The sequence below is a fragment of the Citrobacter sp. Cu096 genome (genome assembly GCF_030332285.1).
Taxonomy (GTDB): domain Bacteria; phylum Pseudomonadota; class Gammaproteobacteria; order Enterobacterales; family Enterobacteriaceae; genus Citrobacter; species Citrobacter meridianamericanus.
Genome location: NZ_JAOWID010000018.1, coordinates 170629 through 285971 on the forward strand (window position 1 = coordinate 170629; position 115343 = coordinate 285971).

Here is a 115343-nt window from a genome sequence, read left to right on the forward strand (position 1 = left end):
CAGCAGGAAGTTGTTAATGTCACCAAGCTTGGGATCGTCTGCTATATCCGGCAGCGGTTGAGTGGGTGTGCTAAGTTCAGGGACGAGTTCCGCTCCGTTTACCGGCGCCACATCACCGCCAAAACAGGCGGGGCGTTGTTCTCCCTGTTCCCAGATTGCAGATGGTGTCAGGCGCAGCAGCGTCAGCGGCTCAACGGGCGACCATCCCTTATCTGAACGGATGATGCAGCGCCAGATCGCTTTATCCTCGTTAGCGACAATAAGCTGATGCGTCAGCAGTTCGTCAAACAGGCGGTTATTGTTTTCCGGCACACTGGATACGCCATGCTGGAGTAGCCAGGCGCGGACCCGGTCGGCGGTGGTTTTGCTGACCAGCCACAGCGCATCCTCCGTCAGCCAGCCATCGGATCCGCATTCGGGATTATTGAGCCGGTACTCGTTCTGTACCAGTGAGCGTAAGGCGGTGAGAAGCTGCTGGGGGAAGGAAGAGGGCTTTTGCGCCAGCGCGCCAGCCCGTTCGTAGTGTCCGGTAAGCTGATAAATCAGGGACGCAAAAGCCGTGGGGTATCCGGCCAGCCAGTCCAGTAATGGCGAGGGTATCAACTGATTAATCAGCATTGCGGTAGCCGCCGGATGCAGATGATAGTCGCGACCGTGGCTCTGGTACTGCCAGCGATAAGGCTGTGCCAGATTACCCTGCCACGAATGCCAGCGGGTGCCATCACGTTGATGAATCTCCATATCCACGGCGATTTTTCCCGTATCGTGCAGCAATGCTGCGCAGACTACCGTGACCGTCCATGCGCTGGCCTGCCGGGCCTGTTCTTCCGCACCCACTTCCGGTGGCAGCAGATAACCCTGGCGCAGCCGAATGGCGTTGCAGGCAACTTCCAGCGAATGATCCAGTAGCCCGCCGGGAATGGAATGGTGATGACTTTGTGAGGCGGGTAGCAGCTGTACCAGTGCTGCGAAGCGATTAATCGCCGTGAGGATCCAGCTATCAAACAGGGTATCCGGCAGCGGGGTTAGTTGCCGTAACTGGTGCAAACAGGACTGGCGTAACGGCGTCGCCAGCAACTGTTCTGCGGATAGTGGCGCAAACCAACCCGTCGGCAGCGTAGCGTCTGGTGCAGGTGGCTGGCTCTGGGATGATCTTTGTAGCCACTTCAGCATATTTCTCCTTTTCGGGCAGGCCCCTTTGCCCTTGTCGCCCTTCCTTTGCAGTGTCTCCCTTTGGGCCTTTTGCGGGCAGCAGGTTTTTTTGTCAGCGAGGAAGAGTTGAAGGTTGATGGTCATTTAACGAATATAAGGATGGTGTCTCTACGGGCTGGACTATGCGCAGATGGCAGCGCAATTTGGCTGACAAATAATGAATTTATACAAGGACGAGGTCATGGCACGATTAGTCAGAAAAAATTATCCGCAACTGGGCGAAGTTAACGCTCCTTATGTTCATGCAGTTGCACACCAGGGGGCGCTATATATATCGGGTCTGACAGCTTTTGGTTCTGAGGCGCAGAGTGGTGATGTTGTTGCGCAGGCAAGTGAAATATTCAGGCAACTTAAGGTGATAGCAACAGCGGAGGGGATTACGCTTGATAATCTGATTAAAGTGACGATTTTTGTTACTTCAATTGATTCGCTGAAAGCATTGCGTCAGGTATTGTATGCAAACTATGGCGAGAGCCTGCCCGCCAGTTCTCTTGTCGAAGTTAGTGCACTGTTCTCCCCGGATCTTCATATTGAAATTGAGGCCGTGCTTGCACTGCAATGATGGAAAAGTGGCCGATCGAAACCGGCCACTCCGTTCCACTTACCACCAGGCATAAAACATCAGCCTGTCTCGCTCAAAATCAAACGTCTCCAGCGTCTCTTTCACCCAGTGGGTGACGGCGCGAACGTCTTTCCAGTAGTGTTCTCCATAATCGGTATATCCATAGAAAAAGCCGTCAATCGTGGGATAAACCGCGCCGCAGTTATCCGGCGTCAGGCTCTGCAGGTCACTCAGAAGCGCCTGCAAATGTGCTTTGGTGACTTCTAACAGTACCTGGTTGCGCACCAGCCCAACGTGTTCATCCACCCATTTGAGTAACGGGTTCACCTTGCGGAAATAACCCACTCTGGCGTACTGGCTTTCATCGGGCGCGTTTTTTGCCCGTTCGAAAAAGAAGAGATCGAGTCCCATATATCACTCCAGAAAAAAGGGGAGCAACTCCCCGACGGGGAAGGCTCCCCGTGCGGGTGGGCTGTCAGGCGCTAAGCTGACAGGGTTGTGGTACTGCGTTGAGCAGCCATTCACTGGCGCGCCATACCGCTGGCGCGGATCACTGCCCGCTTGTCCTGGCGCAGAATATCCAACCAGTAGCCGATATAGCTGGCGTGCTGGAGCCTGCCCTGAATGCCGCAATGGGCGCACAGGAAGGCGCTCCCCATCTCTGCCACTAACTCTTCAGCGGCGTAGAGTGCTTCGGTGCGTTCTGCTCCGGCAATACCGGGGCGGTTGATGCGTGAAGCGTGACCAGTAGCGTGCGTCAGTTCATGCAGTAGCGTGGCATAGTACGCCTCGCTGCTTTCAAACTGCTGCGGGTGCGGCATCATCACCAGGTCGGTCGCGGGTTTGTAATACGCTTTAGACTGGCGGCGATGGCGCAGCGTCACGCCGCTATTCATCGTAATGGCTTCGGCCATCTCCACAGGCTTTGCGGGCCGGGTAAACGGCTCGGACAGCGACTGCGGCAAGCCGTCGCACTGCGACAGGTTAAACAGCCGAAATTCACGAATAATCCCGAAATGCCGCACCTTCGGCTCGCCGTCTTTATCCAGCAACGGCTGGCCGAGTGCATCGGTCTCTTCCTGTGTGCGCGGCAGATACAACACCGCCAGAGAGGATTTCTCCCCCCGGCGTACCTGCCCGCCGAGCGCGCTGACCTGGTGGAACGTCAGCCAGCGGTCGCTGGCAAAACTCTGCTTGTCGGCGCTGTTCCACAGCAGTGGCACGTTAATGCCGTGATACGGACGACCGGATAACGCATTGATCGGGAACGGCGGCTCGCCATCGCGCCACGGGCGGATCCACGGCACATTGCCGTTTTCCAGCTCAGCAATAATCTGGTCGGTGACTTTCTGGTAGATATCGTTGCTTCTGTCCATTGTGCGATCCTCATGGAAGAAGCCGGAACCACCTCCGTCCGGAAGCGACTCCGGCGGGGAGAGGTTATGCCTGTTCAGCCATCGAGACCTGCACATAGTGGCCGTGATAGTTGAGTGACAGCGGTAATGCGACAGGGACTTTCATATCGCCCTGCGGCGGCTGGCAGTAGATCGTAAAGGTGACTTTCTTGCGGGACGTCCCGGCGGTGCGCAGGGTCAGCAGTACGGCGAGCAACAGATTGCCCAGCCGTTCTTCCACCTGCTGCGGGTCGGCGGGAAATTCCACAGCGGATTGCCAGACATCAGGGGCGATAACCACCGGCATTAACGACGGTTTTTTATCGAAAAGCGACATGGTGTTTCTCCTGTAAATGAGCAGGGAACACCCTTCGCAGGGCATTTCCCTGCGGGATGGAATGGCACGGGTATCCTGCGCATCTGCGCCGTTCGCGCCTTCCGGATACATGGCGAACTTACTGCATGGCTGGCGGTAGTGTTTTCTGCGCGGGTGATAAAAGGGAGGGGAAAATCATTACCGAGGCTGAAGAGTTTTGTCGTTCCTGAAATGTGAACACAGGCAGATTGATGCGCACGCATCGCTCAAAAAACGATCTTTTTCAGGCGGATACTGAAATCAGAAAAGCATATGACCTTGAACAGTAAACACAATGACTGGAGGGATATGCTAATGAACCAACAAGATATAAACGCATTAAAGAATTTTGATTTTCTGGCACGCAGTTTTGCCCGTATGCACGCCCTGGGCCAGCCAGTTGATATCGATGCCGTGACCGGCAATATGAGTGATGAACAGCAAGCATGGTTCCGGGAGCGATACGACCACTACCGAAAGCAGGCTGAGCGGGCGAGAGTGATAGAACTGCGGTGATGTAACGAACAACGGGCTTAACGGCCCGTTGCGTATTTTCAGGCTTTGAAAATCTGCTTCCGGTGCCAGCCGACATACTGTTCAGCAGGCCACTGCGTTTTGTCATAAGGGAGGAATAACTGCTGGCCGTCCCGGTGCCAGAACAGATGGTCTACCACCGGACTACGACTGACGCCGCCGGAGATGCGGATGGTCATACTCTCATCCAGCCCGAATGCCCCCATATCAAACGCATCGTGGTGCAACGTACAGAGCGCCAGGCCATTGTTTACCACGCACGGGCCACCGTACGCTTTCCAGTGAATATGCGCTGCTTCAATACCAACCAGCGCGCCATCGAGCCTGAGATCATAACCACAGAACGCGCACCGTGAGTGGTAAGCGTGAAGAACGATATCCCTGAAACGCGGATCGCGGTTCCTGGAGCGATCGATAATTTGAATCCCAGTTGGTTGGCCTTGATCCGCTGGATACTTTCCGGGAAGTGACCTATCAGGACCTGCTGGGCAAGTTGATCAATTACTTCGGGGGCAAGTAACGGTTGGTAAGTTGCTTTAACACTTACAACAGTAGCCACGGCATATGATCCTGACGCCAAAAAGAAATGTTAGAGATGGGCGATTACAGAGCTTCGAGAGTTATCATAGAAATGAACCGGGTAACAGGCTAAGAGCAGCTCCGGATTTAAGTCAGGAATCTGTCAACGCTATTCAGGATGGGTCAGGGAGTACAAAAAAGCCGGATTACTCCGGCTTTTCTCTGCGCCAGCTCTTAGAAGAACCAACGAACCAGCTCTAAAAGCGTTGCTAGCGCTTTTAGAGCTAGGATAACTTTAGACAATAAAGTATCCATGATGCCCCCTGTATTGGGGAGCGGAACACCGTCGCTTGCCTTGCACTCTGTCGCAACGGCTATCTCAAATGTCAGTTAAAGATAGTCCCACTCCGTTAAAGCAGACCCTGATTCAGCACCACCTGGTAATCAGTCAGAGTTACCACCGTCCGTTTTTTTGCACACAACTTGATCCAGTTGAGTTGATTCAGGCAGGTTTAGGGGGTTATGATTCTAACGTCAGTTAAAGATAGTCCCCTTCCAGTTCTGAGCACCAACTCAGCACCGGATGTAATCAAGCCCGATCACCAGTCGGGCTTTTTTACATCTAAAACCCGCTGTAACCCGCACTACACGGCACTTGCTGAATATTATGGTTACTACATACTGCTGTTGCATCAATTAAATTTTCAAAAAAATTGATTTAGAACAAGGTAAAAAGTTGACAGTACGGATGGTACTGTGTTCAGCGGTTTTGATTTTTAAAAGGAAATTATTGGATGTTGAAAAACTCCAACAAAACAGAGCTTTGTTACCAACAAACCGCAGATTTTGTGTGCTGACAACTTCACTGAAAATGTAAATTTCTCTTATCAGCGGCAAAATCACTGCTGAAGTGCAGGGTCTAATGTCGCAACATGTGTCGTTCGTAAGCCCCTCCCATACTCACCATCGCCGCGTACTTTTTACTGATCTGATGAAGTATGAAGAGTTACGTGATAAGAAAGCCAGAAAGCCATGCATGTAGTGGTCAACTAAAACTGGCCACCGTTTTAGAGTTTTTCCAGTATCGGTTTTCCGATTCGTTTGGTGGTAACCCACCGTTATACTCGTGTGGCCCGAGCGCGCTGTAATACCTAACGATATAGTCCGTTATTGCGTGAGCTGCATTGCCGAAGCTTATGTAACCAGGCACTGGTACCCACTCATTCTTCAGGCTCCGGAAGAAGCGTTCCATTGGGCTATTATCCCAGCAGTTCCCACGCCGGCTAATGTACAGGATTTATCCGCTATAGGGGGGAGAGGATATTTATACTTTAAAGGGGATAAATTATATAATCGATTATACCTGTGAAGCTCGCGGTCTCAGGCTTTGAATATCTGTTTACGGTGCCAGCCGACATACTGTTCAGCAGGCCACTGCGTTTTGTCATAAGGGAGGAATAACTGCTGGCCGTCCCGCTGCCAAAACAGATGGTCAACCACCGGACTACGACTGACGCCGCCGGAGATGCGGATGGTCATACTCTCATCCAGCCCGAATGCCCCCATATCAAACGCGTCATGGTGTAATGTACAGAGCGCCAGGCCATTATTTACCACGCACGGACCACCATATGCTTTCCAGTGAATATGTGCCGCTTCAATACCAACCAGCGCACCATCCAGTCTGAGATCGTAACCGCAGAACGCGCACCGTGAGTGGTAAGCGCGAAGAACGATATCCCTGAAACGCGGATCGCGGTTCCTGGAGCGATCGATAAAATCGAATCCCAGCTGGTTGGCAAGGATCCGCTGAATACTTTCCGGGAAGCGATCGGTGAGGATCTTCTGGGCCAACTGGTCAATCATCTCTGGATGTGCCAGCAATTGTTGGTAAGCCGCCTCATCGAAGCCGCCCGCCACCTGGTTATCAATCAGTTCTTTCTTTGTCGGCTGAGTATTGCCCTTGCGCGGTTTGCAACCTTCTGCGTGAGTGATCTCCCAGAAGCCGTCGGTTCGCAGTCGCCAGAAAGGCATATTGGGATAGTCGGTGCGTCGCTTGGGACCAAACTCTTTCAGCAGGCGAGTAAGCGGTTCGTGGATTTCCAGACCGTAGTTAAACAGGCGTGGATGGCCTGCTTTGTACTGCGACAGTACATACAACAGCAGTAGCGGTTTATGCGGCGCGCATACGTCACCCTGACGCCAGACAGAGACGTTAGAGATGGCGGATTGCAGCGTTTCTGGAGAGATCATAAGAATGAACCGGGTAACAGGCTGATGTTATTGCGATCATGCTCGCAAAGTTTCAATTTTTCAAGTAGTTACATTGTATGATGATTAACAAACAAACTCTTTAACTTATTGTAAATAAAGAATAATATACTGTCTATCAATAGAATTAAGTTCTAATTTTGAGGTTTATTAATGGATATTGATTTAGATGATGTAAAAAAGGCATATCTTTATCTTAAAAGCTATGCTTACCACGAAAATTTAAATTTATTTTTAAAGCAAAGAATCGCTGAATTTGAATCGGAAGGACAAGCGAATCATTTCACTGATATTGTTAATGTTATTAAAGATGCCAGCTTTAAAAGTAATGATATCTTTATAAAATGGCTTAAAAAAGTAAATTACCATGTTTTACCAAAAAATATAGATATAAAAGGTGAGTTAGAACAAAACGAGCATAATAAGAAAAATGGTCTCTTTATAAGTAATGTTCGCGATGCAGATACGTACCAAATATCTAAAGTAAATTATTTTATAAATGCTCCCGTACAGTTGCATATAATTGATATGTTATGGTGCGTATTCGCAGCTCCTGCAATCGAAATATTATTGGAAGATAATAGCTATGGTAATCGTATGCATCCATCTGCCGTTCGTTATGCGGTAGCAAAAAAAACTAGTGGAGGTCATGAGATATTTAAAAGATACATCGATCAATACAATTTATGGCGTGATCAGGCTGTTAATATTGCTACAGGCTTATCTAAAGAAGAGCATGATGTGGCGCTATTGTCTCTTGACCTGAAATCATATTTTTATTATGTTGATGTAGATTTTGATAAAATAAAAGATGCTATAAATAAATATTACTCACAGAGCGATACACTGCGAGATTTATCTTTTCGACTTACTGAAATAATTGAAGATTTGTATCGCTTATATAACAAACTTACAAAAATTCTTCAGAAAAAAACACATCCAGACTGCATAAATAAAAAGAAATTACCGATAGGGTTAGCATCATCTTCAATTATTGCTAACTGGTATTTAAGTGATTTTGATAAATCTATCGCGGATGAGGTTAGGCCTGCATATTATGGGCGTTATGTCGATGATATCTTAATGGTATTCAAAAGACCTAAATTAGATATTGATAGGCCTATTGAATCTTTTGTTGATAATTATTTATCAGGAGTATTGTTGCGTGATCCTTCTGATGGTAATTATGCTATATCTGTAAATGATAATTTATTGCCAGTACAAAAAGACAAACTCATATTACAATTTTTTGATAAATCTCATAGTCGAGCTGGACTTGAAGTTTTTAAACAAGAGCTTGACGAACGTAGCAGTGCATTCAAATTTTTACCGAGTGAGCATATAGAAAAAGAATTGGATAAATTCGCCTACGATGTTCTTTATGATGGTTCTGCAAATAAATTACGTAGTATTGTTGGCCTTGCTGAAAACGAAACAGAGCTTGCAAAATATCTTACAAGCCATATTACTGCTCACAGACTTTGTAAGTTAGATAAGAATAGTTCTGTTTTACCGCAGTTAAAACAATTCTTTAAAGGTCAGAATGCATTAAGGTTTCATAGATTATGGGAGAAAATTTATCAATATTCTTTAGTTACAAAGAATTATTCATTTGCCACATCTTTTCACCACTATGTAATTCGTGAGGTAAGTAAAGTAGAAGGCGCTCATAGTGATAAAAATATAAAATTCCGAGCATTGTCAAGGAAGATTATAATAGATCTTAAATTTTATAATGAATTATCTTTAGCGATTACAGTCGGGTTGCTCGACTTAAAAAATCCAATCAGTGAAGATGAATGTTTCTTAATCGATAATGCCTTTTTAACTAATAGGGCTAAGTTATCAGATTTGATTTACTTTGGCTCTGATTTACATGAATATTCATGGCAGTTCCGTTACTCCAATTTGATTCGCCATCACTTAGTTGCTTGGCCATTGTTAAATTATTCAAATTTCAATGGTGATCTTAGCAGCGAAAATGGATTTATGAATGGCGCAGGTTTTTCTCTTGAAGAAGAAAAAATAAAATTTTCCCCACGATTTATTCATTATGATGAATGGGCTTTGTTCAAACTTAATGGCTATTTATCAGATGGTAAAAATCTAAATGATTGGTTTTGTGATTCAATAGAGGAATATAGTAATCATTTCTTTGATCAGGATTTTTCAGTTGAAATTAAAAAGAATAAATGTACTACCAACGGGATTTTAAAATCTGAAATACATATTGGTAACAAACAACCATGTAAGAATATTAAATTGGCAGTTGCAAATATAGTTGTTAATGAAGAAGATATATATTCCGCAATTCGTAAAGATACGAAGCCAAATCTTAGTTTTCCTCGCCAGGAAAAGCTCTTCAATATTTTGAATTCTGCTCTTATTGAAAAAGCAGATATGTTAGTTATGCCGGAAGTAGCTATTCCTGTGAGCTGGCTGCCATTTATGGTTTCATTCTCAAGAAGACACCAGATTGGGTTGGTGTTTGGGCTAGAACATTGGGTTGTTGGAAATAGGGCATATAATGTTATTATAGAAGCATTGCCATTCAAAATATCTGATAAATACAAATCCTGTGCAGTTACAGCAAGGTTAAAAAATCACTATGCGCCAGCAGAAAAGGATATGTTGGGAGATCTTCGGTTAACACCCGGTATTAGCTCCGATAATTTATATTACTATCATAGCGTTTCATGGCGTGGTGTTACTTTTGCAACGTATAATTGCTTTGAGTTATCAGATATAACTCATCGTGTTTTATTTAAATCAGAGATAGATCTGTTATTTGCATGTGTTTGGAATAAAGACACGAATTACTATCAGCATATTTTAGAGTCGGCCGTAAGGGACCTTCACTGCTATACTGTGCAAGCTAATACATCCCAATATGGAGGTTCATGTATCCTTCGGCCGACAAAAACAGAAAATAAAACAATGCTATACGTAAAAGGTGGAGAGAATTCTTGTGTATTGACAGCAAGTATTGATATATCAGCCCTAAGAAGTTTCCAGTTTAAATCTAAACCAAATGTTAAAGATACCTTTAAACATTTACCCCCAGGATATGACAGTGAGGCTGTATTAAAAAGGTAGATTTAAGCAAAAATAGCTAAGATGAGTCTTGCACTAAGTATACATTAGCGATGGAGTGACATTAGTCACTCCATGATTTTACCCGCGACAATTCCGCCGCCATGTTTTATATCCTTTATTGTATTTCCAATAACTCCAGCGATAGCCCCACCAACCTTTACACCCGCCCAAGGCAATGCACCAAGCCAGAATACCGGTAGCACCACAAACATCGTCCCCATCACCATATTGACGATCAAATCATCTGAAGTGTTCTGTAAGCCGTACAGGTTGAAATGCGAAGCTCCGTTCTCACTATAAATTATCTCCATCAGCCAGCTATCCAGCCAGCGAGCCAGCTCCCACCAGAAGGTAAGAAAGAACAGGGCGAACTGCACAAAGCTCAGCGTGATGACAGTTTTAATCTCCCATGCCGAAAATAACAGGACTACTGGTATCAAAATGACCAGCGCCATTTCGAGGAAGGCCTGTACCATTGGCAGCGCTTGGCGCACGCTGTCGAAAGCAGGGAACAAAGCGAGGCTGGAAATCGACATTCCGGCGATACTCCCCAACCGGCTTAACGCTTGCGATGCATTCAAGTTATCCCCCGCATTCCCACCAAACCCGTTGTACACCAGCCCGCCCTGTGACACCTGCATATTGCGCGGGCTCACCAGCGAGCGCAGTACCGCTTCTTCGTACTCCTCTTTCGACTGCCCCAGTTTTTGCAGTTGCTGCCAGAGCGTGGTATCGACCTGCTTCAGCAGCCGATTTTTCAGCCCAGTATCGCCATCGGACCACCACTCTTTACACGCGGGATAGCCTCCGCCACCTGTATTGCTCAGGCCATCATCGCGGCTGGCGTCATAAGGCCAGGCGGCGAGTGGCGAACGGGAGTGTTCGTGATCGTAATAACCCGGTGTAGTGAGGTAAAAAGACGAACCCACCCAGTCCACCTCCCGGCTCTGTTCCTCGCTGATATCACTGCCCAGCCGCTTGAGACGTGCGCGCGATGGGCCATAGCAGTCATTAACGAAATCCTGTAGCTCCTGCGCCAGCGCTGGATCAGCGATCCGGGTGTGCTGCACCTCAAAGCGCAACTGGCGCAGGTCCGGCTTGCAGGGGAGCACCGCGACGGCGGCGCTGGTGATGCCCTTGCCCAGCGCGTGGGTGAAGTACCACCACACTGGCACCGAGGCGCTCTGGCCGCTGAGTTCATTGATCAGTGGCGCATATCCGGAATCACCGGGCTGTACCACCGACCAGCCGCACTGCTTGGTGCGCTGGCTGTCGTAGGTGAGGGTATTGATATCAACATTGAGGAACGGCACACCCGCAAAGAGGATCACCAGCAGGGCGCTGTAGAGCGAGTGCTCCACCCAGACGACCAGCAGGCGGGCGACGTTGCCTTCATCCGCCCCCTGGCCGCGCGCCTTCAGCCACAGGGCGACCAGTTTTGCCAGAAGGGGCAGGGCGAACAGCCCGGTGGCGGTCAGCGTCTGCCACACGCCGTTGTTCACCAGCCAGCCGAGCAGGGTGAGCACATACTCGAAATAGCTGTTGGCGGTCATCGCGGGCTGTCCGGCCGCGGGTTATTCAATTGATGTATGCGGCGGTCATTGTCGTCCGGCACTTCCACCGCCTGGCCCTGAAGCTGGTCGCGCTGCTGTTTGCGTTGCAGGATAAGGCTTGCGGTATTGCGCGTCAGCGCCTGGCGGAAATCGAGTTCCAGTTTAAGCTGGTTCAGTTCTTCATCCAGTTGGGCGGTGGTTTTGCCTAAGCTCTCCTGCGCTTCTTTGACGTTGGCGATATTGGGTTCGCGCATGCCCGCGAGCAGCGTGCGCCGGGCCAGCAGCGCCTGTTCGGTAACGCGGGCCAGCGCCAGCTCTCCCGTCAGCCGTTCGGTGAGGACGGCAACATCCGGATCGTCGCGTAGCGCCTCGACCACGCCGCGGGTCAGTTGCATGGATCCGCCGGAGGCTTTCGCCAGGTTATCGAAGCCGGGTTTCTGACTGCCATTAACCAGATCTGTCAGGAGGGGCAGGATCTTCGCCTTTTCTTCGTCGATCAGCGGATGCAGGCCGATCCCCGCCTGTGCGCCGGAGCGTGCATCCGGATCGTCGGTGACCTGCGCTACGCTGATAGTCTGCTCGCCGACCACGCGGGTCATCCATCCGGCGGCCTCTTCAGGGGATGTCCAGGTGCGACAAAGTTCCCCGTCACATTCGGAGGCGGTAAGAGACGTGGTGCTGGTGGCGGGCTGCTGGTTGAGAATATTCCAGCCTGCGACGGTGGCGTCATGGACTACCTTGATTGGCGGCTGGCCTTTGCCGCCGCGCTTTTCGCCGCCCACCCAGCGCTTACCCTTTTCGGCGGCCTCTTTTGCCGCTTTCTGGTCGGTGCGGATGGCGTCATTATCGCTGGCGGCGAGGGACTGGTAATTCTCCGCTTTGGCTCCGGAAAACCAGGCGGAGTCTGTCGCTAAATCGGTCATCTTCTCCGCCATTTTCTGGCAGTTCAGCAGCGACTTATCAAAATCCAGCCGTCCCTGCAGCACGCCGTTGGTCAGCAGATCATAAAGCTGCGGATTGGCGCGCTGGATAATCATCGCGGGCAGGCTGGCAACCGCGCCGGTGGCACTCTGGATAACGTTACCCATCAGTTGCTGGAAGCCGTCGGTGATGCCGTTTAGCTGGTTGCGCACCGTGGTGTCGATATCGAAATTGCCGCACATCATATCGGCGTTCCAGCCAAGACCTAAGCTAAGCGGCGAGGGGCTGCGGCGTACGGGCGGCGGCATGACGGCTTCACCGCCGCCAATCTGGTAGTAAAGCAGGTCGTCAACCGCGCCTCGCGTGCGGAAGCTGTAGTTGTCTGCCGCCACGCAAACCCAGGCGAAAAACAGTAAGACCAGGCAAAGGACTCTCATCACCGCCTCCGTTAACCCGTACTGCCGAGAAAGGTTTGCCCCCGGCGCGGACAGCATTTATAGGGCCGCCACAGTGTCCAGGCGTACGCGCCATCCTCCGCGAGTTTGTCGGCGTAGGTGTCGGTGGTGCTGCCATCCGGAAACACCGAACAGGCGGCGGATTTTTTCGGCGTGAGCATCTGCCAGCGATGGTTATCGCTGTCGCCTTCGATAACCGGGGAGGGCGGCCAGTACCCGGCGCGCGATGAGGCGGTCAGCGGCGTGTAGATATGCGGTTGCCCGGTACGCGTCACCAGATCGGCCACGCGCTGGGCGATAACGGCGGCGGCTTTATAGTCGTGCGTCTGGCTGATGGCTCCGGCGCGCGGGTAGATATTGCCCCACATATCGCCGTTCTGACCGACTTCCCGCATGCCCGGCGTCAGCGCCTCCGGCCAGGTCATTTCCGGCACACCGCTGCGCCATGCCAGCGTATCGAGTTGACTCAGAAAGTACGGTTGAAAAGGCTGCGATGAAGGTGAGCAGATATAGCCAAACTGGGTGAAAAATTTTGCCAGTTCATCGCCTGCCGGGAAGCCGATGGCATCGGCATTCTTAAAGCGGATCTTGCTGTGCTGGCTGGCAGAACGAGGATTCGTATCGCCGCCGCCTTCGGCAACACCGGGCAACGGTGGGCTGAGTAACGACATCTCCGTCCACGGACTTTGCCCGGTGTTGCTGTAAGCCGACACCACCAGATCCGGACGGAAATGACTGACCTTCACCGACGTACGCACCGTACAGCCGAACGGCGTGCAGTACAGCCAGTAGCACAGGCCGACCACCCGGTAGTTCACGCAGTCCGGTGACAGGGCGGAAGCGGCAATTTCCGGCGTGGTAATGGCTCTGAGCGGGAAAGCGGCGCACAGCATCAGGAGCAACAGAAGAGAAGAGCGGTCTGGCATAACGCCTCCGGCAACAGAGTTTTCTTCTGCCGGGTGTAGCGCAATGCTCATTCGATCACTGCTGAAAACTGGAACCAGCCTGTGAAAATTGTTGAGTCTGTCATCAACCTTTGCCGGGCTTTCTGGTGTTATTCTGTGGTTCAGGCCGGGCTACGAAAGTGGTTCCGGCCTGTTTTTTTCTTCATTTTTTATTGTGTTTAAGGAGCAAAGCTTATGCCAGTAAAACGAAAACATCTGACCCGCCATGAAGTGGGGTAGATACTGCTTGCAGCGGACAGAGGGATCCATTTTGAGCGTGATTACTGCCTGATTCAGATGTGTTTTTTACACGGTCTGCGGGTCAGTGAACTGTGTGGAATGCGCCTGTCGGATATCGATTTGGTCGGTGGTTCGGTGTATGTCAGGCGGCTCAAAAATAGCCTGTCAACACAGCATCCGCTGTTCGATGCCGAATTGCCCGCATTGATGCGTTGGTTAACCGTGCGCCGTCGCTGGCGGGATGCTGACTCTGACTGGCTTTTCCTGTCGCAGAAAGGGGGGCCGCTGTCGCGCCATCAGGTCCGGTTATTGCTCAGACGTTACGGCGAACTGGGCGGCGTCAGTATTTCAGCGCACCCCCATATGCTGAGACACGGATGCGGTTACGCGCTGGCGGATTTAGGGCGTGATACACGTCTGATACAGGATTACCTGGGGCACCGGAACATCCGGCATACGGTGATTTATACGGCGACAAATACGCAGAGATTTATGAATGTCTGGGGGAATATGAGAGAAAACCACACAATTAGTGCCAATCCGGTTAATGTCCCGCTGGGCGACCATGACAAAAGTGAGTTCAGCGGTCCGGGTACTGCAACAGCCTGGCAGACATTCAATATCAATCTGAGTTGTGTTCAGGGCGCGCGAATTAATGTGCGTATTGACGCCACAGCAGATAGCGACGCAGGCGTACCCGGCGTCATTAAACTCGACAGCGATCCCGTTAATGCCAGCGGTGTCGGCGTTCAGGTCTGGTATCGCTATGAAGACAGCCCGGTACAGTTCGGCCAGGAGCGGTATTACTACACCTCGCCATCAGGTGGTAACGAATATGTTCAGCTTCAGGCGCTCTATTATCAGACTACGCAGAGCATCACGGCCGGGAAGGCGAACGCCACAGCGACATTCACGCTGAGCTACAAGTAAATCACCGGAGCAATGACATGAGAAAAGTTATATGTTTCTTGCTGTTGATGCTGGTGGTTTCTCCGATCGCCCGAGCCAGTTGTTCATTTTACAGCGGCGTGTCCGGAGAAGTGCCGGGTTATCTGAATTTCGGCAATGTGGTTGTCCAGCGTGATGCACCGATAGGCAGTGTACTCGCCACCGCAATAACAGGCGCTTATAACAACGGTAATGCCATTGCGGGATGCAAGCGGGAAGCATGGACCGCTCGCTGGGAGCTGACGCAATGGGGGACGCTCAGTGGCTATGGCAATGGCGTCTACAATACCAACCTCGGTGGTGTCGGTTTACGTCTGAGTGCAGCACAAACGGGCAAAGTACTGCCCTATGAAGGCAGTTACCCCTACAACGCCGGAGGCTCATGGGCATCTATTCCTGGCGATGGCATCAAAGGGGAGCTTATCAAAACGGGAGATATTACCAGCGGCACGTTAACCGACGGTATGCTGGCGCGCGCCTCGGTAGTGAACCAGTTTTATTTTGCTAACGTCACGCTTAACGGCACCAACATTGTCACTGCAGCCTCCTGCTCGGTGACCTCGGTGGATGAGCCGGTCCAGCTTGGCGATCACAACAGGCAGGAGTTCAGCGGTGTGGGCTACACCACGGAGTGGAAGGCGTTTAATATCGTGCTGGACTGCAATAAAAGCGCGCATATTTATGTGCAAATTGATGCCACAAAAGATGCGTCGAACGCGCCAGGCGTGATGGCCATTGATTCCGAAAGCGGCAGTACCGCGGCGACGGGCGTTGGGGTTCAGCTTTACTTCGCACCGGACAACAGCGCGGCGCAGTTCGGGCAGGTAAAGGATTATTATACTTCGCCCAATGGCGGGATGGAGACCGTTCAGCTCAAGGCGCGTTATTACCAGACGGCTTCAGTTGTGACGGCAGGGCCCGCCAATGCGACGGCGACGTTTACGCTGACGTATAAATAGTTACCTGAACAATTTTAAAGGTTTTAGACTAACCCTCTGTTTATCAGGGAAGATGATGATGACCCAATATTGGTGGAAAGATCTTTTTGATCGCAATAATAACTGGCAGGGTCTGGAGCTGACACTCAAGAGCAGCCAGAGGACCGACGTGGCAATGGAAATGCTAAGTGGTCGTTATGGGCGGATGGCGCTACAGGTCTCCGGGAAGACATTATTCTGGGCATCAATGTTGAAAGACCATTCCGGAGTCTGGTTGGTGTTTAATGCCGATCATTCCGCTTGCCAGACATTATTACCGGCTGTCACATCTGAAGATATTGAGGGGATTAAAAGCAAAGGCGAACGGGCCTGGACAGGTGAATGGTGTCGCTATTTTTCCCGGCAATTAATGAATGCGCCAGTGCCTCTTCTGTCTCCTCGCCGATGGTTGATAAGGCCGATGGAGGCCAAATATTCATTACCAAAATTATCTGGACAGCGTGTTCCTGTAAATAGCTGGCGTTTTGATGCCCCAGAAAGCAGCGGGAATATCGGCTGTAGCTGGACGCTCTACGGCGAAGATTTTCCTGATTTGGTCAATCCTGACAAAGTCAGATTAGTGGATTGGTGGTGGGGAGGTAGCCTGCTACTCGGACGTTATCCGATACAACCTGATGCCGGAAGGTTGAAATGGTGGCGTAAAAAAAGCCGTGAGGGTGCGCTGCCTCCGGTACTCGTCTGGTATATAGCAGGGCTGGGATCATTTGTTATTCTTGATGGTCATTATCGTTTACAGGCAGCGATTGCAGAAGAAATTCCACCTTCATTTCTGGTGCTCAGCGAATTGCAGGAACGGGATTTTGCTACCGATCAAGACCATCGGGCCCGTATTGTCCGGGCTTTAGAACAGCAGCTCAAAAATCCTCAGTGCAAAATCGATGGTGTAAATCAGACGCTGATTAATCTTTATGATACACGCTATCTTTATGCCTCAACCCATAGCCGCGCGACGCTTGGCGAAGGAACGCGTTGGGCGCAGGAGTTAGAAAGTTATCTGCAACGGCATCAGTTGGAAGGCTATCGGGACAGGATACTGAATGGTGTTAACGATGAATGTTGAATTAAGGATAACAAATGGCGGCATTCTTTAGGGAATACAGAGTAAACGGGCTTGCGGATACCAGCATCCCTGCTGGCGACTATTTTAATGACACTGGTTTTTGACTCTCGAGACTCTTGTGTACCGCCTCGCAAATCCGGCTGACCGCCAGCCCGTCCTCTGCGGTGACCGGGTACGGCGCTTTATGCCTGACCGCCCGCACAAAGTCATTGATGGGGTCGATCCCGAAACCGCTGGCGACACCGTTGCGGTAGTTGATGAAATAGCTGTTGGGTGTGAGTGTCTTATCCGGGGTGGTGATTTCCAGCCCCCGATGCTGTGAAGAGCTTCGGATCCAGGTCGTCCCGCAGAGGATCTCAATGCGTCCGTCATTATCCTTTGGGAACCCCTCCGGCAATACCCACGAATTCTCGACCACCCATGAACTGCCGTCGGCCATTGTCAGCAGGCTCTGTACACTGTCATAAGTGTCTATCCCCCATATGTCCAGCAGTTGTTTTTGTCCTACCGCGTACACCGATGCAACCTCCTGACCGGATAGGTAGCGCACCAGGTCAAAGCCGTGGGAACCGAGAAACCACACCGGGGAGCTTGCGCCCGCCCAGTTCAGCCACTGCGTCGGGACCGTTATCACGTCGTCCATGCTGATATGGCCGCGCAAAATGCATCCGGTCTCCGGATTTTCCAGTTCGGCTTTAATGCGCATTACTGCCGGGTCCCAGCGTTTGTGGAAATCGACGCCGACCAGCAGGTCCCGCTGCTGCGCCATCTCCACGATAAGCTCGCACTCGCGTACTGAGGTGGCGAGCGGTTTCTCCGCCAGCACATGTTTGCCGTGGCGCAGGGCGGTGAGGATGGATTCGGTGTGGTACGGATCAGGTGTCGCCACCGAGACGATATCAATAGCCTCCTGCTGTAGTAACCGATCCAGTCGTGTGTAGCCCTGGATCCCGTACGCCATGGCAAGATCATCACAGCGTTCCTCATTTGTTTCGCAGATGGCGACCAGTACAGTGTCCGGGTTATGGCGGTACGCGTTCATATGGTGTTTGCCGTAGATACCTGCGCCGACCACGGCGGCTCTGATTTTGTTCATTAGTGAGTCCTCAGAATAAGCCCAGGGAAAACAGCCAGCCGATGATGACGGCCAGCGGTCCGGTCAGTTGTCTCGACAGCAGAAAGGCGGGGACACCTTTTGCGATGGTCTCCGGCTTTGCCTCCTGCATGGAAAGTCCTACCGGGACAAAGTCGCAGCCGACCTGCACGTTGATGGCAAACAACGCGGGCAGGGCGAAGGCGGGGGAGATTGCACCTGCGCCAATCTGCGTACCAATCATCACGCCGATGACCTGCGAGATGGCCGCACCCGGCCCGAGTACCGGGGAGAGGAACGGAATGCCGCAGATGAGCGACAGCAGCACCAGGCCCCACAGCGAGTTCGCCAGCGGCGTCAGGGCGTGGGCAATCAGGCTGCCGAGCGCCGTCTCCTGCACCAGCGCTATCAACAGTGAGACAAAGGCCATAAACTGGATGACGTTACGCAGCGACACCTCCACCGCTTCCCGGCTGGCAGCGAACAGCAGGGCGATAACGTGACCGACGGCGGTGCCGGTCTGCTCGACCATGCGCACCAGCTTCTCCGCTCCACGCGCAGGTGGAGGAGCGGTGGTAATGACTGGCTCTGGAACTGGAACTGGCTCAGGCTCGCCGTCCGGCGCTTCGGCGGTATCCACCAGAACCAGTTGCTCCATCGTGACGCCGGAGACGTAGTTATCCTCGGTAATAAACTGCGCCAGCGGTCCGGCGCGCCAAGTGGGGAGCACGTTGATGGTCGGGATGCCTTTCTGCGGATACAGGCCGCAGCGCAGGGACCCGGCACAGTTAATCACCACGCACAGGATGTCGTTATCCGGCGGGATATCGGCGAAGCCGTTGACGATTTCCGATTCGGTGAGCGCGCCGATTTCTATCTCCACCGGATGAATCTCGCGTCCGGTCAGCGACAGCACCTTTTTGCCGCTGCCAACGGGCAGCCACAGCCCCTTACCGTAACCGCCGGGACCGGGAGGAATGTACCGTATTCATGGCCGCCCCTCCTCAATCACCAGATTGCCGTGGAGGTCGCGCAGGTTCGGCACCGGGCCGGAGAGATGAACCGCCCCGACATGGCAGGGATTCAGGTCACCATTGAACACCAGCGTCAGGTGGCCGAGTTCAAACAGTGCCTGCTGTGCACCCTTGCCGACGGCAGTCACCAGATAATCATGCCCTGCCAGCATCAGGCGGTCGCCGGGGAGTATCATCAGGCTCTCTTCCCGGAACGACGGCTCCAGCGACAGGGAGTAATCGAGGCAGTCTTTCGGCCCGTTGCTGTCGAAGGTGATGAGCATTTTGTCGGTGAGGCCGTCGGCGACAAACAGCCCGATAGCGACGATACGTGCGCAGTAAATCATCATGGCGCATTCCCCCGTTTGCTGAGCCGCAGGAACAGGTACTCGGTGATAATCCCGCGAATCAGGCCAATTAGCATGGCAGCGGCGATATAGCGCAGCGCCAGTGAGGTAACGGGCAGGCCGAGTGCCTTAACCCCGCAGCCACGCCGAGCCAGACAAACAGCTCTGATGGCACTACGTGGGGAAACAGGCTGGTGAGGGGATGGGCGGTGGTGCCGAGCGCATCTTCATAGCCGGGCTTGCTCTTCTCAGGTAAGAGTTTGCCGAGGGTCAGTGCGCCGGGGCTGCTCATAAAGAACCAGCCGAGCACCGGCAGCACGCCGTAGGTGAGGATACGCGAGCGGCCGAGCAGGGCGGCGACTTTCTCTATTCTGACGGTGCCGGCCAGCTTCATCAGGAAGTTGATGGCCAGCAACAGGCAGATGAGCATCGGGATAAGCCCCGTCATCATGTCGAGGAAGATTTTGCCTGCGGCCTGGAACAGGTGGATAAAGCCTTCAGCCAGGGAGACCAGAAACATGGCGGCCTCCTGCGATGGGTATGATGGAACATGGTTGTGGTTCGGTATGCATAAACAACTCTCCTGTCAGGTGTCGTTGGTTAATGCGTCCTGCCACTCACAGCGCGGGTCGTTATGTCCCGGAGTTGTCGGTTGTTGTCATCGGGTGAAGCGGTTTTCGGGGTTCACGTTTGTTATTGGCATTGAGGTAACGGCCGGGCCAGATCTCTGACGGATGCACGTCGAGCGCGATGGCAATCAGCCACTCGCCTTTTGGCCACGGGCGCGTCAGGGTATTCGACAGCGTTGACGAGGCCAGTCCCGCTTCCCGCGACAGTTTCGCCAGACTGGTACCGCGCTTGTGTAAGGCGGCAACGATGTCAGCGGGGTGCCAGTCTTTTTTAGCCATTTCGTTTACCTCCGTTGTTGACTATGAGTCACAAATGTATGCTAGCACGCTTTTTATGTGACTCATAGTCCGTGGACCAATAATCAACGAAGATTGATGCTGGCTAGATGGAAAAGACGGGATCAATTAAAAAGGTACTGGGCAACAGAATCAGGGCGCTACGCAATGAGATGGGCCTGTCCCAGGAAGCTTTTGCTGATAAATGCGGCATCGATCGCACCTACATGAGTGGCATTGAGCGAGGAGTAAGGAACCCCACGCTTGTTGTCATTTGTGCAATTTCAGACGGTCTGGGGATGGATCTCAGCCATTTATTTATGTTCGACGATACTGCAGAAAAAGACGGCGAATCAATGGATTGTGACTCATAGTCCGTGGTCTGATAAGCAACGTAAGTTCATTTTATCTGGATGAAAAATACATCCAGTATTCAGGCGCAGTTTGGCGCACATCTCAAAAAACTCAGACTCCAGTCAGGCCTGTCTCAGGAAGCATTTGCGGATAAATGTGGGCTTGATCGTACTTATGTGAGCGGTATTGAGCGTGGGGTAAGGAATCCAACCCTTGAAGTACTAAATGTTTTAGCTCAAGGGTTAGAAATTGAAATTAAGAATTTATTTGAATTTAAATAAACTATTAATTGGTAATGTTAGGGATTACGTTTTTATTTGAAATGTTTCTCATTTCTTTAATATATCCATCGATACGATAAACCCATCTGGGATCAACATATTCTCGCATATCATTGTCGAAATCGTCCAAATTAATGAGTTCAAGTCGCTTTGATTCTTGTGAAATCTTTAGTGCATCTTTCGTGAAATAGTTACTGGTTATAATTACTGACTTTGTAGCGTTTTTTATATTTAGCAAGCCCAAAGCATTTCGAGCTATTTCTACTCCAACTTTAGTTTCTTTTTGTTTACATTCAATATATAGCACCTCGTGTTCCCTTCCGCTGCCTTTTTCTGCAATAATATCATAACCACCATCTCTAGTTTTTTTAGTGATGTTAACATCATATCCTTTTTTATAATATAAATAACCACAAAGAAGTTCAAAATCACGTGAGGATATTTTCCTTATCAGATCTTTAGTTGGCAGTGGATGATTGATAAATTTTGCATTTATTAATGAAATAATATCCTCACATCGATAAAATCCATTGTCAGACAGAAACATAATGTGCGCTGTCACATAAGCATTAACGACACTGACTGCTTGATAAGGGTTTTCGGGTAGTAAATCGAGAATCCAAGAGATAGATTGCCATGGTGGATTCTTTTCATTTACTGAAATTAATCTTTTAAGAAATGATTCATGGTTGAATATTTCTCTGATGTTAAACTTTCCACTATCAAAAACCCAGTTTCTGATGATATCATCACCGCCTAAAAATGCAGTGGGAATTATAAATTTGTAAATTAGATCTTTTACATCGTTTTCTGAATATTTATCAATGTTGATAATGTATTCTTCTAAATGTTTGGTGGTTGGGAATTGAAAATCCATTATATCATAATCTCGCTCCCTTCGATCAACCGAAATCATATCAAGCCATTCTTCAAGCGTCAGTTCGGTTGCATCTATAAATCTTGTGTTCTTTTTTAATTTTCTTTTCATAGACTTTATTACTTTATTACTTTATTACTTTATTTGATGTGAAGTGTATTATCTACAAAAAAGCTCATAGATAAAGTTATTAAGGTCACATAGTTGTCATTTTAAAGATAGGTGAAATATATTGTACACATGATGAAAATATTAAATGATATTCAGAAACAATCGAGCGTTATCTATTGAGTGACATTATATGCCTAGCCGCCTCCACCTCACTACATCCCATCTCCCGCATAATCCGCATCCGCTCGGCCTTTTCATGCTTCTCGGTCATTGCCAGCGCCAGATACAGTGCGGGCGGCACCACCCGAAACAGCGCTTCAACTCGCGGGGATAGCACCACACCCTCGGTATATTGCCCCGGTGATTTCACCGCAGAGCGCAGCAGTTGCCGCTGTTCCTCGGTCAGCGCCTTAAACCGGCACACCTGATCGATCTCTTCTGGCGGCATCACTAGCAGTTCCCACCACTCGATCATATTGAGCAGTTTCTTCGCTTCATCGGGAAAATCCGCCAGGTTCTGGGTGGCGAGCCACAGCCAGATGCCGAGCTTGCGCCACATCTTTGAGCCCTTCGTGAGGAAGCGCGCCAGCAGCGGATTGACGGTGATGATATGCGCTTCATCGGTGATGTTAACGATGGGCCGCGCCAGATGCTGGTCGCGCTCGCCGAGGTTATTAATATGATTAATCAGTGAGATATAGCTGATGGCAAGCTGCGCTTCATAGCCTTCGCGGGCAAAGGTGGCGAGATCCACCAGGGTGATGTCCGCCTCCGGCCACATCGTGCCTTCGCGGTTAAACAGCTCGCCTTCAAACCCGGCACAGAACAGGTTGATGGATTCCGCCATCTCATACGCCCGCTGGCGGCGAGTCTCCGGCAGGCTGGCATTGCGGGAAAGGGCGAACAGTGCGTCACGGATATCCTGGGTCAGCGTCTGGCGTTTTTCCTCGTAGCAGGTGTGCGCGGCGGCGATAATCGCCTGGCGGATCATCGCCCGGTCAGGTCGGGTAAGGCGAGCATCCTCTTTTGCTTCGCCACCGGTGATCATCAGCCGGGCGGTGATCTCCATTTCACCGAGCACATCGCGCTGGTCATCGCCGTCGCTCTCTTCGTCCTCTGGCGGTTCGGCGTCGGTAACCGCTTGCTCCACCAGTCGCCAGGCATCGGCGAACAGGGGCAGGGTGACACCGGAACCGGGACGCAGGTTGATTTTGTTCACCGTCAGACCGTGGGCGGCAGCGTAGTCCGCCATCAGGCCGAACGAGTTCCCGGCTTCGATGATAAACAGGCGAGGGCGGTGCAGTGCCATCAATTGGGCTATTTTCGCGTTCAGCGTGGCGGATTTGCCCGCTCCGGTCGGGCCGAGCAACAGCAGATGGCCGTTCTGGGCGCGGTCTAGCTTATTCAGCGGATCGAAGCACAGCGGCGCGCCGCCGCGATTGAAGTAACAAATCCCCGGATGCCCGGTGCCGGTTTCCCGCCCGTACACCGGCATCAGCCCGGCGATATGCTGAACGAAGTTGAGCCGGGTATACAGCCCGCACAGATCGCGCAGGGGATCGAAACACATCGGCAGCCAGCGTAACCAGTGGCTTAAGGGGGCCACTTCATGCTGCTCCTGTACGGGTACCAGACCGGCGTTAAGCAACAGGCTGTGCAACTGGCGCTGCTGGCGAAACAGGGTATCGGTGTCGGGTGCATGCAGGTAAAACGCCAGCGTGCTGCGGTAGAGCTTATGGCCGTCCTTGAGATAGCTGCGTACCTCGTGGCAGTCGCGGCGGGTGTATTCCGAATCGGTGTTGTCGCCAATCGCCCGGTCGGCGAGGTGGCTGATATGCTGCTCCAGCTTGTCCTGCGGATACACCACTACGGTCAGGTTTATGATGGTTCCCGCAGGCAGCAGGTCGAACAGGGCATTGATGCCGTCGCCGCGCGAGGTTTCTCCGGTCAGCAGGCCGGGCGGCGGCGCTTTGCGCAGGCGGTCGACCACCATCACTTTATGCGGTCGGTTATCCAACCACCAAACGCCGTTCTTTGCGTCCGAGCGCGGTTCGCTCGTCAGCAGTCGTTCAGCGAAATCGGTGATAACGGGCAGAGATTCAGCTTCCGGTAAATCCAGTTGTCGCCAGAAGGCTTTTTTATCTTCCACTGGAGGCGAAGGATTAAACCAGCGCACCATCCAGCGGTGAATGGCCTGTTCATTCTGGCGGATGGCGTTAATTCCCGCCGCTTTCAGCCCGGCGGTGAGACGCTCGCAGATATTGTTCAGCGTCTCTTCCGGGGACGGTTCGTCCGGCGAGAAACCTGGAAGCCAGCGGTACACCACCATCCGCGTGCGCCGCCACGTCGCCCGCCAGCGGGTACGGGTGACGGTGTTATCGAGAAACAGCCCCTCATCGCGGGTGAGATTCGCCATATGGTTTGCCATCTGCGTGAGCCATTCGCGGGTAAAGGCGGAGTTGCGAATTTCCGGTGCGGCGTAAGCTGAAAGTGATGCCAGCCACGCCTCGCTGTCGTCCTCGTCCTGGCAGAAAAACTGCACCACCCACGGCGCACGTTCATGCTCATCAAAGGCATCCTGTAATGCGTCGGTGACGGTATCGCGCATCTGTTCGAGAAAGGCCGTCGAGCGGCCTTCGGTGCCAACAGGTATTAGCTCAAACACCGCGCCCACCGAGCGGCCATCTTCCAGCAGCAGCGTCTGCGACTCCGGCAAAAACTCCACCCACGGCAGCCAGTCGACAAAGGACGGGCCCTTGCGGTAGCTGGTATTCAGCGCCTGTTGCGGGAGACCGCACCGTTCATTCATGGCGGAGTCAGGCGTTCGCCCGGTAATGCATACTGCGGGCGGGTATAGAAGGGGAAGACGGTGCTGTAACCAGGCACCGGGGTGTTGCCGTTAAGGTGCGGGAAAACGTACAACACAAGATCCGGATTGGGCAGGCGCGGAAACTGGCTACGGATGGTATCCGCTTCGGGTTGCGACACCGGACCATCCGGCGGGCGGCGCAACCGGGCGCGAGCATCAAGCAGGGCGGCACTGCCGCCGCTTTGCTGCTGCCACAGCGAGAGCATGCTGGCATCAGGATCGACCGGCATCAGTTCTTCCTGTGAGGTGCTGCATCCGGCCAGTAACAACAGAAGTATAAGGATGGTAAATTTCATTCCAGCCCTCCCGGTGTGCTGGCCTGCTGGTATTTCACTTTGCGACCTTCCGGCTCGTAGTCGATAGCCAGCGGTTCGGTGAGATGCACCGCCACCTTGTGGTCCGGCGGCACATACACCGCGTCGAACATCTGGCCGTAGTGCTGTTTCATCCAGTCGGCGGTCTCTTTTAATCCGCCGCCGATGGCCTGGCCGAGCACGTACTGACCGTTGTTGCCCGTCACTGCGCTGGTGATGCTGCCGTCCTCGACCACGGTGGTGCTTTCGCCGTTGGCGAAGGCCTGCGCCGCCGCACCGGAACCCGCCAGCAGGAACTGCGAGGTCAGGTACTCCTTCGCATTGCTTTTGCGCTCGCCGGGAATACACGGCAGCCCCTGGTTATCCGAAAGCCAGCCGATCTCCTGCTGTTTGTTGCCAGATTTGCCGCCCTGTGGGACGGTGCGGATGGTGCCGTCGTGAAACACAAAGGTCATGGAAGTGATTTGCCCGCGCACGCAGGAGAGCGTCCAGTCGCCGGAGGCGATACCGGAGACCACAGCGCCCGCCACATCCGGCAGTTCGATGCCGTTGGCGGTGAGATTGTCCTCGCCAATCAGCAGCTTGAACGGGTAGGAATCGCTGACGGTGCCGTTAAGCGGTACGCGGCCAATCAGCGCCGTCATCGCCACCGATCCGGTCAGCGTGGCGTTCTGCGGCAGGGTGTAGACCTTCACATCAGGTTTCGGTGGCGGCTTGTCCGCCGCTTTCAGGGGGACGCTCAGCAGCTTTTCATCCACGGTCGGAGGTGCATCCAGCGGTTCCAGCCAGCGGATATCTGGCTGTACGTCGGCAGGCAGTTCACCGGGCGTCAGCCCCAGACCGGGCGGGATATCGTCCGGGCGCTTGGTCATCAGATGGTTGAGCTTATCCAGCAGTCCCCGCTGGCTTTTTAGTAGCTCGTCGCGCATCTGCTCCTGCTGCCTGCGCATATCGCCGCGCAACTCCGATACCAGCGTCGCCTGCTGGGCTTTCAGCCGCTTCTCGCGGGCCTGCTGGCTTTCGTTATCGCTCTGGATTACCTGAAGCTCCCGGCGGTACTGCTTCATCTGGCCGACCAGCGTGGCGACGGTATCGGCAGGCGTGTCGCCGTCGATACCCAGATCGCGTAGTTCCTGTGGCGTTAACGCTGCCACGGTGCGGGGCGGGGTGGTCTCCTTCGTACTTTTTCCTGCCGGGCGCAGCAGCAACCAGGCAGTGAGAAAGACAATAACAGGCAGCAGGATTTTCAGCAGAAGACTCTGGCGCGGCATCATGGTTTCGGCTCCGGCAGCAGGGCGCGGGAAACCGGGCCTTCCGTTACCAGGTACACCACGGTGGTGTCTTCTGCCAGACCACGCGGGCCGAGCCAGTCATGCTGGAACGCGGCAGCGGTGAACTGCCCCTGAAGCTCGCGCGGTTCGAGCGTGATGCGCCGCCCGCTGCGGTTTTGCAGGCGGATGGCGGTGACGGTGGTGGCATTGACCTGCCATGAAGCCAGCGGGATGGAGGTAACAGGTTGCTGAGGCAGTAAGGTGGTGATGCGTTTCGCCAGCCGGACGGGGGCGGGCGTCACGCCTGGCAGGGCTTCGACGGTACGCAGCGGCGCATACAGGTTCTGCGCGGCATAGCGTACCAGCAGAACGGGCAGGGGCTCGGTTGATGCTGTTACCGGGACGGGCGTTTTGGCTGTGGCAGGCGTCTGCGGCGTATAGCTAATTTGCACGGGTTCAAGTGGCGAAGTGCCCTGGATGGCCTCAATATCCAGCAGGATCAGTTCACTGCTGTCAGTATCTCGTAGCTGAATGCGGGTGGCCGGGAACATCGTATTCGCCAGCAGGAAGACCTTTCCACCCGCGCTTTGCAGACGCACTTTGCCTTCCAGCGTGGCGGGATAGCCGATGCGCACCGGTTTACCCACGTCGACAATTTGCTCCTGCCCGACATGCAGCGTGACGGGCAGCGGGATGTTTTCCCACTGCACCACCTCAGTGGCGAAGGCGGGGAAACTGAACAATAAAGCAAAGAGGACTGGCTTCATGGTTTCTCCTCCGCCACCAGACGCTGCGGCGCGGCATCGGTACAGTCGATCGCCAGCCCCCACGGATTTTTCTCCGCATCAATGGCATAACGCATCACCTGCAACGGGTAGCGCACCAGCGCCTTTTTCACCGGCTCGTTCTGGTAATACTCTTCAACTGCCACGTCGAGCGTTACCCGCCAGGCATCCCGGCTTAAGGTCTCGACGCGCGGGACAGGGGGGTTATCTCCGTCATGCACCAGGCTGCTGTAGCTGTGGCCGGGAAGTTCATACACGCCGCGCGTGCGCTCGCGCAGCTCACCGCCGTTGCGCCGTACCTGGAAATCGTGCTCCAGACGGGTGTAACAGGCGGGCGTCAGGTAGGCGCGCAGCGAACGAAGGTTGCGGGAATAGTCCTCCTCACTGTTATCCGGCCAGCGGTTAAGCTGCTGGAAGATATAAAAGGTGAAGGCGTAAACGCTGGCAGGCGGTACTTCCCACCACGGGCGGGTGCTACCGCTGCGCAGGTCCGGCGGGAAGCAGAGGGTGAGCTTTTGCGGCGCGCTATACCAGCCGTAGCCGACGCCCGCCAGACACAGGCACAGCAGAACAATCACCGCCCGCAGCGTCAGGATATGGTTATCGCGCTCAGCCAGCGCGTGGCGAAACCGGCTCATCGCGGACTCCTGCGCACTACCCATACGGCGCTGTGCTGGATCAGTTGCGTACCCCGGAGATGATGGCGCTCCAGCCCGGCGAGGATCGCCTGCGGCAGCCAGCTGTCGGGCTTGCCCCGTTTGGCGCGCGCCAGAATCCGCCCACCGCCCTGAATCAACAACGCTGCGCCTGCCAGCGCTGAACCGGGGATCAACGGCCAGTAGTGGGTTATCAGGGCCAGCAGAATGCCGAACGCACAGCCACCGCCAAGACCGCTCGCCAGCGCCAGAAACAGTTCGCTGGTGGTGAGGCCGCGCCAGACCACGGGCTCGCGGTTGAGGCGGTCGGGGAGAAAGAGGATGGTCGCCATATCACAGTACGTCCGAGGCCTGGTTGAGCAGCCAGATGATGACCACCAGAAGAATGCTGCCGACGCCCGCCATCGAGCCCAGATCTTTCCACTGCTTGCGCCCGCTCTGGATCTCCGAATAGGTGGCAATGCAGTTATTCGCCATCACCAGAAAACCGACGGCGCAGATGGCCAGCGCCAGCAGCACCACAATGTCAAAACCGTAGTTTTGCAGCGTCTCCATAATGCCCTGGCCCTGACCGCGCGACGGATCTTCCATCGTCGGCAGATCGGCGAAAGCGTTGAATGCAGTGAGTAACAGTACCAACAGCCAGCGCATGATTCCTCCTCAGCTCAGTACCAGCCAGAAGCTGACCAGCACCAGTAACAGTGAACGGGACGCCACCGCGCCAAAACTCTGCCAGCTCAGGCGCTGGCGGCAGACGCCCTGCCAGGCGACCAGCAGCGTCCAGGCGCACCATAGCAGCAGGACGCTGGTAAACAGGCCGAGCACCAGCAGGCTGACGGTCTCCGGTTTGCTCTGGCTGGCGGCCTGGAAAGCGGCGAGCTGTGAGTCAGTCATCGGGATGCTCCCGCTGGTAGCTGGCGCTCAGGGGCTGGACGGCGCGCGGCTGCGCTCTTGCCGGGCTAAGGTAGCGGTGGATGCCTTGTTCAACGGCAGAGATGTCCTGCTGCGCCTGTAAGTAGTCGAAGAAGTAGCGCGACTGTGGATCGGTACTGGCACTGGTTTGGGCGCGTTCCAGCGAGGTTTTCACGCCGTCGAGTTGCTTTAGCGCGAGGGCTAGCTGGGTGGATTCCGGGGAGGCGATTGCAACTCCTTGGAGAAGAAGAATAGATACATTTAGTAGTGTAATTCTGTTCATTTATATCACTCCGTGAATACCGGAGTGATAATAAGAAAAATTCAATCAGATGGGATCTGTAAATTATTATTCAATAATAAAAGATGCTTGATTGGTATATTGAAGTTCAATTAAAACAATGGGTTGCATTTCATTCTGGCTCGCGTCAACACGTTTGCGAGCCATGGATCATAAGTTAATCAGATGACGAAAAACTTTTCGTGAAATCTTCATGAATTTTCAATTCATAATCATCTGGAGCATCAAGAAATTGGATGTCTATATGATTTCCATATTTAGATGTTAATTGTCTAGCTTTTCCATTTTCGTCTTTTCTATCTCCAGTGGCCAAGAAGAATTTTTGATATCGTCTTGGTGATACACCTTCAAATAACAAAAAATTTACTTTATCTGCTTCATTTAATTCACTAATAGCATCGTTATGTAATCTTAATGCTAAGCTTTTTTCATAAGGTTCTATAAAAACAACCTTTTTAATTCCTGATGCCACAATATGCCGTGCACAATTATGGCAGGGATATGTTGTAGAATATAAAATTTTGCCTTTTGTACTTTCACTAGGGTTTCTTGCTAGAGAAGTAATTGCATCCATTTCTGCATGGATCGCTCGTGAGTATTCTATTATAGAAGACACCGGCGTTTCATTAAATAATAGGTCAGCAATTTCGCTAGATGAGACCGCTTTGGGCATACGAGGTAGTTCATCTTCAGAAGATCTCGGATCTTCGTTAGTAAAAATGTTATAATTTTTTAAAATTGATTCAAACTTCTCTCTGATTTTATTTTTATGTTCATCGTTGAAACAATGGCCTCCCTTATGAATGCAGCGATGATCGTCAGCAATGTTTCCCGTTTCATAATATAGCCCACCAAAAGATTTAGGGACATCATTACGTCCTGTGGCTATAATATCGCCATCATCGTTTAAAATAGCTGCTCCGACTTGTCTTGAAAGACAGGCAGATGTTAGAGAAGCAGAAAAAGCAGTATACATGCCTTTCTCATCACGTGTAGGAGTTATGCCATTCTTACCATGAATCAATGCAATGCATCGCGAAATTGCTTGTTTTTGTAATGACTTATTACCTGAATTATTGTTGATAAAAAAATCGGAATCTAATATCGTTTTTTCAGTTTGCTGGCCGGTTTTTTTCTCGGACTTCTTATCCTCAGTAATTATCTTGTAAATATCATTTGTTGATATACCCTCATCTCTTAAGTTTATAATTCGTTCGCTTTCACTTCTAAGCATACCAAACAGATAAAAATTATGTGGATATATTAATCGAAGTAGCTCAACTTCATGAGGATGTTTTAATTGGTCAATAATAAATGCAACTTTACCAATATCTTTTTTTTCAGGAAGAATACTTTTTTTTACCTTTATTTCAGCTTTTATTCTGGTTATTTCGCTAATTACCGCTTGAGATAAATAAGTGGTTTCTATTGTTTCCCTGATTAAGTTACCTTGCTTTTGTAATTTTAGATAACGCTCTGCAGCATTGCTAATAATTAGTTCATCAAGTTTCGAGTGTTTCTTAGAAAGATCTGTGATTATATCACTAACTCTAATGGTATGAGTATCATAATCATAAATATCTAATTCTTCCTTTACAGTCTCGACGAGTGACCTAAAACCGGAACCAACAGTGCCACATATGCCAATTATAAGGGTTTTTGACTGTCTGGATTTTATGAAATCAATGGATTTTTTCTTTGTCGAATCATCATCCATCGACTGGTTTTTTGATTCTTTTTCCGCTATTGCTGTGTTCGTCATTTGCGATTACACCAAATTATTTACCAAATTATACTTTCAGCCCGCTCTACTAATTCATCTATAATTTTTTTTCTTTCATATTCTTCGATAGTTACTATCGTTGAATGGGTAGTGGTCTCATATCCTTCAAAAATCGTTTTCTCACGATCAGAACTTTGCGAGACCGATTTAAAATTGACATACACAACACCTTCATTTTCAACTGACATACTTCCTCCTGTAAGCGCAGTGCATAGTACAAATCCCCAAGTTTATGTCAAGGATTACACTGTAATCTATTACACCTATAATCCTATAATCATCCTTTGTCCATTCCATTAGTTCATCGTTGTGCATTTGGTTCCAACTAAGTACAACAGTTGATGCATATATTAATGTGTTTTTATATAACAATATGAATTTTTTAGTGTTTTATTGTGTTTATAACCACCGTTTAAAACTCCCTGCTGCCATCCATACCGTTATCCCGGACCATAAAGCGGTGGGCAGTAAAATCAGCATTGCAGGCAGGAACAGCGGCTGCGCCAGATAACACACCCAAAGCGTTGTGGCGACCGAACTGCCGGACCTGATGACATAACGGTGAAGGAATGTAGATTCGAGCCCGGAGCCAAACCGCCTCAAATCCCGTTGTACCAGACCTTCGGTCAGCCCGATTACAACACACAGGCAAATCAGTGGGAGCATGGCGGCAAGCCATGTCAGGCGCAACATAAAACTCAGCAGCGTGTAAGCCAGGGCGGTGAGCGGTTTTTGCAGGAGCCTGTTGACCATAAGTACGCGAGTTGCCCCTTTTTCCAGCAGTATCACAATGTCATTCCCCGATGGATGCGATTGCAAAGCACTAACCAGTTCCACCTGCTCCCGCCTCATCACCTGGAAAACATGCTCGCTTCCCTCATGCGGCCACCAGAAATACAGCCCCGCCAGTTCCAGCACTACCCGTAGCACCAGCGCGCCAATAACCAGCCCGATGAGCCGCCTGATCAGCGACAGCAGCCAGCCAATCGGTCCCTGTGGTGGGCGTGACGGAGGCGTTCGCTGCTCACTCATTCCACCTGCCCCTGCTGGCGCGCCTGCATCCATGCCGCCAGTTGCGCGACGGACTCCGGTAGTGGGTAGTGTTTATCCGCTACGGGCAGCGGCAGACGGATTTTCCATAGCTGACCGCCTTCAAGCAGGGCAAAGGCCTGGCCTTTGGGAAGCTGGATCAGCGCGGCGGTATCGAGTAGCGGCACATTACTGGTGGTTACCTGCTCGCGGGTATTGCTGGTAAAGCTGTTGATGCCGCCCGGCGTGTCGGTGACGCCGGAACTCACCTGGCGGCTGCGCACTTCGATCTGTGGCAGTTGCTTTGTCAGCAGTTCGGCGGTGGCGGTTTCGCGCACCCGCAGCATAATCAGATTGTTGAAGTTACCTACCACCTGGCCTGCCTTCGGCGCGCTGCCGATGCGGGCCTGAATATCACTCAGCGTCTGCGTGTAGGCAGTGACCTGAATACCTGCGCCGCCGCCCTTGTTGACCAGCGGAATAAACTCCTCGCCCATCAGTTCATTAAACTCATCGCAATGCAGGTTGATAGGCGGCGGTTTTTCACTGTTGCCGGGCAGTCCATCATTCAGACCAAACTTGTAGAGATGTCCGGCGACGCTCACCAGGTCGGCAAACATCGAATTGCCGACAGCGGCAGCAACCACCGCATCGGAGAGTGCATCCAGCCCTATATAGACCACCGCCTTCTGGCGAATCGCCTGTTGCCAGTCGAGGATCGGTCGCTCGTCGTCCAGATCGTGGTAGTCCGGGGAGAGTAAAGCGGCGAGCGTGCCGGTGGTCAGCTTTTCCAGCAGCGGCAGCAGCGAGGCGACAATCTTGTCGAAGTAGGTTTTGTCATAGCGCACCGCCGAGAGCAGGCCGTCGAGGATCGGATCGTAAAATTTCTCTGCATTGAGGTACTGCTCCAGCGCCACCACGTGAGGATCGCGGCCCAGCATATGGCGTGGCGTGTTTTTGTCGTTAACGCGCTCCGCCAGTTGCGCCACCACTTCCCACGCCCGTGCGTTGTGGCGCGGCAGCACGATGCGGGCATAGTCGATAAACAGGGCATCGATATTGACCACGTGACGGGAAATTAGCTGGTAGTCCGGGCGCTGTCCGAGCGCCACCAGGGCGCGGGCGATAATGTTGACAAAGCGCCAGGCGAACTCGCGAAAGGCCGCCGAGTTGCCTTCGCCGGAAAGTTGTCCGGTGAGGCGCGACGCCACTTCCGAAATACGGCCAAAGCGTCCAATGGCGTTGTAGCGGGCGGAGATCTCCGGATACGCCAGATGGAACAGGATAAAGCGGTCGCCGCGTCCGGCGTGCTGCGCCTCTGTCCACAGACGCTTCAGCAGATCCGCGTCGCCTTTTGGATCAAAGACGATCACCACCTCACCACGGCGGATGTCCTGGGTGGCAAGCAGTTCCGCCAGCCGGGTTTTGCCGACGCGGGTGGTGCCGAGCACCAGCGTATGGCCAGGACGTTCATTGAGCGGCAGGGTGACGTCGCACTCTTTCAGTTCCACCCCATGTAACCACGGATTGCCGCCAACGGGCGGCAGCGGGCGCACCGGGTTCAACCAGCGATCGGCACTGAGCAGGCGGGCAAGGCCGGGCAGAGTATGTTCGCCGCGTTTTTCGATATGCCTTGCCAGACGATGGCACCATCCGGGGCGCAGCCAGCGTGCGGCTTCCGGTTGCAGGCAGTCGTACAGACGCTGGGTGTGGATAGGCAGCCAGCGAAAGCCTTTACCGAGAAACAGCCGCTGGCGGCTGACCGGGATTTTCCTGCTGGTGAGCGCATAGCGCGGCAGGTGCAGGAGGTTACGCTGGTAGTGTACGATTTGCCATCCCTGCCAGCCGCGTCGTAGGGCCAGCAGCATCAGGGCGCAGGCCATCAGGAGGGCCTGCCACGGCGTCAGCATCAGCAGCGGGGCCTGCGTCAGGCAGATTAATGCGCCACAGCCAGCGGTGACGGTGCTGTAAAACTCTACAGGCGGGCGCAGCAGCGCCTCCAGCGCATAGCGGCTCATGGCGGTGCGGCCTGTTGCAGATGGCGGCTGACCAGCTTGCGGTAGCGAGCAGCGGGCGCGCCGCCTGCGGGGCGGTGATAGCGGGCGGCGGCATTGAGCCAGCTTCCGGGACGTTCATCGTAGCGCTGACGCAGCAGTTGCGCGGTGAGCGACAGGTTCTGCAGGGGATGCAGGGCGTCGCAGGGAGAGTCAAAATATGCCCGATGCCAGCCGATATTGATTTGCCCGAGCCCCACGTCAATGCGCTTCGGGCTGGTGCTGCGGATGGCGGCCAGCAGCGCCTGACAGGCCTGCTCCCGGCTGGCGTAGCGGTAGCCGGTGCCTTTGATATTGAGCGTCCACGGCCATGGGCGATGTTTGCCGCTCAGGTTCGCTCCGCTTTCGGTCTGTGTGACGGCCCACAGCAGTTCCGGCGGCACGCGGAAATGCTCCGCGGCGCGCAGGTACGCTTCCGGCAGGGGTTGTGCCAGCGTCAGGCAGGGCAGCAGCAGGATCAGGGCAGGACCTCGTGCCATTGTTCCCCCTTACGTTCCAGCGCCACCGGAATTTTGCTCTGCCCCAAAAGAAGCCAGCTGCCCGCGTCGTGGTTAAGCGTGATGCTGTGTTCACTCACCAGTTTTGCGTCAATGCCATGCGCCATCGCCCAGCGGCGCACCCGGTTATCATCACCTTCGCTGTTGACCAGCCAGATATCCAGCGGACGCTGTTGCGCCAGCAGGGTACGCAGCAGACTGTCGCAGGGCGGGCAGTCATCTTTGACGAACAGCGAAACGCGGGAAGTGCTGGCAGAGGTGGTTTTCAGCGGCGTCAGGCCCGGATACAGGCGTTGCCAGGCCGCGTCATAGGCGCGCTGAAAGGCGAGTTCTTTCTCCAGCCGCTGGTATTCCTGCCTGACCAGCAGTTCGGCGAAGCGCTGACGTTCGTGGTCTGTGTCGGCTTCGACGCCCAGCGTGGTCAGCGGATCGAGCCCCGGCGACCAGACGCCGCGCGCCTGCTGTTTCTGCGTGAGATAGCGCTGCCACTCCTCTGGCGTGACGCCCCAGACGGTGGCCTGCTGTTGCGTGCTCAGCGGTCTTAGAGCTGAGTCCGCGTTCTGGCTGGTCTGCACCTGAAGCGGTTGCGCCCACACGCTGGCGGTGAACAGTAACAGGAGAATCAGGCGTTTCATCGCTTACTCCGGCATCTTCAGCGTCAACTGGCGTTTGCCGTGACGGAATACCGCCCGGTGCTCATCAAACCGCTCCAGCCGCCAGCCGCGCCACTGCTCTCCCCTGCGCAGCCACACCACCTGATGGAGGTAAACGGCTTCCGGCGGCACAATTACGGCCAGGTGGATATCACCACGCTGTAGGATCCCGGCGAGAAAAAACGGGGCCGTTAGCGGCCCCAATGGGCGGAGAGACACGGGATGACGGTAAGCCACCGTCGGGGGGAGGGAACTGTCACTGGCAAAACAAATCTCGCGACGATTTTCGTCGGTGGTCATCCGCCACGCCGGGCCAGCCAGCAGTTGCAGGGCGGTATTCCGGCGCAGGGGGCCGGTGTTGTACTGGCTCAGCGGTAACGGGAGCCCATAAAGCTGCGCCCGGCGCGCATCGGCAAGACACAGAGCCCAGCCGCTGTCGCGCAGCAGGTACTGTAACGCTTCCCCTAACGTTGGGTGAAAACCGGGCGGAACGGACAGGGCTATAAGCTGTTCGAGTGGCGGCTGTTGCGGTGATGTGCTGACCAGGAGATAGCGGTCGTAGCGGACGACTTCTGGCGTGGCAGGGGAGGCGGTGGCCACGCCGTTGAAAATAAACAGGAGCAGGGCTGGCAGCAGTCGTTTCATCGCATCCTCCACAGAGCTTTTACAGGAGCGTGCTGGATGAGAGGACTGGGGACTACCGACAACTGTTTGCAGCGTCAAAAAATAGCGCCCGTTATTCCGGGCGCAAAATCAGATCAGTAAGGGAATCTTTCCCCCATCAGCCCCAGCGTAGCGGCAATGGGGATGCCTTGCTCAGAAAAATGAACGCGTAACGTCAATCTGACGGTTTGCTGCTGCGTGCTGCCGTTAGTTTTTTGCGACAGCACCCAGCGGTAGTCGATACGAATGGTGCGCTGCGGCGGTTGGTGAGAGATAAAGGCCACTACCGCTGCCATTTCAACACCTTTCAGCAAGTCCCTGATGTCGTTGTCATTCCGGTCTTCAAGACAGTGCTTGTGGGCCGGAAGAGTAATGGCCAGATCCAGCGGCAAGCCTGCGTCCAGCGCCTCGTCATCAAGGTTAATCAGTTTGTCCCGGTCAGGGGCTTCTTCACGTGAGTTCAATACGGTATTCATCATGCGTTTCTCCGGTAAAAGACCAGGGAAACGCCCCGACGGGGAATTTCCCCGGCAGGGTGAATGCTGTGCGTTAGAACTGCGCTACAGGCTCTGCTGGCGGTGTGGCTGGCGCTGGCTGTGAATCAGCTTCGCGCTCTGCCCGGTAAACTTCTTCACCGTCAATTTTGATGAGCCCGATGTGCAGCAGATGGGCCTTCAGGCTGACGCCGGTTTCGCCTTTACGGTCGCCTTTGCTGTAGACAAAGGTGTCGGCATACAGATCGCCGAGGCGGAACTGGATCAGCACCTTGCGTTTCTGCTCGCAGGCGTCGATACAGCGGTGTACCAGTTTCAGCGCTTCCTTGCCGCTGACGCGGCAGTCGAACCAGGTGTGCTCCGCGTTGCTGGCTTCGCCCCGTAGTGCGGCAATGTCGCAGCACAGGAACGATTCGCCTTTTTTCGGGGTCACTTCCCGGATCCGGTTGAGGTAGCCCAGACCGCTGGTGTACAGGTTGAAGTAATGGGTATCGTTCATGGTGGTGTCTCCGTGTTGAAGGTGCGGAGCGCCCCATGCGCGGGAACGTCCCGCTTCGGGTTTGGCTCATTGGCTGCAAGGCCTCTAAGTTACTGGCATTACGGGCATTCCGCGCTGTGCGCCTCCGCGTTTCAGGAATGCATGGCGGGTTTTGCTGATAACGGCATTACAGCAACAGTTTTCGGGATGAGAGGACAGCGAGATTTGTTACCGGTGGCTGAATAATTTCCGTGACAGGCCGGGAGTATAATGCGTGATTCATATCACAAAATTGCGCTTCGGTGAGTTGAAATATTGTGCAGTAACCTCATATAGGAAGCGGGTAAGGAACACCTGCCCACAAGACATGAACTTTTTGAATATTCTTTTTACTGTTCAGGAGGTACATGATGACTCTCAGAACTTTTCCTGTATTACACGATCTCTCTGACTCTCTGTTTGCGGACCGTTTTAACCGTATCGATCGCCTTTTTAGCCAGCTAACCGGCAGTACGCCGTTGCCCTCCACGCCTTCTTACAATATCCGGCGGCTGGGGGATAATCGCTATGAACTGACGCTCAGCGTGCCGGGCTGGAAAGAGAGCGAACTGGAAATTGAAACCGTCGGCGGTCAGCTGAACATCAGCGGTAAACGTGAAGAGGAGAAACCGAAAACGGCGAAGAAGGATGGATCCATCGGGGTATCAGCCGTAGCGACTTCCGGGCCAGCTATAGTCTGCCGGAGCATGTGAAAGTGACCGGCGCTTCGCTGGAAAACGGCTTGCTGGCGATTGAATTACACCAGGATATTCCGGAAGAAGAGAAACCGCAGCGCATCGCCATCAACAACAACCCGGCGATTGAACACAAGCCGTAATCGTTGACTGTCGTTGTTTTCACGCCCGGCAAATGCCGGGCGTTTTGCTAACCTGATGAGGCGCTTTTCTGGCCTCTGACTATTTGAGCCGTGAGCGCTGTAACGGCTTCTTGCTGCTGCACCAGGAACGCCTCCAGCCCCATTTTCCCCGTCGCGATGTCATCCAGCATCTGCTCCCACAGTGCAGTGGTGCCCGGATCTTTCAGCGTTTCTGGCAGGGCGTCAATCAGTGTGCTGGCGGTATCCGTTGCCAGCAGAAAGCGGCGTTGCTTAATCAGATAACCGCGCTTAAGAAGCGTCTGGATAATCCCAGCGCGCGTGGCTTCGGTGCCAATACCGGCGTTCTCTTTCAGCCGCTGCTTCAGGCGTTCATCGCTGACAAAACGGGCGGCATTTTTCATCGCGGCAATCAGCGTCCCTTCCGTGTAGTGCTCCGGCGGTTGGGTCTGGCGGGCGCGAACGTCCACCTGTTCCACCTGGCAGGTTTGTCCCTGTTGCAGGGCGGGAAGCGCCTGCGTTTCTTCCGGCGATTGGGTCGCCATCTCGCGCAAAAATAGCTGCCGCCAGCCGCTGACAATCACTACTGATCCACGGGCAGTCAGCGTTTCCCCGGCGCAGTTCAGGCGCAGCTCGGTTTTATCCGCCTCGTGGTCCGGCAGAAACTGCGCCAGAAAATGACTGCGCACCAGGCCGTAGACCTTGCGTTCGCTGTCGTTCAGCTGCGCCAGATCCACCGTTTTACGGGTCGGGATGATGCCGTGGTGGGCGGTGATTTTGCTGTCGTCCCACAGCCGGGAGCGCTGCTGCAAATTTAGCTGCGTGGCGAGGGGCTGGAGTGAGGCGTCGCTGGCGACCAGCGCAGCCAGCACCTGCGGCGCTTCAGCGTGCATGGAGAGCGGCAGATAGCCGCAGTCGGTGCGCGGATAGGTGGTGGCCTTATGGGTTTCATACAGGCGCTGAGCGATATCCAGCACCTCCTGCGCGCCCATGCCCCACTGTTTCGAGCAGGTCTGTTGCAGGGCGCTGAGGGTGAAAGCCAGCGGTGGCGGCGTTTTCTCCCGGCGGGTGGTCACGTCCATTACCAGCGCGGTGCCGGCCTGTTGCAGATGCCCGGCGGCCTCGCGGGCGGCGGACTCTCGGATACCGCGGCCTTCGTCGTCACAGTACGCACTATCAGGCTGCCACTGCGCCAGAAAGGAAGTTCCCTCAGTGTGCAGCCGGGCATCCACGCGCCAGTAAGGGCGGGGCGTGAAGCGCGCGATCTCCCGGTCGCGCTCCACCACCAGACGCAGGGTCGGCGTCTGCACCCGGCCCACGGAGAGCACGCCTTTGTGCCGTCGGTTCATCAGCGTGCAGGCGCGGGTCATGTTGATACCGACCAGCCAGTCAGCGCGGGCGCGCGCCAGTCCAGCCTGATACAGCGTAAACGTGCTGTCGCCGGATCGCAGCGCGGCGAGTGCCTTGTGAATACTGGCCTCATCCAGCGCCGACAGCCACAGTCGCTGGACCGGGCCGCGCCAGCGGCATTGTTCCAGAATTTCACGGGCGATGGTTTCGCCTTCGCGATCGGCGTCGGTGGCAATCACCACTGCATCTGCCTGTTTCAGCAGCTTTTCGATGATACGGAACTGCTTGCGTACCTCCGGGCGGATCACCAACCGCCATGCCGGGGGAATAAACGGCAGATGCTCTGCCCGCCAGTGTTTCAGCGCCGGATCGTAATCCTCCGGCGCGGCCATGCTCAGCAGATGGCCAAAGCACCAGGTGATGGTCACGGTGGCGTTATGCAGGTAGCCGTCGCTGCGGTTACGGGCGTCAAGTACGCGGGCGATATCGCGCGCCTGAGAGGGTTTTTCGCACAGGTAAAGTTGCATGGGCTGTCTCCGGTGAAAGGGAGTTCAGCATGGTGTGCCGGAGGGATCAGGCGACAGGGGAAATTGGAGGGAGAAGGTAAAAATTGCACCTTAAAACGCGCATTAAACGGATAGTGCCTGTTTTAAGGTGCATGAGGTGAATTTAAAATTTTCGCTAAAGTGACACTCAGGGTTTAACTTTGCACAAAATTTTAAACCAGCGTGGTTAAGGGCTGTATCCGGCGCAGCATAAACATCACCACCGAAAGCTGCGTATTCAGCACCTGCCGCCGCCATTCGAGCGCCATCAGCCCATCGCGCAGTTCATCGCTCGCGTCCGGCTGTTGAATGGCCTCCTGCAACGCCACGCCTCCCGAACGGTTGTTGTCCAGATTACGCCAGCGCAGATAGCTGACGCCGGAGCGCGCCGGGTTGCTGCACAGGATCAGTGGTACGTTGCGTCCCGGCAGTTCATACACCGCCTGTTTCAGCATCGGCTGGCGTTGTTGCAGTTGCGCGCGCAGCGCCTGTAATTCCCGCACCAGCGCTCGCAGCTCTCCCTTACCCTTAAAGGCCTTTAAAAGGCCCTTTAGCGAGCTTTTGCGGGCGGCGCTTTCTTCGTCGTCTTCACCGAGCATCACGCAGGATCTCCGCAAGCATCTTTTTGGGCAAATTCCCGAGCTTATGCGCCATCGTCTGCGCCAGCGGACTGTTCGCGCGCACGTCAGCGCGAGTCACGCCGGTGGTGCGAAAGCGGTTCACGAAGCTGAACACCTGGAGCATCAGGCGTGGGATGGTGGCAATGAAATCGCGCTTCTCCGCCTGGGTGATAAGGCCGAGGTGCCAGGCAAGCAGAGTTCGGCGGACCAGCAGATCGTAATCAATCAACTGCTGCAGCAGGCGTGAACCGGGCGGTGAGAACAGCGCCAGCGGCAGGATGAATTCGGTCGGGGACGGGTTACTGACCTGCGTGGTGTGGATAGCGCCCGGCAGGCTGGCGAAGGCTTGGTCCAGCCGACGGTTTTTTTGCTTCAGCAGGTGCGCGATCAGGTTCAGGCGGATGCGCAGTTGCTTCAGCCAGTGGGCGGCCCACGGATCGTCGGCCTCTTCGGCGCGCAGCAGACGCCTGAGTAACGCCAGACAGAGCAGCATGCCAGTGGGATGCGCCTGCCACAGCCGGGCGGCGACGCGGGTGTGCAGGGTGATGCGGATATCGCTGAACAGGGTTGTGTCAGGCATCGGAAATTCTCCATGGATTCAGATGCCCGCAGTGTCGGTCCGCGCAATGAGCCAGGCGACAGGAACCCCATCTGGTTCACAGAAAGTTAATTTCGTCGATGAATGATGTTTGATTGATAGCTGGTATACCGGCTTTATGCGGCGCGCATAAAATAGGGACTATCTCCGCCTGCGCCGTAACTGATTGAACTCGCCCCGTCTGGCCTTCTCCAGCGTTGCCAGAAGATAGGCGAGGGGGCGATGGATATCGTGGGCGGCGATCCGCCACAGACAGTTGTCCAGCACCTGCTGGCAGAGAGCGGGATCCAGATTGCGCATCGCGTGTTCGGCGGCGCGGCGCTCGCTGGCGCTGAAGGGATTATCCACAGGCCAGTGCAGCAGTTGCGTACGCTTTTGATGTTTATTGTTTAAATCTGTACCAGTATGTACGCAATGCGGCTCAGGTTGCCCGCCAGCCCCCGCCACATCACTGAGTCTTAATTGAAGACCCGGGCATTTTTTACTGAGTCCTCGATTAAGACCAGGGGCGGTCTTCAATGGAGACTCAGTGCAGGTTCGTCCACTATCCACAGGTTGTTGCAGGGTGAGCAGCAGCCCGATGGCAGTGGTGCGGATACGCCGGTTGCGGTGGTGCGAGCAGGCGGTGAGCAGCGCCAGATATTCGCTGTCCATCCGGCAGGCATCGGCATGAGTCAGTGGTGCATCGTGCAGGGCGTAGAGATTGCCGGTGATCCTGCCGCTTTGCTCGTCGCGCAGTCGCTGGCACAGGCTCAGCCAGCGGGTGATCCGCAACATCATCAGCGTGTTGCTGACGGTACTGCGCGAGGCCTTCTCGCCCTCAGGCTGGTCAGAGAGCCAGCCCTGCAGGTCGTTGTAGGAGGGGAAGACGCCGCTGCCATCGTCGCGGGCATGCAGGCGCAGCAGTTGCCACGCGAACTTGTCGCGCGGGGAGAGGTTGCGCGCCAGCAGCAGGCGCTTCGGCACGCTCTGCTGCGGGTTGCCGAGAAACAGCAGCCGATCGTCACTCTTCATGCAGCAGCTTCTCCTGACTCCACTGGCGCAGCAGGTTCCAGATGACCGTCAGCGACAGGTCGTGTTCGCGGGCCATTGTCATCATGGCGGTCAGCGCTTCGGGTGAGTCGAGCTTATTCACGCCCGTTTTCTGCCACTCGTTCCATACCAGTGTCTCCACCTGCTCATCCGGAGCATTGTTTCGCCCTTGCCGGACAAACAGGCCAATCAGCCGCCGCCGGGCGCAGACTTCCGGTGTAGAAAGGCCAAAGTAGTGGTTGATGAATTCGATGGACGCACCGAGCGACAGGGCTTGCTCCAGACGCTGCTGGAACAGCCGCTCCTGCTCCATCCTCGCCAGCATCCGGCCCAGCATCTCGTGGTCAATGTGGGTGGTGATGAACTGTACCGCGCTGTTGCTGAGAAACAGGATGTCGTCGGCGGTGAGACGCGTCAGCTCGCACAGTTCCTGCGGGCTGAAGCCGAGCGATTCACAGTAGCGGATTTGCCCCTCTTTCAGCGCCTGGACGATGTGGGTGAGCACCGCCTGGTTAACTGAAGGCGTCATGGTGAACCTCCCGCAGCCGCCGCTGGCGGCACAGGCTGATAAGCTGCATCAGTTGCTGGATCTGAACGTTGTCGTAGTCCGGCGACAGCAACAATTCGAGGGCGGGCATCGGCGTTCTGGTGTCGCCATTCAGGGCTGCCAGCACCTGATAGCAGCGCTGCGCCGCCGGATGGGGAAATTCGTCGCAGGGTGCGAGGGTGAAACCCGCCGGAGCGCTGTCGTCCGGCTGGATACAGGCGTCCAGTCCCCAGCAGGCACACAGCGACCGTGCCGTATGCACCAGCGGTGAGGGCCTTGGCTTGGCGGGTTCAGTCGGTAGCTCAGGCTCTGGTAGTGGTGCTTTTTCCACTTCCGATGGTGGCGGCCAGAGGACCTTTTCGACCGGGGGCCCCAGCAGAGCCTGCCGCTTGCTCTGTCCATCGGTCAGTTCCGCCAGCAACGTATTCCAGCTCATGCCGCTGCGACAGCTCATCTCGCCGAGCAGTTCGTCCTGCACCAGTTGCGGTACCACGCCTTCCGGCTCGCCATTGAAGGTGGCAAGGGCGGTGCTGAACAGGTCGGCAAATTCCGGCTGGCGTTCCAGCGGCATCAGCTTTGCCCAGACCTGTTCCGCTGCGCTGCGTAGCGCCAGCAGGCGATCGATAACCTTTCGGGTCAGACCGCCATATAGCGCGTTAGGGATGCAGGGCAGCAGCCAGTCGACGGTCTGTAACATCCGGCTGATTTGCGACTGGCTGACGGGATAGCCGTCGCGGGTGAGTTGCTCCGCCAGCGCCAGCTGCGTCGGGCATTCAATACCTGCCTCGAGGTAAAGATCGCGCAGGTGCAGGACCCCTTCCGCCCGTTCGATAAACATCAACCCATTATGCAGGTCGCTTTCGGCCAGATGGCCGATCAGGCACTGGACTTCGCCCTGCTGCGGTGACAGCGTTTCAGGCCATGGTCTGAACGGCCAGCAGACGCGGTGGTAACGCTCATCCTGTGTCTCCTGCCACAGTTCATTGAGGATGGCGAGGCGCGTATTCCCGCCGCTGGCGAGCATGTATTTTTCATCACCGGGGCGACGGGTCAACACCGGCGGGTTATCCAGCCCGCGGGCGAGAATTGACGCTTTCAGCGCATCATAGCCGGGGTTGCGGGTGACGCGGGGATTGAGAGAGAACGGCTGGATTTGCTCCAGACTGACCTGTACCATCTCCTGTTCTCAGGTAGTGCTGGCACCGTGAAGCCAGCGGTTGAGCAGGTGTGAAGCGCGCATAATCTTCCTCCGGCATTCAGACATCGCGTGTGAGGCGGATGCCCTGGTGGATCCACGCGTCCACCTCGCTTTCCAGCCAGGCGACGTGGCGGCTGTTGAGTCGAATGGATGGCGGAAACTGTTGCAGCTGGATTTGCCGGTAAATCCACGATTTACCGAAGCCGATTTTGTCTTCCACCTGGCGTAAGCGTAAAAATCTGTCGCTATTCATAACCATTCCTCCTGTGTCCAGATTCGTTCACATCAGCACGATGGACGTGGTTATGAAAGCAGCAGCGTCCCTGCCAGGAAGTAAAAATCCTTATCTGGGTTAGTGAGAGTTGTTGGTTGAAAGGGTTAGTTGATCGCGTTACGGCGGTGTGCCGCGCTGGAGTGCGGTTTTCAACGTCTCGGGGCTTAGCGGCAGGTGCATACCTTCCTCGCGCGCCCAGCATTCGAAAATGTTCAGCAGTTTGTAGGGATGCTCCAGCATTTCATCGTCCAGTTGCGGGTTGTGCTTGCAGGCCAGCCACAGCAAACGGGAAAGCGCGGAGGTGATCCGTTCCTTTGATTCGGGTTGATAGTGATCCAGAAAAGCCTCCAGGTGGATGCGGCGGATGACGAACAGTGCGTCAGGAGGCAGCGTGTCCTGCAGGTAGCAGACGGACAGACTGAGTCGGGATTTCAGGTTATTGCGGCCATTACCATACAGTTGGCCAATCAGCAGATGTAGCTCTTCCTGGAGGTTGTTTTGCGTGGCGAGCAGTTCCAGTAAAAGCTCCCGCAACGATTTGCGGCAACAGAGTTGGTAGTAGCTGTCGTTCTCATCGCAGACCACGATGCCAATCTGGTTGCAGCAGTGGGTATCATTGGGGCAAGGGCGATTCAGCGTTTTCGCCAGTTGCTGGTGGAGCAGCAGGCGTTCAAGGCCGATTAACGGCAAATTCCACAGATGGCTGGTGGTCAGTTGCAGAGTCGGGTCGCGTCTGCATGGTGGCGAGTTAGCCATCACTTTGCGGTTGCCGGGTTTGTTGCACAGGGAAGGTGGAAAGGGCGGCTTGCTGAATCGGCAGGCAAAGCGGCAAGGGGGATTGAGTGGTCTCAGAAGTACGGGTGAAGGGAAGTAGACCGAGAGTGGCAGATCGCCGTGCAGGGCGTGGCGGATCAGATCGGCGGGCAGCAACGTGATGTTGTGCTGCCGGATGACTTCTGCGGCCTCGTCCAGCGTCAGCCACTCCTGGCGGATTTTGTGTGGGGGCATGGGGCGTTCCTTTTTGTGTTGTGGGTTGCGTGTAGTGCTTGTTGATGGTGAAAACCGGTGTGAGAAGTTTTTGCTAAAACAACTAACCTGATCAGTTTAGTTAACGATCTTTTCAGACATAATCCGGTGATGAATTACGCTGGAAAAACAGGATGTAACATTGAATAGCTCGGAAGACGATTTGCTTGAAGTGGCGTGGTATTTGTCGAAGTACGGTAAATCTCAACCACCTGTGGGATTGGGTGTTCAGAAATGGAAAGAGGCTTTTGCCTTGTTTTATCCTCGTTTTGGCGCGGGCAAAACCGCCAGCGAGTTTCGCAATAGTCTAAGAAATAGGCGTGATCGTTTTGATTTATGGCTTACTGATGCGCGTGTCGGCTGGCGGGACAAACAGGGTGCTCCTGCGGAACTTTCTCATTCAGAGCAGCGTGTGCATCAGCGATTGAGTCTGCTTTCAGAGAGTGCGATTGAGCAGCGCGTTCTTTCGTTAATATCTTCTGGTGGAGATGAACAGGCGCAACGTGACTGTCTTATTATTCAGCAGGATAAAAGTATTGAAGATACCGTACGCGAGCAGCTGATTGCGGCACGGCTTGGGCAGGGTACCTTTCGGAAAAATTGTCTCATGCTGTATCCGGCATGCCCTGTTACGGGAACAACTTTTGCGCCGTTACTCCGTGCCAGCCATATAAAACCGTGGGCTGCCTGCGAGAATGGGAATGAACGCCTTGATCCGTTTAATGGAATTATACTGGCCGCGCATATTGATATTTTATTCGATCAGGGATGGATTTCGTTTGAGAACGATGGGCGTTTATTAATTAGTGATGAGCTGGATATTAGTGTTAAAGAGCAATTTTTATTGCCAGAGAAAATAAAGACGTTTTCTGTTGAATCGTATTGTTATCTGGAATGGCATCGGGAGAATTTACTGAGATAGTTGAGTTTTGACGAGAATACCTTTGATATAGGATATCATGATTCGTTTGGTAAGGGGAAAGGTACAAAATGAAGATGGTAAAAATATATTCAACAGGAAGTTGTGATGCTGCAACACGTGAAGGTTCGGCGGAAGTTGTGCTGGAATGTGAAGGGAAAATAAAATATCTGACCTTCTCCTACAGTGATACGACCGCAAATAGATGCATTCTCCAGGGCTTTATTGATGGTGTGAATTGTTTGAAGAAACCCTGTAACGTTGAATTAATCAGTTCATGTGAGCTCGGTGTGAAGAAAGCGCAGAAAGGAAAGGGTGTTAATGTAGATTTGCACAAGGAATTATGTGGAATCTTGATAAAGAAAGAATGTGAATATTCTTTTTCTGTCATGCATGGTGAAGGCGACCTTTTGAATGCTTTTATTCGCATGCATCGGACAAAACAATAGCTGGAGAGCCTACATACAGAACCATCTTCGACAGCGCTATTTTCTGAACTTACAGGTTCCAATATTGCATTGAACGCTGCCAGTAGGGCTCACTGGCTTCTGGAGCGTGCTGTGCAATCGGTAACCCTCTGCTGCTTCGGTTATAAAGCTTTTATGTGCCATGCAGCAGGATATGGTTGCCTCCTGGACTCCGTATAACCCGAGTATTTGTATCGAAGCGTGAACAAAACATTGCAGCCAGCTTTTCAACGTGGACAATAGTTATCCATACGGTGATTTTATATTCGATAAATCAATGGATTTCATTGAGTCATAGGACTGGTAATGGATGAAAATGCTTTAGGGTTTGCCTCATACTGGCGCAACTCGCTGGCAGATGCTGAGTCAGGAAAGGGTAGTTTTGAACGGAAAGACGCCAAAAATTTCACTCACTGGCATGGGATAGCGGCGGGACGTCTTGACGAAGCGATCGTCGGTAAATTTTTTGAGGGAGAAAAAGACGACGTCGAAACAGTCGATGTCATCTTGCGGCCAAAGGTTTATTTCCGGTTACTGCAGCATGGTAAGGACCGTTCCGCTGGTGCGCCTGATATTGTTACCCCGATAGTGACGCCAGCACTGTTGAGCCGTGAAGGTTTTTTATATCCGACGCCAGCGACCTCCATTCCCAGAGACCTGCTTGAACCTTTGCCAAAAGGGGCATTTTCGATTGGTGAGATTGAGCAGTATGACAAATATAAAACGACACATACGTCATTCTCTATCAACTTTGATGACAGCGTTGATAACGCTGCCGAAACGGATGAAGAACGAGAAGCACGATATGTAGCCTGGCAGCAGGATTGGCGTCAATATCTGGATGATTCAGAGAGGCTACTGAAGAATGTTGTCGGCGACTGGATTAAAAATCCCGAGCAATATGAACTCGCTGAGCACGGTTATATTGTTAAAACGGCGCAATCTGGCGGCGCCAGTTTCCATATCCTTTCGCTTTATGACCACCTGCTTGTTTGCAAAAAGGATGTGCCGCTTTTCAATCGTTTCGCCTCGCGGGAGGTTCATGCTGCAGAGTCTTTGCTCGATCCGGAAGCAAAATTCAGCGACAGGCTTGGACACTCCGGAGATAAGTTCCCGCTGGCAAAGGCTCAGCGCGATGCCTTAAGCCATTTTCTGGATGCCAGGCATGGCGATATCCTTGCCGTTAACGGCCCTCCGGGAACCGGGAAAACCACGCTGGTGCTTTCTATTATCGCCACTCAATGGGCCAGAGCGGCTCTCGAAAAAGCGGAACCTCCGGTTATTATCGCGACTTCAACGAATAACCAGGCTGTAACGAACATTATCGAGGCGTTCGGGAAAGACTTTTCCCAGGGTACTGGTGCAATGGCCGGACGATGGTTGCCAGAGCTGAAAAGCTTCGGTGCTTATTTCCCCTCAAGCACTCGTAAAGCCGAGGCAGCCAAAAAATACCAAACTGAAGATTTCTTCAACCAGGTTGAGTCAAAAGAGTATGTAGAGGATGCACTGCTGTTTTATCTGGAGAAAGCTAAGGCAGCCTTTCCTAAAAAAGATTGTTCATCCCCTGAAAAGGTCATTGAACTCCTGCATGGCCAGTTGGCAGAAAAATTCGAACAACTGGTAAGACTGAACGCAACATGGCAAACGTTAAGCCAGGTTCGGGAGGCGCGAGAGCTTATTGCTAATGACATTGAGCAATATCTCACTAATCTAAATAAATTACTCTCCGGGCAAGAACAAAAAGTCACTCTGCTGAAGAGTGCTAAAACGGAATGGAAAAAATATCGGGCCAGTGAATCCCTGATCTATTCATTATTTTCCTGGCTTCCGGCGGTTCGCAGTAAGCGGCAGTACCAAATACAACTGTTTCTCGAAGATAAATTAGGTGCGCTGACTGCGGGAAATCAGTGGTCTGATCCTGAAACCATCGAACGTAATATTGATGGACTGCTCAACTCCGCTGAGCGCGAGCAAACAACATACCGGCAGCAGATTGACTCCGCCCATGAAATTGTTCTTAAAGAACAGCAGGCGGCTCAGAAGTGGCAGAATCTGGCACTTGATTTAGGGCATGAGGGCAACGAGGAGCTGAGTTTCTCACAGGCAGATGAACTGGCTGATACGCAGATTCGCTTCCCTGCATTCTTACTGACCACCCACTACTGGGAAGGTCGTTGGCTAATGGATATGGCTAAGATCGATGATCTGCAAAAAGAGAAGGGCAAGAAAGGAGCTAAAGGGGTAACCGCCCGCTGGCAACGCCGAATGAAACTCACTCCATGTGTGGTCATGACCTGCTATATGCTGCCCGGCAATATGCAGATAAGTGAACACAAAGGCCAACGTAAATTCGAGAAAAGCTATTTATATGACTTCGCTGATTTACTCATTGTCGATGAAGCCGGGCAGGTGCTTCCTGAAGTGGCTGCTGCCTCGTTTGCCTTAGCTAAAAAGGCATTAGTGATTGGTGATACGGAACAGATCCCGCCAATATGGAGTATTGCTCCCGCTATTGATATAGGTAACATGCTGGCGGAAAAAATTCTGTCAGGTAGTACGCAAGAAGAGATTACTGAGAAATATACGGCAATCGCAGAGCTTGGTAAAAGCGCTGCATCTGGCAGCGTCATGAAAATAGCGCAGTGTGCCTCACGCTATCAATATGATCCCGAACTGGCTCGTGGAATGTACTTATATGAACACCGCCGGTGTTTCGATAATATTATTGGATACTGTAATGCGCTCTGCTATCACGGTAAGTTGTTGCCTAAAAGAGGGGGGGAAGAGAGCAATTTAATACCCGCAATGGGTTATCTCCATATTGATGGTAAAGGAGAGCTGGCAAGAAGCGGAAGTCGATATAATTTGCTTGAGGCTGAAACGATAGCGGCCTGGCTGACAGATAACCAGCAAGATATTGAAGCGCATTACGGCAAATCGCTTCATGAGGTTGTCGGTATCGTGACGCCTTTTAGCGCTCAGGTATCGACCATCAAACAGGCGCTGGGTAAACAAGGCATCAGTACAGGCGCGAATGAAACGTCGCTCACGGTGGGCACCGTGCATTCTCTTCAGGGGGCGGAAAGAGCGATTGTTATATTCTCGCCAGTCTATTCAAAGCATGAGGATGGCGGGTTTATTGATAGCGATAACAGCATGCTGAACGTTGCTGTCTCCCGTGCGAAGGACAGTTTCCTGGTCTTCGGCGATATGGACCTATTTGAGATCCAGCCATCCTCATCTCCGCGGGGATTACTGGCAAAATATCTCTTTGAGTCAGAGAAGAATGCGCTCACTTTTGATTATAAAGAGCGTAAGGATTTAAAAACTTCCGAGACCAAAATCTACACACTCCATGGTGTGGAGCAGCATGATAATTTCCTGAATCAGACGTTTGAAAATACCGGTAAACACATCACGATAGTTTCTCCATGGCTGACCTGGCAAAAACTGGAGCAAACCGGTTTTCTTGATTCCATGATTGCGGCGTGTTCACGTGGTATTAACGTCACGATTGTCACTGACAGAAGCTACAACACTGAACATAGTGATTTTGAGAAGCGAAAAGAGAAGCAGCAGAACCTCAAAGCGGTGCTGGAGAAACTGAACGCCCTTGGTATTGCGACAAAACTGGTCAATCGTGTTCATAGCAAAATTGTTATTGGTGATGATGGTTTGCTGTGCGTGGGATCGTTCAACTGGTTTAGTGCGACACGTGAAGCGCGATATGAACGATACGATACATCGATGGTTTATTGCGGTGATAACCTGAAGGGCGAGATTGAGGCAATTTATAATAGCCTTGAGAGGCGTCAGGTTTAGGGTAGGAATTGTGATTGGCCATCTTATCGACTGCTTTCCAACGTAAGATGGCTGAATGGAATGGCCATATCCCGGTAGACAGTTTCTGTCTTCACGGTGAAGCATTTTCAGAAGGAATTATTGTGGCGACTAAAATGTGGATGATCCGCGGCGATGGCGGAAAATTGTACGATGACTTCAGGGACAAACAGGTTGTTGCAATCGGCTGGTCGCAGCTCGCTCCCTATGTGAAACCGGGATGCTCAAGAGAGCAGTTGTTTACCCGGTATCAGGAGCTTGAGCCACAGACTAAGCCTGGCACAGTTCGCTCCGGTGCTTCTCAGGTCTGGCGCTTTGTGAATGAGATGCAGAAAGGTGACTGGGCTATCACTTATTCACCTTCTAATCGGACCTATTTAATAGGAAAAATCGCCTCAGATTTTGAGTTTCATGCCGAGTGGCTTGAAGATGGCATGGGCATCGCTCGTAAAGTGAAGTGGAACGCAGAAGAAATTAAGCGCGATAGCCTGAGCGATGCAACCAGAAACACCCTTGGCTCAACGCTGACTGTTTTTCAGGTGCCTGATTTTGCCGTGAATGAATTAGTGCAGGGCAAAAAGCCTATCTCAGATGTCGTGCCGGAAGTACCTGTTTCAGGTGAGGAGGATGAGGTCGTTTCTAATCCTCTGCGCGACATGGAAATGATCGCTTTTGAAGGCATCAAGGATCGTATCAACCGTCTCGACTGGGATGAGATGCAAAATCTGGTCGCTGGCGTGTTACGCAGCATGGGATATAAAACTCAGGTATCGCCTGCAGGTGCTGACCGTGGGAAAGATATCATTGCTTCGCCTGACGGTTTCGGATTCGAAAATCCGCGCATTATTGTTGAGGTGAAGCACCGACGGGAACAGATGAGCAGCCAGCAAATCCGTAGCTTTATCGGTGGCCGTCATAAAGACGATCGCGGGCTGTATGTCAGCACCGGTGGATTCAGTAAGGATGCACGCTATGAGGCCGATCGTTCTACAATCCCGTTGACGCTATGGACGCTTGACGATTTGGTACGCGCGTTAGTGGAAAACTATGAGCAAGTGGATATTGAGACTAAGTTATTAGTTCCACTTAAGAAAACGTATTTGCCTGCATGAATAACCTATGATTACTATTAATTCAGGCTCAGTATGACAAAATTGTATGCTTAAACGCGATAAAAGTTGTCTATCTGCGGTGGGGCGAGAGTACATAACGTATTGGGCTACCATACAAATGGTGGCCTACATGCAGAACAAGCTATAAAACACAGCCATTCTGCACTACTGTGTTGCTGGCTTGCCCTATGCATGCCTTCGTACTTTTTTCTTCATCTTTCAATATTTTCATGAAATACTTGGGAAAATCACATTTGAGAGATGAGTGTATGAGTGTCGGTATTGTTACATTTTTCAAGTATACACAGCTTGGTTTTTATCGTTATGGCAATGATGATTATTGCGAGCCACTTGAAATGGATACCCTTCTTTCATCCCTCCATGTGTGGTTTCAGGATAGAATTTCACTAGAAGACACACTTCTTTGGGATGACGAAACTCCTGGCTATTCTCATCGTAAAAAGGTTTATCTAAAAGCAATCGAAAAAGATGAAGAAACGGGTGAATATATCCTTGTTCTTTGGAGAGCCGTAGGAAGTGGTGATGGTGTTTATGGAATAAAAGCTGATGCGCGGCTCGATGACAACACTTTATATGATGCTAATAATGCAACCGCTGGAGATCGAGTCATTTGGGGTGAAGCATCCTATTATTGGTTTATTCCATCTAAAAATTTGTTTGCATCAATCCGATTCTCTAATTCAATTGCAGATACCAATCTAATGAATTTATTTTTCAGAGATTTTGTCTGCTTACATGCTGATTTTAGAGAAAAACGCCGAGAAATTAAAGAAGGGAGCACAGGTTCTTACACAAAAATAACGTTCCCTGCGCAGCAAGCAGGTGAAACTGGAAATTTGTGGTTTCGTATCAGCTCAAAGCAATACACAAAACTCACTACACGAGCTGATCTGGGCGCTATCGCCCGTGACATAACTCATTTTGTTAAGCGTGAAGTGATTGCAGCAAGAGATGTAAATCAATCCGATTGGACAAGGTTTTTCGGAAGGCTCCCTTTTGTCTCTGCTGAGGTTACAAAAGATACTCGTAAAGTTGAGGTGAATATTGAAGCTAAACCAACGGCAGAAGAATTGCAGCAAATTTTCGAACAATATGCCGAGGATTACAACGGTGGTTTAGATGGTTGGCGTAACCTTGGGTTTAGAAAAGAGGGAGTGGGTGGTATTTGTTGGTTGAATAGTTTTGTGGTAAAAAATGTTCTGCCGATTGATGATACAACAGGCGGTGGTGTGGACGAAACGGGCCATTATACAGCGCAGCGCCTTTTCACAGCCCTACAATTTAAACGCGATGGTTTGCTTGCACCATTTGGCGTTGGCGCGGAGGAAGCCACTGCCCCCCAAGCTATTCAGGAATTACCATGAATAAATCTAAAGTTATTGTTTGGCATATACTGGTAGTTTTGGTTGTAACTTATTTAAGCTACAGCTTTAGGCTAGATATAGATTTTAAAGATGTTGAACCTATAATTTCTATCTTGCAAAATACATCAGCAATGATTTTTACAATAATGGGGATCTGGATTGCTTATGTTTATCCGAACGCTGTATTAAAAATTGTTCAACCCTCAAAGGTGACAGTGATATTTTCTGACGATGACTTAAAGAGAGTTAAGTTGCTGGTGGGGGTAGTTATTTCCTCAGCATTAATTTTGTTATTGTTATTGGTTGGGGTTGTCGTAAAAACGTTTGTGATAAAGACTTATCTATTTATGCAGTACCAATCAGCATTTACAGTTATTGGTTTATGGTTTTTACTCTCTTTAATTTATGCACAATTATTTTGCATATATGCGGTAATAGCATCTAGCGTAAATTTCATTATCGATTTAAAAAATCTTAACACTAAAAAACGGCTATCAGAAAAACTCGATGGCAAAATTAAATAATATGCGCTGTAATTATAAAAGCGTATTTATGATACGCTTTTATTTACTCTTAATGGAGTTGATGAAAGTTAGTGAGTTCATAGAGTTAATTTCTCCACGCACAAGAAAAAATCATTGATTGTTCAATCATACCCTATACCCGTTATTTTCGTTACAAAGTAAAAGTACTCTGATAAGGTTCAGTTGCAGCAAATCTCAACCCCTATTGAGATTTGCTAATAATGACAGCACAAAAATCGGGCAGTATGCCCGACTGTGATACGGTAAATTATCGGGACATACTTTGCTTGATTAGCCCAAAGAACATTTCCCAGAGATGTTCCGACATTCCTTCATTCGTCAATAGTTCGTTTCGCGAGGTGCCGCGACTGAAGCCTCCCATCAGAGCACGAAAACCAAGAGTCTGACCGTTATCAGCAAGGCTTAGACTTTCGTTAATACTGTTTCGAACAACATTATCCTGGCTGTAACAAATATCCCCCATTCCATGGTGTTGATTTCCACGCCAGATGCCACATTGACCGACCTTACTGCCATTGATATACACAGCACAGGTGAATGAATCTGTATCAAGCCGATTAAAATCGATGTCTAATCCGGGGTGGCGCTTTTTGAGTTCATCTAACGAATTCTCAAAATAGCGGGCAACATATTCAAAGCCCTCACGTCTGGCGCGATCTTTATCCAGATCGGTAAAATTCTTAGGGAGAGAAAGGTTGCTTGAACGCGGTGTAAAAACGGAATCTACTCCCTGAAACATCGGATTCGCCGGAGCCGGTGAAGGGATATGTGTGGTTTGCTGTGGTTTTTTGGCTTCCATCTGGGCAATGGCACGCGAGACGGCCTCGACGACCTGAACGTAGCCTTCATCGTGGGTGGCAAACTTAGTTATGGGTTTACCGTCGATAGTCGCCGCCATAATGCTGCCGAATTCTAACTGATGCCAGGCACAGTCTCTTAAAATTACCGGAATGACCACCGCCTCGTCCCGGTTATGCCGCTCCAGTGCGTTTTTCATCTCTACCTGATAGCAGTAATCTGAAGAGATAAAGTCACTGCTGATCAGGAGCAGGATGATATCTGCTTGCGAAAAATAGTGGTCGATCTGACGTTCAAACTCCTGGCCTGGGACGATGCGGCGATCGTGCCATGTCGTGATCTTCCCGGTTCGCTTCAGCGGGGATAGATGCTTCTCAAGTTCGTTGCGTAGTGCTTCATCTGCATGGGAATAGGAAAAAACGAGAGTGGTCATAGCGCGTAAGATGCTCCGGTAGAGAAATGAGGAAATACCGCCATTATTGCGCTAATAAGTGTAAAAGAGTAATCCCCCTTGGCTACAAGGTATTGATGCGGAAATCAGTCCTTCATCTTGGTATCATTCTGATGCCAGAGTATGATCTCTGACGATTTCCTTGATTTAAGCAACTTGGGTAAAGGCGTCTACTTATTGAACGCTCAGGTGGTTGTGGAATCGCTTTGCTTGCTTTTTTACTGTGAAATCCATGAGTTGCTGAGAGTTCCAGCACCGCAGGATCGATAAGAGACAACAATGACACTGATTAACCTAAAAGATCTCGAGGCCCATCTTTGGCATGCTGCCCATATCATCACTGGGCCTATTGATGCGTCAGATTACAAAACGTACATTTTCCCCATCCTGTTCTTCAAACGCATTTGTGATGTATATGACGAAGAATTTGCCGATGCGATGGAGAGCGTTGGGGATGCAGAGCTTGCCAAAGGTAAGATGTTCCACCGTATCCAGATACCTGAGAATTGTCACTGGCGTGACGTTTTTGCTGAGACCAAGGACATCGGTCAGGCCTTAAAAGACTCTTTCCGTGGTATAGAACTGGCAAACCCTAAACTGCATGGCATTTTTGGCGATGCCAGCTGGACCAATAAAGAACGCCTTTCTGATGAGTTATTGGCTACGTTACTTAATCACTTCAACAAGGTGAATCTCGGCGTTGCCAGTGTCCGTGACGATGATATGGGGCGCGCATACGAGTATCTAATCAAACGTTTTGCAGACAAAGCCAATAAGAAAGCCGGTGAGTTCTACACCCCCCGTACTATTGTTCGCTTGATGGTTAACATTCTTGATCCAAAAGCCGGTGAGAGTGTCTACGATCCCGCCTGTGGTACTGGTGGTATGCTGCTTGAGACTATCCACCATGTAAAAGAAAACGGCGGTGATCCGCGCTTGCTAAAAATTAAAGGTCAGGAAAAAAACCTGACTACCGAAGCCATCGCGCGAATGAACCTGTTCCTGCACGGTCAGGAGGATTTCGATATTGTTCGCGGGGATACGCTGCGTGAACCTAAGTTTTTACGAAGCGATCGTTTAGAAACCTTCGACTGCGTTGTTGCCAACCCACCATTTAGCTTGAAGGAGTGGGGATACGATCTGTGGTCGAACGATCCCTATGGCCGTAAGCAATATGGTCTGGCACCTAAAACAAATGGTGATTTTGCCTGGGTGCAGCATATGTTTGCTTCACTTAACGACAATGGGCGTATGGCTGTCGTATTACCTCATGGTGTGCTGTTTCGTGGCGGATCTGAGGGGGCAATTCGAACCAAATTGCTGCAAGAGAATCGCATTGTGGCGATTATTGGTGTCGCTTCTAATCTGTTCTACGGCACTGGTATTCCTGCGTGTATTTTGGTGCTGCGCAAATCTCGCCCGGCAGCGCATAAAGATCATGTATTGATTATCAATGCTGAAGAAATCTATACCAAGGGGCGTGCGCAGAATACGCTGTCCAACAAACAGGCTGATGACATATACAAAATCTACCATGACTTGGCTCAACAGGGACCAAATGCAAAAGAAATCGAAGGCGTTGCACGCTGGGTACCTCTGAAGGAGATTGAAGAAAATGACTTCAATCTAAATATTGCTCGTTATGTGCAAAAGCCACTCGAAGAAGAAACCATCACTGTGGAAGAGGCGCTCAAAGATTTTCAGCGGAAACTGGCTGAGCTGGAAAAAGCAGAAGAGGAGCTGGAAGCCCTGCTTATCAAAGAAGGGTTCGAGGTATGAGTACTATGAGTAATAAAAAGCTGGAAGAGCTGCTCTGGGGAGCCGCCGAATTTCTTCGTGGTCAAATTGACGCATCAGACTACAAGCAGTATGTCTTCCCGTTGCTGTTTTACAAACGTTTGTCTGATGTCTACCTGGAAGAATATAACGAGGCGATGGAGCTCCATGAAGGTGATGCCGAATATGCAGCCATGCCGATGTTTCACCGTTTCAACATTCCCTCTGAGGCAGCTTGGGAAAAGGTCCGCAATACCAGTAAAAACATTGGTGAAGCTATCCAGAATGCTCTTCGACTAATTGAAGCCAATAACCCGCGTTTACATGGAGTCTTCGGTGATGCGCAGTGGACCAATAAAGAGCGTCTGCCCGATCATCTGCTGGCTGATCTGATTGAGCATTTCAGTAAAATTCCGCTGGGTATTAAATCTGTCGCCCAGGATGATCTTGGTGAAGCCTACGAATACCTGATTAAAAAGTTCGCTGATGATTCCGGTCATACGGCAGCAGAGTTCTACACCAACCGAACAGTCGTGCATTTAATGACGCGCATTATGGGCTTAAAACCGGGTGAAACCGCCTATGATCCGACGTGCGGCACTGGCGGGATGTTGCTAAATGCAGTGATGGATCTCCGTGCAAGAGGTGAAGAGTGGCGCTCAGTACATCTTTATGGCCAGGAGGTGAACCTGTTGACCTCCGCTATCGCCCGTATGAATATGTTCCTGCACGATATCGAAGAATTTGATGTGCTGCGCGGTGATACTTTGGCTGAGCCAAAGTTTATTGAAAATGATCGTCTCAAGCAGTTTGATGTGATTTTTGCAAACCCGCCGTACTCCATCAAAAAATGGAATCGTGACAAGTTTGCCGCCGATCCCTATGGTCGTAATCTTTATGGTGTACCACCGCAGGGCTGTGCTGATTATGCTTTTTATACCCATATAATCAAAAGCTTAAAACCTAGTGCCGGTCGTGCTGCTATGCTTTGGCCACATGGCGTGCTGTTTCGCGATTCAGAGCAAGCCATTCGTAAACAGGTGATTGAATCGGACATCATTGAAGCGGTGATTGGATTGGGACCTAATCTGTTTTATAACTCGCCGATGGAATCTTGTGTGGTGGTGCTTAATTGCAATAAGCCTGCTGAACGCAAAAACAAAGTGTTGTTTATCAACGGGGTTGAGCATGTCACCCGTGAACGCGCTCATAGTCGCCTATCCGATGAGGATTTGGAGGTATTATGCGAGGCTTATTTTCATCCGGAGAAAAAAAGCGATATAACCGCTTTAGTGGATATCGAAGCTATTAAAGAAAACCTTTATAACCTGTCAATTCCACTGTATGTGCAAGCACAAAATAACGGTGAAGTACATAATATTGAACATGCGATTGAAGCGTGGAAAGTAAGCCGTACTCAGTTGAAAAAACAAACTAATAAATTATTCCAAAGCCTTGCAGCTCTTGGATATAGCGTTGAAAGCAAGGTGGAGCAGTAAATGACGGAACAGCAATTACCGGAAGGCTGGCAAATGGTGAAGTTTGGTGATATCGCGAAACATATCTCCAAACGTGTAGAACCGAGCGAGACAGACCTTGAAATTTATGTCGGTTTGGAGCATTTAGAGCCTGACAACCTTAAAATCAAACGTCATGGCGCGCCAGGAGATGTCGAGGGACAAAAGCTTTTGGTGAAGAAAGGTCAGATCATATTTGGTAAGCGTCGCGCTTATCAACGTAAGGTTGCTGTGGCTGACTGGGATTGTATTTGCTCAGCGCATGCAATGGTTCTTGAGGAAAATCTGGAAATGGCTATTCCTGGGTTTCTTCCTTTCTTTATGCAGTCCGATATATTTATGAATCGAGCTGTAGCTATTTCTGAAGGCTCGTTATCTCCAACAATTAAGTGGAAAACTTTGGCGGAGCAAAAATTTTTATTTCCATCTAAAGAAATTCAGTCCACTTTGCTTAAATTATTGATAGGAATCGATCGCAATTTAAATGCCATAGAATCTGTTTTGGATAGTCATGAAAATTTGATTGAGACAATTGTTAATAAAGTTTTGCTTTGCTCTAAAACAATAAAACAAAACTCAGTTCAAATAGATGATTTGTGTAAGGAACGAAGAGTGCGTGTTAGTCCGGATGAATTCGATGAAGAAAATATTTATGTAGGCTTTGAACACCTAACTTCTAAAAATTATTGGGGAGTTAATCATTCTAATCTAGATGGCGTTGTTAGTCAGAAGTTTCGTTTTGAGCCTGATAATATCCTGTACGGTAAAATTAGGCCATACCTACGAAAAGCTGCATTAACAGATTGTAATGGTATCTGCTCTTCTGATTTAGTGGTTCTAAAACCTAAAAATAGCAAAGTGGGGATTATTCTGGCTGCTTTATTTTGCAGCAAAGCATTCGCTCAAATTGCTATGCACTCTGCGAAAGGAACTAAGATGCCAAGAGCTGATTGGAATATCTTAAGTAAATTAAGTATCGCAAAATTAAGTAGTTTACAAATAGATCAAATTAGTTCTATGTTGATAGTAGCTAAAGATTCTTTTGAGAGTATCCTAAATAAAAAAAGAGCTTTACTAAATACGAAGGTTTCACTGTTGAGTAGGGAGTGATACATGTTTAACGAACAAACCGTTACAGAAAATGGAATTATCGACCGCTTAAAGGGCTTGAGTGGTGGCAAATGGGCTTATTGCCACGGAGAAAATCTGCCTAAACAAGCGCAGGATATCTTCGTTGATGAGTGGCTAAAAGACGCGCTTTGTTCGTTAAACCCTGATATCGGCAGACAACCTGACTATGCCGATGAGGTCATTTACAAACTGCGAGGAGTGGTTTTAGAAGCCCCTCATACCGGTTTGGTAAAGGCCAATGAAAACTTCCAGGAATGGTTGATGGCTGAAAAAACCTTGCCTTTTGGCGAGAATGGCGACCATATCACCATTAATCTGATTGATTTTGACAATATAGAGAACAACCACTTTGTGGTGGCGCAGCAGGTTCACTATATCGCGGCTACTGAAGTCTATTTTGATATTGTCCTTTATGTGAACGGTATACCACTGGTGGTGGGAGAAGTTAAAACCGCAACTCGCCCCAGTGTGACCTGGCAAGACGGGGCCGCAGACTTCATGGGCGGCAAAAAGTACTACTGGAAAAACGTTGAATCTTTCTTTGTACCTAACTTGCTGTGCTTTGCCAGCGAAGGAAAAACCTTTGCCTATGGCGCAATTAATGCCCGAGTTAAAGACTGGGGGCCATGGCATAATACTGAGCTTCGTGATGAAATTTTACCGGGATTAGCATCGGTACTCCACAGCTGCGAGAGTTTGTTAAATCCGCAAACCTTATTGCAGTTACTGGAATCATTTGCATTATTTTCAACCGTCAAAACGGGCAAAAATACTCCGCCTAAACGCGTTAAAATCCTGCCGCGTTACCCGCAATTTGAAGCAGCAAAACAAATCGTTGAGCGTGTTCGTAGAGGCTATCCGAAAAAAGGCCTTATTTGGCATTTCCAGGGATCGGGTAAATCCTTGTTGATGCTTTATACCGCCAAAATGCTACGTGCCGACAATGCGTTAAAAAATCCGACGGTACTCATCGTTGTGGATCGGCGAGATCTGGACAGCCAAATTAACGAGACCTTTGGTGGGGCCGACGTTAAGAATCTGATTAAAGTGCAAAGTTGTAAAAAGCTTGGCGAATACATTGAGCAAGACAGCCGTGGCATTTTGATCACCACCATCTTTAAATTTAAAGATATCGAAATTGATGATAGCAACCCCAATGGCTTGAACAATCGTGACAACATCATTGTGTTGGTTGACGAAGCTCACCGGACCCAGGAAGGTGGATTAGGCGAGAAAATGCGCTGGGCGTTACCCAAAGCCCACTTCTATGGCCTGACTGGCACACCGATTTCTGGCATTGATCGTAATACATTCAAGTTGTTCGGTGCCGAAGAAGATCCTGGTCGCTATATGAGCCGCTATAGCTATAAGCAGTCGATCCGTGACGGCGCGACTAACCCGGTGAAGTTCGAACCTCGGCTGGCTGAACTCCGAGTGGATCGTGATGCTATCAACGAAGAATTCGAGCAACTGGCTACCGAAAACAACTTGGATGAAGAAGAAAAAGCAGCATTGTCCAGACGCGCCGGCAAGCTGGCCATCATGCTGAAATCCCCCAGACGCATGGCTGCGGTGAGTAATGATATTGTTGAGCATTTTACCAGCCATGTTATGCCGAAAAAGATGAAAGGCATGGTTGTGGTATATGATCGTGAAGCCTGTGTGCAGATGTATTATTTGCTCGGTGAAAAGCTCGGTTTCGATGCGGTTGAAGTGGTTATGAACGTTGATCAGGCTCCGGTTAAAGTTGAAGAAGGTGGCAAAAAAGATAAGCTCAATAAGGACTGGCTCAAATGGCATGACGAATTGGAGCTATCTGTTAAACAAGCCGATTTTGAACGTTGGCAGCATATTGACGCGGATGAGCAGGTGCAAAAGGATCTGATTGAATGCTTTAAAGATCCTGAGCATCCATTACAGCTTATTATTGTTACTGCCAAGCTGCTTACGGGCTTTGATGCACCAATTTGCTATTGCATGTACCTCGATAAGCCTTTACGTGATCATACCCTTCTGCAGGCTATGTGCCGAACCAACCGGCTGTACGAAACCGATGCTGTACGCAAGGACATGGGATTAATTATCGACTACCTCGGCGTTTTCGAAAATCTGCGTACCGCTCTGGCCTACAACCCTGAAGAAATTGAAGGGGTTGTAGAGGGAATTGAGGCATTTAAAGAGCTATTGCCGTTACAACTGAATAAATGTCTGGCCTTCTTCCCTGGTGTGGATCGTTCCATAGAAGGTTTTGAAGGTATTATGGCCGCGCAAGAATGTCTGCCAACTAACGAGAAGCGTGATGAATTCGCTGCCAGCTTTGGAGTGTTAGCTAAATTATGGTCAGCTATCAATCCAGATCCTTTTTTGACCCCTTATCGTCAGGACTATAAATGGCTGGCGCAAATTTATGAATCGGTGCGTCCGGTGGGGCAGACAGGTGCGCTTGTTTGGGCTGCGCTTGGCCCTGAAACCATCAGAATGATCCATGAGCATACTGATATCAATCGTATTCGCGATGATATTGACGAGTTGATCATGGACGAGCACGCTATTTTTACCCTGACTGCTAAAGAACAGGAACAACGCGCCAAGCGCCTGGAGATTGATCTTATGGGGCGTTTGCGCGGCAGTCATGATCCTAAATTTGTGGCATTGGGCGAACGCCTGGAAAAACTTCGTCAGGATTATGAAGCTGGTGTTATCAAGGCTATCGACTGGTTGAAAGGCCTATTGGATGCTGCGAAAGATACAGTACAAGCTGAACGCGAAACGGGTGAGCGGCCAGTCACTGAAGCGGATAATAAACAGGCTTTGACCAAGCTTTTCCTGGAAACTCGCCCGGAAACTACCCCTAAGTTAATCGGTGACGTTGTTGAACAAATCGATAAGATCGTCAAAGCAACTCGCTTTGATGGCTGGCAAAGTTCCCACAGCGGCCCACGCGAAATTCAAAAGGCGCTTGTGCTAACTCTGGCTCAATTTGGATTAGGTAAAGATAAAGAGTTATTCCAGAAGGCTTACGGGTATATCGAGGAGCATTACTGAGTTTTCTCAATGTAGTGGCCATTGTATATGAAGGTGGGGACGTTAAATGGGAGGAAAATCATCTCCTCCCGATAACCTCTCAAAAAGAGATTGATAGCTCTTTGAATAAATGATTTTTACAGTTTGTTAATTGATGTACTGACTTGACTGTTTATTCGGAACGGTAAGTAATATAAATCTTTTGTACTTCAGGATCATCTAGGCTTTCATAAGAGATGTTCTCTTTATCTAAACCATCCAGTCCTTTAATCCCGCCAATAATAGCTGGCCAGGCATCCCGGTTTGTGATGTTCACAACAAATGGTTCTAGGTAACGATCAAGGTGCCTTTTAGATGGTTCTCCGATTTCTTCGCTGAGTGCTCTCAAATAGTCATTCTTACTTGTCTGTGACCAGTCAATGGCAAAACCGGCCCGAAAGGCGAGTTCCATAAACACAAGCAAAATAGTACGCCCATTACCATCAAGGAAAGGATGTGCAAAGGCTAATAACCCCATGACTTCTCCAGGCCTTTCACGGAAACGTTGCTTGTTATTGGCCAAATGAAGGGCGTATTCGACAGCTATACGGATAGAGTCTGGTCGCTGGAAGACCGTGTGACGGGGGTTATCCTGTGAGCCTTTGAAAACGGCAAGATGAGGAACGAGTTCGTTACGATCTTTTCCTGCCCAAGGATAAAAATCGGAGAAAAGGATCTCATGAACTTTAAGTACAGATTGGTAATCTATAATTTCTGTTTGAGCTAAGTAATTGAATGCGATTTCAATACTTGCTTCAAAAGCAAGATGTTCTGCTCGTTTGACCTCTTCAGGATCCTTAAGCTGAAGGGCATTTTGAAGGTAGCCTGCGGTATCGAAATCACCAAATGGATCAAAACTCATGCAGTGACTTTTTTATGAAAGTGCTTTTGTTCGCGGAAGTAACGTCCCTGAAGCTGTAAAATTTCAGCTTTACTGAGTACACCTTTCTTTTTAAGGTTTACCAGTAATTGCTCAACGTTATCCAACTCGACAGAGTCATCGGCAAGTGCGGTAATGGTCACAGCAACGCGGCTCATGCCATCACGGTTAGCTGTAACGTTGTTATCTTTTGCAAGCTGTTGAACATAGCTAGCGACACTAACGGTAGTTTTTTGGGTCATGTGGCCATCCTCAGTTCTTGGTTAAATTTTAGCATATCGAAGTTGTAGTGTCTTCAGAACTGAACTAAACACATCATGTGTGGTATGGCGGGCTGATGAGGCAATTTAGGGTTATGATAGGAACTGTCGCAGAGGGAAAAGCAACTTTGTGATCTTCCACGCAGTATTCACTTTTATGTCCCACTTTGGGGGCAAATCCTCAAAATAAAATCTCGCAACCCATTATTTTTCAATAAATTAAATGAAAAGGCGAGTCCGGCCTTCGCACTCACCCTCTAAACACCTCCTTCCTGTGCCACTCCATAAACCCTTCTTTTGGGTAATTCTCGCGCATCATCGGTAGCGCTATCGATTTACCGTCGAAATCCCAGAACAGTCTGCCCACTATGCTGCTGCCATTCACTGCGGGAGATACCTGAATCCGCATACGCTCATCCAGCCCAATCGAACCTTTATCAAAGGCTTTATGGTGAATTGCACACAACGCCAGTCCGTTTGAAATTTCGCACGGGCCGCCGTGCTGTTTCCATTTGATATGGGCGGCTTCCAGGGCGACTGAGGTGCTGTCGTGGCGCATATTGAAGCCACAAATGGCGCATTCATAGTTATAGGCACGCAGAACCTGCTGGCGGAACAATGGGTCCCGCTGTTTACGGATTTGCAGGATATCAAATCCCAGTTCATCCGCGATCTCTTCCTGAATGCTTTCGGTGAAGTGCGCCTCGAGAATTTGCTGGGCCAGGGAATTAATGAGGTTTTTGTTCTTTTTCAGCAGGGAAAAATGTTGTTCATCAAAACCTCCGGCAACGTTGTGCGTTACCAGTTCCCCGGCAGGGGGCTGTTTGCTGCTGCCGGATGTTGAACAGTGCTCGGCGTTTTGTAGCTCCCAGAACCCATCTCCCTGTAAGCGCCAGAAGGGCATATCCGGGCGGTATTGCGCGCGCTGTGGTCCAAATCGCTCCAGCAGACTATGCAACGGGTCGCGAACTTCCGAACCGTAGTCAAACAGGCGACCGTGACCCTGCTGATAACCCGCCAGCACATGAAGCAGTAGCAGAGGCTTGTGCGGCGCACGCTGCTCGCCTTTACGCCAGATGGTGATGTCGGCAATTGCCTGTTGCAGGTTTTTACTGGAAGTCATTGATTTCATTATCAGGTAAATAATTGCGATGATGCTCGCAAAATATCACCTGATCAAGCAAAGACGGGTTGATGCGCTACCAACATCACTTTTATGTTTTCTGAAAAACACATACGCCATGGCGGTTACCGTCCCCCAAACTGGAGACGCAGGAGTACAATAAGTAAGCAAATTATTGCATATCGAAGGATCTTTGATGGTGACTGATAACGAGGTATTAGAATTTTTTCGGGGAGAGTTATCTCTCGCGGTAACGTTTACTTTCAAGCCTATCCCGATTGAACTTGATACGCCGCTGCAAGGTTACGCTGAATGGGATGAATTACCGTATGCCATTGAAGATTTTGGAGAGAAATATAACGTTGATGTTTCTGTGATTAATTTCGAGGCCTATTACCCGTGGGAAAGAGAGTCGGTCTATCGAAAGTGGTTTACCAAAGAACCCATCAAACAAGTGTCAAAACCGCTTACTGTGCGTATGATTCGCAGAATCAGCCAGAGCAGGTCACTGGTTATATGATTGACTGTATGCTTACAGAGGATACTGACGCAATTAGATGTTGATTGCATCGACAAAATCTGGGAAATAATTGTACGAAGAATAATGGCAGTATCAGTTTACTCAAAAGTTTTGGTGGTGTATCTCGCTGTTTATTAGAGAGGAATGACCTCGTTTGTTCATAAAACGTATGCTTTCACCACCAGCACATTCTTTCTGTACTGGTGAAATACTCAATGGCAGTTACGAAATTACTCTGTGATTCCTGTCACTTTTACATTTTCTAAAATGATATTAAAATATTCACTTTCAATACCAACCTCCAGAATTTGATACATTTTTATTGTGGCTGATTTTAATGTCTGGCTTTCACTTAACGCTTTATACAAAAGGGGCGTTGTTTTATCAAACTCCTTCTGTATTGTAATCGGCGCGTGCACACGCGTTCCTGTCAGTCTACCTGTATTTCCATCTACAGGGACAGACAGGTGATGAGTGACTGCTTTCAGTTCAATAGCACCAATGCGTCCAGCGACTTGTGAGCTTCCCATTACGGGGGAGCCATTTACATCGGTTAACCACAGATAGGCTGGGTTTGACATGATTAGTCCTTATCTATATTTATACGGGAAGGGAAATAAAGCATGATGAGAATCCAAACGAATGTTCCAATAATTTTTACGGGCCAGGGTTCAAGAAAAGCGAAACAGGCGAGGCCTCCTGCGATTAGCAATGGACCGGATAATAGATCAAGAACTCCCCCCATCAGGTGTATCTTTGTTGGCAAGAACCTGTTGGCTATAAAGGCGATAATATAAGCGCTTCCAACGATGATAATAATGGCAAGGATTTTATCCTGCCATGAATCTAATTCGATGAGAGAAATTAAACAAAGGGTGGCAACATACCCGCAAAACAATGAGTTTATTATTAGTGTGATAAGTTTTTTCATGTTACCAGTCCTTAGACTTACCGTTTAAATGTTCTCCCACTAACTCAATTATTTTTATAAAAAAAGGCTTGTCTTCTGTATGTCCAGTATGTATAGAATCAACAAAAGATTGTACTGTATCAGGTGGAATGATAATGTTATAGATCCTTCTTGCAATGCCTTCTGTATCGGCCATGGCAATCCTTTAATAAAGTAAGATAGCTAGAAATGAAAGCATGTAAATAACAAAAATTGATGGTGAAATAGTTGACCTGAGTAACAGTTTCTCAAATAACATTAATAATATCGATATGGATTATTAATTAGAGGTATTTATTCTTGAAATAAATATTCTGGTGGTAATATAAAAAATCACATGAAAATTCGTCACCAATAAAGGCGCCCGCAGGCGCCTCAATTACAATGACAATCACACACTCACCCCTTCAATGCTTTCCCCGCAATCACCCAGATAAACTCCAGCACCTGTTTTTGCTTGCGCGCGGAGAGCTTTTCCACGGCGCGCAGGGATTTCATTAGTTCTGACTCTTCGGGTTCGGCTGTAATCAGGATAACGGCTCGCATAACCTACCTTCAGGCGACGGTTATCTGCGGTGTGGACTTCTGGATCAAATGAAACTGCAATACAATGTGTATCAGTCATGGTGACTATTCTCCTATAATAGTTACTGCGATCAGCGATGCGGAGGTGTTGGCGCACCTTCACATCGCGCTAGTAAAACCCCTGTAAATTACGCCAGTATCCTGGGGGAAGTCCAGATGTAAATAAGATGAAATAAGCGCGAATTGCACGCTTTCGGAATAAATAGAAAACCTCTCTATCCCAATAAATCCGGTATTATTCACCGTATAAATTCATTCTCATTCAATCCACCAAATACCTACCATTTCCAGAAAACAACGCCCCTCTGTATCAGGCCAAAAATGCGATCTCACTCACTGAAGCAAATAGCAAACTCTGAAACAACACCGTTTTGTACACTTTACTTTACACTTTTGGTGATGTGAATCACAAATATAACCCCGTGAAGTGATCCGACTCTCACAAAATGGGGGGTACTCATTCACGAATACATTATGCGCACAGCCTGGAAAGTTAAGTTTTCAGTATTTCCCCCCTCAGTGGGCGCACTACCGCGAATGGCAAATCAATACGCAAAAAAAAACTTGTTGAATATGAACGGGTAAAAAAACGACGTGTGATTTATATCACTCACATTTACAGCTTTTTAAATTATTGCCAGTGATTAATGTTGACCGGACTATTTCCATAATCAATTAAATCTTGCATAGTGCCTCCACATTATTTCTCCCCCTGGCCCAGGAGGCGAATAGTTATATTTCATCATACTTTATTGATGAACCCGATATGCTTTACGTCACATTAATACGTACATGACCACTGTTACTGGAGAAACAAAATGAATTATCCGGCAGAACCCTTCCGTATTAAAAGCGTTGAAACTGTATCTATGATCCCGCGTGATGAACGCCTGATAAAAATGCAAGAAGCGGGTTACAATACTTTCCTGTTAAATTCGAAAGATATCTATATTGATCTGCTGACAGACAGCGGCACCAACGCCATGAGCGACAAGCAGTGGGCCGGAATGATGATGGGTGATGAAGCGTACGCGGGCAGCGAAAACTTCTATCATCTGGAAAGAACCGTGCAGGAACTGTTTGGCTTTAAACATATTGTTCCGACTCACCAGGGGCGCGGCGCAGAAAACCTGTTATCTCAGCTGGCAATTAAACCCGGGCAATATGTTGCCGGGAATATGTATTTCACCACCACTCGTTATCACCAGGAAAAGAATGGTGCAGTGTTTGTCGATATCGTTCGTGACGAAGCACACGACGCCGGTCTGAATATTGCGTTTAAAGGTGATATTGATCTTAAAAAATTACAAAAGCTGATTGATGAAAAAGGCGCAGAAAATATTGCCTATATCTGCCTGGCTGTGACGGTTAACCTCGCGGGCGGCCAGCCGGTCTCGATGGCGAACATGCGTGCGGTGCGTGAACTGACACAAGCGCACGGCATTAAAGTGTTCTACGACGCCACCCGCTGCGTTGAAAACGCCTACTTTATCAAAGAGCAAGAGCAGGGCTTTGAGAACAAGAGCATCGCCGAGATCGTGCATGAGATGTTCAGCTATGCCGACGGTTGTACCATGAGCGGTAAAAAAGACTGTCTGGTGAATATCGGCGGCTTCCTGTGCATGAATGATGACGAAATGTTCTCTGCCGCCAAAGAGTTAGTCGTGGTGTACGAAGGCATGCCATCCTACGGCGGCCTGGCCGGACGCGACATGGAAGCGATGGCGATTGGCCTGCGCGAAGCCATGCAGTATGAGTACATTGAGCACCGCGTGAAGCAGGTTCGCTACCTGGGCGACAAGCTGAAGGCCGCTGGTGTACCGATTGTTGAACCGGTAGGTGGTCACGCGGTATTCCTCGATGCGCGTCGCTTCTGCGAGCATCTGACGCAGGACGAGTTCCCGGCGCAAAGCCTGGCGGCGAGCATTTATGTGGAAACTGGCGTGCGCAGTATGGAACGCGGAATAATCTCTGCAGGCCGTAATAACGTGACCGGTGAACACCACCGACCGAAACTGGAAACCGTGCGTCTGACTATTCCACGCCGCGTTTATACCTACGCGCATATGGATGTCGTGGCTGACGGCATTATTAAACTTTACCAGCACAAAGAAGATATTCGCGGGCTGAAGTTTATTTACGAGCCGAAGCAGTTGCGTTTCTTTACTGCGCGCTTTGATTATATCTAAATAATCATTATGGCCCCATCTCAGGATGGGGCTTTTTTGTATTCCTTTTCTATGAACAGGAAGCCTTTGCGGTGCCCGTTACCGTGGCATAACTAAAAAAAGTAAACCCTGACTCCGACATTTTTATTATCCGCATGATGTACAAATGACAGCTGTAATTATAACGAATAGTCTACAGGAACATTTATCATGGATATTAATGCCATTGAGCGACAGAGTAGTACCCCCGGACTGATTAGCGGAACCATGTTGGTTATCGCAACCGTAGTGGGTGGCGGGATGTTTTCCCTGCCGATTGCGATGGCCGGCGTATGGTTTCCCGGTGCCTCTGTTATTCTTCTGTTTATCGCCATCATGATGTTATTAACCGGTCTGATGCTGGTCGAAGTTAACCTGCATTATGGTGCCGGTGCCAGTTTTAATACCTTTACTCAGGATTTATTAGGCCGAAAGTGGAATATCGTGGTCGGTATCGCTTTCGGCTTTGTGCTGTATATTCTGACCTATGCCTATATCTCCGGTTCGTCGGCGGTGATGGCGCAAACCGTATTCAAATACAGCGGCGTGCGCTTTCCGGCGAATATTTCGGTGGTGATCGTCAGTATGTTGGTAGGGGCGATTGCCTGGTACAGCTCCCTGCTGGTTGGACGCATCACTACCGTGCTGATTATCGGTAAGTTTGTGGCGTTCTTTGCCACGTTCTCCGGGCTGATTGGCCATATCGAAGTGGCAAAACTTGTCGACAGCGTGGCGGTGGCGTTGCCCAATTCGCAGTATTTGCCCTATATCCTGATGACGCTGCCGTTCTGCATCATCTCGTTTGGTTTTCACGGTAACGTACCGAGCCTGGTCAAGCTGTATGGCACGAGGGGGATCTCGAATATTACGCGTTCGATTATCATCGGCACGCTGTTTGCCCTGCTGTTATATATTTTCTGGCTGGGTGTGACGATGGGTAATATCAGCCGTGCCTCATTCCCGCCGATTATCGCCAAAGGCGGCAATATCGACGTGTTTGTCGAGGCTATCAGCGGGCTGTTCACCAGCCGTTATATGGATCTGATCCTGACCTTCTTCGGCAACTTCGCGGTAGCCAGCTCACTGCTGGCGGCAACGCTTGGTCTGTTCGATTATATCGCCGACCTGTTCCACTTCCCGGATGACGGTATAGGCCGTCTGAAAACCGCGCTGGTGACCTATTTCCCACCTGCTGCTGTGTGCTTCTTCTTCCCGAACGGTTTTGTGCATGCGATTGGCTATGCCGGTCTGGCCTTTACCATCTGGAGCGTGATCCTGCCGCCGTTCCTGGTGAAAGCCGCGCGAAAACGTTTTCCGACTGCCAGCTATACCGCGCCGTGTAATAACACCGTGCTCAATCTGGTAATAATCTGCGGGGCGATTGTCTATCTGACGGTTGTTCTGGATGTATTTGGTCTGCTGCCAACGTTTCGTTAGTGCGGGGGAGTTATGTTTCTGACATTGCTACGATTTCAGCATCCGCTGGTTTATCGCTTTGCGTGGCTGCGCTTGCGGGTGGTGGTGTTAAGAACGTGCGGGCTGCGTAAGAAAAAAGCGGGAAATAAGACTCAGGCCTGTCGCTGACAGGCCTGCCTGGCATTACACCCGGAAGTAGCGTGGTGGGATCAACGCGGAAAAGGCGTCGAACTTCTTCACCATCTTTTTCCAGAACAACATAACAACAATCCTCGATTTGAAACATTGGCGCTATTGTAGTCAGCGCCGACAAATCGTAAAGCCAGTGACATCGTTCCGATTCCGGGGCGGTGTAAACCTTTTAGTTCACCATTGCGTCAAATACGATTGCCGCGAATTTGACGGGGTTGACAATGGGTTACGCCATAAACCAGTAATAAAAGAGACCGACTTTCAGGCCGAGGATTACGATGTAGGCACAGCAGTATTTCATGGTGCCAGACATAATCTGGTTGGCCTGGCCGTCCATTTTAGTGGCTGAAACCGCAATGGCGATACTCTGCGGCGAAATCATTTTCCCTCCTGTTGCGCCAGAGGTGTTGGCCGCCGCCAGCCAGTTGGGATCGATATGCAGTTTACTGGCGGCAATGGTTTGCAGTTTGCCGAACAGAATGTTCGAATTGGTATCGCTGCCGGTAACGAACGTACCCAGCGCACCAATCACCGGGGCGAGGAAGACGTACGAACTGCCGGTCAGATCGACAATCGACTGGGCCAACGTGGAGATAATCCCGCTGATATCCATCACCGTGGCCAGTGCGACGATCGCCATAATCGCCACAATGGAATTTTTAAGCTGGAAAATGGTTTTGATAAACACTTCCAGCATCCCGCGCGCGGACGCCCCCTGAATAAAACCGCCGATAATGGTCGCAAAGATGATCAGCATCCCCGGCGTGGTCACCCATTCAACCTTGAGCGCCAGCGTTTTGCCGTCAGCAAGGGTGAAATGCAGCACCGAGGCCAGTTGTGAGGCTGCGCCTTTTATCGTCGGGAATAGCGGCGAACACAACAGGATAAAGACAAATATGAACAGATAGATAGAACCCACGCGGAACAATACTTTTGCCGAACGCGGCGTGGTTTCGCGGTTATGGCTGACTTCAATTCGCCACTCGGGATCGGTTTTCCCATTGCGCAGACGGCTAACCATCGCCACGGCAAACAGGCTGACCAGACTACCGGCAAAGGCGGGTAATTCAGCACCGAGATGAATAGCGACAAAATACTGCGGAACCAGCGTGGTAATACCGCAAATCAGCGTAATTAAAAATACGCCGCGAATGGCTCTCAGGCCGCCGCCAATAATGCAGATAATCACAAATGGCAGCAGGATATTAAACAGCGCAAGCTGCAGAATAATGGTTCCGCCCAGGGTATAAACCGGCAGGTTAACCTGTTCCGCCAGAATAGAAACTGGGATCCCGACTGCGCCGAATGCGGTGGGAACGGTATTTGCCACCAGAGAGGCTATTGCCGCCTTCAGTGGGTTGAAACCCAGTGCGATAAGTATACCGATCGGAATGGCGACCGCTGTACCATAACCCGCCGCGGCTTCAAGAAATCCACCAAAGCACCATGAAATCAGCAGCACCTGAATACGCTTATCTTCACTAATGCTGGCGAGGATATCGCGCAGAATATCCAGCGCTTTGGTTGCCTGCATGACGTTATAACTGAAGATAGCGCCGAGGATCACAATCACAATCGGCCATAATCCCTTCAGCGCACCATAGCCTATCGCGGCTTTGAGATTCTGTACGGGCATCTCCCAGAACAGAGCCGATAGCGCAGCGGTGAATACTAAAGAGATCAGTACGGAATAATGGATAGGCATTTTCAATTTTAATATTAAAAATACCATCAGTAGTAAAGGAGAAAGTGCCAGGGCAAACATAAAATATTCGTTCATTGCTATTCCTGATTGGTTTATTAAACCTGATTTATATTTATGTCGGGAAGGCTATATTGCTGTATAAATAAAAGATGCAAACTGAATCGCTTCAGTGAATAAAGTAATTATGATTAATGGTTTTGTAACTATTGTAATCTTTTAATTAAAATTCAATGCCAGGTAAATATACTAAAGAGCAAGTGGAATACCTATAAATAGTTATTTGATAACTCTTTTAATAATGGTAGTGACAGGAATAATTATCACCTGAAACTATTTTTAACCGACTCATAACACGGTGATTTTCAATATAAAAATGTGAGCGAGGCCGAAAGAAATAAACCAGGGTATTGCATGTACGAGTTGATTGGAGGATTATTTGATTTTGTCATACAAATGAAAATACAGGTATTTAAGATGATCCTGATATAAGAAGCGGAGAGCGGCCATCTCAGGAGCATGATCCGACAAACACCATGAACCCAGACATCGGTAAAACCAGCAAACAGAAGACTGGGCGTGATATAGCGATATCAAGCGCAATAAACAGAAATGAAGCAATGGAGTAGTTATTGTGAATGTAAATTTCTTTGTTACCTGTATTGGTGACGCCCTGAAATCACGGATGGCACGAGACTCCGTATTGCTACTGGAAAAACTGGGCTGTCACGTTAATTTCCCCGAGAAGCAAGGGTGTTGTGGTCAGCCAGCCATCAACAGCGGTTACATCAAAGAGGCGATCCCCGGAATGAAAAACCTGATCGCCGCCCTGGAAGACAACGACGATCCGATTATCTCTCCGGCAGGCTCCTGCACCTACGCGGTAAAAAGCTACCCGACGTATCTGGCGGATGAACCTGAATGGGCGCTGCGCGCCGAGAAGGTTGCCGGACGTATGCAGGATCTCACTTCTTTTATCGTCAACAAACTGGGCGTGGTGGATGTCGGTGCCAGCCTGCAGGGCCGTGCGGTATATCATCCTTCCTGTAGCCTGACTCGCAAGCTGGGGGTGAAGGAAGAGCCGCTGACGCTGCTGAAAAACGTGCGCGGGCTGGAGCTGATGACATTTGCCGATCAGGACACCTGCTGCGGCTTTGGCGGGACATTCTCGGTCAAGATGGCCGAGATATCTGGTGAGATGGTGAAAGAGAAAGTCTTACATCTGATGGATGCGAAGCCGGAATATTTGATTGGCGCGGACGTCAGCTGCTTGCTGAATATTGGCGGTCGGCTGCAACGTGAGGGCCAGCCGGTCAAAGTGATGCATATTGCTGAAGTGCTGATGAGCCGCTGAGGGGAAAGAGATGTCGATAAAAACCAGCGATGTAGAGTTTAAACTGCGCATTCGTCAGCAGATCGAAGATCCGATCATGCGCAAAGCCGTGGCCAACGCGCAGGAGCGTATTGGTGCGAATCGGCAGAGAATGGTTGATGAGCTAGGCCACTGGGAAGACTGGCGCGATCGTGCCAGCCAGATCCGCGATCACGTTCTGAGTAACCTCGACGCTTACCTGTATCAACTCTCCGAGAAAGTGACGCAAAACGGCGGCCACGTCTATTTCGCAAAGACCAAAGAAGACGCTACCCGCTACATTTTGCAGGTTGCGCAGCGTAAAAACGCGAAGAAAGTGGTGAAGTCCAAGTCGATGGTGACCGAAGAGATCGGCGTCAACCATGTGCTGCAGGATGCCGGAATTCAGGTGATCGAAACCGATCTCGGCGAATATATCCTGCAGTTGGATCAGGATCCGCCTTCGCACGTTGTGGTCCCGGCTATTCATAAAGATCGTTATCAGATCCGCCGCGTGCTGCACGAGCGTCTGGGTTACGACGGCCCGGAAACCCCGGAAGCCATGACCTTATTTATCCGTCAGAAGATCCGCGAGGATTTTCTCAGTGCTGAAATCGGTATTACCGGCTGTAACTTTGCTGTGGCGGAAACCGGCTCTGTTTGCCTGGTGACCAACGAAGGCAACGCACGGATGTGCACCACGCTGCCAAAAACACACATTGCGGTGATGGGCATGGAACGTATCGCGCCGACCTTTGCCGATGTGGATGTATTGATCACCATGCTGGCGCGTAGCGCCGTGGGCGCGCGTCTGACGGGCTACAACACCTGGCTGACCGGCCCGCGTGAGGCGGATAATGTCGACGGTCCGGAAGAGTTTCACCTGGTGATTGTCGATAATGGCCGCTCGCAGGTGCTGGGTTCGGCGTTTCGCGATGTGCTGCGCTGCATCCGCTGCGGGGCCTGTATGAACACCTGCCCGGCGTACCGTCACATTGGCGGACACGGCTATGGTTCTATCTATCCCGGCCCTATCGGCGCGGTGATCTCTCCGCTGCTCGGCGGCTATAAAGATTTTAAAGATCTGCCTTACGCCTGTTCATTATGCACGGCCTGCGACAGCGTTTGTCCGGTAAAGATTCCGCTGTCAAAACTGATCCTGCGGCATCGTCGGGTGATGGCCGAGGAAGGCATCACCCCGAAAGCCGAGCGTCGGGCGATAAAAATGTTCGCGTATGCCAATAGCCATCCGGGGCTGTGGAAAGTCGGGATGATGGCGGGCGCACATGCGGCGAGCTGGTTTATCAATGGTGGCAAAACTCCGCTTAAGGTTGGCGCGATTGGTGACTGGATGGAGGCGCGCGATCTTCCTGATGCCGACGGTGAGAGCTTCCGCAGCTGGTTTAAGAAACATCAGGCGCAGGAGAAAAAGAATGGATAACCGTACCGCGTTTTTAAACACTATCGCCCAGGCGCTGGGCCGCCCTCTACGTTTTGAGCCGCAAGCGGATGCCGCGCCGGTGAACAACTATGCCAACGAGCGCCTGACCGAGCTGAGCCCGCAACAGCGTTGCGATGCGTTTACCCAGTTTGCCAGCGAGGTGATGCTGGCCCGCTGCGAACTGACCCGCGAGGAACAGGCCGCAGAAGCCGCGCGACGCCTGTGCGAAGAGTTGGGTCAGCCGGTGGTTATCAGCGGCGACAGTCGACTGGTGGAACTGGGCATCACGGAACGTCTGCAGCAGGAATGCAACGCCGTGGTCTGGGACCCGGCGCGAGGCAGCGAAAATATTGCCGAGGCTGAGCAGGCGAAAGTGGGGGTGGTGTATGCCGAGTATGGCCTGACCGAGTCCGGCGGCGTGGTGCTGTTTTCCGCGCCGGAGCGCGGGCGTTCAATTAGCCTGCTGCCGGAGTCCTCGATTTTCGTGCTGCGCAAAAGCACTATCCTGCCGCGCGTTGCCCAGTTGGCAGAGAAACTGCATCAGAAGGCGCAGGCCGGTGAGCGTATGCCGTCGTGCATTAACATTATCAGTGGACCCAGTTCGACGGCAGATATTGAGCTTATCAAGGTGGTTGGGGTGCATGGCCCGGTGAAGGCGGTATATCTGATTATTGAGGATTGTTGAGGCAGGATTCAGAACCGCTCTGGCGTGAAGAGCCAGAGCGGTATCGACGTTATGCAATCAAGCTGATGATCAATACGATAATCAGGTCAATAACGGAGTTCACCAGCTCCAGTAACGCCGGGTCGACGCCAACCAGTTGACCGGTTGCCAGACGAATAAGCACGGTTATCAACCACGCCATGATGTACGGAGAGATATTGCCGTGCGACATCAGCATGCCGATGGTATCGCCAATGCCGGTATCAATAATGGTCTGCTTCAGTACGCCGCCTGTGCCGATGATCAGGATCACCATGGCGATGCTTTTCACTGCGTTTTCAAAGGCATTCATCACCCACTGCATGTCGTGACCACGCGCGGTACCAGAATAGACACGCCGAAGGAGGGCAGATTGTTCTGGTCAACCAGTACGTCGGCTTTCATGAACGACGGCGTTGGGCGATCGAGGTTGCCGAGGAACTTTGGCAGGATAAGCCCGGCGCAGCTCACGCTCGGAATCATCACCAGAATGCCATAGATGTAGACCATGCCCATGCCCATGCCCATGCCCATGTCCGCGCCGTAGGCGTTAACCAGCGCAACCGGCCCCGGCTGTGGCGGGAACAACGCGTGAGTGGTGGCGGCGGCAACGGCGGGGATCGCCAGCTTGGTTGAACTATTATGATTTTTGGTTGAGATGCTACCTATATTGGTTAACCATTAATGCGATGAATGTCATATTGCGTTACATGCTTACAGTCTTACCGAACTGAATGGCCTTAATTAGGCGATCTAATCGGCATAAACCGTGATTTGGTTAACCAATTTATCGCTTCAGGTTGACATGTCATACCAAAAGGGGGAATTTATATGCCATATCGTCGAGTCCATAACGTAAACGAGGAATAAAACATGGAACAGACATGGCGCTGGTATGGTCCTAACGATCCGGTCACCTTAGCGGATGTTCGTCAGGCGGGTGCCACAGGCGTTGTCACCGCTTTGCACCATATCCCTAACGGGGAGGTGTGGACGGTTGATGAAATCCTGAAGCGCAAAACTATTGTTGAGCAGGCGGGCCTGGTCTGGTCGGTCGTCGAAAGCGTGCCGATCCACGAAGACATTAAAACCCGTTCCGGCAACTATCTGCAGTGGATCGCCAACTACCAGCAAAGCCTGCGTAACCTGGCCCAGTGCGGTATTCGTACCGTGTGCTACAACTTCATGCCGGTTCTCGACTGGACCCGTACCGACCTGGAATACGTCCTGCCGGACGGCTCCAAAGCGCTGCGTTTTGACCAGATTGAATTTGCCGCCTTTGAGCTGCATATCCTCCAGCGTCCGGGCGCGGAAGCAGACTACACCGCCGAAGAGATTGCTCAGGCAAATGAACGCTTCGCCACCATGAGCGATGAAGACAAAGCGCGCCTGACCCGCAACATCATTGCCGGTCTGCCGGGGGCAGAAGAGGGCTACACGCTCGACCAGTTCCGCCAGCATCTTGCGCGCTATAAAGATATCGATAAAGCCGCGCTACGTGAGAATTTCGCCGTCTTCCTGAAGGCGATTATTCCGGTGGCGGAAGAAGCTGGCGTACGCATGGCAGTTCACCCGGACGATCCGCCGCGCCCGATCCTCGGCCTGCCGCGCATTGTTTCCACGGTGGAAGACATGCAGTGGATGGTCGATACGGTTAACAGCATGGCGAATGGTTTCACTATGTGCACCGGTTCCTACGGCGTGCGGGCGGATAACGATCTGGTCGACATGATCAAACAGTTTGGCCCACGCATTTACTTCACCCATCTGCGTTCCACGCTGCGTGAAGATAATCCGAAAACCTTTCATGAGGCGGCGCATCTTAATGGCGACGTCGACATGTACGAAGTGGTGAAAGCGATCGTTGAAGAAGAGCAACGCCGTAAAGCGGAAGGGAAGGAAGATTTGATCCCGATGCGTCCGGACCATGGCCACCAAATGCTGGACGATCTGAAAAAGAAAACCAACCCAGGCTACTCCGCGATTGGTCGCCTGAAAGGGCTGGCGGAAGTGCGCGGCGTTGAGATGGCTATCCAGCGCGCTTTCTTCAGTCGCTAAAGCGAGTTGCCGGCCACCTGTCTGGCCGGCTTTTTCTTTTCTCATCCGTTGGTCTTTCAACGGGTTCTGGAGTTCACGATGACAACGACAATTGCCAATAGCGACCTGCCGGTTGCGCGCCCTGCATGGGACAGCTCGCGCCTGCAATCCCGCATTGTTCACCTGGGATGCGGCGCTTTTCACCGCGCGCATCAGGCGCTGTACACCCATCATTTGCTGGAAACCACCGACAGCGACTGGGGGATCTGTGAAGTTAACCTGATGCCGGGTAACGACTGCGTACTGATTGAAAATCTGCGCAAGCAGCAACTGCTGTATACCGTGGCGGAAAAAGGCGCGGACAACACCGTGCTGAAAGTGATCGGTTCAATGAAAGAAGCGCTGCACCCGGACCTTGACGGCTGTGACGGTATTTTACAGGCTATGGCGCGCCCGCAGACGGCAATTGTTTCGCTGACGGTCACCGAAAAAGGCTACTGCACCGATGCGGCCAGCGGTCAGTTAGATCTCAATAACCCGCTGATAAAACACGATCTGGCGAATCCTACCGCGCCGAAATCGGCGATTGGTTACATCGTACAAGCGCTGTACCTGCGTCGTGAGCAGGGGCTGGCTGCCTTCACCGTGATGTCCTGCGATAACGTGCGTGAAAATGGGCATGTGGCGAAAGTCGCGGTGCTGGGGCTGGCGCAGGCGCGCGACCCGCAGTTGGCGCAGTGGATTGAAGCTAATGCCACTTTCCCGTGCACCATGGTCGACCGCATTGTTCCGGCAGCGACGCCGGAAACGTTACAAGAGATTGCCGACCAGTTGGGCGTTTACGATCCGTGTGCTATCGCCTGCGAGCCGTTCCGTCAGTGGGTAATTGAAGACAATTTTGTCAACGGTCGTCCTGACTGGGACAAGGTTGGCGCACAGTTCGTGGCCGACGTGGTGCCGTTTGAAATGATGAAACTGCGCATGCTCAACGGCAGCCACTCTTTCCTCGCATATCTGGGCTATCTCGGCGGCTATGAAACTATCGCCGATACCATGACGAATCCGGCGTACCGCAAAGCGGCGTTTGCGCTGATGATGCAGGAGCAGGCGCCGACGCTCTCGATGCCGGAAGGCACCGATCTCAACGCTTACGCGACCCTGCTGATCGAGCGTTTTAGCAACCCGTCTCTGCGCCACCGTACCTGGCAAATTGCGATGGACGGCAGCCAGAAACTGCCGCAGCGCCTGCTTGATCCGGTGCGTCTGCACTTGCAAAACGCCAGCGGCTGGCGTCACCTGGCGCTGGGCGTGGCGGGCTGGATGCGCTACACCCACGGTGTGGATGAGCAGGGGCAGGCCATTGATGTTGTCGACCCAATGCTGGCTGAATTCCAGCGCATTAACCGACAGTACCAGGGGGCCGAACGCGTGACGGCGCTGCTGGGGCTGTCTGGCATTTTTGGTCATGACCTGGCGGAAAACGCCGACTTTGTGGAGACCATTATTGCGGTGTATCAACAGTTATGTGAACACGGCGCACGTGAGTGCGTTGCGGCATTAAGCGCTGACGCATAAGCTCCGAACTATGACGGGTCAATCAAAATATTGGTTTGGTTGACCCATTTTCTGTTTTTGGCTTCCCGCAAATGCTATAGTTCGGTACTTATTCACCGTATCTGATTACACGCATCTGACGGACATAACACGATGAAATCGAACACTTCTCAGCAAAGACCCTACCAGGAAGTGGGTGCCATGATCCGCGATCTGATTGTTCAGACGCCGTACCAGCCCGGTGAACGCTTACCACCAGAGCGTGAAATTGCCGAGATGCTCAATGTCACTCGCACGGTGGTTCGCGAAGCGTTAATCATGCTGGAAATTAAAGGCCTGGTGGACGTGCGGCGCGGGGCCGGGATCTACGTGCTAGATAATGCGGATGCGCAGACCATCGACAGTACGGATGCAAATCATTGCAATGATGCGGGGCCGTTTGAGCTGCTGCAGGCGCGGCAGCTGCTGGAAAGCAATATCGCTGAATTTGCCGCGCTGCAGGCTACCCGCGAAGATATCGTCAAAATGCGCCAGGCGTTGCAGCTCGAAGAGCGGGAGCTGGCGTCCAGCGAGCCAAACGGTTCTGAAAGCGGCGACATGCAGTTCCATCTCGCCATCGCCGAAGCCACGCATAACAGCATGCTGGTGGAGCTGTTTCGCCAGTCATGGCAGTGGCGTGAGAACAACCCGATGTGGATCCAGCTCCATAGCCACCTCGACGACACTCATTACCGCAAAGAATGGATGGGCGACCATAAACAGATCCTTGCGGCATTAATCAAAAAAGATGCTCGCGCGGCCAAGCTTGCCATGTGGCAGCATCTGGAAAATGTCAAACAGCGCCTGCTGGAGTTTTCAAATGTAGATGACATTGATTTTGATGGTTATCTGTTTGATTCCTGGCCGCTGGATAAAGTTAATGCCTGATTTTCCTTCCTCTCATAAGCGGGCTATTGCGGCCCGCACCGCACTTTTACGTATCCTTATTCATTGTCCTACCAGGTCGATATTCACGTTTTGAATGACACGTAAAAAATTGTTTCCATCGCCTCAAATGATCATTTTTCCGCCGTCTTTGTGCGATGGAAATTGATTTATATCAATTAAAAACAACTTATTTTCGCGTGCAAAAAAATGCGTTATTTACCTTATTTTTACCTTTCCGTGCTTATTTTTAGACAAAACGGATCTGGGTAAAGTGAGAATCAACGCGATCCCTGCAGTTATCAGGATAAGGCATATCGGCATAACTACGCATAAAAACAAGCGTTTCGCGTAAATGTATACATTAATGAGGGTGTGTAACTTATTGGCCATTATGATGTTTTGAGTTGTGGTATGTCTAACGTAAATTTCTCATGTTTTTTTAATCAAATGAATAAAATCGAATAAGCGTAAAGTTAACATTACATATTGTTCCATAAACATGTCATCTTTCACTTGAAACATTGTTCCATTTTTCTGCTTTTTATTAACAGTTTCATTACTATTATGACTGTATTTTGCCGTTGACATGTTTTTACACTAACTGCATATTTCATAACCATAAGCGTGTCATTACGTTCAGGAGTTGAAAATGCCATCTCGAGACTATCCCGATATTCGAAAACCCAGAGGGACCCGATCAAAAGATATGGTTCTTTTAAGTGCCCGTGTCGATACCTCTTTATGGGAATATGTGCGAACGCTGGCATTTGAAACACGAAAAAGCAAACAAGATATTATTGCTGAAGCATTAATGTTACATCGCTCTGTTAATAAGAGTGAAAGTTTAGAGTAATGACTCTCTGTCCGGGTTTTGTTTAAAACCCAAGAATGAAATATGTCTTGCTACTTCACTTTGAAAGTCAGTTTGATGGCGTAAATCGGGAAGATATTTATAGCCATTTTTCATCAAGTGTGTTTAATCTGACAAAGTTATTAGCTTACGGGATACTTTTTAAACCGTGACAGGTATTTACCTGGATATATTGTTGCTGCTTAAGATTATATTCTTTTAGCGGTGATGAATCGCTGTTTGTATAATTGTGCGGCGCTAATTAACGCGGCGAAAAGCAGCGCTGCCGCACCACACAGTGTGGCGTTGATGATGGCAACTGCGCCGCTTCCCAGCAGGCTGGTTAATAGCGGTCCGAGAATTTGTCCAATGCCGTATGTCAGGGTGACCAGACCCAGCAGATTAATATTGCGCGGCACGCTAAGTTGACGGGCGAGCGGCATCACCAGCGACGTGGTGCCCATAAACGTTGCACCAAAACCGACGCTGCTTATCACCAGCAGCGGCAAGGAATCGCTGGCGAGCGTCATGACCACGCAGGCGCTTTGTATCAGCAAATTCGCCGTCAGGCATTGCAATACTCCCCAGCGTCGGGCGGCCCACAGCCAGGCGAAACACCCCGGAATAATCGATATGCCAACCAGCGACCAGAGATGAGCCGTCAGCAGAGGCGAACCGGCGCTTTTCGCCATCAGTGGCAGGTAGGTGGCGACAATGATGTAACCAAATCCGGCCAGCCCGTACAGCAGCGCCAGCAGCCACCAGGACATCGGCTGATGCTCTGTTTTTACCGGGGGCGCGGCGGGGAGCGTATGGTCGCGAGAGGGCAGAAGCATAACCAGTAGCACAAAGAACAGAGCCGAGGCTGCCGCTGCCCCTAACCACAACGTGTGTGATGACAGCGCAAAGTGCAGACCACTGATGACATATTCATTACCCATCAAAATGCCAGCGCCAACGCCGGAGAACAACGCGGCGATCACGAAGGGATGACGGGTATGATGCAGAACGATCATCGAGCCAAAGATCATCATACCGGCACTGGCGACGCCCGCCAGAAAGCGGATCAGCATGACCAGCACAGGCTGTGTAAAGCTGGCCATCGCCAGAATCAGTCCGGCGGTGGCGAGTGCAGAAATTAACAGCATCGGGCGTAAGCGTGAGGGAAGGTGGAAGAGCCCGAAGGAGAAGAGCAGGCTTCCCGCCAGATATCCGGCGTAGTTGGCGCTGGCAATCCACGAGAGCTGGTCAAACGTAAATTGACCTTCCGACAGCAGTACCGGCAGCATTGGGGTATACAGAAAGCGCCCAATCCCCATGCCCAGCGTTAAGACCAGCATGCCAAAGAGTGCGACGCTGATGGCATGGCGATTTGAATCTGGACTTCCCTGAGACATACGCACCTTGATTTCACACAGTGAGTCGGGTGATTGTTATATTACATGTGTAAATGATAATGAAAAGTAAAAAAATAAACGACGCAAAAACCTTTCTCCTTAAAAATTCGCCAGCGTCAGCAGGGACGGAATTTGTGACAACAGATATAACACCAGCCCAATAGAACCGCCGACCAGCGTGCCGTTAACGCGGATAAACTGCAAATCTTTGCCGATGTTTAACTCAATTTGCTGTGACATATCGCGTGCATCCCAACTTTTCACTGTGTCGCTGATATGGCGTGTCAGGAAGGAGGCAAACTCCGGGGCAACTTTATGCGCGGCCTGCTCCAGATGCCCATTGAGTGAGGCACGCAAGGCGCTGTCAGCAACCAGCGTTTCGCCAAACCACTGCCCGGCGCTGGCAATGCGCTGCTTCACGCGGGAATCGTCGGCGTTAATATCTGTTTTCACCCACTGGCGCAGATCTGCCCACAGTTCGCCAAGATAACGGTTGAAGGCTTCGTCTTCCTTCAGATAGCTTTTCATGCTTTCGGCCCGCACTGCCATCTCAGGATCGTTTTTGAGCTTGTCGATGAGCTTAAACGTGGCGCGATCGAACGCGTGGCGGATCTGATGCGCTTGATCGTGGCTGATGTCATCCAACAAGGAGTTAACGGCTTCCGATACCAGCTCGGCGCTGTGTTCGCCCAGCCATTCGGTCGGTAGGATCTTTGCTTTCAGCGGATGCTCGGTCTCCAGCCAGTGCACTATCTGTCGGGCGATAAATGTCCGCGAACTGTCGCGCTGGAGCAGGGCAATAAGCTGGGCAATGAGCGTGTCGAGCAGTACCTGATGGCGATTGTTTTTGGTCATGCTTTCCAGCATCAGAGCACTGGTTCCGGAGAGATCGACCTTATCGATGGCTTTGTGCACCGCCCGCTTGATCAGCCGCTGGATGCGAGCGTCGTCGGTCAGCTCCAGAAAGCCGCTCATGATCTGCAGCAGATGTTGACCAATACGCTGGGCGTTTTCCGGCTGGCTGAACCAGTTGCCGATTAGAAGCGCCGGTTCATGGCGGCGGATCAGAGCTACCAGAGATTGGGTATCGAGGAATTTCTCTTGCACAAACTGCCCGAGATTTTCGCCGATCCGATCCTTATTGCGAGGGATAATCGCCGTATGTTGCGAAATAAACGGGATCGGCACCCGACGAAAAAGCGCCACCACAGCGAACCAGTCCGCCAGCGCGCCTACCATCGCTGCTTCAGCGATCGCCTTGGTCCCGAGAACCCAGAAATTAGGCGGCAGAAACAGCGTGATGACGAAGGTGGCGGCCGCAATCAGCAACAATGAGAGCGCCAGTCGCTTGGCGCGTTTGAGTTCAGCAATTTTATTCATAGGCTTAAGGATAGAGCCAGACGGGGGGATCGCGCAAAAAATGTGGTGCGCGTCCCATTTTCCGGCGGAGAGACCTTACTTCGGGATCCAGTTGTCCCAGGCGGGTAAGGGGCCGAGTTCTGCCACCAGAAAATCGATAAACGAACGCACTTTCGGGTTGCTGTACTTGCTGGGAAAGTACAGTGCATACAGGGTGTGAGTTTCACAGGTGATGGTGCCGTCGAGCATTAGCGGCGTGATCTCTTCTTTTTGAATATGATCGCCAATCAGATAAGTGGGCAAATACGCCACCCCCTGATCTTCTAACACCGATTTCAACAGCACCAGACTGCTGTTGGCCTGGATCGGCATATGCAGTTTTAACTGATGCAGTCGATCCTGTTCATCTGCCACCTTCAGCACCGGCGTGAGGCCCGGGTAAACCAGGCAATCATGATCTACCAGATCGCTCCGGCGCTGGGGCATGCCTTTTTTGGCAAGGTAGCCGGGTGAGGCACAGTACGCCCAGCGAACAGGTACCAGCTTGCGCATCGCATAGTTTTGCGGCGGTGCGGTGGAAATTCGCAGGGCAATGTCGAAATCCGTTTCGTTCAGATTCACAAAGTTATCGTTGAGATCGATATACAGATTCACATCCGGGAACTGGGAGCGATATTTATCCACCAGGTTCACCAGTCGGGAATAACCAAACGCAATGGAGCAGGTTATACGTAATTCACCCTGCGGGTTATGGTAATAACCGGAAGTAGTGTTCAGTGTTTCATCGAATTCTTTCAACAGCTTGTTAGCGCGATTAAAGAGATATTGCCCGGCATCGGTCAGGGTAATACTGCGGGTGGTGCGTTTAATTAATGTCGTGCCTAACGTATCTTCCATCGCCGCCAGGCTTTTGCTGACCGCAGACGGCGAGACGTTGAGCTGTGCCGCGGCTTCTGACAATCCTCCGCAGTCGACGATTTTAGTAAAAAACTCAAGATGCTTAAGTGAAATCGGCGTACTCATAATTTCCTTAAATTCACAAGTGATTTGCAAAAACGGTACGAATAGGCCGTTACATTCATCTTTTAAACATGCAACTATTGAATCACAGGAAACAACTTGCTGGCAAAATGAAAAAATAACAACTTAGGTGAGTTACGTCACAAAATAAAAGGAGGCGAAACGGAAACTCATCACATTGTGAATTTAATCTCATTAATTATTATTCTAAAGGTACCGATTATGTGGTCACGACTCGAACCCTACAGATCGTCGATTATTTTATTAGTTGCTTTGGTGATTGGCGGCTTATTAGGCATTTATGCCCCATCGTTTGCAGGTAAACTCCAGCCTATAGGTCAGATATTCCTGAACCTGTTATTTATGATTATTGTGCCGCTGGTGGGGATCAGCGTCATGTCGTCCATCGCCAGTATGACCGACCTGAAAAGGTTAGGGCGCATCATGGCGATAATCTTTATTGTTTCGATCGCGATGGCCTTTATTCCGGCGGCCGGGATCGTCGCGCTGGCGCTATGGTATAACCCGGCGCAGGGCGTCACTATCGATCTCTCGCAGTCGGTGCAGGCGGGCAGTGGCAAGATGGATTTTGTCAGCATGATCACCACCAGCGACTTTATCGGACTGTTTTCTAAGTCCAATATTCTGGCGCTGATCGTAATGGCGATCATCGCCGGAGTGGCGATTGGGCAATCAGATCAGGCCGGTAAACGCATTGCGTCGCTGCTGGAAGATGCTAATACCGTGATCATGAAGATCGTCTCGATCATTATGAAGGTGGCACCGGTTGGTCTGGGCTGTTATTTCGCGGCCACCATGGCCAGTCAGGACTCTGCACTGCTGTTAACCTTTGCCCGTGCTATCGGCCTGTTTATGGTCGCCACGTTGGTCTACTTTGTTTTTGGCTCGATTATCTATTCGTATATTGGCGGCGGTGTTCCTGCAGTCAAAGCCTTCTGGCGAAACGCGATTGAACCCTCCGCGACCGCGCTGGGAACCTGCTCTTCGCTGGGGACGCTCCCGGTGACCCTGCGTGCCGGTAAGGCGATGGGGATTAACCCGGAAATCGTTGATGTTTCCATTCCGCTGCTGGTTAACCTGAACAAAGGCGGCGTGGCGATGATTGCCGCGCTGAAAATTGTCTTTATCTATTCCGTACTGGGCATGGAGTTCACTACCGAAACCTTCTTCCTGACGATGCTGATTGCGGTGCTCTCCGCCATTATCGTCGGCGGCGTGCCGGGCGGGGCGTTCCTCGGTGAAATCTTTATCGTCACCACGCTGGGTCTGCCAATGGAAGCGATCCCGATGCTGGTGGTGCTGGGCACCATTACCGATGCGCCAGCCACGTTGATTAACGTAATCCATGATTTGAATGCGGCGCAGATTGTTGAACGGTTCGCTGGAAAAAAGCAGATCAACACTGAAATAAACTCTACTGCTACGGTGGTATAGGTTTTCACACGGATTAAGAACAGGAGATGTTATGAAAGACGCAATGAAGCTTGAGACGCACCTGGTTGTTGCGGGTCGCGACAAACGTTATACCCAGGGAGCGGTGAATCCGGTGATCCAACGCGCCTCTTCGCTGGTGTTTGATACCGTGAAGGACAAGAAATTTGCCACCGCCAATCGTGCGAACGGCGAACTGTTTTACGGTCGTCGCGGCACATACACGCACTTTGCTTTCCAGAAGGCCATGAGCGAACTGGAAGGCGGCGTTGGTTGCGCGCTTTACCCGTGCGGTGCGGCGGCGGTCACTAATGCGATTCTGGCGTTTGTTCAAAGCGGCGACCATATCCTGATGACCGGCGCGGCCTATGAACCAACCCAAGATTTTTGTAATAAGATCCTGAGTAAATTCAACGTTGAAACCACCTATTACGATCCGCTGATCGGCTCGGGTATTGTCGATCTTCTGCGTCCTGAAACGAAAGTGGTATTCCTGGAATCCCCCAGTTCAATCACCATGGAAGTGCAGGACGTGCCGGGAATGGTGAAGGCGATCCGCGCGGTGAACCCGGAGATTGTCATTATGATCGACAATACCTGGGCAGCGGGTGTGCTGTTTAAAGCGTTGGATTATGGCGTGGATATTTCCATTCAGGCGGGAACGAAGTACACCATTGGTCATTCGGACGGCATGTTAGGCACGGCGGTGTCCAACGCCCGTTGCTGGGATCGCCTGCGTGAAAATTCCTATCTGATGGGACAAACGCTGGATGCCGATACGGCCTACAACGGCAGCCGTGGATTGCGCACCCTGGCGGTACGCCTGAAGCAGCATCAGGAAAGCAGCATCCATATTGCCCGCTGGTTGTCGGCCAGACCGGAAGTGGCGCGGGTGAATCATCCGGCCTTACCGGAGTGTCCGGGGCACGAGTATTTTCAGCGTGACTTTACCGGAAGCTCAGGTCTGTTCTCGTTCGTGCTGAAAAAGAGACTTACCGACGAGCAGATGGCGAATTTCCTCGATAACTTCTCGCTGTTCCATATGGCTTATTCGTGGGGCGGGTTTGAGTCGCTCATTCTGGCGAATCAGCCGGAGGAACTGAACAGCATTCGCCCGGCAGGAGAGGTGGATTTCAGCGGCACGCTGGTCAGGGTGCATATCGGCCTTGAGGATATCGACGATCTGATTGCCGATCTCGAAGCGGGATTTGCGCGTATTGCTTAAGGTGATGTGAGTAGTGCCGGATGACGTTGATGAACGTTTATCCGGCAAGTTTTAACGCAGAAGCCTCATCAGTATCAGTTTCCTTTTCATACAAAGAGTCAAAATACATCACAAAAAATCAAATTAGATCATTTTTTATCAAAGGTAATCTTCATCACAATTTTTATCCTCTCTCATGGGTAGCATAAACGCGGATTTTCAGTGTTACTTTCATATGTAAGGGATGATGAATTTATGAAGTTGAATAAGCTGTTCACAACGACCCCGCCGGATCGTCGTCACTATGGTGTCGCCGTCTTAATTGGCATCGTTTCAGGCATACTTTCTGCATTTGTTAAGTGGGGAGCCGAAGTTCCCCTTCCGCCCAGAACTTTTTCTTTGGGGCGAAATGAGTTTAATCCGCCGTATCTTTTTCTCAGAGACTATTTAGGTATTGACCCCACGCAAACGGTCTATACCTTTTCTGAACATGTGATCAATCCTGTTATGGTCACACACATCATATTTTCATTAGTGTTTGCAGTGGGATATTGCGTCATAGCTGAAATTTTTCCGAAAGTTAAACTTTGGCAGGGGATCATGGCTGGTTTGATTGTGACGGTGGCGGTTCATGGCGTTTTCATTCCTGCATTGAATCTCTCTCCGCCATTAACTCAGCTCCCCTTCGATGAATACGTTTCTGAAATTGTGGGACACATTTTTTGGTTCTGGGTGATTGAAATGATTCGTCGCGACCTGCGTAATCGTATAACACATGAACCTGATGCTGAAATCCCATTACATTCCGCCAGGTGACTGAAAGCAGATGTACTGTTTTGGATTGCCCCCGAACGTTAAACACACATATTGATGCTAAGGTTTGGGGGCTGTTCATCAAGATTTAGCTCTCTGTGGCTAACGTCGTCGCCTCATGCTGGCGCACCCGTTTGAGCAAGGCTGCCAGCGTGAACACGACAGCGATCCCCGCCACAACCGCCAGCAGATGAAACGAGATCCTGCCACCGTTAAACCACAGCCAACGCCCGATTTCGACAGAAACCGCCATCACCGTCAGGATCACCATATTCAGTGACGCGGAAACAGTGCCCTTCGGTAAGTTGTTGGAAAAAAGCGTAAAACGAAACAGCGTTGGGAAGATCATTCCAATGCCAAACGCATACAGGCTGGTTCCCAGCACCGACCACAGCCAGACGTGCGGCCACAGTAAATTACCCGCGATCAGCACCGCTAACCCGCTCAGCTGAACAGGCACGGCGCGCCAGATAAAACTGGGTTGGGTTGGATCCTTCACAAAACGAACCACCACCATATTGGCGACGATCACCGCACCAAATACCGGCGCCTGCGCCCAGGCAAACTGCGATGTGGTCATGCCGCCCGCATCAATCAGGATCACGGGTGAGACTGCCACCCAGCTCATCATCGGGATATAGCTTAGCGACAGCGTGGCTGCGCCAAACAGGAATACCCGGTTGCGGAAAACGTCGCGGAAATCGCGCAGCACGCCACGCGCGCTGAACGGCCCCGCGCCGCGCTGGACGGTTTCCGGCATTGCCAGTAGCAGGCCAACGAAGGCGATAAGCCCCATGACGGCAATAATGGCAAACAGAAACTTCCAGTGGACAAAGTGCATTAGCGCAGCCCCGGAGAGTGGGCCAATAACCGGCGCAACCAGCACAATGGAGGTGATTACCGCCATCAGCTTAATGGCCTTCGTTTGCCCAAACGCCTCCTGCACCGTGACATAACCCACAGTGGCGATAAAGCAGATGCTGGTGCCCTGCACAAAACGCGCAACCAGAAATTGCGTCATTGAGGTGGTGAACAGCGTGGCCGCGCATGCGAGCGTAAAGATTAACGCACCCGCAATCAGCACCGGTCGACGACCAATCCGGTCTGAAAGCGGGCCTAACAGCCATTGCAGCGCCATGCCGCCTGCCAGATAAAGGCTCACTGCAGCCGGTGCCAGGCTGACATCGGCGTTGAAATCGCGCACGACATTAATGATGCCGGGTTGGATCAGGTCCGTCGACAGATAGGCGGCGAAGTCGTACAGAATCAACGCGATGGGGAAAAATAGCGTCGTGGCGCGTTGGGAGAAAAACGCGAAAATCCGTTGCATAAAACAGCTCCTTGTCGGGAGAAAACCCTCAACGGGAATAGCGAAATTCAATACCGTCTTTGAGACGTCAGGCCGATGACAGAAAAATGCAGACTGCAAATGTACTGAATTTCATGTAATCAAAAACGCTGCCCGCGCAAGGCGCAAGCAGGAGAAACGTTTTCAGACTCGGGTCAGAAAACGTAACGATTACAGGTAACAATCAGCACATCGCACCTCGGGAAGAATTAGTTGAATGGATAATAGCCACCCAAAGTGTAATGCGGATTGGATATTAATTAAACGAGTTTATCCGCTTTATTTGCAGAAATTCATCTCGCTTATCAGAAAGTGATGCTCTGCAGAAAACGCAGCACGATCGCACCGCCGAAGACAATCAGTACGCCCCCGGCGATATGCTCTACCCACAATATTCCTCTGGTTAACCGTCGCTGGATCTGCGGTAAACCTATGAACATAACGATCAACAGATCCCACACCAGCACCACGCTGGTCATCCAGATCCCGCTCACGGCTTGTTGCAGCAGCGTCACCGATGGGCCGAGCAGTGCGGTCATCAGCGCCAGATAAAACAGCGCATTTTTGGGGTTGAGCAACGACGAACCTAACCCCAGCAGCAGCTGTTTGCTAAATCCCGGGCAGGTAGACGGGGCGTCTGCTCCGGACAGGGTTTGCGGGCGGCTGCGTATTAGCAGGCTGCCTATCCACAATAAATAGAGCGCGCCCACAAGCTCAATAACCGTAAACAGCAGGGGACGTTGGCGCAGGATCCCCCAACCGATAATCGCCAGCAGGATATACAGCCCATTGCCTATGGCGATACCCACACACAGCCCGGTGCTGCCGCGCATCCGGTAACGGGCGGCGTAACCGACCAGTAAAAAGAAGTCCGGCCCGGGGCTTAGCAGAGCGACAAAATGTGCCAGCGCCAGTGCGGGAAAAGCCGATGGAAAAAGTACAGAAAGCAGTGACATAGCGACCTCAGAGAATGAACCTGCGATCACCCTACGCCTGGCATAACGCTATTTATTGTCTGAAATTGATCGTCCCAACGCGTACTGGCGCGGTGTTGCTGCGGTGTAGCGGACAAAGGTGCGGTGGAAATGACTCTGGTCGGCAAAACCGCTCTGATAGCCGACATCGGCAATCTCGTCCCCGGCACGAAGCCGCTGGCGGGCATAGTCAATCCGCAAGATATTCAGATAACTTGCAGGCGTGAGTCCTGTGTCCTGCTTAAAGGTACGGATCAGTGTTTCTTTACGCATGCCGCACTCTTGCGCCAGATTGTCCAGCGAGGGCGGAGCCAGCAGATTGGTCTGCAACCGTTCACGCAGATACTGGCTGGCGGTGCTTTGGTTTTCCGGTGTTACCGATTGCAATGGCAGCGAGCGCAGCAATGCTTGTGCGGCATCCGTTATCTGCGTCGTTTGCCGTTGCTGCATAAGCGCCACGAGGTTCATATAGTGCTGGAATAATTGCGGGTCGCGAATAACGGGATCGCGCGAGCAAAGCAGTTGATTGTTGTTGAGCGCAGGCAGATGGACAAGACACCACCGGACATCAAGATAAAGCATGTGATAGCTGCGAAACAGTCCGTTCACGGGATTACAGCTGTGTGGCACCAATGGCGGGATCACAATCAGATCGCCCACTTTCAGGTGATAATCTTTTCCATCGCACTGGCTGCATGTTTCCCCCTCAAGAATCGCCCCAATCGAGAGCTGAGAGTGGTTATGACGCTTATAGGCCTGCTGGCTTTGCCAGGTGCTGCGTAGTTCCAGCCACGGGAGCTGTTCGTCTCGCCAGAACGATTGTGGAATATCCCGGGTATGCGTCACATCGTGTCCTCCCTGAAAGTGATGGTTTGTTATAACACAGGCCGTGCGGTCAAAAAGCGGGAATGCGCATTGAAATAGTGATTCTGCGTGATGCGTTCCAGACAATTGCAGACGTTACAACGGGACGTTTTTATCTCTGAAAACGTCTCGCAAAGAGAGAAAGTTGCAGGTGAGGGGGGCGGTTTTGCGGCGCTACAGTCACAGCATCTTATTCCCAGGTGACGGATCGCCATGAACAAAACACCGACTTCCACGCCGCATGATGCGGTCTTTAAAACGTTTTTGCATCACCCTGAAACCGCTCGGGATTTTCTCCAAATACATCTTCCCGCTTCGCTGTGTGAACTTTGTGATTTTCAGACGCTGAAACTCGAGACAGACAGTTTCATTGAAGAGGAATTACGTGCGTACTATTCCGATGTGCTGTGGTCTGTGAAAACGACGGATGGGGATGGGTATATTTATGTCGTGATTGAACACCAGAGTACACCGAATGCGCATATGGCATTCAGGTTGATGCGCTATGCGGTTGCGGCCATGCAGAAGCATTTAGATGCCGGGCATCAGCAGTTGCCGCTGGTGGTGCCGATGTTGTTTTATCACGGCGCTAAAAGCCCGTATCCCTACTCGCTGTGCTGGCTGGATGAATTTGCCAGTCCGAAATTGGCTCGTCAGTTGTATGCTGCGGCATTTCCGCTGGTGGATATTACGGTTATTCCGGACGATGAGATTGTGCAACATCGGCGTATGGCGTTGCTAGAGCTAATACAAAAACATATCCGCCAGCGCGATCTTATGGGACTGGTTGAGCAAATTGTTTCTCTGTTAGTTACCGGACTGACTAATGACAGTCAGATAAAGACGCTGTTTAATTATATTTTGCGTACAGGCGATGCACCTCGATTCAGGGAGTTTATTCGTGGGGTTGCCGAACGTTCACCGCAGCATAAGGAGCATTTGATGACGATTGCGGACAGATTGCATGAGGCTGGATTTCAAAAAGGGTGGCTCGAAGGTCAGCAGGAAGGCCAGCAAAAAGGTAAACAAGAAGGTAAACAAGAAGGTCTAATTGAGGGGCAGCGAGCTGAGGCGCTCCGTATTGCACGCACCATGCTGGCAGACGGTATCGATATCAACACGGTACAAAGAATTACCCGACTTTCTGCTGAGGATATCCAGGGATTAAGCCACTAGACAGAGGCGAAACCGGGCGTACCGATTTACTCCATCGCCACCTTCACTGCTTCTCCGAGTTTTTGCATCACTTCCCGATGCTTCTCATCAGGCGGCAATGCGCAGTTGATGCGCACACAGTTTCGATACTTTCCGGATGCGGAGAACAGCGATCCCGGAGCGACCTGTATTTTCAACCGACAGAGCTGCTTAGCCACGCAGACCATATCAACCTGCAATGGCAGTTCGACCCAAAGCATAAAGCCACCTTTTGGTCGTGTAACGCAGATTCCACAGGGGAAGTATTCGCGCACCCAGCAGGTGTAGATTTCCATATTACGCTGATAAATCTGGCGCATACGCCGGACATGGCGATGATAGTGGCCTTCGCGCACAAAGGTTGCCGCTGCCAGCTGCGTGGCGGGAACATTGGTGCCGATAACGGCGTATTTTTTATGCAGAAGTTTGTCATGATAGCGGCCAGGAACAACCCAACCCACGCGCAGACCCGGTGCAACGGATTTGGTAAACGAACTGCACAACAGCACCCGACCGTCGATATCCCAGGAGTGGATGGTGCGCGGGCGCGGGTATTCTGTTGCCAGTTCGCCATACACATCGTCTTCAAAAATAACAATATCGTGGCGCTGAGCGAGAGCCAGGACCGCCCGCTTACGTGCATCCGGCATAATAAATCCGAGGGGATTATTGCAGTTGGGGACCAGGATCACGCCTTTGATGGGCCACTGATCCAGCGCTAATTCCAGTGCTTCAATACTGATGCCGGTATCCGGATCGGTTGGGATCTCAATAACCTTAATCCCTAAGCCGCGCAGTAGCTGCATCGTGCCGTAATAGGCGGGCGATTCTACGGCGACGATATCTCCTGGCTGGCAGACCGACAATAGTGCCAGCGACATTCCACTCTGGCTGCCGCTGGTGATCACGATATCATCCGCAGCCACTACCGATCCGCCGTCCAGCATCAGACGGGCAATCTGATTGCGCAGTTCACGGCATCCAGCCAGTTCGTCGTAGCCCAGCACCGCACCTAAATTGTGTTGCACCACGCGACTTAACTCGCGCCAGAGCGGTTTCAGGCTGGGTTGATTGATATCAGGGACGCCGCTGCTGAAAGGGATTATCGATTTATCTGCATGACCTGCCAGCATGCTCAGCACCTGATCCCACTGGGTTATCTCCACTGGACGCTGGACCGGGCGCGACATCAGCGGCACCGGCGGCTGCGCTTTTTGCGGCGCGACAAAGTAGCCCGAACGTGGCTGCGGGGTGATCAACTGCCGCTGTTCCAGCATCTGATACGCCCGCTGCACGGTGCTGATGCTCACCCCGTGTTCCTGGCTCAGGCTGCGCACCGACGGCAGTTTCTCGCCATGGCGATACAGCCCCTGCTCAATGCGTTCGGCCAGCAGTGTGGCCAGATGTTGGTAACGCGTCATGCTGTATCCCTCGTTATTGCCATACAGATTGATAAACCAATACAGAACGGTGGAAAAAACCGTGTGCAGATACTGTTTTAATCAATCTGTATGTTAAATAAAAGTACTTTTTGAATCTGTATTGTCAGGCAGTAAATCCGAGAAGATAAAGCCTCTGACAAGGTGAGGAGGTGGGGTATGGAATTTCACGAGAACCACGCAAAACAGCCGTTTATTGGGTTGGTGCAGATCTGGCGGGCATACAAGGCATGGCGGCTGCGAGCGCAAACGCGGCGCGTATTGCAACAGATGAGCGACGAGCGGCTGCGGGACGTCGGGCTGCGACGCGATCAGGTGGAGTGATTTCTTTCATCGACAGAGGCTGGGGTTATCGCCCCGGCCTCTTTTGTATTCACGGCATTTATCAATTCATGCTTCTGAATGATGTGTTTCTTGATACTTACTCTGATAAGTATTATTTTCTTCTCAGTGATGAAGGGGAAATAAGCATGACTGAAGATGAACTGTTTGCCCGCCGCCCGATGGGAATGCGCATGGCGATGGTGGTGCGGCAGTGGCGGGCTATTATTGATGCAGCTATTACTGACACAGGCCTGACGCAGTCAAGCTGGACGGTACTGATGCAGTTGTATCAACTGGGAGATAACGTCTCGGTCAGTGAACTGGCCCAGGTGCAGGGTATTGAACTGCCGCCGCTGATGCGCACTCTCTCACAGCTGGAAAAGCACGGCTATCTGCTGCGTTCCACATCGCCTTATGACAAACGCATTCGCCTGCTCACGCTGACCGCGCAAGGCCGAGCAAGGCTGGAAGAACTCAACCGGGTGATTGAGAACTACCAACATCGTGTCACGTGTACCATCCCCGAAGCGGAGCTTGCCGCCTTTAGCTCGACCTTAAATCAACTCGCCTGCAATTTGCGGACAATCCGCGAAGAAGACAATCAACACTAAAAAACTATGATGACCCCAGAACAAAAATTTGCCCGTTGGGTAAGGGTGAGTATTGCCGCTTTCCTGGTAATATTCGCCTGGTTTATCGTTGCCGATATCTGGATCCCGCTAACACCGGACTCCACGGTGATGCGCGTGGTAACGCCTGTTTCCTCACGCGTATCCGGCTACGTCTCGCAGGTGCATGTACATAACAATAGCCAGGTGAAAAAGGGCGATTTGCTGTACGAACTGGATCCGACGCCATTTATCAATAAGGTCGAGGCTGCGCAAATCGCCCTTGAGCAGGCAAAGCTGAGCAACCAACAGCTGGATGCGCAGATCGCCTCTGCGCGTGCCAATCTGCGCACCGCGCAATTTAACGCCCGGAACGACAAGACCACCTTTGACCGCTATCAGCGCCTGAGCGCCATGCAGAACGTGTCGCAAGCCGATCTCGATAAGGTGCGCACCGCCTGGCAAACCAGCGAGCAGTCGGTGTCGGCGCTCAATGCCAATATTCAGAACCTGCTGATCCAACGCGGCGAGCGCGATGAAAACCGCAACGTGACGCTGCAAAAATACCGTAATGCACTGGAAGAGGCACAACTGAACCTCGGCTGGAGCAAAGTGTATGCACAGACCGATGGCACGGTGAGCAACCTCCAGCTTAGCCCCGGACTGTACGCCACCGCCGCCACGCCGCTGCTGGCGCTGGTCAGCCACCAGACTGATATCGTGGCCGACTTTCGTGAAAAAAGCCTGCGCCACACTCGCGTGGATACCGATGCCGCCGTGGTGTTCGACGCCATGCCGGGCAAAGTTTTCTCTGCCCGCGTCACCAGCAGCGATGCCGGTATTCTGGCAGGACAGGAGCTGGTTAATGGCCAGCTGTCGCAGCCGGAACAGTCCACCCGCTGGGTGCGCGATGCACAGCGGATGCGTATTCACGTCGCGCTGAACGAACCGCTCGACACGCCGTTACCGACCGGGGCGCGCGCCACGGTGCAGTTGTATAACAGCGAGGGGATGTTCGCCCGCACTTTTGCCGGGGCGCAGATCCACCTTGTTAGCTGGCTGCATTATGTCTATTAACACGCTGGCCCACGTCTTTACGCCGCACGGGAATATTGTCTACACCGCCAATGATTTTCGCCAGACTCTGCGTATTGCCGTTGCCGGAACGATAGCGCTGAGTATCTCGACCTTCTACAACGTGCAGTACGGCGTGTTCTTTGTGGTTTATCCGCTGATGTTGTTATCGCTGGTGCCGGTGTTCAACCGCCATGTGGCAAAACAGTTTGTGTTCAGCGCGGCGGTGAACTGCGTTGAAATGGTGCTGATTGTCGGCTATCTCTCACAATGGCCGCTGATTATGACGCTGGTGGTATTTGGCCTGTACGTGATGCGTTTTCGTTTGATGAGTAAAGGGCCGCTGTTTCTGTTCGGCTCAATGGGCGTGGTGTGCCAGAGCACGATGCTCAATTTTATGAGCTATCCCACCACCAACTGGCATACGCTGATGTTCTCCAATATGGAAGCCTGCGTCATGGCGGTGGCGCTGAGCGCGTTGCTGCATTATCTGATCCCGGACGTGGAGCCCCGCCAGCCGCCGCCGCGCATTGAAAAAGATGACGCCCGGGTTCGCCACGAGTCGCTGCTTTCCGGTTCGGTGGCGACAATGATTTTTGTGGTTTTCCAGATCTGTGACTTGAGTGATTCGCTGTCGGCGCTGATGGCGGGCATTTTGATCCTGTTTCCTATGCACTATCGCGGCGCGGTGTTGAGCTCTCTCTGGCGTGTGGTCGGCGTGGTGCTGGCCTGTCTGTATATTCTGCTGGTGCAACTGCTTATCTATGATTTCAGCAACCATATGCTGCTGATGATGCCCCTGATCGGTCTCGGGCTGGCATTCAGCGCCCGCCTGCACGTAATGGAAAAAGTCGGCGCGGGCGTCGGCTTTGCCAGTATCACCACCATCGGCATTATGTTTGGCCAGAACCTGCACCCGGATCAGGACCTGGTATTCAGCGATCTGTACCGTATTACCTCCGTTACCATCGCGCTGCTGGCAACGCTAACGATGGTATTTCTGGTGCACCGGGTGTTGAACTGTTTTGCCGCGACACGGTTTGTGATAACCGAGTGAGTGGGGTTGTGAGTGCAGGATGGCGGCGTAAACGCCTTATCCTGCCTACGAGAAAACGCTATTTCCAGGCCCGGTCACATCGCGTCACCGGGCATTTCAGATTGCCTGCTGCTTCACCGTTATTTAATTATTCAGAATAAGAGTTATTTGTTCGAAAAATAAAAATATATGAGTTATAAGTATTCTGAATTTTAATAATTGTGACCTTATGAACAAATTTAATTTTACGATTAAATATGATAAGTGTGATTATTATATTTTAAAGGGGGTAAAATCATATGACATGGGAATATAAAGTATCGACAGGTATACTGAGCCATAACGGTGAGTTAATTGCTTATTGCTACAGTGGTGCCGGTGAATCAAAGGATAAACCAAACTGTGAACACATACGTAACAAGGGCCCCATTCCTCGAGGTATTTATTTTATTGCGGGATGGAATAATCACAAAAGCCCCTCCGCTATCATCCTTGAACCTATTGCAGGGACCAATACTTTTGGCAGAGATCATTTCGAAATTCATGGCGATAAAAAAGGGCTGCCACCTGGAACGGCATCTGCAGGGTGTATCATTATGAATGGACAAGATAAGCGCCAAACCATTTACGATTCGGGTGATACAATTTTGGTGGTAAGATAATGAAATTTATTATTATCTTCTTTCTGTTTATGCTTTCGGGTGCCTCCTGCGCTGCAGAGCATACTGCACCTCAGCTTCTGCAGATGATAAATGAAAAAGGAGCAAATGCTGTTGTACACACACTTTATAATGACAATGAATCAGAATGGTGGAACCATATTATTCCTGAAATTAGCAAAGGTAATAATGACTGGTTAACGGTGGCCAGTGCTCTGGAATCAGGAGTAGATGCTAGCACTGCGGAAGATTTGCAGGGGGCCGTATCTGAAGCCATTCCACATAACCCCGCCGGTGTTTTGGCTATTCTGAACGATAAGAGACCATTGCTGACTATTGAGCAGATATGTGTATTTGCCTCTTTCCCTGAGTCAGAAGAAGAAATGAATAAGCTATTTGTTAATTCCATCAGGGAAATGTATAAGATCAAAACGGCAGAAGGGAAACGGTGTATTGCGGTTATGATCAATACTGTCGAAAATTCTGTTCCATTTAATAAGGATTCATAAATGGCTATCCCTGGATATATGTCACTAATCGATGATGCTGGTAATGTTATCAAAGGTAGTGTGATGGTAAAAGACCGTGAAAATCAGATCGAGGTTTTAGGTTTGTATCATAATGTGAGTTACAACTCTGACTTGCATAATGGAAGGGTGTTGAGTAAACGTCAACATCGTCCATTTTTAATTGAAAAGGAAATTGATGCTTCTAGTGTGCTTTTGTATAAAGCATTAAGTACCGGAGAAACATTAAGGAAAGCGGCTATTGATCTCTATCGAATAAATGATGCTGGTCAGGAAGAGGTCTATTTCACGATAATCCTGGAAGATGTGAAAGTCGTTACGATTTTTTCACTGATGCACGATGTTAAAGATCCTTATTACGAAAAACAGACCCATCTTGAACTTGCTCAGTTCCGCTACAAGAAGATTACCTGGCACTATCATGATGGGAATATAGTCCACTCTGATGATTGGGATTATCGCTTAGGGTCTTGAGTAAATGGCTCTGGATAAAATGATGTCACGCAATCAATACACGGCGCTTATACTCCTGAGCGCCGCCTGGCATCTTAGAAGTTATCCCTGCTTGCGCGACTTCGCCGAAATTACGTCGATAAACTCCTGCACCTGCCGTTGCTTACGCGCGGACAGCTTGCACACCCGACGCAGCGACTGCAGTAACGCGGGCTCTTCCGGCTCCGGCAGTCTTCAAAGCCTTTCTTTGCTTTGGCTTTTTTCGTTGGTGCTTTGACCATGATGAACTCAATCAGGAAAAATTTGGGGGCTATTGTAGCGATAAAAGCGGCGAAATTCGCCCCCCTCACTCAATCTCCAACTCATCAAACAGCGGTAAATCCACATTCTGCAACGCTTAACACGGATCGCTTTTTCGTGCCGGTGGCGCTTTTCCTGGCCTGGTTTGTCCGGCATCGGTGATGCGATAGCTCATGCCTTTACGGTTAACCATCCTCTGCCGGATGGCGGCTGCGCCTTATCCGGCCTACAAAAAATCTACTTCTTCAATCCCGCAAACGCGGCTCTGATCTCGTCTTCCGGCAGGTTAATGCCGATAAACACCAGTTGGCTGTGTGGTTGTTCGTCGCCCCACGGCCGGTCCCAGTCGGCGCTGTACAGGCGCTGGACGCCCTGGAACAGCAGGCGGTTTGGCTCGCCTTCAATCCACAGCATGCCTTTGTAGCGCAGCAGCTTCTCGGCGGATTCCAGCAGCAGGTTTTCCATCACTCGGGACACGTCGCTGATGTTTACAGGGTAATCCAGCTCGACGACGATCGAGGAGATATCGTTTTGTTTGTCGGCAATAAAGTGGAAGCGCGGTTTGGCGCTGACCACGTTCTCTTCCAGCATGAAACCGTTGGTGTCGAACAGCAGAGAGAGGTCGATATCGCCATGCGTGACGGTATACACCGGGGCGCGGGCGTTGATGCGCGCCAGGCGTTCACGCAGCTTTTCGCTTTCACTGGCTACGTCGGTTTTGGTCAGCAGGATGCGGTCGGCGTAGCCGACCTGCGACTGGGCGATGGTGAACTGGTTCATCTGCTCGTCGGCATGCACCGCGTCAACCAGCGCAATCACGCCGTCCAGCAGGTAGCGTTCGCAAATTACTTCATGGGAGAAAAAGGTCTGAATAATCGGGCCGGGATCGGCCATGCCGGTGCATTCGATCACCAGACGGTCAAAATTGATGGCGCCTTTGTCGAGGTTGTCGAGCAGATCGAGCAACGCGTCTTCCAGTTCGCTGGAACGGGTACAACAGATGCAGCCGTTGGTCAGGGTTTTGATCTGCGTAGCGCGATCGCCAATCAGCTGATCGTCCACCGAGACTTCACCGAATTCGTTTTCGATAACGGCAATCTTGTAACCGTGCTGCTCGTTGAGAATATGGCGTAGCAGGGTGGTTTTACCCGCGCCAAGAAAACCGGTGAGTAGGGTAACTGCAATCGGGGTCATTCACTTCTCCTTCTAACAGCAACTGCTTCCGCCGCTACCGTAGCGGGCTTCCTGGCGCTCGCGGAAGAATTCTTCGTAGGTCATGTACGGCTTATCGGGATGGTTGGTCTTCATGTGCTCGACGTAGTTGTCGTAGTCCGGAATGCCAATCAGCATCTTCGCCGCCTGACCGAGATATTTTTTAGCTTGCCCTAAAGTACCAAACATAAACAATCCTGATAAGCGAAAAGCCCCGCCGGAGCGGGGCTGATTACATCTTAGTGGTGTGAAGAGGTCTTCACGCCGCCTTCCGGCACCGGTACATACGGTGTCTCTTTATCAGAGCGACCGTTGATGGTGCGGGCTTTCTGCCAGGTACGGAACCCGTAGAAAATGATGCTGTACACCACCACCAGGAACAGAATACTTAAGCCCGCGTTGGTGTAGTTGTTGATGACGATATGGTTCATGTTGGCAATCTGCTGAGCGGTCAGTTCGCCGCCGTTAGCAATCTTCTCTTTGTACTGATTCGCCATGAAGAAGAAGCCTTCCATCTGCGGGTTGGTGCTGAACAGTTTCAGACCCAGCGCCCAGGTGGTGCAGATCAGCAGCCATACTGCCGGAACCACGGTAACCCAGATATATTTGGTACGCTGCATTTTAACCAGCACCACGGTGCCCAGAACCAGGGCCACGGCAGCCAGCATCTGGTTAGAGATACCGAACAGCGGCCACAGGCTCTTCACGCCGCCCAGCGGGTCAACCACGCCTTGATACAGCAGGTAACCCCACAGGCCTACGCAGCCTGCAGTACCAATGATACCCGCAACCAGAGAGTCGGTTTTCTTCAGGAACGGAACGAAGTTACCCAGTAAATCCTGCAGCATAAAGCGGCCAGAACGGGTACCCGCATCCAGTGCAGTCAGGATGAACAGCGCTTCGAACAGAATACCGAAGTGGTACCAGAAGCCCATGTCAGCCATCGGCAGCACTTTGTGGAACACGTGGGCGATACCTACAGCCAGCGTCGGTGCGCCACCTGCGCGGTTCAGAACGGACGGTTCACCGATGTCTTTCGCGGTTTGCAGGATCTGCTCAGGCGAAATCACGAAGCCCCAGGAGCTGACGGTTGCCGCCGCGTGTGCGGTGACGTCTTTCAACTGCGCCATAATCAGCGGCGCGTTCTCGCCACCCATTTCATGCAGGTTCGGCATGGTGATGCCAAGACCCGCAGGCGGGGTGTTCATTGCGAAGTACAGACCCGGTTCGATGATGGACGCAGCAACCAGCGCCATAATCGCCACGAAGGACTCCATCAGCATCGCGCCGTAACCAATGAAACGCGCGTCGGTTTCACAAGCCAGCAGCTTCGGTGTAGTACCGGAGGCGATCAGCGCATGGAAGCCAGATACCGCACCACACGCGATGGTGATGAACAGGAACGGGAACAGAGCGCCTTTCCACAGCGGGCCAGTACCATCAACGTACTGGGTCATTGCCGGCATTTTCAGTTCCGGGTTGAGGATAACAATCCCCACCGCCAGACCAACGATAACGCCGATTTTCAGGAAGGTAGCCAGATAGTCGCGCGGAGCGAGGATCAGCCATACCGGCAGCAGCGCAGAGATAAACGCGTAGCCGATCAGGGTAAAGGTAATAGTGGTGTCTTTAAAGGTCAGCGCCGGGCCCCAGAATGGGTCGTGCGCAATCACGCCGCCGAAGTAGATGGAGGCAACCAGCAGCACAATACCAATCACCGACACTTCACCCACACGTCCTGGTCGCAGGAATCGCATGTAGATACCCATGAACAGTGCGATAGGTACGGTTGAGCAGACGGTGAACACACCCCACGGGCTTTCCGCCAGCGCTTTTACCACGATCAGCGCCAGTACCGCGAGGATGATGATCATGATTAAGAAGCAACCGAACAGCGCAATGGTTCCCGGCACCGGGCCCATCTCTTCTTTGATCATCTCACCCAGAGATGCGCCGTTACGGCGAGAAGAGATAAACAGCACCATGAAGTCTTGCACCGCACCGGCCAGCACGACGCCCGCCAGCAGCCACAGCGTACCAGGCAGGTAGCCCATCTGCGCAGCCAGTACCGGTCCAACCAGCGGACCGGCACCTGCGATAGCGGCAAAGTGGTGACCAAACAATACGTTACGGTTGGTTGGAACGTAGTTCAGACCATCATTATTGATGACCGCCGGCGTGGCGCGCGTCGGGTCAAGTTTCATCACCTTTTGGGCGATGTACAAACTGTAGTAACGATAAGCCACCAGATAAACAGAAACTGAGGCGACCACGATCCACAGGGCACTGATGTGCTCACCCCGACGTAATGCCACTACCGAGAGGCAGAATGCACCGATGATTCCGAGAATCACCCAGGGTATGTGCTTGAATATCTTTTTCGTATCCATAGTAAAACCTGGTATCTAATTAATAATTGGCCGAAGCCGCGTGGGTTTGATCTTGTGTTTGAGGAGGTAAATTGACTGCTATGTTGCGAGGATCTTGCCAGATAATTACGCGCGTAAAGTAAGGTAAATAAGTGAGCGGTTATATGTCAGCTTAAGCGGTCCCAAGTGTCAGCGAGCGGTAAGCTGTTGGGATTAATGAAGGGGTTTTTGTGATTGAGATCACGGCATTATAGTGTCCGCTTGCTGATATGCCGTGTTTTTCCACTGACAGAGCATTTCATTGAGAGACTCAGATTACGATATAACAATAAGGCGTTTGTTCGATGTCTCTGAGCAACACATGTTTCTTACGTGATTTAGTCAGGTAATATTTTTCATCCAAATAGTAGTCAATAAGTTCATTGAGGCGCTCTTTATCTATCCGGGGCGTTACTCCCAGCGTCCAGAAGCTACGCAGCGCTAATTCCGAACGTTTGATTTTGGCGCTTTTAACCAAATCAGCAATCATATTTCTGACGCAGCTTGTCGGATCCTGGTTCTGCTTGAGTTCAAGTGCAATGTAGCTGTCCAGCGTCCAGCCTTTTTTCCGCAACAAAAAATCTGCACGCACAGACAATCGCTGTGGATTTTTTCGCAGATCGCAAGCGAGGGTTTGTTCACGCCACCATTCATGACCCGTCGAAGCCAACAGATTAGCGAATTCTATCTGCATCCAGACTTCCCAACCGGAGATGTTGTACTGATCAATGATATTGAGCTTTTGGCGAATATCTTCGCGTTCAAAAAAGTGGTGCGCGAGGGTGGATAGGTGATCAAAATCGCGATTTAACATAGAGGCATCCTTTCCTTAAAAAACGGGAATCCTACACCTAAGGCGCAACGGAACGACTAATTTTTTACGTAATTTGTCATAGGGAACGGTATTTAATGCGAAAACGATAATTCTGTGGCAATTGCTGACACCATAAAGTTTTCTCTTTCCAGGCCGAAAACCAGAGTATCTGTCTAGCGGAAAGAGAAAACATGTTAAAACGAATGAAGATTGTTACCAGCTTACTGCTGGTATTGGCGCTGTTTGGCCTTTTACAGCTCGCCTCGGGCGGCCTGTTCTTTAACTCACTTAAGAATGACAAAGAGAACTTTACCGTTCTGCAAACCATTCGCCAGCAACAGTCTGCGCTGAACGCCACCTGGGTTGAGCTGCTGCAAACGCGTAATACCTTGAACCGGGCGGGTATTCGCTACATGATGGATCAGAGCAATATTGGCAGCGGTGCGACCGTTGCTGAGCTGATGCAAGTAGCCAGCACCGCGCTGAAACTGACGGAAAAAAACTGGGCGCTTTACGAGTCGCTGCCACGCGATCCGCGCCAAAGCGAAGCTGCATTCCAGGAAATCAACCGCACTTACGACATCTATCATGGTGCGTTGGCGGAACTGATCCAGTTACTGGGTGACGGGAAGATCAACGCGTTCTTCGATCAACCGACTCAGAGCTATCAGGATGGTTTTGAGAAAGCCTATATCAACTATATGCAGCAGAACGATCGTCTGTATGACATCGCAGTGGCTGATAACAACAGTTCTTACAGCCAGGCGATGTGGGTGCTGGTCTGCGTGCTGATTACTGTACTGGCGGCAATCATTGCGGTCTGGTTTGGTATCAAACTGACCCTTATCTCCCCAATGAACCGTCTGATCGACAGCATTCGCCATATCGCCAGCGGCGACCTGGTGAAGCGCATTGACGTGGAAGGTTCCAACGAGATTGGACAGTTGGCGGAAAGCCTGCGCCATATGCAGGGTGAGCTGATGAACACCGTAGGGGATGTGCGTAACGGTGCCAACGCGATTTACAGCGGGGCCAGCGAGATTGCCATGGGCAATAATGATCTCTCCTCGCGTACCGAACAGCAGGCGGCTTCTCTTGAGGAAACCGCAGCCAGCATGGAACAGCTGACGGCAACCGTGAAGCAGAACGCCGAAAACGCGCGCCAGGCCAGCCATCTGGCGCTGAGTGCTTCGGAAACCGCGCAGAAAGGCGGCAAAGTGGTGGATAACGTCGTGCAAACTATGCGTGACATCGCTTCCAGTTCGCAGAAAATCGCCGACATTATTAGCGTCATCGACGGCATTGCTTTCCAAACTAACATTCTGGCGCTCAACGCCGCGGTAGAAGCCGCGCGTGCGGGTGAACAGGGGCGTGGTTTTGCGGTGGTTGCGGGTGAAGTTCGTAATCTGGCCCAGCGTAGTGCGCAGGCCGCGCGCGAGATCAAGAGCCTGATTGAAGACTCGGTCAGCCGCGTAGATGTCGGTTCAACGCTGGTTGAAAGCGCCGGTGAAACCATGGATGAGATTGTCAATGCAGTGACCCGCGTGACCGATATTATGGGTGAAATCGCCTCCGCTTCTGACGAGCAGAGCCGCGGGATCGACCAGGTCGGTCTGGCTGTTGCCGAGATGGATCGTGTCACGCAGCAGAACGCCTCGTTGGTGGAAGAATCCGCCGCCGCCGCCGCCGCGCTGGAAGAACAGGCCAGCCGTCTGACTCAGGCCGTTGCCGTGTTCCGTATTCAGCATGACCAGCAACGCGCACGTGACGTTGCCGCGGCTAAGCCGGTGTCAACGGTCCAGCCGCGTAAAGCTGCGGTAACGGATGCCGGGGATAACTGGGAAACGTTCTAAGTAAGCATCAGGCGCATGGCGCAGCGTGATTCATACGCCAGGCCATGCGCCGCTTCCTCTTCTCTTTTCTGGCGCAGTAATACAGGAAGCGTCTCATCAGCCAGTAGCTCAAAACCCAGTCGCGCGTACAATGGCGCATTCCACGGCACATCGCGGAAGGTGGTCAGCGTGAGCGACGTATAACCTTTCGCACACGCCTGCCCGGCAACATAGCTAAGCAATCTGCGGCCAATGCCTTTTCCCTGCCACGCCTGATGCAGCGACAGTTCCGCAATAAACAGCGATGAATCCAGTGCTTCGGCGACTAAAAAACCGACCGGATGCTCATCGGCCTGCGCCAGCCAGCTCAAGCCAGCGGCAGCAAATGCGCGATGCCGGGCAGCCGGCATAATCTGGTCGTCAGCAATCCATGCCAGTTCCGGGATGTGTAAAAAACGTTGCCCCGCCGATCGTTCGATCGCGGGAAGCGCAGCGGTGTCTGCCAGCGTGGTGGAACGTAAGATGATGTTCATTTGTCGAGCATAACATGCCCGATAAGCGCGGTGTTATCGGGCATCGTGAGGATTAATCTTTACGCGGATCGCTGATGGGCTGGCGCACCAGGAAGATGTAGGCGAGAGCGCCCACCATGGTGACGCAGCCGCAGATGATCAGCGCCAGACGGAAAGAGTTGGTGGTATCAACAATAAATCCGGTGACGATCGGTGCGAATGACGCGCAGATGAAGCTGGCGAAGTTCTGGATACTGCCCACGGAGGCGGTCATGCGTGAAGCCACCGCCACGTGGATCAGACCCCAGCAGGATGTTCCGGCGAAGTGGATACAGAACAGCGCCATGCCGATCAGTAACACCGCAGCCATTGACGTTGTGGCCTGTGGTACGACGAAGGTGAAGGCCGCAGAACAGAACATCCCGGCGATAATACAAATCTTACGGCTCTTAATCGGCGCCATACCGCCTTTCACCAGCCAGTCGGTGACAAAACCATTAATCAGCATGCCGGCTGCACCAAACAGGAACGGGATCGCCGCCATTAATCCGGTGCTTTTTAAATCCAGATTGTAGGAGGTTTGCAGGTAGCCCGGCAGCCAGGCCAGATATAACCATGCGGTGTAGTTGATGCCGCTAAAGCCCAGCATCATGCCCCACATCGTGCGATTGCGAAACAGGCTGCGCCATTCGGCAAAGCTCAGGGGATCGCGGCGGGCATTGACGCTACCGGCGTTCAGGTACGCCTGTTCGGTGGCGCTCAGTGCAATCTGCTCGCGGTTGCGATACAGCATGTACCAGCCGATGGCGAGGAAAATGCCCAGCACGCCGATGGTAATAAACATCCAGCGCCAGCCCATCACCAGCATCATGGCAGCCAGAATCGGCGGGCTAATGGCTACACCGATGGTGGAAGCGGCGTTGAATAATCCCATCGGGCGGCCGCGCTCTTTGATGTTAAACCAGTCGTTGATGACCTTTACGCCGCACGGGTTCATTGGCGCTTCGCCGATCCCCATCCCGATACGCACCAGCACAAACTGAGTGAAGCTGTGTACCATGCCGGACATCGCCTGAAACAGCGACCAGAAGAACATCCCCAGTCCGAGCATAATGCGCGGACCTTTGCGATCCAGAAGTGGGCCGCAGGGGAGCTGGGCAATACCGTAAGCGAGCGAAAATACCGACAGCAGCACGCCGATTTGCGTGGCGCTCAACCCCAGCTCTTCACGAATCGTTAAGTTAGCAACCGACAGAGAACTGCGGTCGAGATAATTAATTACCGCAGCAAAAAATAATAAAATCATTGCCGTGGTCTGAATGCGTTTTATTCGGCTACTGCGTTGCACCATGCCTTCAGACGGAACATTTATATCCGCAGATGACGACGTGCCAAACGAAGAACTCGGGTCGAGGGTAATATTATTTTTTTCCACGCCGGACTCCTGAACCTCAATAATTTATTATTCACACAGCCGGGCTGTGCAGTATTGAAAAAATACCAGTGATGAAAAAATTTACTCATCACTGCTCACAAAAGTTTTTAATGCAGTCGACTTAGCGTGAGCATAGGCAAGAGGTATTTTTCCGGCGTTTTTATTTTTATAAAATCGTGCTCCCGGTAATAGTTTGCTGTTTTTTATCGGTACTTAATGTGCGGCGCGATGACTTTGGTTGATGGAACGAATCATCGATTGTTTAGCTGAATTCAAATGGTTACATAGCGCCAGCGTGGCATCCAGGTCGCTGCGGCAAATCAGCGCGCTGAGGATGGTCATATGCTCATCGATGGCAATGATGTTGCGTTGTTTGAGGTCGCTCTCATCCCACTGATAGTGGAAGTGGAAAATCACGGAGATGATTTCAAGTGATTGATTAAAAAATATATTGTCGGCAGCGGAGAGCAGTAAAGCATGAAACTCACGGTCTAACTGCGAGAACATACGAAAGCTGCTGCCGATGCTGTCGCGCAGGATCCGGTGGCGCTCAAGCAGCGTTTTCGCCTGCAGCCAGCGTGGGTCATCGTCGGGCAGATTGAGAAAATGCTGCAGGGAATGGGTTTCCAGCATTTCTCTGAGTTCAAACAGTTGTTCCGCATAGGCCTGATCGAACTGCTTCATGCTCCACTGACCGCGTTTTTCGTTTTTAATCAGGTTGTAACGTTCGAATTTTAAAAGATATTCCCGTACCACTACCGGGCTTACCCCCGCGGCTCTGGCAAGCTGCAGTTCGGAAAAACTCTCGCCCGCGCGCAGCTGGCGCTGGTTGATCATAGTGAAAAAAGCCTGCTCAAAAATCCGGTTTTGCTCGGTCATGGAGGCGGTGGTGCAGGCAAAACCGTCATCATGGTCAGGTTTACGCACGATGACATAGTGGCTACCGACCTGGGTTAGCACCCCGCACTCGCCTAGGTGGCTCAGCATATGGCGCACGGTAGTGCGGCTGATGTTGTACATCTCCGCCAGCGCACTTTGCGAAGGAAGTGGGGAAGGGATATGACCCCGCGCCATATCATCGATTATCTGGTTAATCACATTGTGGCGTAAGTTTTGTGAACGGCTCATGGCTTCTCCTTTTTGCCTATTAAAACCCGATTTAAAACATTTTTATGCGCTGGAATTCACAGATTGTGTTTCTGTTTTCTCCGGCTTTTTTATTTTCGTTGATATCTGAGGCAACAGAAAAACAGGAGAGCAGAATCATGTCTACGATGAATACCTTGATTTGCCAGGAGCCTAAAAAATTAGTCTGGAAAGAGCGCGAAATACCTATTCCGGGTGAGGGTGAAGCATTAATAAAAATTAAATCGGTAGGGATTTGTGGTACCGATATTCATGCCTGGGGCGGCAACCAACCTTTTTTCAGTTACCCACGAGTGTTAGGTCATGAAATATGTGGGGAAATTGTTGGGCTGGGAAAAAATATACAGAATCTGAAAAATGGGCAGCAGGTGGCGGTTATTCCTTACGTGGCCTGCCAGCAGTGTCCGGCATGCCTGAGCGGGCGTACCAACTGCTGCGAGAAGATTTCAGTGATCGGCGTGCATCAGGATGGCGGTTTCAGTGAATATCTGTCCGTTCCGGTGACCAACTTACTGGACGCGCAGGGGATTGACCCGCAGGCGGCGGCGCTGATTGAGCCTTACGCCATCAGCGCGCATGCGGTACGTCGGGCGGCGGTGGCGCCAGGTGAGCAGGTGCTGGTGGTTGGCGCCGGTCCGATTGGTCTGGGCGCTGCGGCGATTGCCAAAGCCGATGGCGCACAGGTGGTGGTCGCCGATACCAGTCCGGCACGCAGAGAGCATGTGGTTTCCCGCCTGGGGCTCCCGGTTATCGATCCGTCCGCTGACGATTTTGATGTGCAGCTGCGTGATCAGTTTGGCGGTTCGCTGGCGCAAAAGGTGATTGATGCCACGGGGAATCAGCATGCGATGAACAATACGGTGAATTTGATTCGCCATGGCGGCAGCATCGTTTTTGTTGGGTTGTTCAAAGGTGATTTGCAGTTCTCTGACCCTGAATTCCACAAGAAAGAAACCACCATGATGGGCAGTCGCAACGCCACACCGGAAGATTTCGCCAAAGTCGGCCGCCTGATGTCGGAAGGCAAATTGACCGCCGACATGATGCTCACGCACCGTTACGCCTTTGCCACACTGGCAGAAATCTACGAGCGGGATGTGATCAACAACCGTGAACTGATTAAAGGCGTGATTACGTTCTGAGAGGGAAAACAGGATGAATACATTGAATCGACGTGATTTTGCGGGGGCCAGCTACCCAACGCGCGTGATCCAGTTTGGAGAAGGTAACTTTCTGCGGGCGTTTGTCGACTGGCAACTGGATATTCTCAACGAATACACCGATTTGAACGCGGGCGTGACCATTGTCAGGCCAATTAATACCGATTTCCCGCCGTCGCTGAATACCCAGGACGGGCTGTATACCACGCTAATTCGCGGGCTAAACGAGCAGGGTGAGACGGTGAGCGAGGCGCGGCTTATCCGGTCGGTGAATAACGAAATCAATCCGTATGAGGACTTCGCGGCGTATCTGGCGCTGGCGCACAATGCGGATATCCGCTTTGTGTTTTCGAATACCACCGAAGCCGGAATAAGCTATCACCCGGCAGACCGCGTGGATGATGCGCCGCCGGTGAGCTTTCCGGCCAAACTGACGCGCCTGCTGCTCGAGCGCTTTAATCAGTTTGCCGGGGCGGCGGATAAGGGCTGGGTAATTATCCCGTGCGAGCTTATCGACTATAACGGTGAGGCGCTCAAATCCCTGGTGCTGCGGTATGCGCAGGAGTGGCATCTTCCTCCGGCGTTTGCCGACTGGGTGGAGACGGCAAACACGTTCTGTTCCACGCTGGTCGACCGCATTGTCACCGGCTACCCGCGAGAAGAAGCCGCCGCGCTGGAAGCTGCGCTTGGCTATCACGATGCGTTTCTCGATACCGCGGAGCATTTTTACCTGTTTGTGATCCAGGGGCCGCAGTGGCTGGCAGAGGAGCTGAAGCTGGCTCAGTGTCCGCTGAATATCCGTGTAGTGAGCGATATCAAACCGTACAAAGAGCGCAAGGTCGCCATTCTCAATGGCGCGCATACAGCGCTGGTACCTGTAGCATGGCTGTGCGGGCTGGAGACCGTTGGCGAGGCGATGCAGGATGCTGATATCCGCCGCTTTGTCGAGCGGGCGATTAGCGAGGAAATTATACCGGTATTGGATCTTCCGGCGGATGAACTGCGTGAGTTTGCCAGCGCGGTGAACGGGCGTTTTCGAAACCCCTACATTCGTCACCAGTTGCTTTCCATTGCGCTTAATGGGATGACCAAATTCCGCACCCGAATTTTGCCGCAACTGCTGGCGGGTGAGAAAAATGGGCGTTGGCCCGTGCGGTTAACGTTTGCCCTTGCTGCGCTGTTGGCGTTTTATCGCGCAGAGCGTAACGGGGAACGCTATCCGATCCAGGATGACGAGCAGTGGGTCAGTCTGTATGCCAGCCTGTGGCCGCGAGTTGGCAGTGATTTAACGCTGCGTGAGCTGGTCGATGCCGTGCTCGGAGATGCGGCGCACTGGGGAGATGATTTGACGTTGTTGCCTGGGCTTGCCGGGCAGGTAACGGCCAACCTGGAGATGATTCTGGCGCAGGGGATGCGCCAGGCAGTGAAAAGTCTGGAATAAGGTTGCCATGCAGCGCCCGGTGTAGTGTTGGGCGCTGTTTTTTTTACCCCTGAGCAGCCACTACTTTGATTTCAACCATCCCGATCCCCAGCTTTCGCGGCGAGTGGCCGAGAATATTGCCCTCGTTGGTGGCAACCGGATCGGGCGGGACAATCACCAGCGTATCGGCATCCGCCGGGTTTTCAAAATGTAAGGTGGTGGTGGTGACATCGTGGCCTAACACCAGCGTCTGTTCCTCGTTGCCAACACGCACGGGAATAGGGCGATTAGCGTTGTCGCCGAAAGCTTTCGCGGTGATGACCAGATCGAATTTCTTCGGCAGCGGGGCCTTGTATTCGATAGTTACCTCTTTGCTGAGCTGTGCATTGGACCAGCGCCCCCAGGATTCGGGTCGTGATATACCGCTAAACTGTTTCACCTCTTCCGGTGCGCCCGCCACGTTGAAGACGAAACTATCGGCTTTGTAACGGATGTCGTTATCGACAATTTTCAGCGTATCGACGTTACCTTTGTAGCGCTCTATGTCGATCACCGTGTCTTTAAATACGGTTTTACTTTTCCATTTGGCTTTGTCGACGTGCTGCACAATTTGCTGCCCACCTAACTGACCCTGTGAAACGCACCAGTCGGTAGAGAGCGCCAGCTCCGGCGCCCACAGCTGCGCCATTTTGTAGCAGCGATCGACCCAGACAAAGTTATCGCGCGGGGCAAAATCAGCCAGTTGGAAGCGCAGCGGGGCAGAGTATTCGCTTTCCGGTAGCGGCTCGACGCGTTTGTCCGATACCCGCAAAAGCAGCGGCAGGCGGAAATGGCTGCCGGAGAAAGAGATCATGTTTTTGTCCTGGTCGACGGTGAACTCTTTCATCTCTTTCGGGAAATTCCACAGGCGAATGATATCGGGTTTCCACGCCAGCATTTTTTCTTTGATGTTCATGAACACTTCCGATACGGATTCGCTCGACAGGCTGCTGCGGCCAAGGCCGATAAAGTTATCGCCGCCGAGAATATCCAGTACCGTTGCCCCGTTATCCATGGTGTTACGCTTTACCGCCAGCGTATCCTGTTGCGGCTGGTCGCCGCGCAGCACGAAGAACAGGTTGTTGCGATCCTGTTTGTTCAGGTACTTCCATGCAGTGTTGTTCATCGCCAGATGATCAGAAGACACTACGATCACGGTGTCTTTAAACCACGGAGAGGCTTTAATTTTATTGATAAATTCAGCGATATTTTCCTGACTGCAGCTGACCGCGCTGAACGACTGGTTGGCCTTCCCGTCGATGTCATAACGTTTACGGTTACAGCTACGTGAGATAAATCCATCCGGATGATGGGTATCCACAGTCAGGGTAAACAGTGAAAAGCGCTGGCCCGAGCGCGAAAGTTCTTCGAATTTTTTCCACGCTTCGCCCAACACGGTGTCGTCGTAGAAACCCCAGTCGTTACGATAGGCCGGATCCGCCACCACGCTTTTTAACTCTTCCGCGCCGTACAGATGGTCAAAGCCGTGAGATTTCAGGAACACGTCTTTGCCGGCAAAGCGCAGGTTGGCACCCTGCACGAAGTAATTCTGATAGCCGGAGTTTTTCAGGATATCGCCCAGACAGATATTGTTGGGGAAGAAGCTGGAGACCGACGCCGAGGCGTTGCCTTCAAACGGCGCAAACAGCGGAATACCGCACTGGGAGGCAACCATCCCGGCGATGGTGTAATCGGTACCCGGCAGCTGCATGGTATTGCTGAAATCCAGACCTTCGTTTTGCAACGCGCCGAGTTCCGGGGTCAGATCCGGGAAGGCATCGTTGTTAAAATAGGTGCGCTCAAGACTTTCGCCGTAGATATAAACCAGGTTCAGCTTCGGATTGGGAATGGTTTTCGACGGCTCTTTATAATACGTCGCGAAATCCGGATCGCCATCGCGCGATTGCGACTTAACCAGCTCGGTTATCTGGTGAAACGCCGGGCTGGCGTCGACGGAAGCCAGTGCCAGCAGCAGGGCCAGCAGACTGTAACCCACATGATGCGGGTGATGGCGACGGCGGCGCAGGATCCAGCCGAGCGCGACAAAAACGGTCGTCAGCACCAGCGCGATGCCGACGCCCGGCAAAATATATTTTCCAATCCCCGCGCCGGTCAGGCTGTTGGTCAACGTGTACAGAACCGCGTCATTGATCCCGTCACCGGTGAAATAGTCACTGGCGTACAGCGTGATATTCAGGACAATAAAAATCCCCAGCACCGTTAACGTGGCAGCAAACCACCAGGTGTTGCGACCCGCTTTCCAGGCGTAAATCAGCACTGAAGCGAGAAACAGAGTAATGGAGATTAATTCTGACAACGGTCGATCCTCAGTAAACCAGGCACATGCCTTGCAGGCTAATCATTCGGGGAAAGCACAATGTAATAGCGATGTAACATTGCTGCAATTGTAGTGACATTAAATTACGTTGTTATTCAGAATTGGTTTAGATATGCGTATTTTTTGCGGGGAAAAACTAGTTATTTGATACGTGAATGTTTTGGCGTAAGGAATGATGCCGCGCAGGCTGTACGCGGCAATTCAGGCATCAGGAAATGAAGTTCATCCCCTGTTTTAACACCAGATCGCAGGCCTTGGTTTTTACCTGCTTCGCCAGCGAGCTGTTACCGATGGTATTCAGGTCCAACTGTTGACCATCTTTGGCGTTGAGCAGACCCTGAATACCGTCCATATAGTTGGTGTCTTGTTTTTGCTCAGGCGCGCTGAGGCCCAGTTTATCCAGCACCTGGTTTTTGACGTTTTGCGTGTCGGTGACCGAGGCCAGTTTCTGTTTCGCGCAATATTCCAGGATCCCGGCGGCATTATTCATGCTGCTGGAGGTCAGCGACTGATTGCTGCCATTCAGCAGGCTGGTCAGGGAAGAGAGCGACGAGCTGCTCTGCGAGCCTGAACTTTGTTTGCTCAGTTCGCTGGCCGCGCTGGAGAGCGAATCCTGCCAGGAGGCGGCAAAAACGCTGGTGGAGATAAGCGTGCTGGCGGCAAGCGCACAGCACAGCAGACGTTGGTGTGTTTTCATCATGATAAGCAACTCGTGTTATGCCTTTCAGCGCAGTATAGCGCTGGCTGTCTTAAGAGTGGTCCTAATACGTTAATACTCTTTACCGGTTACGCGACTACGGTAGCTTTCCCAGTTAAAGATGACCCACAGGCTGTTGCCAAGGCGCATACGGTCCATTACGCGCTCACCCAGCAGTTTGTTCATTTCATCCATATTACTGTTAGTCAACATACCGGTCGGGCGTTTTGAAGACGAGCGGCGATCGACGATCTGGTTGATGATCACTTTTTCGTAGCGGGATTCAGTTTGCATGCCGATCTCATCGATCACCAACAGATCCACGTTGCTCAGATCGTTAAGCAACTGTTCTTCGCTGGTTTCACGATTACTGAAGGTTTCTTTCATCGCCGACATAATATCGGCGACGGTAATGATCAGTACCGATTTGCCGCGCAGCAGCAGTTCGTTGCAGATGGCAGCGGCCAGATGGTTTTTGCCCGTGCCGGGCTTGCCGGAGAAAATAAAGCTGGCGATGTTGCCGTCAAACTCTTCAACGTACTGGCGGGCTTTGCTCAACGCATTCATCTGACCTTCGCACTCCACCCGATAGTTATCGAACGAACAGTTCTGATGCAACGGACGAATACCGGAACGGTTGAAAGTGCGCTGCATTTTCATGGCCCGGTTTTCACGGGCCAGCGCGGCGGCGCGAATTTCACCTTGCTCTTTTTGCCATGCCAGCAGTTCTTCGCCCGTTTTAAATGCGGGCTCGACATTAGGCGGCATCATTTTTTGCAGACGTTTCATCAGGTCGCCAACGTTTTTCATCGTTATCCTCTAAAACCCGGTGGAATATGGCTGTCAGGCTCGCTGACATTGTTCACATCGCGCTTCGGCATTCCGCCATTACTGGCCCGGCCAATCTGGATGCTGCGCGCCAGTTTTTGCTGCCACTGAATATGGTGAAAGACTTTGCCTTCGGCCTGCCAGTACGCGACGAATGAGGCCAGTTCCTCGGCGGTGACGGGTTCTCTTAGCGCCACGCCCCACAGGGCAGCCTGGCGCTGAAAGTCGGCATCGGGCTGCCAGTCAGCGTACATCGCAAATTTCCCCATTGGCACCGCAACGGGGACGGCCTGCGGCTCTTCATAAAATTGTGCATCCAGCGTCACATCGCTTCCCGGGCGTGACAGCCTCTCTTCAAGCGCCAACAACTCAGCCAGTCGTGCAGGCGTCACCGCGTAAAACGCTGGCGCGTTATTGGCAAATACGGCTACGGCGCCGCCCGTTGATTTGGCCAGCACTGCGTGGTGATCGTGTAGTAAGGCGTCAATGCTAGTGACGTCCGGCGTCAAAATTTTGCAGGGCATAATGTTTCTCAATACTGAACAACAACCGAGAAGGGAACTGCTTTTATAGTAACACAGAGAAGAGAGAGAGCAGCAGATGAGGGGGAGATTCCCCCTCTGTGGCGTGCTTAAACGCGCGGGCGTTTGCGATACAGCCATAATCCCGGTACGGACAGGCCGATGGAGAGCGCGCCGACAATCGATGAGGCTTTCAGGAAATTGGTTAACAAGGTGATCATCAACGCTTCGCTGTAGCCAAAATGGCCGATTTTTACCGCCGAGATCATCGCTGTGTAGGCGGAGATCCCTGGAAACATGGGGATCACCGCCGCGACGGTGAAGACTTTTGGATGCGCCAGATACCAACGTGACCACTGGATCCCAATG

105 protein-coding genes and 12 pseudogenes (2 of these 117 only partly in view) are annotated in these 115343 nt (G+C 51.5%); 45 read left to right on the forward strand and 72 right to left on the reverse strand.

What is annotated here, in order from left to right; all coding sequences use genetic code 11:
• On the reverse strand, window positions 1–1173 hold the 5' portion of the coding sequence (locus OGX99_RS02225; RefSeq protein WP_286542467.1) for a TraI domain-containing protein. Its footprint begins 345 nt before the window's first position; the window shows 1173 of its 1518 coding nt (coding positions 1–1173); it begins with the start codon at window positions 1171–1173; the stop codon falls past the left edge of the window.
• 220 nt (window positions 1174–1393) lie between these two features.
• On the opposite strand from OGX99_RS02225, the gene OGX99_RS02230 reads away from it, so the two are divergent.
• On the forward strand, window positions 1394–1774 hold the full coding sequence (locus tag OGX99_RS02230; protein ID WP_286542469.1) for a RidA family protein: 381 nt from the start codon (window positions 1394–1396) through the stop codon (window positions 1772–1774).
• 39 nt (window positions 1775–1813) lie between these two features.
• Here the strand turns inward: OGX99_RS02230 and OGX99_RS02235 are convergent, their stop codons facing one another.
• The 3 genes and pseudogenes from OGX99_RS02235 to OGX99_RS02245 all read right to left on the reverse strand — a co-directional run bounded on the left by OGX99_RS02235 (window position 1814) and on the right by OGX99_RS02245 (window position 3505).
• Window positions 1814–2185, reverse strand: coding sequence for a hypothetical protein (locus tag OGX99_RS02235; RefSeq protein ID WP_049069500.1), 372 nt, complete (start codon window positions 2183–2185; stop codon window positions 1814–1816).
• 64 nt (window positions 2186–2249) lie between these two features.
• Window positions 2250–3150 (reverse strand): annotated as a pseudogene (locus OGX99_RS02240) (ArdC family protein).
• Between the two features lie 64 nt (window positions 3151–3214).
• Window positions 3215–3505, reverse strand: coding sequence for a hypothetical protein (locus OGX99_RS02245; RefSeq protein WP_014908067.1), 291 nt, complete (start codon window positions 3503–3505; stop codon window positions 3215–3217).
• Window positions 3506–3838: 333 nt separating this feature from the next.
• Here OGX99_RS02245 and glgS point away from each other — a divergent pair, with 333 nt between their 5' ends.
• Window positions 3839–4039: a cell surface composition regulator GlgS gene (glgS, locus tag OGX99_RS02250; protein WP_020845974.1), complete on the forward strand. Its 201-nt coding sequence runs from the start codon at window positions 3839–3841 to the stop codon at window positions 4037–4039.
• Window positions 4040–4077: 38 nt separating this feature from the next.
• Here glgS and OGX99_RS02255 read toward each other — a convergent pair.
• The 3 genes and pseudogenes from OGX99_RS02255 to OGX99_RS02265 form a co-directional block, all read right to left on the reverse strand.
• Window positions 4078–4595, reverse strand: a pseudogene (locus OGX99_RS02255) (phosphorothioated DNA-binding restriction endonuclease); the annotation flags it as partial.
• A gap of 1026 nt (window positions 4596–5621) precedes the next feature.
• A pseudogene (locus tag OGX99_RS02260) lies at window positions 5622–5864 on the reverse strand (integrase core domain-containing protein); the annotation flags it as partial.
• Window positions 5865–5956: 92 nt separating this feature from the next.
• On the reverse strand, window positions 5957–6829 hold the full coding sequence (locus tag OGX99_RS02265; protein WP_286542474.1) for a phosphorothioated DNA-binding restriction endonuclease: 873 nt from the start codon (window positions 6827–6829) through the stop codon (window positions 5957–5959).
• A gap of 171 nt (window positions 6830–7000) precedes the next feature.
• Here OGX99_RS02265 and OGX99_RS02270 point away from each other — a divergent pair, with 171 nt between their 5' ends.
• Window positions 7001–9943 (forward strand): RNA-directed DNA polymerase, encoded by a 2943-nt coding sequence (locus tag OGX99_RS02270; RefSeq protein WP_278238423.1) that lies wholly within the window; start codon window positions 7001–7003, stop codon window positions 9941–9943.
• Between the two features lie 65 nt (window positions 9944–10008).
• On the opposite strand, the gene OGX99_RS02275 is transcribed toward OGX99_RS02270, so the two are convergent.
• The 3 genes from OGX99_RS02275 to OGX99_RS02285 are packed head-to-tail and all read right to left on the reverse strand — an operon-like array spanning window position 10009 to window position 13798.
• Window positions 10009–11496 carry a conjugal transfer protein TraG N-terminal domain-containing protein gene (locus OGX99_RS02275; RefSeq protein WP_278238424.1) on the reverse strand — a complete coding sequence of 496 codons (1488 nt, stop codon included), beginning with the start codon at window positions 11494–11496 and terminating at the stop codon, window positions 10009–10011.
• Window positions 11493–12854, reverse strand: a complete 1362-nt coding sequence (locus tag OGX99_RS02280; protein WP_154022586.1) for an integrating conjugative element protein — start codon at window positions 12852–12854, stop codon at window positions 11493–11495. The genes OGX99_RS02275 and OGX99_RS02280 overlap by 4 nt, the downstream gene beginning before the upstream one ends.
• Before the next feature lie 11 nt (window positions 12855–12865).
• Window positions 12866–13798: a TIGR03756 family integrating conjugative element protein gene (locus tag OGX99_RS02285; protein WP_227507344.1), complete on the reverse strand. Its 933-nt coding sequence runs from the start codon at window positions 13796–13798 to the stop codon at window positions 12866–12868.
• A gap of 258 nt (window positions 13799–14056) precedes the next feature.
• On the opposite strand from OGX99_RS02285, the pseudogene OGX99_RS02290 reads away from it, so the two are divergent.
• From OGX99_RS02290 to OGX99_RS02305, 4 genes and pseudogenes are all read left to right on the forward strand, one after another.
• A pseudogene (locus OGX99_RS02290) lies at window positions 14057–14593 on the forward strand (tyrosine-type DNA invertase); the annotation flags it as partial.
• Complete coding sequence (locus tag OGX99_RS02295) at window positions 14567–14986, forward strand: fimbrial protein (protein ID WP_286542746.1); 420 nt, start codon at window positions 14567–14569, stop codon at window positions 14984–14986. The pseudogene OGX99_RS02290 and the gene OGX99_RS02295, both read left to right, overlap by 27 nt.
• A gap of 17 nt (window positions 14987–15003) precedes the next feature.
• Window positions 15004–15963, forward strand: coding sequence for a fimbrial protein (locus OGX99_RS02300; RefSeq protein ID WP_286542480.1), 960 nt, complete (start codon window positions 15004–15006; stop codon window positions 15961–15963).
• 58 nt (window positions 15964–16021) lie between these two features.
• Window positions 16022–17062 carry a ParB/Srx family N-terminal domain-containing protein gene (locus OGX99_RS02305; RefSeq protein WP_286542748.1) on the forward strand — a complete coding sequence of 347 codons (1041 nt, stop codon included), beginning with the start codon at window positions 16022–16024 and terminating at the stop codon, window positions 17060–17062.
• 79 nt (window positions 17063–17141) lie between these two features.
• Here OGX99_RS02305 and OGX99_RS02310 read toward each other — a convergent pair whose 3' ends face one another.
• The 5 genes and pseudogenes from OGX99_RS02310 to OGX99_RS02330 form a co-directional block, all read right to left on the reverse strand.
• On the reverse strand, window positions 17142–18158 hold the full coding sequence (locus OGX99_RS02310; RefSeq protein ID WP_286542483.1) for a Gfo/Idh/MocA family protein: 1017 nt from the start codon (window positions 18156–18158) through the stop codon (window positions 17142–17144).
• A gap of 10 nt (window positions 18159–18168) precedes the next feature.
• Window positions 18169–19147, reverse strand: a pseudogene (locus OGX99_RS02315) (PTS glucitol/sorbitol transporter subunit IIB).
• Complete coding sequence (locus OGX99_RS02320; RefSeq protein WP_115643020.1) at window positions 19144–19518, reverse strand: PTS glucitol/sorbitol transporter subunit IIA; 375 nt, start codon at window positions 19516–19518, stop codon at window positions 19144–19146. Before OGX99_RS02320 ends, OGX99_RS02315 begins: the two are co-directional and overlap by 4 nt.
• Window positions 19515–20035, reverse strand: a pseudogene (srlA, locus tag OGX99_RS02325) (PTS glucitol/sorbitol transporter subunit IIC). Before srlA ends, OGX99_RS02320 begins: the two are co-directional and overlap by 4 nt.
• Window positions 20036–20147: 112 nt before the next feature.
• Entirely contained in the window at window positions 20148–20423 is a 276-nt protein-coding gene (locus OGX99_RS02330; RefSeq protein ID WP_110225949.1) for a helix-turn-helix domain-containing protein, read from the reverse strand.
• A 107-nt stretch (window positions 20424–20530) separates the two neighbouring features.
• On the opposite strand from OGX99_RS02330, the gene OGX99_RS02335 reads away from it, so the two are divergent.
• Complete coding sequence (locus tag OGX99_RS02335; protein ID WP_110225950.1) at window positions 20531–20794, forward strand: helix-turn-helix domain-containing protein; 264 nt, start codon at window positions 20531–20533, stop codon at window positions 20792–20794.
• A gap of 39 nt (window positions 20795–20833) precedes the next feature.
• On the forward strand, window positions 20834–21055 hold the full coding sequence (locus tag OGX99_RS02340) for a helix-turn-helix domain-containing protein (RefSeq protein ID WP_074185646.1): 222 nt from the start codon (window positions 20834–20836) through the stop codon (window positions 21053–21055).
• A 4-nt stretch (window positions 21056–21059) separates the two neighbouring features.
• On the opposite strand, the gene OGX99_RS02345 is transcribed toward OGX99_RS02340, so the two are convergent.
• The 19 genes from OGX99_RS02345 to OGX99_RS02435 form a co-directional block, all read right to left on the reverse strand.
• Entirely contained in the window at window positions 21060–22043 is a 984-nt protein-coding gene (locus OGX99_RS02345; RefSeq protein ID WP_278238430.1) for a restriction endonuclease, read from the reverse strand.
• A gap of 169 nt (window positions 22044–22212) precedes the next feature.
• Window positions 22213–24852 (reverse strand): conjugative transfer ATPase, encoded by a 2640-nt coding sequence (locus OGX99_RS02350; protein WP_286542498.1) that lies wholly within the window; start codon window positions 24850–24852, stop codon window positions 22213–22215.
• Window positions 24849–25208 (reverse strand): TIGR03751 family conjugal transfer lipoprotein, encoded by a 360-nt coding sequence (locus OGX99_RS02355; RefSeq protein ID WP_121529923.1) that lies wholly within the window; start codon window positions 25206–25208, stop codon window positions 24849–24851. The genes OGX99_RS02350 and OGX99_RS02355 overlap by 4 nt, the downstream gene beginning before the upstream one ends.
• Window positions 25205–26500 (reverse strand): TIGR03752 family integrating conjugative element protein, encoded by a 1296-nt coding sequence (locus tag OGX99_RS02360; RefSeq protein WP_286542504.1) that lies wholly within the window; start codon window positions 26498–26500, stop codon window positions 25205–25207. The genes OGX99_RS02355 and OGX99_RS02360 overlap by 4 nt, the downstream gene beginning before the upstream one ends.
• Entirely contained in the window at window positions 26497–27264 is a 768-nt protein-coding gene (locus OGX99_RS02365; RefSeq protein ID WP_286542506.1) for a TIGR03749 family integrating conjugative element protein, read from the reverse strand. Before OGX99_RS02365 ends, OGX99_RS02360 begins: the two co-directional genes overlap by 4 nt.
• Window positions 27261–27920, reverse strand: coding sequence for a PFL_4703 family integrating conjugative element protein (locus OGX99_RS02370; protein WP_286542508.1), 660 nt, complete (start codon window positions 27918–27920; stop codon window positions 27261–27263). Before OGX99_RS02370 ends, OGX99_RS02365 begins: the two co-directional genes overlap by 4 nt.
• Window positions 27917–28270, reverse strand: coding sequence for a TIGR03750 family conjugal transfer protein (locus OGX99_RS02375; RefSeq protein ID WP_052932357.1), 354 nt, complete (start codon window positions 28268–28270; stop codon window positions 27917–27919). Before OGX99_RS02375 ends, OGX99_RS02370 begins: the two co-directional genes overlap by 4 nt.
• Window position 28271: 1 nt before the next feature.
• Window positions 28272–28589 (reverse strand): TIGR03745 family integrating conjugative element membrane protein, encoded by a 318-nt coding sequence (locus OGX99_RS02380; RefSeq protein WP_286542514.1) that lies wholly within the window; start codon window positions 28587–28589, stop codon window positions 28272–28274.
• A gap of 9 nt (window positions 28590–28598) precedes the next feature.
• Window positions 28599–28832, reverse strand: coding sequence for a TIGR03758 family integrating conjugative element protein (locus OGX99_RS02385; protein ID WP_064151386.1), 234 nt, complete (start codon window positions 28830–28832; stop codon window positions 28599–28601).
• Entirely contained in the window at window positions 28825–29133 is a 309-nt protein-coding gene (locus tag OGX99_RS02390; RefSeq protein WP_064151387.1) for an integrative conjugative element protein, RAQPRD family, read from the reverse strand. The genes OGX99_RS02385 and OGX99_RS02390 overlap by 8 nt, the downstream gene beginning before the upstream one ends.
• A 175-nt stretch (window positions 29134–29308) precedes the next feature.
• Complete coding sequence (locus OGX99_RS02395) at window positions 29309–30913, reverse strand: anti-phage dCTP deaminase (RefSeq protein ID WP_149607546.1); 1605 nt, start codon at window positions 30911–30913, stop codon at window positions 29309–29311.
• A gap of 20 nt (window positions 30914–30933) precedes the next feature.
• The gene (locus OGX99_RS02400; protein WP_064151388.1) at window positions 30934–31122 is read right to left on the reverse strand and encodes a hypothetical protein; all 189 of its coding nucleotides are present in this window, start codon (window positions 31120–31122) and stop codon (window positions 30934–30936) included.
• A 211-nt stretch (window positions 31123–31333) separates the two neighbouring features.
• Window positions 31334–31966 carry an IncC plasmid conjugative DNA transfer DtrJ family protein gene (locus OGX99_RS02405; RefSeq protein WP_286542520.1) on the reverse strand — a complete coding sequence of 211 codons (633 nt, stop codon included), beginning with the start codon at window positions 31964–31966 and terminating at the stop codon, window positions 31334–31336.
• On the reverse strand, window positions 31963–33981 hold the full coding sequence (traD, locus tag OGX99_RS02410; protein WP_286542522.1) for a type IV conjugative transfer system coupling protein TraD: 2019 nt from the start codon (window positions 33979–33981) through the stop codon (window positions 31963–31965). Before traD ends, OGX99_RS02405 begins: the two co-directional genes overlap by 4 nt.
• On the reverse strand, window positions 33978–34496 hold the full coding sequence (locus tag OGX99_RS02415; RefSeq protein WP_286542523.1) for a transglycosylase SLT domain-containing protein: 519 nt from the start codon (window positions 34494–34496) through the stop codon (window positions 33978–33980). Before OGX99_RS02415 ends, traD begins: the two co-directional genes overlap by 4 nt.
• Window positions 34475–35149 carry a TIGR03759 family integrating conjugative element protein gene (locus OGX99_RS02420; protein ID WP_286542526.1) on the reverse strand — a complete coding sequence of 225 codons (675 nt, stop codon included), beginning with the start codon at window positions 35147–35149 and terminating at the stop codon, window positions 34475–34477. Before OGX99_RS02420 ends, OGX99_RS02415 begins: the two co-directional genes overlap by 22 nt.
• Before the next feature lie 3 nt (window positions 35150–35152).
• On the reverse strand, window positions 35153–35812 hold the full coding sequence (pilL2, locus tag OGX99_RS02425; protein ID WP_286542528.1) for a PFGI-1 class ICE element type IV pilus protein PilL2: 660 nt from the start codon (window positions 35810–35812) through the stop codon (window positions 35153–35155).
• Between the two features lie 113 nt (window positions 35813–35925).
• Window positions 35926–36309, reverse strand: coding sequence for a hypothetical protein (locus tag OGX99_RS02430; RefSeq protein ID WP_286542531.1), 384 nt, complete (start codon window positions 36307–36309; stop codon window positions 35926–35928).
• 70 nt (window positions 36310–36379) lie between these two features.
• On the reverse strand, window positions 36380–36823 hold the full coding sequence (locus OGX99_RS02435; RefSeq protein ID WP_286542533.1) for an STY4534 family ICE replication protein: 444 nt from the start codon (window positions 36821–36823) through the stop codon (window positions 36380–36382).
• Between the two features lie 386 nt (window positions 36824–37209).
• Here OGX99_RS02435 and OGX99_RS02440 point away from each other — a divergent pair.
• Window positions 37210–37679: pseudogene (locus OGX99_RS02440) on the forward strand (Hsp20 family protein).
• A 47-nt stretch (window positions 37680–37726) separates the two neighbouring features.
• Here OGX99_RS02440 and OGX99_RS02445 read toward each other — a convergent pair.
• The 8 genes from OGX99_RS02445 to OGX99_RS02480 all read right to left on the reverse strand — a co-directional run bounded on the left by OGX99_RS02445 (window position 37727) and on the right by OGX99_RS02480 (window position 44848).
• Entirely contained in the window at window positions 37727–39553 is a 1827-nt protein-coding gene (locus OGX99_RS02445) for a DNA topoisomerase III (RefSeq protein ID WP_286542535.1), read from the reverse strand.
• A gap of 191 nt (window positions 39554–39744) precedes the next feature.
• On the reverse strand, window positions 39745–40170 hold the full coding sequence (locus OGX99_RS02450; RefSeq protein WP_116361490.1) for a DUF3158 family protein: 426 nt from the start codon (window positions 40168–40170) through the stop codon (window positions 39745–39747).
• On the reverse strand, window positions 40160–40771 hold the full coding sequence (locus OGX99_RS02455) for a PFL_4669 family integrating conjugative element protein (RefSeq protein ID WP_116361489.1): 612 nt from the start codon (window positions 40769–40771) through the stop codon (window positions 40160–40162). The genes OGX99_RS02450 and OGX99_RS02455 overlap by 11 nt, the downstream gene beginning before the upstream one ends.
• Before the next feature lie 159 nt (window positions 40772–40930).
• Window positions 40931–41803, reverse strand: a complete 873-nt coding sequence (locus OGX99_RS02460; protein WP_286542538.1) for an STY4528 family pathogenicity island replication protein — start codon at window positions 41801–41803, stop codon at window positions 40931–40933.
• Entirely contained in the window at window positions 41793–42350 is a 558-nt protein-coding gene (locus OGX99_RS02465) for a DUF2857 domain-containing protein (RefSeq protein ID WP_116361487.1), read from the reverse strand. The genes OGX99_RS02460 and OGX99_RS02465 overlap by 11 nt, the downstream gene beginning before the upstream one ends.
• Window positions 42334–43545 (reverse strand): ParB family protein, encoded by a 1212-nt coding sequence (locus OGX99_RS02470; RefSeq protein ID WP_286542541.1) that lies wholly within the window; start codon window positions 43543–43545, stop codon window positions 42334–42336. The genes OGX99_RS02465 and OGX99_RS02470 overlap by 17 nt, the downstream gene beginning before the upstream one ends.
• A 79-nt stretch (window positions 43546–43624) precedes the next feature.
• A complete protein-coding gene (locus tag OGX99_RS02475) occupies window positions 43625–43819 on the reverse strand; it encodes a helix-turn-helix transcriptional regulator (RefSeq protein ID WP_286542543.1) in 195 nt (64 codons plus the stop codon).
• A 138-nt stretch (window positions 43820–43957) separates the two neighbouring features.
• A complete protein-coding gene (locus OGX99_RS02480; protein ID WP_286542546.1) occupies window positions 43958–44848 on the reverse strand; it encodes a hypothetical protein in 891 nt (296 codons plus the stop codon).
• A 160-nt stretch (window positions 44849–45008) separates the two neighbouring features.
• On the opposite strand from OGX99_RS02480, the gene OGX99_RS02485 reads away from it, so the two are divergent.
• The 6 genes from OGX99_RS02485 to OGX99_RS02510 all read left to right on the forward strand — a co-directional run bounded on the left by OGX99_RS02485 (window position 45009) and on the right by OGX99_RS02510 (window position 53113).
• The gene (locus tag OGX99_RS02485; protein WP_286542549.1) at window positions 45009–45788 is read left to right on the forward strand and encodes an HNH endonuclease; all 780 of its coding nucleotides are present in this window, start codon (window positions 45009–45011) and stop codon (window positions 45786–45788) included.
• A gap of 68 nt (window positions 45789–45856) precedes the next feature.
• On the forward strand, window positions 45857–46234 hold the full coding sequence (locus OGX99_RS02490) for a ribonuclease H family protein (protein ID WP_286542550.1): 378 nt from the start codon (window positions 45857–45859) through the stop codon (window positions 46232–46234).
• A 324-nt stretch (window positions 46235–46558) separates the two neighbouring features.
• Window positions 46559–50074 carry an AAA domain-containing protein gene (locus OGX99_RS02495; protein ID WP_286542552.1) on the forward strand — a complete coding sequence of 1172 codons (3516 nt, stop codon included), beginning with the start codon at window positions 46559–46561 and terminating at the stop codon, window positions 50072–50074.
• A gap of 140 nt (window positions 50075–50214) precedes the next feature.
• The gene (locus OGX99_RS02500; protein WP_286542751.1) at window positions 50215–51204 is read left to right on the forward strand and encodes a restriction endonuclease; all 990 of its coding nucleotides are present in this window, start codon (window positions 50215–50217) and stop codon (window positions 51202–51204) included.
• Between the two features lie 188 nt (window positions 51205–51392).
• Complete coding sequence (locus OGX99_RS02505) at window positions 51393–52589, forward strand: hypothetical protein (protein WP_286542554.1); 1197 nt, start codon at window positions 51393–51395, stop codon at window positions 52587–52589.
• On the forward strand, window positions 52586–53113 hold the full coding sequence (locus OGX99_RS02510) for a hypothetical protein (protein ID WP_001043245.1): 528 nt from the start codon (window positions 52586–52588) through the stop codon (window positions 53111–53113). Before OGX99_RS02505 ends, OGX99_RS02510 begins: the two co-directional genes overlap by 4 nt.
• 268 nt (window positions 53114–53381) lie before the next feature.
• Here the strand turns inward: OGX99_RS02510 and OGX99_RS02515 are convergent, their stop codons facing one another.
• Window positions 53382–54365, reverse strand: a complete 984-nt coding sequence (locus OGX99_RS02515) for a toll/interleukin-1 receptor domain-containing protein (protein ID WP_286542557.1) — start codon at window positions 54363–54365, stop codon at window positions 53382–53384.
• A gap of 297 nt (window positions 54366–54662) precedes the next feature.
• Here OGX99_RS02515 and OGX99_RS02520 point away from each other — a divergent pair, with 297 nt between their 5' ends.
• The 4 genes from OGX99_RS02520 to OGX99_RS02535 are packed head-to-tail and all read left to right on the forward strand — an operon-like array spanning window position 54663 to window position 61852.
• Window positions 54663–56162, forward strand: a complete 1500-nt coding sequence (locus OGX99_RS02520) for a type I restriction-modification system subunit M (protein WP_211691151.1) — start codon at window positions 54663–54665, stop codon at window positions 56160–56162.
• Between the two features lie 5 nt (window positions 56163–56167).
• Window positions 56168–57658, forward strand: a complete 1491-nt coding sequence (locus OGX99_RS02525) for a type I restriction-modification system subunit M (RefSeq protein ID WP_286542562.1) — start codon at window positions 56168–56170, stop codon at window positions 57656–57658.
• On the forward strand, window positions 57659–58786 hold the full coding sequence (locus OGX99_RS02530) for a restriction endonuclease subunit S (RefSeq protein WP_286542564.1): 1128 nt from the start codon (window positions 57659–57661) through the stop codon (window positions 58784–58786).
• Window positions 58787–58789: 3 nt separating this feature from the next.
• A complete protein-coding gene (locus OGX99_RS02535; RefSeq protein WP_286542565.1) occupies window positions 58790–61852 on the forward strand; it encodes a type I restriction endonuclease subunit R in 3063 nt (1020 codons plus the stop codon).
• A 151-nt stretch (window positions 61853–62003) separates the two neighbouring features.
• Here OGX99_RS02535 and OGX99_RS02540 read toward each other — a convergent pair whose 3' ends face one another.
• The 3 genes from OGX99_RS02540 to OGX99_RS02550 all read right to left on the reverse strand — a co-directional run bounded on the left by OGX99_RS02540 (window position 62004) and on the right by OGX99_RS02550 (window position 64133).
• Window positions 62004–62732, reverse strand: a complete 729-nt coding sequence (locus OGX99_RS02540; protein WP_286542567.1) for a Fic/DOC family protein — start codon at window positions 62730–62732, stop codon at window positions 62004–62006.
• Complete coding sequence (locus tag OGX99_RS02545) at window positions 62729–62992, reverse strand: hypothetical protein (RefSeq protein ID WP_079775624.1); 264 nt, start codon at window positions 62990–62992, stop codon at window positions 62729–62731. The genes OGX99_RS02540 and OGX99_RS02545 overlap by 4 nt, the downstream gene beginning before the upstream one ends.
• Before the next feature lie 268 nt (window positions 62993–63260).
• Window positions 63261–64133, reverse strand: coding sequence for a phosphorothioated DNA-binding restriction endonuclease (locus OGX99_RS02550; protein WP_187259163.1), 873 nt, complete (start codon window positions 64131–64133; stop codon window positions 63261–63263).
• A 196-nt stretch (window positions 64134–64329) separates the two neighbouring features.
• On the opposite strand from OGX99_RS02550, the pseudogene OGX99_RS02555 reads away from it, so the two are divergent.
• Window positions 64330–64657 (forward strand): annotated as a pseudogene (locus OGX99_RS02555) (DUF1493 family protein).
• Window positions 64658–64889: 232 nt separating this feature from the next.
• Here the strand turns inward: OGX99_RS02555 and OGX99_RS02560 are convergent.
• From OGX99_RS02560 to OGX99_RS02575, 4 genes and pseudogenes are all read right to left on the reverse strand, one after another.
• Window positions 64890–65234 (reverse strand): annotated as a pseudogene (locus tag OGX99_RS02560) (Hcp family type VI secretion system effector); the annotation flags it as partial.
• A 2-nt stretch (window positions 65235–65236) separates the two neighbouring features.
• Window positions 65237–65584, reverse strand: a complete 348-nt coding sequence (locus OGX99_RS02565; RefSeq protein ID WP_278238459.1) for a hypothetical protein — start codon at window positions 65582–65584, stop codon at window positions 65237–65239.
• A gap of 1 nt (window position 65585) precedes the next feature.
• Window positions 65586–65759 carry a hypothetical protein gene (locus OGX99_RS02570; protein ID WP_278238460.1) on the reverse strand — a complete coding sequence of 58 codons (174 nt, stop codon included), beginning with the start codon at window positions 65757–65759 and terminating at the stop codon, window positions 65586–65588.
• A gap of 242 nt (window positions 65760–66001) precedes the next feature.
• A pseudogene (locus OGX99_RS02575) lies at window positions 66002–66227 on the reverse strand (SymE family type I addiction module toxin).
• A gap of 778 nt (window positions 66228–67005) precedes the next feature.
• On the opposite strand from OGX99_RS02575, the gene OGX99_RS02580 reads away from it, so the two are divergent.
• From OGX99_RS02580 to OGX99_RS02590, 3 genes are all read left to right on the forward strand, one after another.
• On the forward strand, window positions 67006–68376 hold the full coding sequence (locus OGX99_RS02580) for a tyrosine phenol-lyase (protein WP_151216629.1): 1371 nt from the start codon (window positions 67006–67008) through the stop codon (window positions 68374–68376).
• A gap of 189 nt (window positions 68377–68565) precedes the next feature.
• On the forward strand, window positions 68566–69831 hold the full coding sequence (locus OGX99_RS02585; protein ID WP_151216630.1) for an aromatic amino acid transporter: 1266 nt from the start codon (window positions 68566–68568) through the stop codon (window positions 69829–69831).
• Between the two features lie 12 nt (window positions 69832–69843).
• On the forward strand, window positions 69844–69978 hold the full coding sequence (locus OGX99_RS02590) for a hypothetical protein (protein WP_256484194.1): 135 nt from the start codon (window positions 69844–69846) through the stop codon (window positions 69976–69978).
• Between the two features lie 250 nt (window positions 69979–70228).
• Here OGX99_RS02590 and OGX99_RS02595 read toward each other — a convergent pair whose 3' ends face one another.
• Entirely contained in the window at window positions 70229–71782 is a 1554-nt protein-coding gene (locus OGX99_RS02595) for an L-lactate permease (protein ID WP_151216631.1), read from the reverse strand.
• Window positions 71783–72338: 556 nt separating this feature from the next.
• On the opposite strand from OGX99_RS02595, the gene OGX99_RS02600 reads away from it, so the two are divergent.
• The 3 genes from OGX99_RS02600 to OGX99_RS02610 are packed head-to-tail and all read left to right on the forward strand — an operon-like array spanning window position 72339 to window position 75181.
• Window positions 72339–73058 (forward strand): (Fe-S)-binding protein, encoded by a 720-nt coding sequence (locus OGX99_RS02600; protein WP_151216632.1) that lies wholly within the window; start codon window positions 72339–72341, stop codon window positions 73056–73058.
• 10 nt (window positions 73059–73068) lie between these two features.
• On the forward strand, window positions 73069–74496 hold the full coding sequence (locus OGX99_RS02605; protein ID WP_187259159.1) for a LutB/LldF family L-lactate oxidation iron-sulfur protein: 1428 nt from the start codon (window positions 73069–73071) through the stop codon (window positions 74494–74496).
• Window positions 74489–75181, forward strand: a complete 693-nt coding sequence (locus OGX99_RS02610; RefSeq protein WP_151216633.1) for a LutC/YkgG family protein — start codon at window positions 74489–74491, stop codon at window positions 75179–75181. The genes OGX99_RS02605 and OGX99_RS02610 overlap by 8 nt, the downstream gene beginning before the upstream one ends.
• A 49-nt stretch (window positions 75182–75230) precedes the next feature.
• Here OGX99_RS02610 and OGX99_RS02615 read toward each other — a convergent pair.
• Window positions 75231–75829: pseudogene (locus tag OGX99_RS02615) on the reverse strand (GntT/GntP/DsdX family permease); the annotation flags it as partial.
• 243 nt (window positions 75830–76072) lie between these two features.
• Here OGX99_RS02615 and uxuA point away from each other — a divergent pair.
• The 4 genes from uxuA (at window position 76073) to OGX99_RS02635 (ending at window position 80570) form a co-directional block, all read left to right on the forward strand.
• Entirely contained in the window at window positions 76073–77257 is a 1185-nt protein-coding gene (gene uxuA / locus OGX99_RS02620) for a mannonate dehydratase (protein ID WP_286542581.1), read from the forward strand.
• A 78-nt stretch (window positions 77258–77335) separates the two neighbouring features.
• Window positions 77336–78811, forward strand: coding sequence for a fructuronate reductase (locus OGX99_RS02625; RefSeq protein ID WP_187259158.1), 1476 nt, complete (start codon window positions 77336–77338; stop codon window positions 78809–78811).
• Window positions 78812–78943: 132 nt separating this feature from the next.
• Entirely contained in the window at window positions 78944–79717 is a 774-nt protein-coding gene (uxuR, locus tag OGX99_RS02630; protein ID WP_003033268.1) for a Uxu operon transcriptional regulator, read from the forward strand.
• A 649-nt stretch (window positions 79718–80366) separates the two neighbouring features.
• A complete protein-coding gene (locus OGX99_RS02635) occupies window positions 80367–80570 on the forward strand; it encodes a hypothetical protein (RefSeq protein ID WP_151216636.1) in 204 nt (67 codons plus the stop codon).
• A 206-nt stretch (window positions 80571–80776) separates the two neighbouring features.
• On the opposite strand, the gene OGX99_RS02640 is transcribed toward OGX99_RS02635, so the two are convergent.
• The 3 genes from OGX99_RS02640 to OGX99_RS02650 form a co-directional block, all read right to left on the reverse strand.
• Window positions 80777–81964: an MFS transporter gene (locus tag OGX99_RS02640; RefSeq protein WP_187259156.1), complete on the reverse strand. Its 1188-nt coding sequence runs from the start codon at window positions 81962–81964 to the stop codon at window positions 80777–80779.
• 99 nt (window positions 81965–82063) lie between these two features.
• Window positions 82064–83344: a DUF445 domain-containing protein gene (locus tag OGX99_RS02645; protein WP_151216638.1), complete on the reverse strand. Its 1281-nt coding sequence runs from the start codon at window positions 83342–83344 to the stop codon at window positions 82064–82066.
• Between the two features lie 75 nt (window positions 83345–83419).
• Window positions 83420–84346, reverse strand: coding sequence for a LysR family transcriptional regulator (locus OGX99_RS02650; protein WP_187253674.1), 927 nt, complete (start codon window positions 84344–84346; stop codon window positions 83420–83422).
• Window positions 84347–84565: 219 nt separating this feature from the next.
• On the opposite strand from OGX99_RS02650, the gene OGX99_RS02655 reads away from it, so the two are divergent.
• The 3 genes from OGX99_RS02655 to OGX99_RS02665 all read left to right on the forward strand — a co-directional run bounded on the left by OGX99_RS02655 (window position 84566) and on the right by OGX99_RS02665 (window position 87815).
• Window positions 84566–85798 carry a dicarboxylate/amino acid:cation symporter gene (locus tag OGX99_RS02655; RefSeq protein WP_151216639.1) on the forward strand — a complete coding sequence of 411 codons (1233 nt, stop codon included), beginning with the start codon at window positions 84566–84568 and terminating at the stop codon, window positions 85796–85798.
• A gap of 31 nt (window positions 85799–85829) precedes the next feature.
• Complete coding sequence (gene metC, locus OGX99_RS02660; RefSeq protein WP_151216640.1) at window positions 85830–87020, forward strand: cystathionine beta-lyase; 1191 nt, start codon at window positions 85830–85832, stop codon at window positions 87018–87020.
• Between the two features lie 234 nt (window positions 87021–87254).
• Window positions 87255–87815 carry a YagU family protein gene (locus OGX99_RS02665; protein ID WP_286542585.1) on the forward strand — a complete coding sequence of 187 codons (561 nt, stop codon included), beginning with the start codon at window positions 87255–87257 and terminating at the stop codon, window positions 87813–87815.
• Between the two features lie 85 nt (window positions 87816–87900).
• Here the strand turns inward: OGX99_RS02665 and mdtM are convergent, their stop codons facing one another.
• The 3 genes from mdtM to OGX99_RS02680 all read right to left on the reverse strand — a co-directional run bounded on the left by mdtM (window position 87901) and on the right by OGX99_RS02680 (window position 90980).
• A complete protein-coding gene (gene mdtM, locus OGX99_RS02670; RefSeq protein WP_286542586.1) occupies window positions 87901–89142 on the reverse strand; it encodes a multidrug efflux MFS transporter MdtM in 1242 nt (413 codons plus the stop codon).
• 323 nt (window positions 89143–89465) lie between these two features.
• A complete protein-coding gene (locus OGX99_RS02675) occupies window positions 89466–90116 on the reverse strand; it encodes a LysE family translocator (RefSeq protein WP_151216642.1) in 651 nt (216 codons plus the stop codon).
• A gap of 48 nt (window positions 90117–90164) precedes the next feature.
• The gene (locus tag OGX99_RS02680) at window positions 90165–90980 is read right to left on the reverse strand and encodes a helix-turn-helix transcriptional regulator (RefSeq protein WP_151216643.1); all 816 of its coding nucleotides are present in this window, start codon (window positions 90978–90980) and stop codon (window positions 90165–90167) included.
• Window positions 90981–91211: 231 nt separating this feature from the next.
• On the opposite strand from OGX99_RS02680, the gene OGX99_RS02685 reads away from it, so the two are divergent.
• Window positions 91212–92174: an Rpn family recombination-promoting nuclease/putative transposase gene (locus OGX99_RS02685; RefSeq protein WP_187259152.1), complete on the forward strand. Its 963-nt coding sequence runs from the start codon at window positions 91212–91214 to the stop codon at window positions 92172–92174.
• Between the two features lie 26 nt (window positions 92175–92200).
• Here the strand turns inward: OGX99_RS02685 and OGX99_RS02690 are convergent, their stop codons facing one another.
• Window positions 92201–93613, reverse strand: coding sequence for an aminotransferase-like domain-containing protein (locus tag OGX99_RS02690; protein ID WP_286542590.1), 1413 nt, complete (start codon window positions 93611–93613; stop codon window positions 92201–92203).
• A gap of 177 nt (window positions 93614–93790) precedes the next feature.
• On the opposite strand from OGX99_RS02690, the gene OGX99_RS02695 reads away from it, so the two are divergent.
• The 7 genes from OGX99_RS02695 to tssD all read left to right on the forward strand — a co-directional run bounded on the left by OGX99_RS02695 (window position 93791) and on the right by tssD (window position 98333).
• On the forward strand, window positions 93791–93955 hold the full coding sequence (locus OGX99_RS02695; protein WP_151224510.1) for a DUF1127 domain-containing protein: 165 nt from the start codon (window positions 93791–93793) through the stop codon (window positions 93953–93955).
• A gap of 146 nt (window positions 93956–94101) precedes the next feature.
• Window positions 94102–94566 (forward strand): MarR family winged helix-turn-helix transcriptional regulator, encoded by a 465-nt coding sequence (locus OGX99_RS02700; RefSeq protein ID WP_286542592.1) that lies wholly within the window; start codon window positions 94102–94104, stop codon window positions 94564–94566.
• Between the two features lie 6 nt (window positions 94567–94572).
• Window positions 94573–95640: an HlyD family secretion protein gene (locus OGX99_RS02705; RefSeq protein ID WP_286542603.1), complete on the forward strand. Its 1068-nt coding sequence runs from the start codon at window positions 94573–94575 to the stop codon at window positions 95638–95640.
• Window positions 95630–96694: a DUF2955 domain-containing protein gene (locus OGX99_RS02710; protein WP_286542605.1), complete on the forward strand. Its 1065-nt coding sequence runs from the start codon at window positions 95630–95632 to the stop codon at window positions 96692–96694. The genes OGX99_RS02705 and OGX99_RS02710 overlap by 11 nt, the downstream gene beginning before the upstream one ends.
• A gap of 278 nt (window positions 96695–96972) precedes the next feature.
• Window positions 96973–97335, forward strand: a complete 363-nt coding sequence (locus tag OGX99_RS02715) for a tlde1 domain-containing protein (protein ID WP_061067169.1) — start codon at window positions 96973–96975, stop codon at window positions 97333–97335.
• On the forward strand, window positions 97335–97841 hold the full coding sequence (locus OGX99_RS02720) for a hypothetical protein (protein ID WP_252838439.1): 507 nt from the start codon (window positions 97335–97337) through the stop codon (window positions 97839–97841). The genes OGX99_RS02715 and OGX99_RS02720 overlap by 1 nt, the downstream gene beginning before the upstream one ends.
• Window positions 97842–98333 carry a type VI secretion system tube protein TssD gene (gene tssD, locus OGX99_RS02725; RefSeq protein WP_061067171.1) on the forward strand — a complete coding sequence of 164 codons (492 nt, stop codon included), beginning with the start codon at window positions 97842–97844 and terminating at the stop codon, window positions 98331–98333.
• A gap of 81 nt (window positions 98334–98414) precedes the next feature.
• Here tssD and OGX99_RS23845 read toward each other — a convergent pair.
• The 5 genes and pseudogenes from OGX99_RS23845 to OGX99_RS02745 all read right to left on the reverse strand — a co-directional run.
• Window positions 98415–98546: pseudogene (locus OGX99_RS23845) on the reverse strand (SymE family type I addiction module toxin); the annotation flags it as partial.
• A gap of 303 nt (window positions 98547–98849) precedes the next feature.
• Entirely contained in the window at window positions 98850–99806 is a 957-nt protein-coding gene (gene yjiA / locus OGX99_RS02730; protein WP_286542610.1) for a GTPase, read from the reverse strand.
• Window positions 99807–99818: 12 nt separating this feature from the next.
• Window positions 99819–100013 carry a YbdD/YjiX family protein gene (locus OGX99_RS02735; RefSeq protein WP_003830038.1) on the reverse strand — a complete coding sequence of 65 codons (195 nt, stop codon included), beginning with the start codon at window positions 100011–100013 and terminating at the stop codon, window positions 99819–99821.
• Between the two features lie 50 nt (window positions 100014–100063).
• A complete protein-coding gene (gene btsT, locus OGX99_RS02740; protein ID WP_151216653.1) occupies window positions 100064–102214 on the reverse strand; it encodes a pyruvate/proton symporter BtsT in 2151 nt (716 codons plus the stop codon).
• Window positions 102215–102503: 289 nt separating this feature from the next.
• Window positions 102504–103046 (reverse strand): hypothetical protein, encoded by a 543-nt coding sequence (locus OGX99_RS02745; protein WP_187253680.1) that lies wholly within the window; start codon window positions 103044–103046, stop codon window positions 102504–102506.
• Between the two features lie 191 nt (window positions 103047–103237).
• Here OGX99_RS02745 and tsr point away from each other — a divergent pair, with 191 nt between their 5' ends.
• Window positions 103238–104899: a methyl-accepting chemotaxis protein gene (gene tsr, locus OGX99_RS02750; protein ID WP_187253681.1), complete on the forward strand. Its 1662-nt coding sequence runs from the start codon at window positions 103238–103240 to the stop codon at window positions 104897–104899.
• On the opposite strand, the gene OGX99_RS02755 is transcribed toward tsr, so the two are convergent.
• The 3 genes from OGX99_RS02755 to OGX99_RS02765 form a co-directional block, all read right to left on the reverse strand.
• A complete protein-coding gene (locus tag OGX99_RS02755) occupies window positions 104896–105411 on the reverse strand; it encodes a GNAT family N-acetyltransferase (protein WP_286542615.1) in 516 nt (171 codons plus the stop codon). The genes tsr and OGX99_RS02755 overlap by 4 nt on opposite strands.
• A gap of 52 nt (window positions 105412–105463) precedes the next feature.
• Entirely contained in the window at window positions 105464–106825 is a 1362-nt protein-coding gene (locus OGX99_RS02760) for an MFS transporter (RefSeq protein WP_151216654.1), read from the reverse strand.
• Between the two features lie 213 nt (window positions 106826–107038).
• Window positions 107039–107953 (reverse strand): GntR family transcriptional regulator, encoded by a 915-nt coding sequence (locus OGX99_RS02765; protein ID WP_086550806.1) that lies wholly within the window; start codon window positions 107951–107953, stop codon window positions 107039–107041.
• 137 nt (window positions 107954–108090) lie between these two features.
• Here OGX99_RS02765 and OGX99_RS02770 point away from each other — a divergent pair, with 137 nt between their 5' ends.
• Together OGX99_RS02770 and OGX99_RS02775 are read left to right on the forward strand one after the other, a co-directional pair.
• Window positions 108091–109113: a zinc-binding alcohol dehydrogenase family protein gene (locus tag OGX99_RS02770; protein ID WP_151224518.1), complete on the forward strand. Its 1023-nt coding sequence runs from the start codon at window positions 108091–108093 to the stop codon at window positions 109111–109113.
• Window positions 109114–109126: 13 nt separating this feature from the next.
• Complete coding sequence (locus OGX99_RS02775) at window positions 109127–110572, forward strand: tagaturonate reductase (RefSeq protein WP_286542617.1); 1446 nt, start codon at window positions 109127–109129, stop codon at window positions 110570–110572.
• 43 nt (window positions 110573–110615) lie between these two features.
• Here the strand turns inward: OGX99_RS02775 and opgB are convergent, their stop codons facing one another.
• The 5 genes from opgB to OGX99_RS02800 form a co-directional block, all read right to left on the reverse strand.
• A complete protein-coding gene (gene opgB / locus OGX99_RS02780) occupies window positions 110616–112907 on the reverse strand; it encodes a phosphatidylglycerol--membrane-oligosaccharide glycerophosphotransferase (protein ID WP_187253685.1) in 2292 nt (763 codons plus the stop codon).
• A 229-nt stretch (window positions 112908–113136) separates the two neighbouring features.
• Entirely contained in the window at window positions 113137–113628 is a 492-nt protein-coding gene (locus tag OGX99_RS02785; protein ID WP_151216658.1) for a YjjA family protein, read from the reverse strand.
• Between the two features lie 69 nt (window positions 113629–113697).
• Window positions 113698–114435: a replicative helicase loader DnaC gene (gene dnaC, locus OGX99_RS02790; RefSeq protein ID WP_061067183.1), complete on the reverse strand. Its 738-nt coding sequence runs from the start codon at window positions 114433–114435 to the stop codon at window positions 113698–113700.
• A 2-nt stretch (window positions 114436–114437) separates the two neighbouring features.
• Window positions 114438–114977 carry a primosomal protein DnaT gene (gene dnaT, locus OGX99_RS02795; RefSeq protein WP_151216660.1) on the reverse strand — a complete coding sequence of 180 codons (540 nt, stop codon included), beginning with the start codon at window positions 114975–114977 and terminating at the stop codon, window positions 114438–114440.
• Between the two features lie 107 nt (window positions 114978–115084).
• Window positions 115085–115343: the 3' portion of a threonine/serine exporter gene (locus OGX99_RS02800; RefSeq protein ID WP_151216661.1), read on the reverse strand. The gene runs 215 nt beyond the window's last position; 259 of the gene's 474 nt are visible here — the last part of the coding sequence; its start codon lies off the right edge, out of view; its stop codon occupies window positions 115085–115087.

Coding starts and splice junctions, on each gene's coding strand:
- OGX99_RS02530 (WP_286542564.1), top strand. CDS start 57,659: ATGACGGAACAGCAATTACCGGAAGGCTGGCAAATGGTGAAGTTTGGT.
- uxuR (WP_003033268.1), top strand. CDS start 78,944: ATGAAATCGAACACTTCTCAGCAAAGACCCTACCAGGAAGTGGGTGCC.
- OGX99_RS02280 (WP_154022586.1), bottom strand. CDS start 12,854: ATGAGAGTCCTTTGCCTGGTCTTACTGTTTTTCGCCTGGGTTTGCGTG.
- OGX99_RS02450 (WP_116361490.1), bottom strand. CDS start 40,170: ATGCTCGGTGAAGACGACGAAGAAAGCGCCGCCCGCAAAAGCTCGCTA.
- OGX99_RS02570 (WP_278238460.1), bottom strand. CDS start 65,759: ATGGCCGATACAGAAGGCATTGCAAGAAGGATCTATAACATTATCATT.
- OGX99_RS02715 (WP_061067169.1), top strand. CDS start 96,973: ATGACATGGGAATATAAAGTATCGACAGGTATACTGAGCCATAACGGT.
- OGX99_RS02775 (WP_286542617.1), top strand. CDS start 109,127: ATGAATACATTGAATCGACGTGATTTTGCGGGGGCCAGCTACCCAACG.
- OGX99_RS02510 (WP_001043245.1), top strand. CDS start 52,586: ATGAATAAATCTAAAGTTATTGTTTGGCATATACTGGTAGTTTTGGTT.
- uxuA (WP_286542581.1), top strand. CDS start 76,073: ATGGAACAGACATGGCGCTGGTATGGTCCTAACGATCCGGTCACCTTA.
- OGX99_RS02230 (WP_286542469.1), top strand. CDS start 1,394: ATGGCACGATTAGTCAGAAAAAATTATCCGCAACTGGGCGAAGTTAAC.
- OGX99_RS02420 (WP_286542526.1), bottom strand. CDS start 35,149: ATGAAACGCCTGATTCTCCTGTTACTGTTCACCGCCAGCGTGTGGGCG.
- OGX99_RS02295 (WP_286542746.1), top strand. CDS start 14,567: ATGAGAGAAAACCACACAATTAGTGCCAATCCGGTTAATGTCCCGCTG.
- glgS (WP_020845974.1), top strand. CDS start 3,839: ATGAACCAACAAGATATAAACGCATTAAAGAATTTTGATTTTCTGGCA.
- OGX99_RS02745 (WP_187253680.1), bottom strand. CDS start 103,046: ATGTTAAATCGCGATTTTGATCACCTATCCACCCTCGCGCACCACTTT.
- OGX99_RS02635 (WP_151216636.1), top strand. CDS start 80,367: ATGCCATCTCGAGACTATCCCGATATTCGAAAACCCAGAGGGACCCGA.
- OGX99_RS02500 (WP_286542751.1), top strand. CDS start 50,215: ATGATCCGCGGCGATGGCGGAAAATTGTACGATGACTTCAGGGACAAA.
- OGX99_RS02690 (WP_286542590.1), bottom strand. CDS start 93,613: ATGACGCGTTACCAACATCTGGCCACACTGCTGGCCGAACGCATTGAG.
- OGX99_RS02360 (WP_286542504.1), bottom strand. CDS start 26,500: ATGATGCCGCGCCAGAGTCTTCTGCTGAAAATCCTGCTGCCTGTTATT.
- OGX99_RS02270 (WP_278238423.1), top strand. CDS start 7,001: ATGGATATTGATTTAGATGATGTAAAAAAGGCATATCTTTATCTTAAA.
- OGX99_RS02400 (WP_064151388.1), bottom strand. CDS start 31,122: ATGTCAGTTGAAAATGAAGGTGTTGTGTATGTCAATTTTAAATCGGTC.
- OGX99_RS02755 (WP_286542615.1), bottom strand. CDS start 105,411: ATGAACATCATCTTACGTTCCACCACGCTGGCAGACACCGCTGCGCTT.
- OGX99_RS02495 (WP_286542552.1), top strand. CDS start 46,559: ATGGATGAAAATGCTTTAGGGTTTGCCTCATACTGGCGCAACTCGCTG.
- pilL2 (WP_286542528.1), bottom strand. CDS start 35,812: ATGAAACGACTGCTGCCAGCCCTGCTCCTGTTTATTTTCAACGGCGTG.
- OGX99_RS02645 (WP_151216638.1), bottom strand. CDS start 83,344: ATGAATAAAATTGCTGAACTCAAACGCGCCAAGCGACTGGCGCTCTCA.
- OGX99_RS02405 (WP_286542520.1), bottom strand. CDS start 31,966: ATGAGTGAGCAGCGAACGCCTCCGTCACGCCCACCACAGGGACCGATT.
- OGX99_RS02515 (WP_286542557.1), bottom strand. CDS start 54,365: ATGACCACTCTCGTTTTTTCCTATTCCCATGCAGATGAAGCACTACGC.
- OGX99_RS02480 (WP_286542546.1), bottom strand. CDS start 44,848: ATGCCCCCACACAAAATCCGCCAGGAGTGGCTGACGCTGGACGAGGCC.
- OGX99_RS02455 (WP_116361489.1), bottom strand. CDS start 40,771: ATGCCTGACACAACCCTGTTCAGCGATATCCGCATCACCCTGCACACC.
- OGX99_RS02770 (WP_151224518.1), top strand. CDS start 108,091: ATGTCTACGATGAATACCTTGATTTGCCAGGAGCCTAAAAAATTAGTC.
- tsr (WP_187253681.1), top strand. CDS start 103,238: ATGTTAAAACGAATGAAGATTGTTACCAGCTTACTGCTGGTATTGGCG.
- OGX99_RS02520 (WP_211691151.1), top strand. CDS start 54,663: ATGACACTGATTAACCTAAAAGATCTCGAGGCCCATCTTTGGCATGCT.
- OGX99_RS02285 (WP_227507344.1), bottom strand. CDS start 13,798: ATGCCAGACCGCTCTTCTCTTCTGTTGCTCCTGATGCTGTGCGCCGCT.
- yjiA (WP_286542610.1), bottom strand. CDS start 99,806: ATGACCCCGATTGCAGTTACCCTACTCACCGGTTTTCTTGGCGCGGGT.
- OGX99_RS02585 (WP_151216630.1), top strand. CDS start 68,566: ATGGATATTAATGCCATTGAGCGACAGAGTAGTACCCCCGGACTGATT.
- OGX99_RS02355 (WP_121529923.1), bottom strand. CDS start 25,208: ATGAAATTTACCATCCTTATACTTCTGTTGTTACTGGCCGGATGCAGC.
- OGX99_RS02235 (WP_049069500.1), bottom strand. CDS start 2,185: ATGGGACTCGATCTCTTCTTTTTCGAACGGGCAAAAAACGCGCCCGAT.
- OGX99_RS02365 (WP_286542506.1), bottom strand. CDS start 27,264: ATGAAGCCAGTCCTCTTTGCTTTATTGTTCAGTTTCCCCGCCTTCGCC.
- metC (WP_151216640.1), top strand. CDS start 85,830: ATGAAAGACGCAATGAAGCTTGAGACGCACCTGGTTGTTGCGGGTCGC.
- OGX99_RS02535 (WP_286542565.1), top strand. CDS start 58,790: ATGTTTAACGAACAAACCGTTACAGAAAATGGAATTATCGACCGCTTA.
- OGX99_RS02625 (WP_187259158.1), top strand. CDS start 77,336: ATGACAACGACAATTGCCAATAGCGACCTGCCGGTTGCGCGCCCTGCA.
- dnaT (WP_151216660.1), bottom strand. CDS start 114,977: ATGCCCTGCAAAATTTTGACGCCGGACGTCACTAGCATTGACGCCTTA.
- OGX99_RS02320 (WP_115643020.1), bottom strand. CDS start 19,518: ATGATGATTTACTGCGCACGTATCGTCGCTATCGGGCTGTTTGTCGCC.
- OGX99_RS02265 (WP_286542474.1), bottom strand. CDS start 6,829: ATGATCTCTCCAGAAACGCTGCAATCCGCCATCTCTAACGTCTCTGTC.
- OGX99_RS02505 (WP_286542554.1), top strand. CDS start 51,393: ATGCATGCCTTCGTACTTTTTTCTTCATCTTTCAATATTTTCATGAAA.
- OGX99_RS02675 (WP_151216642.1), bottom strand. CDS start 90,116: ATGTCACTGCTTTCTGTACTTTTTCCATCGGCTTTTCCCGCACTGGCG.
- OGX99_RS02395 (WP_149607546.1), bottom strand. CDS start 30,913: ATGACGAACACAGCAATAGCGGAAAAAGAATCAAAAAACCAGTCGATG.
- OGX99_RS02700 (WP_286542592.1), top strand. CDS start 94,102: ATGACTGAAGATGAACTGTTTGCCCGCCGCCCGATGGGAATGCGCATG.
- OGX99_RS02300 (WP_286542480.1), top strand. CDS start 15,004: ATGAGAAAAGTTATATGTTTCTTGCTGTTGATGCTGGTGGTTTCTCCG.
- OGX99_RS02710 (WP_286542605.1), top strand. CDS start 95,630: ATGTCTATTAACACGCTGGCCCACGTCTTTACGCCGCACGGGAATATT.
- OGX99_RS02610 (WP_151216633.1), top strand. CDS start 74,489: ATGGATAACCGTACCGCGTTTTTAAACACTATCGCCCAGGCGCTGGGC.
- OGX99_RS02390 (WP_064151387.1), bottom strand. CDS start 29,133: ATGAACAGAATTACACTACTAAATGTATCTATTCTTCTTCTCCAAGGA.
- OGX99_RS02720 (WP_252838439.1), top strand. CDS start 97,335: ATGAAATTTATTATTATCTTCTTTCTGTTTATGCTTTCGGGTGCCTCC.
- OGX99_RS02245 (WP_014908067.1), bottom strand. CDS start 3,505: ATGTCGCTTTTCGATAAAAAACCGTCGTTAATGCCGGTGGTTATCGCC.
- tssD (WP_061067171.1), top strand. CDS start 97,842: ATGGCTATCCCTGGATATATGTCACTAATCGATGATGCTGGTAATGTT.
- OGX99_RS02525 (WP_286542562.1), top strand. CDS start 56,168: ATGAGTAATAAAAAGCTGGAAGAGCTGCTCTGGGGAGCCGCCGAATTT.
- OGX99_RS02375 (WP_052932357.1), bottom strand. CDS start 28,270: ATGGCGACCATCCTCTTTCTCCCCGACCGCCTCAACCGCGAGCCCGTG.
- OGX99_RS02665 (WP_286542585.1), top strand. CDS start 87,255: ATGAAGTTGAATAAGCTGTTCACAACGACCCCGCCGGATCGTCGTCAC.
- OGX99_RS02430 (WP_286542531.1), bottom strand. CDS start 36,309: ATGATGAATACCGTATTGAACTCACGTGAAGAAGCCCCTGACCGGGAC.
- OGX99_RS02380 (WP_286542514.1), bottom strand. CDS start 28,589: ATGCGCTGGCTGTTGGTACTGTTACTCACTGCATTCAACGCTTTCGCC.
- OGX99_RS02275 (WP_278238424.1), bottom strand. CDS start 11,496: ATGACCGCCAACAGCTATTTCGAGTATGTGCTCACCCTGCTCGGCTGG.
- OGX99_RS02330 (WP_110225949.1), bottom strand. CDS start 20,423: ATGGCTAAAAAAGACTGGCACCCCGCTGACATCGTTGCCGCCTTACAC.
- OGX99_RS02340 (WP_074185646.1), top strand. CDS start 20,834: ATGAAAAATACATCCAGTATTCAGGCGCAGTTTGGCGCACATCTCAAA.
- OGX99_RS02465 (WP_116361487.1), bottom strand. CDS start 42,350: ATGACGCCTTCAGTTAACCAGGCGGTGCTCACCCACATCGTCCAGGCG.
- OGX99_RS02350 (WP_286542498.1), bottom strand. CDS start 24,852: ATGAATGAACGGTGCGGTCTCCCGCAACAGGCGCTGAATACCAGCTAC.
- OGX99_RS02470 (WP_286542541.1), bottom strand. CDS start 43,545: ATGGTACAGGTCAGTCTGGAGCAAATCCAGCCGTTCTCTCTCAATCCC.
- OGX99_RS02545 (WP_079775624.1), bottom strand. CDS start 62,992: ATGACCCAAAAAACTACCGTTAGTGTCGCTAGCTATGTTCAACAGCTT.
- OGX99_RS02565 (WP_278238459.1), bottom strand. CDS start 65,584: ATGAAAAAACTTATCACACTAATAATAAACTCATTGTTTTGCGGGTAT.
- OGX99_RS02580 (WP_151216629.1), top strand. CDS start 67,006: ATGAATTATCCGGCAGAACCCTTCCGTATTAAAAGCGTTGAAACTGTA.
- OGX99_RS02475 (WP_286542543.1), bottom strand. CDS start 43,819: ATGAATAGCGACAGATTTTTACGCTTACGCCAGGTGGAAGACAAAATC.
- OGX99_RS02685 (WP_187259152.1), top strand. CDS start 91,212: ATGAACAAAACACCGACTTCCACGCCGCATGATGCGGTCTTTAAAACG.
- btsT (WP_151216653.1), bottom strand. CDS start 102,214: ATGGATACGAAAAAGATATTCAAGCACATACCCTGGGTGATTCTCGGA.
- OGX99_RS02595 (WP_151216631.1), bottom strand. CDS start 71,782: ATGAACGAATATTTTATGTTTGCCCTGGCACTTTCTCCTTTACTACTG.
- OGX99_RS02305 (WP_286542748.1), top strand. CDS start 16,022: ATGACCCAATATTGGTGGAAAGATCTTTTTGATCGCAATAATAACTGG.
- OGX99_RS02385 (WP_064151386.1), bottom strand. CDS start 28,832: ATGACTGACTCACAGCTCGCCGCTTTCCAGGCCGCCAGCCAGAGCAAA.
- OGX99_RS02310 (WP_286542483.1), bottom strand. CDS start 18,158: ATGAACAAAATCAGAGCCGCCGTGGTCGGCGCAGGTATCTACGGCAAA.
- OGX99_RS02590 (WP_256484194.1), top strand. CDS start 69,844: ATGTTTCTGACATTGCTACGATTTCAGCATCCGCTGGTTTATCGCTTT.
- OGX99_RS02765 (WP_086550806.1), bottom strand. CDS start 107,953: ATGAGCCGTTCACAAAACTTACGCCACAATGTGATTAACCAGATAATC.
- OGX99_RS02655 (WP_151216639.1), top strand. CDS start 84,566: ATGTGGTCACGACTCGAACCCTACAGATCGTCGATTATTTTATTAGTT.
- OGX99_RS02640 (WP_187259156.1), bottom strand. CDS start 81,964: ATGTCTCAGGGAAGTCCAGATTCAAATCGCCATGCCATCAGCGTCGCA.
- dnaC (WP_061067183.1), bottom strand. CDS start 114,435: ATGAAAAACGTTGGCGACCTGATGAAACGTCTGCAAAAAATGATGCCG.
- OGX99_RS02540 (WP_286542567.1), bottom strand. CDS start 62,732: ATGAGTTTTGATCCATTTGGTGATTTCGATACCGCAGGCTACCTTCAA.
- OGX99_RS02785 (WP_151216658.1), bottom strand. CDS start 113,628: ATGATGAAAACACACCAACGTCTGCTGTGCTGTGCGCTTGCCGCCAGC.
- OGX99_RS02370 (WP_286542508.1), bottom strand. CDS start 27,920: ATGAGCCGGTTTCGCCACGCGCTGGCTGAGCGCGATAACCATATCCTG.
- OGX99_RS02345 (WP_278238430.1), bottom strand. CDS start 22,043: ATGAAAAGAAAATTAAAAAAGAACACAAGATTTATAGATGCAACCGAA.
- mdtM (WP_286542586.1), bottom strand. CDS start 89,142: ATGCAACGGATTTTCGCGTTTTTCTCCCAACGCGCCACGACGCTATTT.
- traD (WP_286542522.1), bottom strand. CDS start 33,981: ATGAGCCGCTATGCGCTGGAGGCGCTGCTGCGCCCGCCTGTAGAGTTT.
- OGX99_RS02335 (WP_110225950.1), top strand. CDS start 20,531: ATGGAAAAGACGGGATCAATTAAAAAGGTACTGGGCAACAGAATCAGG.
- OGX99_RS02460 (WP_286542538.1), bottom strand. CDS start 41,803: ATGAAGAGTGACGATCGGCTGCTGTTTCTCGGCAACCCGCAGCAGAGC.
- OGX99_RS02550 (WP_187259163.1), bottom strand. CDS start 64,133: ATGACTTCCAGTAAAAACCTGCAACAGGCAATTGCCGACATCACCATC.
- OGX99_RS02445 (WP_286542535.1), bottom strand. CDS start 39,553: ATGCAACTTTACCTGTGCGAAAAACCCTCTCAGGCGCGCGATATCGCC.
- OGX99_RS02650 (WP_187253674.1), bottom strand. CDS start 84,346: ATGAGTACGCCGATTTCACTTAAGCATCTTGAGTTTTTTACTAAAATC.
- OGX99_RS02695 (WP_151224510.1), top strand. CDS start 93,791: ATGGAATTTCACGAGAACCACGCAAAACAGCCGTTTATTGGGTTGGTG.
- OGX99_RS02490 (WP_286542550.1), top strand. CDS start 45,857: ATGAAGATGGTAAAAATATATTCAACAGGAAGTTGTGATGCTGCAACA.
- OGX99_RS02735 (WP_003830038.1), bottom strand. CDS start 100,013: ATGTTTGGTACTTTAGGGCAAGCTAAAAAATATCTCGGTCAGGCGGCG.
- OGX99_RS02415 (WP_286542523.1), bottom strand. CDS start 34,496: ATGGCACGAGGTCCTGCCCTGATCCTGCTGCTGCCCTGCCTGACGCTG.
- OGX99_RS02435 (WP_286542533.1), bottom strand. CDS start 36,823: ATGAACGATACCCATTACTTCAACCTGTACACCAGCGGTCTGGGCTAC.
- OGX99_RS02605 (WP_187259159.1), top strand. CDS start 73,069: ATGTCGATAAAAACCAGCGATGTAGAGTTTAAACTGCGCATTCGTCAG.
- OGX99_RS02705 (WP_286542603.1), top strand. CDS start 94,573: ATGATGACCCCAGAACAAAAATTTGCCCGTTGGGTAAGGGTGAGTATT.